We start from the raw sequence: 115343 nt of genomic DNA on the forward strand, positions 1-115343 counted from the left end.
CAAAGACAAGGAGCTTGTGCCGATCCGCGTCGAAGTGGAACACATCACCAACTACCTGTTGATCCAAAAAATGAGATACGACGAGCAGCTGGAATACGAGATCGACGTTTCCCCGGACATCATGCACTATAAAACGCTCAAAATCCTGCTTCAGCCGTTCGTGGAAAACGCTATTTACCATGGCATCCGCAACAAACCCGAACCCGGGAAAATCACGATCCGCGGCCGCGAGCAAAACGAGACGATCCTTTTCGAGGTCGCGGACGACGGGATGGGCATGACGCCGGAGCAGCTTGAAAACATCTGGACGATGCACGACAAAAAACAAGGCGCCAAATTGACGAGCGGCATCGGCATCGGCAACGTCCATGAGCGGATCAAGCTGTTTTTCGGGCAAGAGTACGGCATCCGAATCCAAAGCGAGCCGGAAGAAGGCACGGTCGTCACGATCGCCATTCCGAAAATAAAGGAGTAGCACCCATGAGAATTCAACGTGCCACGCTGCTCTTGACCATCATTTTTATCGCGTCCGTCGTGTATGTCATTTTGTATTTCAAGCTGTTTATCCCGGCGCCGGAGCATGAACAGAGCATTACCGTCATTTTGAAGGAACATAACATCCGCTCGGACTTTTGGCAGACGGTCAGCAGCGGAGCGAAAGCCGCAGCCAAAGAGGCGGGAGCAGAGATCGCCATTGCCGGCCCGCTGCAGGAGACCGACGTGGACGGCCAGGTCGAGCTGCTGGAGGAAATATTGGCGCAAAAACCGCAGGCCGTCGTGATCGCCCCGATCAATGACGACAGGGTGACCGAGCGGCTGCAAAAAATACAGGAAGCCAAAATCCCCCTCGTCATCATCGATACGCCGGTGAAGCTCGGTTCCGCGCCGGCTTTCGTGTCCAACGACCACACCGCCGCGGGCGTTCAGGCGGGAAAAGTGACGCTCGAGCAGACGGGGAACCGCCCCAAATCCGTCATTATCGGCGATTTTGCCGCGTCGGGCGTTTCGGCGGAACGGGAAAAGGGCATTCGCCAGGCGCTCCTTCCCTATGGCCAAAGCGTATACGGCACGTATTACTGCTCGGATTCGGAGGAACGCGCGTATTTGATCGCCAAAACGATGATGCGGGACCACGGCGATTTAAACGCCATCATCGCCTTAAACGAATCGGCGGCGCTGGGAGCCGCCAAAGCGATCAAGGATGCGAGCAAAATCGGGCTTATCAAGCTGATCGGCTTCGACACGTCCGCTTACGAAATCCGCCTGCTCGAAGAAGGCACGTTAAACGCCACCGTCGTCCAGCAGCCGTTCAACATCGGCTACCTCGGCGTGCAAACGGCGCTCGACATGCTGGACGGCAAAAAGGTCAAGCCGGTGACGTATACGAATTCCATCGTCGTCACGAAAGAAAATATGTATTCCCAGGAAAACCAGAAGCTTTTGTTTCCGTTTATCGATAAATGAATCATGCTAGCGATCCTTATGAAAGGTGTGAGCGCCGATGAACTCCCGCCTGCTGCTTAACCTGGCGAAGCTGTCGATTTCGTTCATGCTCCTCCCTCCGCTGTTGTTGTCCTGTTCCGGCACGAATCCGCCGAAGCCGGCGCTGAAGCCGAAAGACAATCCGCCGGCGGTGATCAATTTCATCGCCTCGGAATACAGCTCGCAAACGAGGCCGCTGCTCGAAAACCTGGTGCAGGACTTCATGCTGAAAAATCCGGACATCGTGATCAATCTTCAAGTCGCCAACTGGGACATCTTGGACATCATTTATACGACCATGATCAGCAAAAACCAGCCCCCGGATCTGCTGAACACCAACGTGTACACGCATTTTGCAGGCGACGGCCTGCTGAACGACATGGATGACCTGATGTCGCCGGAGCTGAAAAAGAAATTTTATCCCGACCTGCTGAAGCTGGACAACTGGAACGGAAAGCAATACGCCATCCCTTACGTCTCTTCGACGAGGAAGCTGTATTACAACAAGGCGTTGTTCCGCGAAGCGGGGATCGAAGCGCCGCCGCAAACGTGGTCCGAGCTCAAGGAAGCTGCCCGCAAAATCAAACGCTCCGGCAAAGCCCGCGGGTTCGGGGTGGATCTGACCGACAACGAAATTCAGGCCTACCTCTCCTACTTTTTCCTGGGCGCCGGCGGCGGATGGATCAAAGACGGAAAATGGACCATCAACTCGCCCCAAAACGTGGAAGGCCTTACCTTCTTGAGGGATATGTACGCCGAGGGATTGACCGATGCCGACCCGACGGTGACGACCCGGGACGAGAAGCAGCGCGTCCTCGGCGACGGCAAGCTCGGGATGATGATATCGGGCAACTATTTCAATCTCGTCGTGCCGCGCGAATTCCCGAACCTCGAATACGATAAGGGGCCCATCCCCGTCAAGGACGGGGTGAAGCCGATCAACTTCGGCGTGCACGACATGCTCGTGTCGTTCAAAACCGACCACACGAACAAAGAGGCCATCTCGAAATTTCTCGATTACCTGTATTCCAGCCCCGTGTATGAGGAGATCATCCAGCAGGAGGGTTTCCTTCCCGTCACGCAGCTGACCGGGGAACGCCTGGGGTCGGCCAACCAAGAGATGAAAGCCGATTTGGCCGCGCTGCGGAAAGCCAGTTTTTACCCGATCCAGCAGCCCGAATGGCAGGCAGTGATGGATACGGCCCGGAAAATGGGGGACGCCGTGCTTCACGACCATATGTCGCCGCAGCAGGCGCTCGACGAACTGCAGAAATTCGCCGAGGAGGAGCAGCGGAAGCTGATGAAGCTGCATAAGAAATAACTTTTATCGACGCACTTCCTATGAAGACAGACCGCATTTAATCAGGAAGCAACAGCTCTGTAGTTTATTCCTTCTGATATTATAAATATTAACGATGCAAAGCGAGGAAGCCGGACGATTGTCCGGCTTTTTTGCGCTTTGACGAGAAGAAATGCCGATGAAAAGGAAGAACGATCCGGATCCGCAGCGGCAGCTTCGCTTATTTTCAATCATATAGCGCAATAGCATAGAACCCGATTTCCCGGAAAGAGAAAATAACAAAGAATTCATGGAAGAATTTCGATAGAGTGATGGAGCCTCTCTCTTTATGATTACTGTAGGCGCTGTAATTCGAGGGCAGCAGACAATATGGCGTTTGAACACGATTCCAAGGGAGGGTTAGCTTTTATGGTGTCTAAAACAAGATTGGCTGCGCTTGGCATCGCGGCACTGATGGCCGTCGCCCCGCTTGCAGGCTGCGGCAGTTCCAAGGAAGAAGCGAAACAGCCGGAACCCGCCAAAACGGAAGAACCGGCGGCAACCAATACGGATGGCGGAACCAAAACGGGCAGCGACGACGGAGCCAAAAAACTGACGGGCGAATTCGAAATCCAGTATTTCGTCGGCGGCTACGGCGATAAATGGTGGAAAAAAGTCATCGCCGATTTCCAGGCCGCAAACCCGGATTTGAAAATCAAGGAAAGCGGCGGCCCGAAAATCAACGATCAAATGAAACCGCGCTGGGTTGGAGGCAATCCGCCGGATTTCGTCTACATCGACGGACCGAACCTGAACGACCGCCAAATGGTCGAAGACGGCCAGCTCGAAGATTTGACCGATTGGCTCAAGGATGCCAAAAATATCGACGGCGAAAAAATTTCCGATATTTTGGCCCAGCCTCCGCAGCTGTTCGACGGCAAGGTCTACGACATTCCGCTCGTTCTGAACTCCTGGGGCGTCTTCTGGGATAAAGCCCTTTTCAAGGAAAAAGGCTGGGAAGAGCCGACCGACTGGCAGTCCTTCATGGCCGTCAGCGACAAGATCAAAGCGGCCGGCGTGACGCCGTTTATCCATACGGGCAAATACCCGTACTACATCAACGGCGCGATCCTGTATCCGGCCATCGTTTCTGCGAATAACAACGACATATCGATCCTTCAGGACATGGCGGCATCCAAGGTGGAAGCCTTCCAAAGCCCTGCCGTCCTGGCGGCCCTGAACAAAATCGTGGAGCTGCGCGACAAAGGGTTCATCGACAAAGCTTCCATCCAAATCAACCATACCGATTCCCAAATGCTGTTCCTGCAGCATAAGGACGCGTTCATCCCGAACGGCCTCTGGCTGCCGAACGAAATGGCGAAAGACATTCCGGGCGGATTCGCCTTCGGCTTCATTCCTTCGCTTACGCAGGACAACGGCGGCAAAGTCGTGGCCAACACGTCCACGGCGAACGTAGCGATCGCCAAAAACGCGAAAAACAAGGAAGCGGCGAAAGCGTTCCTGCAGTTTATTTTCTCGAAGGCGCAAGCTTCCCAATGGGCCGAGCTTAGCGGCGCTCCTTCCAACATTAAAGGCGACATCAGCGATTCCAACGCGCCGAGCCACGTGAAGGACGCGGCCAAATATTTGACCGACCCGAACACGGTCGTCGTGCCTGCCATCACCTTCAACGCCGACGTCGATAAGGCCATGCAGGATGCGACCGACGCGCTGACCATCGCCAAAATCACTCCTGAGCAATGGGTTGAACGCGTGGTCGAAGCGGCCAAAAAAGCCAACAAATAAAAAATTGAATCCATTGGGGTTTTGACGATCAGGACGGAGGATGACGGGGATTTACTCTTCGGCCATCCTCCTTATCTTATTTTGAAAGGCAGGTTTAACGGATGAGATTGGGAACTACCAAGTGGCAGCGGAGCCTGTTTATCGCGGCGTTCATTCTCCCCACCTTTTTGTTCTTCTGCCTGTTTACGATTTATCCCGTCGTGCAGGCGATGTATTATTCGTTGTTCGATTGGTCGGGCTCGTCCGACAACAAAACGTTTATCGGGCTCGACAACTTCAAGGAAATGATTCATGACCCGATCATCTGGAACGCCATGGGCAACGACTACTTTCTCGTCGTCGGCAAAATCATCGGCATCATGATTTTGGCCACCTTTTTTGCCGTCGCCTTGACCCGCTTCCGGTTCAGGCTGTCGAACTTTTTCCGGTCCATCTTTTTTATTCCGAACGTCATTTCCGTCGTCGTCATCGGCGTCTTATGGAACTTCATCTACAATCCGCAAATCGGCTTTTTGAACGCGTTTCTGTCGCTGTTCACGAAAGAAAAGGTGGACATTACCTGGCTCGGCTTTACCAGCCATACGATTTGGATGCTCCTGCCTCCGGCGATCTGGGCCGGCATCGGCTTTTACATGATTCTGCTCATTGCGGCGATCCAGGGCATACCGGAATCTTATTACGAAGCGTCCAGCCTTGAAGGCGCGGGCCAGTGGGCCCAGTTCCGCCATATCACGCTGCCGCTCATCTGGGAACAAATGAAGGTATCGATCCTGAACATCATGATGACGACGCTGAACGGCTCGTTCGTCATCGTCATGATCATGACAAACGGCGGTCCGGACAACTCGACCCAGGTCATGGGTTCCTACTTGTACCAAATGGCTTTCAGCCAATACCATTTCGGTTACGGCGCAGCCATCGGCGTACTGATTCTGATCGTTTCGCTCATCACGACCGTCGTCCTGCAGCGCTTGATGCGCCAGGAAACGATCGAAATCAGCTGATCTTATATGCCCGGGAGGAACGAATTATGAAATCAGGCGGTTTACATCCTATCTATAAAATCCTGTTTTATGCCATTCTCGTCATTTGGGGGCTGTCCGTGCTTTATCCGCTGCTGTGGACGCTGCTCGACGCGCTCAAAAACAACGATCAGTTTTTCCGCAAAATGCCCTGGTCCCTGCCGGACGTTCCGCTCCTCTGGAGCAACTTTACCTACGTATGGAGCGAATTCAGCTTCGATAAATATTTCGTGAATTCCGTCGTCGTCACCATCGGCTCGACGCTGCTGGGGTTGTTTCTGGCCGCTTCGACGGCTTACGTGCTTGCAAGATACCCGTTTAAAGGGAGCAACGTGCTTTATCTCATTTATATCGCGTCCATGATGATCCCGTTCAGCCTGGCGCTGATTCCGCTGTTTTTCTTGCTCAATTCGATGCATCTGACCAATTCGTCCTTCGGACTGATCCTGGTGTATGCCTCCACCCTGATCGCCTTCGGCGTTTTCGTGCTCGTCGGCTTTTTCAAAAGTTTGCCCAAAGAACTCGAAGAAGCGGCCGCGATTGACGGCGCCTCGTATTTCGGCATCTTTTTCAGTGTGATGCTTCCGCTCTCCCAGCCCGGATTGATTACGGTCGGCATCGTCAACGTGCTGAACATCTGGAACGAATACATCATCGGCACGATCCTCGTCAACGATCCGGACCATTATACGCTTCCCGTCGGGATCGCGATGATGCAGGCGCAGATGCAGTACCGTACCGAATGGGGGCCGCTGTTCGCGGGACTGCTCATTACGATGGTACCGGTGCTGGTCGTCTACATGTTCTTCCAGCGCCAAATCGCGAGCGGAATTACGGCCGGCGCCATTAAATAAGGCCAAGCTTGGTCAGCCGGATGCAGCTTCGCACACATTAAAAAAGCGGATGAACAAGCCTTAGTTTTGGTTTTTCCATGCTAAGGTTATTGTTTTTTTCCAAGGGCGAAAAAGGGAGCGTTACTTACGTGTCAAAGACAATCCGAAAACTGCTGGTCATGAACATCCTCAGTTCGATCATCTCCATCTATATTTCGATTTTTGTCAATCTCTACATTTGGGAATCCGATCATGGCATTGGCGACGTTTCCCTTTATAACGCATCGATGTACGTCTGTTGGGGGCTGACGTTTGCGCTGGCCTCGAGGATGAACAGCCGCTTCTCCATCAGGCTGCTGCTCGCTTTGTCCGCCTTATGCGGCGGTTTGGCGTTCTTATATTTGATGACCGTCCATTTGGAGTCCCGCATGCTCTGGATCGTGCTGCTTGGCGTCCCGGTCGGCATGATGTTCGGTTTATCCCAATCCTCGCAAAATTTGAGCATCGCGCTGCAGGGCAAGGAAAACGAGCTCGCGCCGTATTTCGCCGCCGTCAATATCACCTCGCAGGTTTTGAACATGGCCGTGCCGATTTTTTCCGCCGCAGTGATCGAATGGTTCGGGAACGACGGCTCCTTTGTCGCCATGCTTCTTTTTATTGCGGCCATGCTCGCCTATTCGGCAAAAATGCCGAAAATATACGTGCAGGTTCGGCCGGCAGCCCACGCGCAGCGGACCAAGGAGCCTTTTTACGCCTTGGGCTTCCGGACCGCCTTCAGCTATCCGGGCGCCAAATGGGTCCTGCTTTCCCTGCTTGCGGCAGGATTGTTTTTACAGTTTCAAAATATGTTCGCATTGCTTTTTACGTTTTCGGTCACGCAAAACAAGATGCTGATCGCCGTGTTGAATCTATTGTACACGTTATCCTCTTTGCTTGGATTATGGCTGTACCGGGGAATCCGCCTCCATGAAATGCGCTGGCTCTGGATCGGCACGCTGCTGCTCGCCGCCGGCTTTTTGATCGCGCTGCTGCATCATCCCGCCATGCTGATCGCCTCCAACCTGCTCACCTCCGTGGGGATGTTTTATTTCTCGATCGTATGGAATGCGCAGCAGTTCAAATACATCAAACATTTGTCCCCCTGGACCAAACGCAGCTTTCTGGTCTGGCGGGAATGCATCCTGGTACTGACCCGCTGCGTCCTGCTGGGATTTACCTTTTCGCTGACCGAAATCAAAGGCGCTGCCTTTGTCGTTATCGCAGGTTTGGCCATCGCCTGCCTGATCGCGATCCCCGTGTTCCAAAAATGCGCCGGCAGGGAAAACGGCAACCTCGGCCCGCCGCATTCCCCGGAGCCCGAACCTGCAGCGATGCCATAGGCGATGCCAGAAAAAAAGACTCCCGCCGGCTCAGGTTTTGAACCGGGAAAGGGAGTCTTTTAACGTTCCTGACAGCACCTGGAGTTTTCTGGACAGCTGGACCAGCCCCGAGCTGATGCCAAGCTGTTCCGTGCTGAGCGAAGCCACCTCTTCGGAGGTTGCCAGGGATTGATCCGACACGCTGCTCACGCCGGCCATCGCATCCGACAGCAGAAACTGGGACTGCTCCAATTCGAGGATGGAGCCGTTCACCAGCGCCAAATGCCGCATCAGCTCGTTCATTTGCGCGCCAACCTGGTTAAACAGCATGTCGGCTTGTTTCACGGAGGCGATTTGCTCTATGAAAATCGGGCCGGACTCCTGCAAAACCTGCGCGGTTTCGCCGATCTCGCGAAGTATGGCTCCGGTGATCGGACGGACGGCGTCCACGGATCGCTTCGCCTCCTCGGAGAGCTCGCGGATTTCGTCCGCTACAACCTTGAAACCTTTGCCGTAGCTCCCGGCCCGGGCCGCTTCGATCGTTGCGTTGAATGACAGGATGTTCGTCTGCTTCATCAGCTGGGTCAACATTTCGAGCACTTGGGAAATGGATTCCGCGCTTTGCTGCAGTTTGGCCACCTTCCCGGTCATGATGCCGATTCGTTCTTCCATATCCCCGGTTTTGGCGATCAGTCCGGCCATATATTCCGTTCCCGTCCGGCTCGTTGCGTTGACGTCCTCCGCCAGCATGCGCATTTCCCTGCTCGTTCGCACCAGCATTTCGGTCTGTTCCTTGGACCGCTGCGCAAGCTGCTTCCCGCGTTCGGCCTCGCTTGCCAGCCCTTCGCCGCCCCGAGCGATTTCGGAGGTGGCGGACGCGATTTCCTTGGCCGTTTCCGCCGTGTTCAGGGACACGTACGAAAGCTCCCCCGCCATCTCCCGCATCTCGTCCGCGGACCGCTCCGCCTGCTCGACCAGACCAGTCAGGTGCCGCATCATTTCGTCGAAGCTTCGGCCGACCTGTCCGATTTCGTCCCTGGAGACGGCATCGGTTCGAACCCGCAGGTTTCCGTCCGCTCCCTGCTTCATCAATTCCCGCAGGCGGCCAAGCGGTTTGCCGATCATCCGGGCGACCAGCCATCCGATGGCGACGGCAAGCGCAAATGCGCAGGCCAGCACCCCTATCGTCGCTTGAAAGATGCGTTTCGTATCCTTCACCATCTCGCCGACCGGAATCATCCCGATCGTGAACCAGCCGTTGATTTCCGACTTGGCCATCACCACCTGCTTCGACCGGTCCGGCGCAAGGAATGCGTATTTCGGCTTGCTCATCCCTTCGGGAGGCAGCGAAATACCGGACGTACGTCCCAGCTGCGAGGCACTTTCGCTGTAGATCACCTGATTTTGGGGACTGATGACCTGGATGCTGCCGCCGTCGCCCATCCCCACATGCTCCACCTGATCCTTGATCGCAGCCAAATCGATATCGATCAGGATGATGCAGTAACCCCGCGAGGCCCCTTCGCCGGAAATGACCCGGCCGAGCGTAATGGTCGGATTCGTATTCCGGTTCCCGTCCAGATTGTGGGGGATCCAGACGGAGCGGCCGCCATTTTCGGCAATTTGCCTGAACCAGTCCTCGTTGCCGTAGTTTTTGCTCGCCAGCAGGCCGGAACGCGTCGGAATGACCGTACCGTCGGTTTCCAGCACCTCGATCGAAGTGATGTACGCATCCGAAAACATATACGACTGCAAAATTTCATCCAGCCGGTCGGCAAGCCGCGTATATTCCGCCGGATCGTTTTTTTGCTGAAGCAAATCCAGGACCGTCTCCTGCATCGCTTTATCCACCAGCATCTGCATTAGAATCTTGTCGAAGGAATGAAACAAAAAGTCGAGCTTTTGGCTCGTTTGCACCGCGGTTTCCAAATACGCCCCCGTCACTTCGCGTTCCAGCGCCCTTTTGGAAATGCGATAAGATACCGCGCCGGTCACCGCCACAAAAACCATGATGGCCGCAATCATCATCAGCGCGATTTTCGTTCCGATCGACCGCAGCGGATTCCAGCGGAACGACTCTTTGAAAGCTCTTTCCGACATCGGCATGCCCCCCTATTTGTACCGTACCGTTTTTTGGAAGCGGCATAACCTTACTATATCGGTCTTCAAGGGGATGCTCTATCGATTATCTTCTACATTTTCTCGAAATTATTCTCTTCTGAAAAACCGCCCGTCCCGGAATCGCCGCAAATGTTTGTGCCAATAATGGGAACATTGCCTTTTTAAGTTGACTATCCGCGTCACGTTCATCTACAATAGATTAGAAAAGCGTTTTAGGCGCATTTTCACAAAAGCGGACCGCCTTTTGAGGTGGTTTTTGCGGTTTTAGGATGACCGGCTTCGCGGAAACGAAAGATTTTTTAACAGGATTTTGCAGCGTTCGTCCAGCCGCTTCCGGTGCCGACCGACCAACGTGACTCTCCGTTTTCGGTCCGGCGGAAGCGACTCTGCGAAGTTCGCAGCATCCTCTTTTAAGATAAATTTACAAGACAGGTGAAGAAAGAATGACAGCATCCAAAGATTACCGTATTCTGCTATATTATAAGTTCGTACAGATTCCAGATCCGGAGCAGTTTACTGCTGAGCATCTTCAATACTGCAAGGATCTGGGCGTGAAAGGACGCATTCTGATTGCCTCGGAAGGCATTAACGGAACGTTGTCCGGAACGGTGGAACAAACCGAGAAGTACATGAACGATTTGAAGGCGAACCCGCTGTTCTCCGACATCGTCTTCAAGATCGACGAAGCCGACGGCCATGCATTCAAAAAGATTTTCGTGCGCCACAGAAAAGAACTGGTTACGTTCCGTTACGAAAAACCGCTTGACCCGAACGTGATCGGCGGCAAAAGACTGTCTCCGAAGGAATGGCATGAGCTGCTGCAAAGAGACGACGTCGTCGTGATCGACGGACGGAACGATTATGAATACGACATCGGCCATTTCCGGGGCGCGATTCGTCCGGACGTTAAGTCCTTCCGCGAGTTTCCGGAATGGATCCGGAACAACCTCAGCGAATATAAGGACAAGAAGGTGCTTACGTACTGCACGGGCGGCATCCGCTGCGAAAAGCTCACCGGATTCCTGATTCACGAAGGCTTCAAGGATGTCAACCAGCTTGAAGGCGGCATCGTGACCTACGGCAAAGATCCGGAAGTCAAAGGACATCTGTGGGACGGAAAATGTTACGTGTTCGACGAGCGCATTTCGGTTCCGATCAACCGCACGGAAGAAGACGTGGTGATCGCAAAATGCCATCACTGCGGCACGACGGAAGACCGTTACATCAACTGCGCGAACCCGGTTTGCAACAAGCAGCATGTATGCTGCCCGGATTGCGAGGAAAAACATCAATCCTTCTGCTCGGATGAATGCCGCGAAGCGGTTCTCGGCGTCAACGCGTAAAGAAAGGTTCAAAAAAACGGCTTGTTCGTTCAATACGACGAACAAGCCGTTTTTGTATGCCTTGCCGGCCGTTTCCGCGAGAAAACTACCTGGGTTCCCGTTGGGTCGGGACGTTTTGGGACAACGTCCGGCTACCGGTCTCCTTCTTCCTCCAGCAAAATCTCCAGCATCTTCTCGCGGTCGTTCATCATTTGGCGGGTAATGATGTAATGTTCCGTATCCTCCAGCTCCACCTCGCGCATTCCCGATTCGTCGAGCAGCCAAATCTCCGCATGGGGATAAGACATCAAAATCGGCGAATGCGTGGCGATGACCAGCTGCGAGTTTTGCTTGACGAGCTGATGGATGCGGGACAACATCGACATCTGTTTCAGCGGCGAAAGCGCCGCCTCCGGTTCGTCCATCAAGTAAAGCCCCCGTCCCCCGAAGCGATGCATGAAGGTTGCGAAAAAGCTTTCGCCGTGGGACTGCTCATGGAGCGACTTGCCGCCGTAGGATTCCTTGATGGGGCGGCCGCCCCCCTCCAAATCCAGCTTGTCGATCGTCGTCGCCACGTTATAGTAACTTTCCGCCCGGAAAAAAAATCCGTCCTTCGGCCGCACCGCGCCGCGAACGAGGCGCAAATACCGGTACAGCTCCGAATGGGAAGCCATCGTCTCAAAGGCGAAGTTTTTCGTCCCGCCCTCCGGATTGAACCCCCACGCGATGGCCAACGCTTCGATCAGCGTCGATTTGCCCGAGCCGTTTTCGCCGACGATAAACGTGACCGGCTTCCGGAACGACAGGCTTGCCAAATCATGCACCGCGGGTAGGTTAAATGGATACGTCCGGAAGGACGGCACCTCGTCCCTTTTCAGCATCATGCTGCGCAAATAAAGCGAACGCGGGTCCAGCATTCGGCCCTCAGTCCTCCTTTCCACCGATCCGTTCCTTGTGAAAAAGGGCATCATCCACCCTTAGATTCCGGTAGGAATGATGCCCTTGCGATAGGCTTGTCCGAAAATTACAGCAGTTCTTTGCGAAGCTGCTCGGCCGATTTTGGCGACAGCAGGCCGAACGGAATATCGAACACCGTTTTGGCGCCTTTGTCTCCTTGCGCGGACAGCTTGGCTGCGGCGCGCGCATAAGCGACCAGCACGCTCGCGGTAAATTCGGGGTTGCTGTCCAGCTTGAGGCCGAACTCGATGATTTGGGTGCTGTTTTCGCCGGTGCGTCCGCTGCGAAGCACGGTACCGCCGTGAGGCATCGCCGAGTGGTTCGCCTTCAGCTCCTCTTCGCTGATAAAGTTCACGGTCGTGTCATAGTCGGCGAAGTAGTTCGGCATTTCTTTGATTTCCTTTTCGATGCGGGCCAAATCCGCGCCTTCCTCCGCAACGACAAAACATTCGCGAAGATGCTTTTGGCGGGTGCTCAGCTCCGGATTTTCCCCGGCGCGCACTTTGGCTACCGCTTCTTCGACCGGAATGGTGTACTGCACGCCGTTTTTAACGCCCTCCACGCGGCGGATCGCATCGGAGTGGCCTTGGCTGACGCCGCGTCCCCAGAACGTATATTCCTTGCCTTCCGGCAGGATGGCTTCCGCCAGCATCCGGTTCAGCGAGAACAGGCCCGGATCCCAGCCCGTGGAAATGACGCTGACATGGCCGGACGCAGCCGCTTCGGCGTCGACGGCCGCAAAATATTCGGGAATGCGCGCATGCGTGTCGAAGCTGTCGACGGTATTGAACCATTTCGCGAATTGGGGTCCCTGTTCAGGCAAGTCGGTCGCAGATCCTCCGCACAGAATCATCACGTCGATTTTGCCGATATATTTTTCCGCTTCCGAAATATGTACAACCGGCACGCTAGCCTCTACGCCGTTGGGCTCGCGGCGGGTGAAAATCGCTTCAAGCCGGATGTCCGGGTTTTGCCGGATCGATTTCTCCACGCCTTTCCCGAGATTTCCGTATCCCACAATACCAACCGTAATTTGTTTCATATAATCCTCCCAAAGCAAGCAATATAGTGTCTTTTCTATTTCTGACCTCTATTATAAACGGAATTGCGAATACATGCCATTCGATGTGAGGAAAAGCACAAATTTTTGGCATAAAAATGCAGGGACGTCTGCCCCTGCACAGCGTAAACGATGCTTCCGCATCCAGGTCCGGATGCAATCATTTCCATGGCTAGAACGCTCCCGTCCCCCCGCCGTCGCCGCCTCCACCACCGCCGCCGTCGTAACCTCCCCCGCTGTCGACGGAACTATAGGGAGGGCGGGGAGGGATGAAGTTCAAATGGCTTTGCGTATACGCAAGCGACGACAGCAATTCGGCATGCAGCAGAACCGGCAACGCCGCGGCGGATAAAACCGTGCCGGCCGCATCTTTTTTCTCCATATTTTTCAAGTATTTCGGCACGACCCCAAGCAGAACCGCATCCTCCGCGTCCCGTTCCGCCGCGGCCGCGTCTCCGGTTGGAGCGTCTCCGCCCTTGGCCAGTCTTTTTTTTGATTTTTTAAGCGCGAAACGGTATTTCATCATCTCCGTCGACAGGATCGTTCTCGGCATCAGCGCCGCGAACAGAAGCGAGCTCAGCACGAAGATCAGGTACGCATCCATCCCCTGCTCGTGCGTCAGTTGGGCTCCGGCGAAGAAGCAGCCGGTCAGATAGGCGACCAGCCACCATTTGTTTTTGTATTTGACGCAGGCGAAGATGCCGGCAATCCCGATCAGCACGGCGACCGTGAGGATGGCCGCGGCGGATGCGGCATCGGCGTAAAATAGGTAAAGAAGCAGCCCGTAATGAACGATCACGGTCAGCGGCGCAAGCAGTTTAAGAAGCCCGTTAAATCTGACCTCGCGGGCGTACGGCTCCGTCTTTGCCAGGATGCTGCACCATTGTTGAAAGTTTTTGGCGTGTTTCGCCGCCAGAAGGCGGTATTTCATAATCTGCTTCTGATCCTGTTTTTCCTTAAAGGTCGGAAAGGCGACCGAATCCAAACGGAATGCCCTTTTTTCGGCGAAAAGCCAGTGAATCAGCTGCCGGTCGGCGGCATTCAGCTGCTCCGCTTTTCCTTGAAGCGTAAATTCCAGCGTCGCGTCGGGAGCGGTCGGCTCCTCCAAAAAACGTTTGGACGCTTGGACCTCTTTGACCGTCACGTGCCCCCTGCTCCGCAAAGACAGCAGCCCCGCGATGAAATCTCGGGATTTCAGCTTTCCTTTGCGAAGAACATAGGTTTTCATCAGGGGGTCCAGTTCTTCCAGCTCCCGCTTCGTTACGCTTCTATGCCCGAACCAGGCCGACAGGGTTCTGACGGACAGCACGTTGTACATCAAGGCGCCCAGCAGGGCGACCGCCGTCAGGACGCGAAGGACGTTGCCGGCTTGCCGCATCTTCGCATCGCGCGCCTTGAGCCGCGCCTCCGCCTTCTGCACTTTTTGAAGCAGCTCGGAAGCAGAAACCTTTTTTTCGCTCGCCGTCATCTGCGACAGCTGTTCCTGCGGAAAAAAGATCGACAAATGCGCATCCCCGCGTTCGGACAGCACCGGGTTTTCATAATGGACCGCCGATTCGCCCCCGGTCGTGACCGTCCCGCCCGAGCGGTCAAGCAAATAGGCATGGACATCGGCCTTGCCGTCACCGGAAGGCAAAAACACATCGAGCGTGACGTGATGCAGCTCCTGCTTGTTGTTTTTGAAAAAGCGCCAATCCAGCTGCCCCACGTCGCTGTATCTAACGGCGGCCTTGTCGATCCGGTAGCGGTAATAAACCCGCTTCGTTTCGTTTTTGGCGGCATCATAGACGTAGTAAGTTTCATTTTCGCCGTTCCATTCGGTCTTCAGGCGTTCCAAATGTTCATATGAAAACTCCCCGAGCTTTTTGCCCTCCGGCGGAACATAAGCCTCGAAAAATTCGATCCCGTCGTGCTCTCCCGGCGAAACGGCCCGGGTCACACCTTCGTAATCGCCTTTAAACGTGTACGTGAACAGCTCTTCCACATATAAGTCCCCGTCAGGCGTAATATATGCTTTCGAATCGACGCGATCCATGGAATAGGCATCCTTATCGCATCCCGTGATGACGATGGCCAAAAGGAGAGTCCCCAGCGCCAGCATCCATTTTTTCATCCGCTCACTCCCATCGTTTCTTTTCCCCAATGCCCGTTTTTTCTATTTTCCAGGCGTTTGCTTTATATATTAACAAATGCTCCGGGCGGTTCTTCAAGAGGAAAAGGTACCAATCTTGCTTGGGACGGCGAAGGCTTCGGATTGAAAAAGAGCGCGCGAAAAAACGGCCGCCGCCTGGGCGCAAGCCGGTTCAAGCGGAACGGGGGACGGCCTCCCCCTATGCCTATGCCCAAGCTTCGAGCGGCTCCACCGGAGCAAAACCGCCCGCCGGATCGAACCGGACACGGTGAGTAAAATGCCCCAGCACCCGCGGATAAGACCCCGGGGCTACGTCCAGCCGGGACAACGTGTCCCGGTCGAGGCGGATGGACAACACGGTCACATACTCCTCCTGTCCCGAGTCCCGGTTCATTTTCGTGTCGCGGGCATGGACAAGCACCGTTTCGAGGGGCAATATCATAAGCAGCTCCCGGGCGATCCGCAGGACGCAGCCGCATACGTATTCGTATTCCAAGGCGTTTCGAGCCTCCGCATCGAGCGGGGCAGCCGCCAGTTCCCCTTCTTCCGTAAGCCGTTTGGATTCATGCGGAATGATCTGCCCCGAATGGACGTCCAATTCGACTTCGACCGTCTTCGGGTCCAGAACCACGAATTCCAATCCGCTTCCAAGGGCCGGCAGGTCATTCAGCGGGGCGAATTCCTCCAGCACCCGCAGATACGCGGTGCGATGGCCTTCCATAATGTCGCGGGCAAAATCGGTCGCGTGTTTCCATGCGGCATATTCCCGCCGGTCCTGCTCCTTGGCCTGCGCCAGCTGCTCCTCCAGTTCCTGCCGGACGGCGGCATCCTGTTTCAGAAGCTTCTGCAGACGCGTCGGCTTAAACTCGGCATAACGCGTTTCCGCCGCCTGTTCGCGCGGACCTTTTTCCCCTCGGCGGAACGGAGGCGCCAATGAAGCGATCCGGCTCCAGTCGACCGCTTCGCCGCAAACGTGGTGAACGGATTGGATCAGCTCCAGCCGATCGGCGTACCGCTCCGCTTCCCAAGCGGCTTTGCCGGCTTCGCCCCGTTCCGTCCCTTTTTGACGCCAAACATGCCGGTCCAAAAGCTCCTCGCGCCTGCGGCACGGTCCGCTTGAATTCTGGCGATGAAAAAACGGCTCCATGAACGTTGGCTCAGGATGTTGTTCTGTCATCAGGTCTGGTTTGTACCCCATATCGTCGTTCTCCTCATATAAAATCTATGATGAATCACTGATTAATAGGTCAAATATACTAGTCCCTATGCTGGTACATTTCGCCATATCCTCCGAAATTCCTTCATAAATCCTTTAAAAGTACATCCTTTTTTAGGGCTTTGCACCAACGAACCCATAAAAAAACACTTGGCTCGCGCCAAGCGTTGCGTCGTAGTGAGGGAGCGTTTTTCGCTACAGCGCCAGCAGCTCGCGGATTTCCTGCTCCGTCAGCGCCGTCCGGCTCTGTTCCCCCGGTTCCATCACTTCTTTGATCAAGTCTTTTTTGCGCTGCTGCAGCTCCACCATTTTCTCCTCGACGGTACCTTTCGTGACGAGCCGGATGACCTGCACCACGTTTTTTTGGCCCATCCGGTGGGCACGGCCCGCCGCCTGCTCCTCGACCGCAGGATTCCACCACAGATCGTACAAAATGACGGTGTCCGCTCCGGTCAGGTTCAGTCCGGTGCCCCCGGCTTTCAGCGAGATCAGGAACACGTCGTGCTCGCCGGCGTTAAAGCGGCTGCAGATGTCCACCCGCTCTTTGGCCGGCGTTTGGCCGTCCAGGTAAAATGCGGGAATGCCAAGCTTTCCGAGTTCGCTGCGGATGATGCGCAGCATGCTCGTAAACTGGGAGAAAATGAGGATGCGCCTGCCGCTTTCCAGGCAGTCCTGCGCCACCTCGAGCAGCTGCTGCAATTTCCCGGATTCCCCCTCGTAGCCGTCGACGAACAGCGCCGGGTGGCAGCACAGCTGGCGGAGCCGGGTGATGCCGGCCAATATTTTCATCCGGCTGCGCTGAAAGCCTTCGAATTCAAGGTCGCGGATCGTTTCTTCCTTAAACTCCTCCAGGTAGGCGGCATACAGCTTTTTCTGATCCCTGGACAGCTCCGAATGCCGCACCGTTTCGATGCGTTCGGGCAGCTCTTCGAGCACCTCCGCGCGCAGGCGCCGCAAAATGAAGGGCCGCACCATCCGGGCAATCCGGTCCCGGGACAACCCGCGGAAATTTTTCAAGCCCGAAAAAAGCCCCGGAAAAACGGCGTCGAAAATCGACCACAGCTCGTCCACCGAATTTTCGATCGGCGTGCCCGTCAGCGCAAATCTGCATCCGGCCGTTATTTCGCGGACCGCCTGGGCGGTTTGGGTCGAGGCGTTTTTGATCGCTTGCGCTTCGTCCAGAATGAGGGTGCTGAACGCCATTTCCCTGTAGATCCGGATATCCTTGCGCAGCGACGGATACGAGGTGATGATGACGTCGGCATCGGATTCCCCGGCGGCTTCTTCGCCGCCCTCCTGTACGTCCGTTTCGCTATCCGCCATGCGCAGCAGCATTTCGCTTCGTCCCTTCCTTGCGCCCAGGGCCACCTCTACCTTAAGCGACGGGGCAAAGCGGCGGAATTCCTGCTCCCAGTTGTATACGAGCGACGCCGGCGCAACGATCAGCGCGGGTTTGCGAGCCGCCTGCCCGCGAGCCTCCGACAAAAGGTAGGCGATGCTCTGCAGCGTTTTCCCCAGCCCCATGTCGTCGGCCAAAATGCCCCCGAAACGGTAGGAGCCGAGCGTTTTCAGCCATTGAAAGCCTTCTTTTTGGTAATCGCGCATGACGGAGGCGAGTTCGGCCGGAACCTCAAACTCCCCGTGCTGCGGATGGAGCATATGGTCAAGCAGGACGCGCAGCGATTTTCCGAGCTTGAGGCTGCCGTGTTCCCGGTCCCGCAGTTGAAGGCTCCTGAACAGGGGAAGCTCCATGCGGCTACCGGCGATGTCCCCTTTCCTCATGCCCAGCTCGTCGTACAGCTCGCCGAACAATTGGAAAGCCTCTCCCTCAAGCGACAAATACGAACCTTCGGCAAGCCGGTAAAATTTCTTTTTTTCCACGATGCTGAGCAATATGTTGCGGATTTCCTTTTCGTTGATGCCGTCCAGCTCGAAGCTGATCTCCAGCCAATTGGTCGTCTCGTTGGTATCCGCCTTGATTTTGGGCGCCTTGCGGCCGGTATGGATCATCTGCTTGACGCCGTCCGTCGCATAGACCTCGACCCACGAATCCAGCTTCGGAAGCAGATGAAACAACACGTCGTATACGCTGTCCTCCTCCGCCAAATCCAGCTGCCACGCTTTGTCCAGGCGGATAAAGTCGCTTTCATTCAGCGCGTCCAGCAGCTTTTTCTCCTTTTCCGAATCCCTGACGAGGATCAGGTCGGCATGTTTCCGCGTTTCCCAATCGTCGGCGAGCGCGTCGATCACGATCCCGCCGTACACGAATTCCGCTCTGGCCTGCAGCGCGGCCTCGTCCCGGTCGAGATAGAGTTTCGCGGACAACGCGGGCTGGACGATGCGGTCACGGATCGCCGGATCCACGGACACCCGGCCGATGCTGCGCAATCCCGGGACGACCTTCTCCATCAACGCATCCATTTGATGCGGGGATACGTGGATTTTCGCATGATCGTGGCGGTATAGGAGCGACTTCATCTCGGACAGCAGATAAAGCTCCCGTTCCGGCAGCAGGTACACCTTCCCCTCCAACACGGCGCAGCGGTAGGCGTTCATTACCGTCACCCTTTTGAGGCCCCGGATTTCAAGGCCGTAGGCCTCGCCCGTGCCGCCGCCGATTTCGAACGAGACGGGAAGACTCCCCTCCGCCGCCTCCATCCGCGCAGGCTCGCCGAAGTCCCGTTCAAGGAACGCGCCGGCGGCGATCAGCCGCGGCAGCAGCGTCTCCCATGCCAGAGGCGGAACCGTCAGCAGCCGCTGGTTTCCCGATGAGGCGAATCCGGCATAATACCGGCCCGTCTCGTCGTATGCGAATTCGCTGGCGGCAATGCGCAGCAGCTGCTCGATGACCGCCCAGTCTTCGTCCCGAAACGTATGCTCCGCGGGATCGTACGTAAACAGCCTCGTAAACGGCAGCGGCCGTCCTTCTTCGATATGCAGCAGCAGCTGCCGGATGTTCTGGACGACGTACGTCCGCTTCAGTCCCACCTTCATTTCGATTTTGAATTTGGGCTCGGGCAGGTATTCGTCGGTGATTTTGCATATGAATTCGACGCTGAGGGTTTCCTTCAAGGCGTTCGCAAGCCTTTGTCCCGCTTTGATGCGCCTCTGGCCCGCGGCTTTGTCGAACAAATCGATCAAACCGCCGGTCAAGCGGATGTCGCGGGAAGTCACGCCGGGCGTCGGGAGCGGCACCACTTCGCCTTTTCCCCGGTTCTCCCGCGCTCCGTTTTTCTCCTCGTCCAGCATCAGAATCAGCACGGCCGCAATGTGCTTGCAGTACGGATAATAACCGCCGTAAGCGCCGCATTCGCATTCCGCATGGAAGTCCGCCCCGTCAATGTCGATATGGACGTGATATACTTCATGGTCCTGCACGACGGCCCGGCTGCAGCGGTCCTCGTCGTCGCGCTCCGCGACCATGACCTGTCCCTGCTCCACCATCGCCTCGCCGCGTTTATAGCCCGTGACGCCGCACAGTGTCCTGATTCGTTCAGCGTTAAATGCCAGCATGAATGTATCCTTTCCGAAGCGTATTTGGTCTCTGTCTTACCAATATACCATAATTCCCGCGAAACCAAGAACTCTTGTTCTCCTTACCGGCGGTTCGCCGTCTCTTTGATCAAGCGGAACACCTCGGAAAGCGCATCGGAACTCGGGTTGCTCCGCATGTTCTCAACGATTTCTTTCCGGCTTTTGAATACGTCCATCACTCCCGAGAACAAGGTGTCCCCGTTCAGTTCTTCCTCCTCAAGAACTTTGCAGTACCCCGCCTTTTCGAACGAGCTGGCGTTCAGGATTTGATCCCCCCGGCTCTGCTGCCTGGACAACGGAATAAGAAGCATCGGCTTGCGCAGCGATAAAAACTCGAAGATCGAATTCGATCCCGCGCGGGAAACCACCAGATCCGCCATAGCCATGACGTCCGGCAGCTCTTCGTTGATATATTCGTATTGAATATAACCGGGTCTGTCCATGCTCGGGTCGACCTGGCCTTTGCCGCATATGTGGACGACTTGGAAATATCTCAGCAGGGTAGGCAGCGCCGATCTGACCGCTTCGTTGATTTTGCGGGCTCCCAGGCTTCCGCCCATGACCAGCAGCACGAATTGGTTCGCTTGGAAACCGCAAAAATCCCTGCCCCGGTCCGCATCGCCTTGGTGAAGCTCCTGGCGCACCACCGCGCCCACGTAACGGCTCTTAGCCGTATTCATCTGTTCGGCCGTTTCCGGGAACGTCGTGCAGACGACGGACGCCATCGGAATCGAGATGCGGTTCGCAAGGCCCGGCGTAATATCCGATTCATGGATCACGACGGGCACATTGTTCAACCACGCCCCGATCACCACGGGGACGGACACGAACCCGCCTTTCGAAAAGACGACCTGCGGCTTGCGCTTTTGGATCAACCGGTAAGCCTCATACACGCCTTTGGCTACCTTAAACGGATCCTTTACGTTTTGGATGTCGAAATACCGTCTTAATTTGCCTGTCGAGATTGGAAAATATTTCACGTCCGGAAGGGCGCTTACCAGGTCTTTTTCGATGCCCGCCACGGAACCCGCGTAATCTACGGTCCAGCCTTCTTCCAAAAAAAGCGGCATCAGCGCCAAATTTACGGTGACATGACCTGCGGAGCCCCCGCCGGTAAACATAATTTTGTTCATCATTTCCCCCTGAATCTGCTTGCAGTGTTTTATTCCATTATACAGCCCAAAGGAAGGCTTGTGACGATGCCGTCGGCATCAATCGGGAATATGGCGTCTTTAGCCTATTGTCATTTACGTCCAAAACCGCTAAAATAAGCTTATCTATATTTTGGAGGAGGTGAGGTAGCAGTGGTGCGCAATTTTTCGAACGACCGGATCAATCAATTACCTATGACGTTGTCCGGAATTTTTCATGCAGCGGCATTTCACGGGATCAGTCTGTCCATTTTTAAATATCCGGTTGCTTCAAAAAATTGCGAAATGCCGCTCCTACCTTAACTTCAACGGATGATGTTGCGTTGAACGCTTAAGCCGCAGGGACATTTCCCTGCGGCTTTTTTTCTGTAGGTCCCGGCATCTATGGAGGAAAAAAACAAATGATGATTCAATGCAAAAACGTGCAAAAATACCATGGCGCTGAGCTGGTGCTCTCCGATATCAGCTTCGAAATATCCCGCGGGGAAAAGGTCGCGCTCATCGGCCGCAACGGCAGCGGCAAAACCACCCTGCTCCGCCTTCTGAACGGGAACGAAACCCCGGATCAGGGGCAAATCGCCATCTCGAAAGGAACGAAAGTCGGCCTGCTCGCCCAAATTCCGGAAGCGGCCGCGGAAGAAACCGTTCACGACGTGCTCCTGCGGCCGTTTGCCCATGTCCTGGAATGGCAGGGCCGGATGCGGGCGCTCGAGGCGCTGATGTCCGATCCGGCGCAAAGCGGCGATCCCAAGGCGCTGGCCGGCTGGCTTGACGAATACGGCAAGCTGCAGGAGCGGTTCGAACGCGCAAACGGCTACGAAATCGAAGCCTCCATCGCCAAAATCACGGCCGGCCTGGGGATTCCAGCAGACCAGCTGCCCCAAACCTTCTCCTCCCTTTCCGGCGGGGAGAAAACGAAAATCGGCCTCGCTTCGCTGCTGCTCGAACGGCCGGATCTGCTGCTGCTGGACGAACCGACGAACCATCTGGACATGGCGGCGCTGGAATGGCTGGAACAGTTTTTGGCGGAATACGCCGGCACGGTGCTCGTCATTTCCCATGACCGTTATTTCCTCGATCGCGTGATCACCAAGGTCGTCGAAATCGAGGACGGCGAAGCCTTCATTTACCATACGAATTATTCGGGCTACCAAAAGGAAAAGGAAGAACGTCTGCTGCTGCAATTCGCGCAATACCAGGAACAGCAGAAAAAGATCAAAAAAATGCAGGAAAGCATCAAGCAGCTGATCGAATGGGGCAACCAGTCCAATCCGCCGAATCCCGGTTTTCACCGCCGCGCCGCTTCCATGCAAAAAGCGCTGGATCGCATGGTCAAGCTGAAACGGCCCGTGCTGGAGCGCAAAAAAATGGGGCTGGAGCTCCGCCAGGAGGACCGCTCGGGCAAGCAGGTCGTATATTTTGACCGGGTCGGCAAGGCGTTCGGGGAACGTTTCCTGTTCCGGCATGCGAACGGACTGCTCCGCTACGGCGAAACGGTCATGCTGCTCGGGGCGAACGGCTGCGGCAAAAGCACCCTGCTCCACATGCTTATGGGACGCGAAGAGGTGACGGAAGGTTCGATCGCTTTAGGTTCGCGCGTCGTCATCGGCTATCTCGCCCAACAGGAGCATCCGGACGACAACCGGCAGACGGTGCTCCAATTTTTCCGCGAACAAGCGGGCGTCGAAGAAGGCGAAGCCCGAGGCAAGCTGGCGCGTTTCCTGTTCTACGGGCCGGACGTGTTCAAAAGCGTGTCGAACCTCTCCGGGGGCGAGTGGACGCGCCTGCGTTTTGCCGTTTTGATGGAGCTGAAGCCCAATCTGCTGATTCTTGACGAACCGACCAACCATCTGGATATCGATTCCAGGGAAGTGCTCGAGGAAGCGCTGGAGGAATTTCCCGGAACCATCCTTGCCGTATCCCATGACCGCTATTTTATCGACCGGCTTGCCGACACGATTTGGAGCCTGGAGGAAAGCGGGCTGCGCGTCATCCATGGGGGGCTGGAGGAATACCGGCAGCAGGCGGTTTCGGAAAAGCCGGGGACCGCGTGCGAAACCGAAGCCGCTCCTGCCCCGGCTCCCGGGAAGCAGCGCGTATCCCCTCCGCATGCGCCGCGGCGAAACCGGGAAGAGGAAATCCAAGCCGCCGAGCAGGAGCTGCAGCGCCTCGATTCGCAAATGATGGACGACGGGGTCGCCTGCGACGCGATCCGGCTGGCGGAGCTTCACGAACAACGCGAACGGCTGGAGGAACATCTTCACCGGCTGTACGAGGAATGGCTGCTTCATTCCGAATAAAACGAAGCCCGCGAACGGCCAGTTTTTAGCAGGCAGCATTATATAAAAAAACCAGCCCGTCTCATTCCAGAGACGGGCTGGTTTCATATGGGGATCAGCCTGCGGCCCATTCCATGAACGGCCTTGAAGCGGCCTTATTCCTTGGCCGCTTCTCCCGCAGCATCCGCGGCTGCTTCGCCTTCGGCTTCCGCTTCGTTTTCGGCTTGCAGCACGGCACGCGGAGCGGTGACGGAAGCGATCAGTTCCTCCGGGGACGCCACCAGCGTCACGCCCTCAGGAAGCTTGATGTCGCCTGCGACCAGCTTGTCGCCCATGTTAAGATGCGAAATGTCCACCTGAATCGAGGCCGGCAAATTCGCCGGAAGCGCCTCGACCTCAAGCTCCGTTTCCTGATGCTGGAGCACGCCGCCGGCTTTCGTCCCTTCGGCGGTTCCGAGGAACTCGATCGGCACGCGGACCTTCAGCCGCTTATTCGCGGATATTTGCAAGAAATCGACGTGGCTCACAGCCCCGCTTTTTTTCTGGAAATCCTTAATGATGACGTTAAAATCGGAGGAACCTTCGACCTTCAGCGTAAACATTTCGGTGCGTCCGGTCCGGGCCACCTTCATCAGTTCCTTGACATCGACGCTGAGCGGAATGCTTTCCGTTTGGGATCCGTACACGACGGCCGGAATGCGCCCGCTTTCCCTCAACTTGCGCAAGCTCGAATGCTTGGTATCTTTTCGCGGCTCAGCCGTAAGTGTCTGTGACATCTAGCATTACCTCCTTGGATATCGCCAAATCTGCCGCCTTTTCTATCGAAACGGCATACTTATGTATTACCCATAATGGAGCCAAATCAAACATTGCCCCTATGAATTTGCGGCCCGAACAAAAAAATAGACGGAGGCTGCTGCCCCCGCCTGGCGTCGATTTACGATACGCTGCTTTTCTTTTTGTTATAAATGTCGAAGGCGACGGCCGCAAGAAGCACAAGCCCTTTGATGCCCTGCTGCCAGTCGATGCCGAGGCCGATGAGCGACATGCCGTTGTTCAGGATGCCCATGACCAGGCCGCCGATAATCGCCCCGAACACCGTTCCGATGCCGCCTGTCGCCGAAGCGCCGCCGATGAAGCTTGCGGCGATCGCATCAAGCTCGAAGTTGGTGCCGGCCCGCGGCGTGGCCGCGTTCAGGCGCGCCGCGAAGATGAGGCCGGAGATGGCGGCCATGACGCCCATGTTGACAAACACCCAGAACGTCACCTTTTTCGTTTTGACGCCGGACAATCCCGCCGCCTTTTCATTGCCGCCGATCGCGTAAATATGGCGACCCATTACCGTTTTGTTCATGATGAAGGAATAGATGAGGATGAGCGCAAGCAGCAGAATCAGAATGTTCGGCAATCCCGCGTAGCTGGCCAGCATAAACGCAAACGCCATGATGACGGCCGCGATGATGACGAGCTTGAGGATGAACAAGCCGCCGGGCAAAACGTCGAAGTTGTATTTTTTCTTGGACTGCCGGTCGCGAAGTTCATTGATGACAAAAATGACGGTGCAAATGACGCCGGCCGCAATCGCCACCACGTTGCCGCTGCCCAAATCCGGGATGAAACCGGAGCTGATCTTTTGAAAGCCTGCCGGGAACGGCGAGATGGATTGGCCTTTCAGCACGATCATGGTCAATCCCCGGAACAGCAGCATGCCCGCAAGCGTGACGATAAATGCCGGGATTTTGACGTAAGCGACCCAAAAGCCCTGCCATGCGCCGATCAGCGCGCCGACGATCAGGGAAGCGATGACCGCGACGACCGGATGCAGATGCATATCCACCATCATGATGCCGGCGACGGCACCGACGAAAGCCGCCACCGATCCGACCGAAAGGTCGATATGTCCCGTAATGATCACCAGCACCATGCCGATGGCGAGGACGAGAATGTAGCTGTTTTGCAAAATCAGGTTCGTAATGTTGATCGGCTCAAGCAGCAGGCCGCCCGTGATCAACTGGAAAAAGATTATGATGACGACAAGCGCGATAATCATTCCGTACTGGCGGATGTTATTTTTGAACAATTTAACTAACGTTTCCATGCTTTGGACCTCCTGTCTTGGTCATGTATCTCATCAACGTTTCCTGCGAAGCCTCTTCCCGGCTGACTTCCCCGGTAATCCGCCCGGCGTTCATCACGTAGATCCGGTCGCAGATGCCCAGAATTTCCGGCAGCTCGGAGGAGATGACCAGGACGCCTTTTCCTTCGTCGGCCAGCTGGTTGATGATCGTATAAATTTCGTATTTGGCCCCGACGTCGATGCCGCGCGTAGGCTCATCCAGGATCAGAACATCCGGCTCGGAAAATATCCATTTGCTGAGAACCACCTTCTGCTGGTTGCCGCCGCTGAGGTTGCCAGTTTTCTGCAAAATGTTCGGCGCTTTGATCTTCAGCTTTTTCCGCATGTCCTCCGCGACGAGAATTTCCTGCTTGTCGTTGATGACGCCTTTTTTCGCCAGCTTTGAAAGCCCGGTAAGCGAAATGTTGCGCTTGATATCGTCGATCAGGATCAGCCCGTAATGTTTTCGGTCTTCCGTCACGTAGGCAAAGCCGTTGTTGATGGCCTGGGTCACGGTGTTGTTTTCGATGGGCTTGCCGTCTTTGTACAGGGTGCCGCTGACGTTTCGGCCGTAGGATTTGCCGAAGACGCTCATCGCCAGTTCCGTCCGCCCCGCTCCCATCAGTCCTGCAATCCCGACGATTTCGCCGCGGCGAATGTGCAAGTTGACGTTATCGAGCACTTTGCGGTCGGCCCGAACCTCGTCGTACACCGTCCAATCCTTGATTTCCAAAATGACGTCGCCGATGTTTGGCGTCCGCTCCGGATACCGGTTCGTCAAATCCCGCCCGACCATGCCGCGAATGATGCGGTCCTCGTTCACATCCCCGCTTTTCATGTCGAGCGTTTCGATCGTTTGTCCGTCGCGCAGAATCGTGATCGAATCCGACACCTTCGACACCTCGTTAAGCTTATGTGAAATGAGAATGCAGGAAATGCCCTGCTTCTTGAACTCCAGCATCAGCTGAAGCAGGTTTTCGCTGTCGTCTTCGTTCAGCGCGGCCGTCGGTTCGTCCAAAATGAGCAGCTTGACTTTTTTCGAGAGCGCTTTGGCGATTTCCACCAGCTGCTGCTTGCCGACCCCGAGGTTCCCTACGGGCGTGTTCGGATGTTCGTTCAGTCCTACCTTCTCCAGCAGCTCGCGGGAACCCGCGATCGTCTCGTTCCAGTTCATCAAGCCTTTTCGGGACCGTTCGTTGCCCAGAAAAATGTTTTCCGCGATGGACAGGTACGGAATGAGGGCCAGCTCCTGATGGATGATGACGATGCCGAGCTCTTCGCTTTGCTTGATGTTTTTGAATTCGCACACGGTGCCCTTGAACAAAATATCCCCTTCGTATGTGCCGTGCGGGTACACGCCGCTTAACACTTTCATCAGCGTCGATTTGCCCGCTCCGTTTTCCCCGCACAGCGAATGGATTTCGCCTTCCCGGATTTTCAGGTTGACGTTGTCGAGCGCTTTGACGCCCGGAAACGCTTTCGTAATGTTCCGCATTTCAAGAATGTATTCCGACATAGGTTTCACCTTCCGATCGTTCGAGTATATGGACGGCTTATTTCAGGCCGATTTCCTCCTTGGTGTAATAGCCGGTTTCTACCAGCTCCTTCTCGACGTTGGACGCGTCGACCGACACCGGAGGAAGCAAGTAAGCCGGTACGACCTTTACCCCGTTGTCGTAGGATTTTGTATCGTTGACTTCGGCCTCTTGGCCTTTCAGGACGCTTTCCGCCATTTTGACCGCCTGCTCCGCAAGTTTCCGCGTATCCTTGAACACCGTTTGGGTTTGCTCCCCGGCCACGATGGATTTGATGGAAGCGAGCTCCCCGTCCTGCCCGGTGATGACCGGCATCGGTTTTTTCGCGGTTCCGTATCCGACGCCTTTGAGGGAGGATATGACGCCGATGCTGATGCCGTCGTACGGAGACAGTACCGCGTCCAAATGGGCGCCCGAGTAGTTGGCGCTGAGCAGGTTATCCATCCGCGACTGGGCCAGCGATCCGTCCCAACGCAGGGTGGCGATCTGCGCCATCGTCGTTTGCTTGCTGCGGACGACCAGCTGTCCGGAATCGATGTACGGCTTCAGGACGGACATGGCTCCGTCGTAAAAGAAATAGGCGTTGTTATCGTCAGGCGATCCCCCGAACAGCTCGATGTTGAACGGCCCCTTGCCTTCCTTCAGTCCGAGCTTTTTTTCGATATAGGACGCTTGGAGCACGCCGACCTGGAAGTTATCGAAGGTGGCATAATAGGACAGGTATTCGGTGTTGCGGATGAGACGGTCGTACGCGATCACTTTGATGCCCTGGTCATGCGCTTTTTTGATGACGTCGGTCAGCGTGTTTCCGTCGATCGAAGCGACGACGATGACATCGACCCCTTTGGTGATCATGTTCTCGATTTGCGAGATTTGGTTTTCGACGACGTCTTCCGCAAACTGCAAATCCGTCTTGTATCCTTTCTCCTGGAACAGCCGCTCCATGTTTTGGCCGTCGGCTACCCAGCGCTCCGACGATTTGGTCGGCATGGCGAGCCCGACATAACCTTTGCTTTTGTCTCCGGCCCCCCTCTCGGCCAAATTGCAGGCCGTCAGGACCATGAGCATCGACGCAATCAGAAGTCCTGCGATTGCTTTCTTCATCGGTTCAATCTCCTTTCCGGGATGCTGCGCCCGGGAGCGTTTGCACCATCCTGGGCGTAATGCCTCTCTGTACAAAAAGGATACACGCGAAGCCCCCTCGGGGTCTTTTCACCGATTCGACCAATTTTTATAAATTTCATACCTTTGTGCAAAAAGGAGGGCTGTTTGGATTGAACTTGCCTTGTTATTAAAAAAAGGGCACCCCCTTTTACCGTTGATGAACGGTTCAATGGGGATGCCCTTCGGCATATCAATGAATGAGCTATGATTGCTTGGACATACGGAACTGCGACGCCTAAACGTTTACATGTCCTGGAAGGCTTCGCCTTTACGATATCGGTTGGGCGAAACGCCCATCACTTTCTTGAAGGCGGTGCTGAAATAATGCTGGCTTTCGTACCCGACTTGCTCCGCGATTTCGTACATGGTCATCGGGGTCGAGTTGAGAAGCTGTACGGCCTTCCGGATCCGGGTTTGCGTCAGGAAGCCGACAAAAGAGGTTCCGAGCTCCTTTTTCAGCATTCGGCTTAAATACACCGGCGAAACCTGCAGGCTGGACGCAAACGATTCCAGCGTCAACTCCGGTCGGCCGTACTGTTCTTGGATAAGCTGCCTTGCCCTCCGCACGAGCGGCGACAGCTGAGCCTCCTTGAACACGGCATCCCGGCAGGCGTCGTAGGCTTCCGCCGCGGCTGAGGGTCCTTCCTTTACCCGCTCGAAATGAACGTGGACCGCAATTTTCAAAAAGTTTTGCACCGCCTGTTCGATTTCCGCCGCGGTTTCCACCGGCGCTTCATCCCACAGGCAAATTCCGATCAGTCCCGTATGCTCGCGGAAAAGCAAATGGCTTGTATGCTGAACCAATTCGGATACGATGTTCTCGATCGCGAACAAAAACAGCTGCCTTTCGCCTTCCTTCATCAGCGGCTGGTTCGCGGACGTTTCAGGCCAGCGGACGACGCCGATCTGCGCCGGCGGCCTGGAGGGAAGGCCCAAAAACTCAAGCTGCTCCATCGCCTCCGATTCATCGACGAATCCTTGAATCCACTCCCGGCAAAAGCGCTCGCGCAAGAGCGGAATGTTTTTTTCGATTTGCTCGGAGGCTTTTTTCAAATAACGATCGCGCACATGCAGCTCGTCGAGCTCGTCCTTGACGCTTTGCAGCACTTCCCTTAAGTGGTCCGCGTTAACCGGCTTCAGGATGTAATCCTTTACGCCGAGCCGGATCGCTTCCTGCGCATAAGCGAATTCGTCATGGCCCGTTATGATGACGAAACGGCAAGCCGGCTGCAGCTCCTTCAGTTTTTTCATCATGGCAATGCCGTCCATGATCGGCATGTTCATGTCTACCAACACCAGATCGATATGGATCCGCTGCGCGATTTCGAGCGCCTCTTCTCCGTCTTCGGCCTCCGCGGCAACCTCCATGCCGAGCCCCAGCCAATCGACGGCGTCGATAATCCCTTCGCGGATAATCGGTTCATCATCGGCAATGAGCACTTGGTACAGCTTTTTCATCAACGTTTTCCCCCATCGTTATCGGTTGGAGACGGCACCCCGTAAAGCAGCGGATGACGGATCGTTACGGTCGTGCCGAAGCCCTCGGCGCTTTCGAGCGAAATCCCGTACTGCTCCCCGAAAGTGAGGAGGATTCGCGCCTGAACGTTCAGCATCCCGTAACTCCGCCCGGCCGGTCCTTCTTCTCCGCCGCTTGCTTCCATCGCCGCCAGCGGATCGCGCAGCTGCATGCGCAGCGCCTTAAGCTTTTCGGGCGGCATGCCCGCACCGTCGTCCGATACCGTCAAGATCAGCATATCCTGTTCTACGGATGCCGCAATCCGGATATGGCCCGGGCCTCTGCGAGCCTTGATCCCGTGATAGATCGCATTTTCGACGATCGGTTGGAGAAGAATCTTCAGCACGAACAACCCTTCCGCTTCTTCGGAAAGCAGCAGCTCGCAATGAAGCCTGTCGCGGTATCTCGTTTTTTGGATTTGCAGATAACTGGAAATATGCGTCCATTCATCCCGGATCGGGATGATGTCGCTGCCTTTGCTAAGGCCGATCCGGAACAGCCTGGACAGCGACTCCACCATGTCGGACACGTCGTCGGCCCCTTTTTTCTTCGCCATCCAATGGATCGTGTCCAGCGTATTGTACAAAAAATGCGGTTTGATGTGCGCCTGAAGGCTTCGCAGCTCGGCCTCGCGCTTCTGCCGCTCGCGCAGTTCGTTCAGCCTGATGAGCTTGCGTATTTCCAGCAGCATGCGGTTGAAGCTGCGGCCGAGCATCCCGACCTCGTCCCGCCGATGCCTCAAGTAGCGGACCGTCAAATCCCCGGATTCGGCCTTTTGCATGAAGGACATGAGCTGACGGATCGGCCTCGCGATGGACTGGGACAGCGTATAGGACGCGGTCAGGCCGAACAGGCAAACGACGAACAAAAAGCAGATGAGGTAAAACCGGATTTCGCGGACCTCGTATACCGCTTCATTCGTTTCGAATACGCCGATGGTCCGCCACCCGGTAAACGATGACGTGCCGTAGATGAACTGCAGCCGCCGCCCCCCGGTTTCCTTGACGAAAGCGCCGCTGTCCTCCCCGGGAATCCAGGCCGGAGGCACTTCGGGAACCAAAGGATCCTCCGGCGTATAAATCGGCTCGCCGCTTTTATCCGTTACCATGAGATACCCGTTTTTCCCGAGCGTCACGTCCCGCACCGCTCTCGAAACCGCCCGCAGCTTCAGATCGATCAGCACGGCCCCCGTTACCTTCCGCGTATCGGGATCGACAAACGAGCGGACGACCGAAACCAGCTCGTCATTCGCATAATGGACATGGGTCGTTACATTCCGCTGCTGCGGATGGCCGAGCACCGTAAACAAACCTTCGTGTTTGGCGGCTTCCATGTACCAGGCATCCCGGGTTAGATTGTCCGGCGACCGCGCATACATTTCGTTGCTGACGTAGTCCCCGCTGCCGTTCACGACCAGGATGGCCGCGATTTCCGGATAAAGCGTCGTAAAACCCTGCAAATACTGCTTGATGGCGTACAGTTCGCCGTTTTTGTCGTCAAGCGCCGGCTGCTGCCGCCCGCCTTCGGCCAACCCGGCATTTCCCGCGGAAATGCTTCCGTCTAGGAAACGTTTGACCTTCGGATCGAATCCGATCAGATAGGTGATGTTTTGCAGGTTTTCCATGTCGTTGTCGAGCGTCTGGTTGACCTTGCCGATCAACTGGATCGTGCCTTCCGTCACCTGCTTGTCCACGATGCGGTTTACCGTGAAATTCACCAGTATCCCGAGCGCGATCGACGGAAGGATGCCAACCATCAGAAACAACACGCTAAGCTTATACCGAAGCGGCAAATCGCTGAACCGGCTCCACTGCATCCACTTGTCGCGCCATGTTATCCGTTTATTTCGCATAATAATCATTCACATTCTCCCGGGTTACGACCGTAACCCCTGTATCTACCCGCGGCGGCAAGGGCGAAACGTCGTTGCCGAGCGTCGGGGCGGGCACCGTAAGGCCGTGATGAAGGTGAAACAGATACTGCAGGGACCAGTAACCCATGTTCCAAGTGCCCTGGGCGATCGTCGCCGAAATCGTCCCGTCCGAAATCCGGTCCAAGGTGGCCTTATTCGTATCGAACCCGATGATTTTGACCTTGCCGGTTTTGTTCGCCGCGATGACCGCATCCGCCGCCCCGGCCCCGCCGCTCGCTTCCGTGGCGAAAATGCCTTTTAATTCCGGATGTTTCTTTATCATTTCCGCTGCCGCGTTTTTGGCGATCATCGTGTCCCCTTTTCCTTCCTTGACGTCCACGACCGACATCGCCGGATATTTGGCGGCAATGGCATCGCGGAATCCCGCCATCCGGTCGTCATGGTTCTGCTGGCCGGGCTGTGTAATGATTCCTACCTGGCCTTCGCGTCCAAGGATCCGCGCCATTTCATCGGCGGCCGTCTCACCCGCTTCGTAATTGTTCGTGGCCAGAAAAGAGTAGGCTTTGCTGCTTGGGGCGTCGGCATCGAACAACACGACGGGAATCCCCGCGTCCACCGCCTTGTTGATCGTCGAGGTCAGCGCCCTGGAATCGATGGCCGACAAGGCGATGCCCGCCGGTTTTTTGGCGATGACCTGCTCCAGCACGGTGATCTGTTCCTTCGCGTCATACTGGGTGGATCCGCGGTAATCGACGGAAACGCCCAACGCGTCTCCCCCGTCCTCGAACCCTTTAAGGATGTTTTTCCAATATTCCATCCCGGATTGAAAGGTGACCATAACGTAGTTTTCACCGATGCTGCCGTGCAGGCCGCCGTCCTGCCAACCGGTGCTGCGGCGTTGGTCTTCAATCCGGTACATCACCACGTATCCGACAAAAGCAACGATCAGCAAAAGATAAACCATCATCAATTTCTTCATGTTAGAAGTCCCCCGTTTGCTTCCCTTTCATCTGTGGAATCGGTTACATTATAACATGTGTACTATACTGCAAGGCGCAGGGATGTTCAACAGTTGTTGAAAACCGTTCCCCTTTAAAGCGGTATTCGGGGCGGAAAATCCATATTTGGCGAAACGCGCAAAAACCCTGCCGCAACATGCGCAAGCAGGGTTTCGATAAACAGGAGAGTGGTTATTTTAATCAATCATCGTAAAATCGTCGAAATGAAAGCCGGGTGATACGACGCAGGAAACGAGAACCGGTTCGCTGCCAAGCGGACGCGCTTCCTGCCATACGTTCGCCGGTACCAAAGCTTGGGGAACTTGTCCTTTTTCCATGTCCATGCCAAGCACGATTTCCTTCCGCTCTCCGGGATTTTCCCCATCGCCGCCGAGCACGAGCTGCAGGGGGCTGCCGGCATGCCACAGCCACAATTCATCCGAGTATACGCGATGCCATTTCGAAAATTCGTTCGGGTGCAGCAGGAAATAGATGGATGTCGCCGCAGGGCGCGAACCCGAATATTTGGCGTCAAGCACTTCTTTCGGAATTTCGAATGAGGACTTCCAAAGCTCCTTGTACCAACCGCCCTCGGGATGGGGCTGCAGGTCCAAGGTTTTTACCAAAGGGGATAACATTGCTTCAGTCATGTTCTGCCTTCTTTCCGTGTCAGAATTGCACATCATGGGGTAAATAATGAACCCCGTCTGTGAGGGAATCTGCCCTTTACTTTAACAAATGGGGCGGCGGATTGTAAACGGCGGATTCCTTTGGACTTTCGATAATGAAACAAATCATAGTATTAAATGAAATCGTATGAGCGAAAATATATGTGCATTTATCCACTTGGAGTACTATTTTAATGATTTTGTAAAACGGGCGAGGCAGATTTGTACGAAGGACATTAAAAATGACACATAGCTTTTCATCTACGATTTTGGGGTTACATTCAGAGTCAGCAGGCCAGAGGGCGCCCCCTCGAATGACCGGTTTGAAATGATTCATCTGTAATTCAGTTCACATTATAGATACAAAAGCAAATCAGGGAGAACTGCCCTCGTTTTTCTCATATTACGATTTTTATAAAACAGAATCATCGACCAAGGCGTCCTGACAATTCACGGTAACTTCCTGTGTTTTGACGTGAGAAGACGCATACAGCTTTTCCTGCTTTTAATTCGAAAAGAAGTTTCTGAATTCGCTGAGCTTAACTTCAATATTCATATCTTTGGCGCCTTGCAAGTAACTAAAATAATTGAAATTTAAGGTATCTCCACTCCGTGATTTAAAATGAAGGTTATCACCATAATGAATATCACCAATATCAGTATTGCCCTCGATAGAGGCTTGTTCTTCTTTACTCAGTAACTTGTTGTAGAGACGAACACTCTTATTTGTTTTCATGTTAATGGCCCATAATTGCTTCTTTGTTTCTGAACGAACTAACATGAATTCCTCTCCGATGAAGCCATCGATTGAGAAAAAGTCATCTTCTATAATCTTTGTTAAATCATAATTTTTAACAATATCACCATTATCGTTTATGAGATTCACGAGATGCCCATTGTTAAAAACCCAATTTGCTCCATTTTTTGATGTTTCTAGATTTTCCTCACTTCCATTTATCATAGAATAGATTACTTCATCATTTTTAATAAAAATTTTAATGGTTGAAACATTTTTCAATGGTTCACCTGAAAAGGTTTTGATTGTAATTACAAAAGATTTTTTTTCCTTAATACTATTGATTGACATAGACGAATATTTAGCATTATTCGATGGTAAGTCAACTTTCCCAATCAATTTCGGTGTTTTACTTTTCAGTGAGTAGAAATTACCATTATTTTTAAGCCAAAATGATCCATCGGCATTTTCTCCAAAAATCGGAATATTTGTATTTGATATATTCACCAATTTCCCATTGACTTTAATTTGAGAGTCCGTTAGCTGAGAAAGATATCTTGCAGTAATATATGTTGTGCCATTTTTATTTAATATTTCTTTTTTTAATGCACTATAAAGTTTCCCATCCATTTTTATTTGTTTAGTAACGTTATTTACAACAATAGATTTATCTGGGGATATGATATATAAACTCCGATCCGCTTGAGACCATTCAACATGATAGCCTAGTTGTTCAAAACCAGTTTTTAATGGTATATAGTTCACATTTCCAATTAAAACTGTGTTGTTAACCGTGCTTGAATTATTAATAGATACAGTATAAACAGGGTCAGCGTCTGCCTTGTTTAAATAACCGATATTAAATAGCAATAGCAAAATGCCCAAGGCCAAGTATAATTGTTTACAAAATTTTGGGATAGTCTTCATCTGGAACTCCTTTACAAGTAAATTAATTTATTTATAAGAATCCTGCTGTTATACAGCAGGATTCTTTACTTTTTAATATTTTGATGAGTTGACATCAATTGTCGCCGAATTTCCAGAGATCGTTACTTTAGCCCGATCTTCAACTGTTGTAGTCGATGGATTTACCGCTACATCATCTACCTTAATGCTAGAGAATTTTGCATAAATAGCTCCTGAAGCAGGTGTCACAAGGCTACCATTTACTTTATAATCACACAAGGTGGCAAGTAGTTTAAAACTATTTATGCTGGTAACATTTCTTTTAGCAATCTCTAGAATGCTAATCATCTGGGTAGGAGTAGGTTTAGAACAATTCATATCAGCACAGATAGCAGTTCCTGACTGCTTTAATCTTACAGCATTTGTTACATTAGCATCAGAATAATTACGATAAACCCATTGTGTTACGTTTGTTCCAGGGACAAACCCATTTTGATATTGTACTTGATTGTAAAGTTGATTAAAATCCATTTTGCTATCAGCTGGATAATTAATAGGATCATTATGCCCGTTAAAGTAGAACAGGTATGCAGGTTTCCATTTAGCGCGCCCATAGGCAGTAGAATATTGTAACCCAAGATCTGCTTCTACAGCAGATGTTGAGGACGTGCTCTTACCACCTGTAAAACCTGCATAAATATAGGCGGTAATATTAGCAGGGACATTCATTTGGCTTTCAGTCGCAGTTGTTATTAAAGTTGATAATACTCCTCCAGTACTGCTTACAACAGTCGCTTTCCCGCCAATTCCATCAGGCAAATTTCCAACAGCTGTTGGAGCAAATTCATGCTGTTCATTACCAAGAATTGAATCTTTGTTTGGATTGATATCTTGGTCTGGACTGATATCTTCAATTGGAACTTCCGTTACAAATAAATAGGGCTTGCTGAACAAGATTCGTTCCATCTACACCCAACGCAAGTCTCTAAACCCAAGCAGTCTGAAAAAATGCAAAAAGAGAACACGCAGTCGCCGCTCCAGATTCATGACCAGAAACTGAAGGGCGATGACGGTCAAACTGGTTTCGGCGCCACGCGCCCGAATGCGACCTAGGCCCAATTTGCGCTTGCCTTCTCCAAATTTTCCTTCGATCGCATTACGCTGTACAGCGTCCTGGCGCTCTTGCCGACGATCGGCGACTTCACTTTGCTCTTTCGAGGGTCTGCCGAGCTTCGGGCCACTAAGGCGAATCCCTAGCGTTTTGCAATAGTTCAGGTTGTCTCGATTGCGGTAGATTTTATCGGCTAGAATGACGGCGGGATAATACCCGAATCGCTGTTTGTACGCTTCCACCGATGCTTGCAGCGTGGTTGCCTCGTTGAAGCTGTCCCATTGTGCCGTTTCGATCCAAGCGTAACCGTCCACCAGACTGGCGGCGATTTTGGCGCCGAACTCCACGTTCGCTCCAGCTTTGCCTCGAACCATCGGACGTACATGCGGCTGTTCGATACTCACGATGCGATCGGCGACGACATGCGTATTCTTCTCTAGCATTTCGCGCTGCTGACGGTAGAGCTCCGAGATGATCAGAAGCTGGCGATAGTGTCTTTTGCTCAGTTCCGTGAGAGGCGTATACTTTACGAGGGCTTCAATAATCCGCAGATTCCGTCCCACGTAGCCAAGTTGCTTTTTGATCGCTTTGCGGATCACCTTGCCCGATGCCTTGCGTTGCTTGGAAACACTCAGGTACGATTTTCTGGCTTTCTCGCGGTACGTGCGCGGCTTCTCCATCGCTCCGACATGGGGACGGTGCAGCACGTCGATGATGTCTTCCAGGATTTCACGGGCGTGATTCAGCAGCCCCAAGTCAGTCGGATACTTGATGTCCGCAGGCGCGCATGTCGCATCCAGCATGAGGGTGCCCTTGTTCATGACTTCCGCTGTCGGTGCGGCTGTAGATGGCAGGACGTGTAGCTTTTTCGCCATGTTGCGGGGTTTCTTCGCCACAACAGGGGGCTCCTCGGGAATAGAGAAAGCGTCCCCTACCTCCATGGTGAGCTGCGAGCCGCCCGCGTCGTTGTCGTCGTCATCGCGATCTCGCTTGGACGATTTCGGTTTCGCCTCGACCTCTCGCTCTGCTTGCAGCGCGGCTTGGGCGATCCAGTCGTTGACTTCAGCTAGGATTTCCAAGCCGAGCCGTTCCCGAAAATGCGTGAGCAGGGAGTGATGAAACGGCACTTTATCGACATACGCGGTGTAGCCCAAGAAGAACTGCAAATATGGATTTTCCTGGATTTGTAAGGTGGTCTCGCGGTCACTTAAACCAAGGCGCTCTTTGATGATGAGCGAGCCGAGGGCGATACGTGCCGAGTACGCCTTTTGGCCGATGGCTGGGGACTTGAACGAGCTCACATATTTCTCTTCTACTTTGTCCCAAGGGATGATCGCCGCAAGCTGCACCCACCGATTGGTTGGATTTAATTTTCCGCCAAAGGGCAAATAGAAGTTTTCCAACAAGTCTGCCATATCTCGATTCAGCACGAACACTTTCGCTCACTCCATCTGCAAGGTTTTTTACCGATTTTCCGTGTTTTCTTTGCAGATGAATTCGACAATAGTGCCTCTAAACCCTTGTGAGATAAGGATTTTTTGATTATTCAGCAAGCCCTAAATAATCTTCATCTTTGTTACTTTCATAAAAATAGGAGATGTTATCATCATCAACGAAATTATAATTGATAATTTCATCAGATGTATTAGCGAGAGTTCTGGATTTCATTTGTTCATGCTTTTCTGTTTGAATGACATCTCTCGCTCTGGAGATGAAAGCATCAACTTTTGCTTGATCAATCTCAATATTTGGTGATGTTTCAATTGTTAGAGGCTTTTCAGCAGTTTCGTTTTCTTCCGCAAATACACTAGGAGAAACTGAACTAATTCCCAATGCCGCGTAAACAGAAAGACACATTAAGAATATTTTTCGAAATTTCATCTTTATTATTCCCCTCTTAAAATTAAATTGTGATTTATACTGCAGTTCTTATCATATGCTAAGACTATGTTTGGAAGAATTCAGTTGGTTAAAGGTGGTTTCCAAGAACGAGATTTAGATTTAAGAAGAAATTTGTATCTCCTACCTGTTGATTAATGATTCAATTGCGGAATTTTAATTCTGATTGTCTGCACCTCCAAATTATTCTGAAAATTTTCCTTAGTTTCTTGTTGTTTAAAGCCCCCTTTCTTCAAGTAACTTTATGTATTAAATTCTTGCTGTTACTTTAAATAACAATTCGGCAAGAAAAAGGTTACGTCGGAAAAATGAATTTTTTTGATTTCATTGTCAGGAAATAAACTGTTTCTTTTCTGCACTGTTCAGAAAATATATGATTCAAAGAGAAGCACTATCGGTTCATCCTAACTTACACTCAAGTAAAATAATTAGGGTAGGTCATCCGGGATGTACAATAGCAATAATTCTGAATTTCGAAAGCCCATAAGATTAGAGCGAAATACGGGCAATAGGGTCAAGAGATGTAAAAATCGATTGTTTGTGAAAGAATACACACCAGCGATAATGATGTATCTACTTATTTTCGGTTTCAACTGTTGCCGGTACTGTACGTCATCATGGCTTCAACAGCTTCTGGCAAAAAAGCTGACAAGGAAAGCCCATCCAGCTTTGGAATTTCAAAAAAATTAAGTCCGTTATACATCGGCTTCCATCAACGATTCCATATCACCCCTTAGGGACCGGAAGCAAGTTACTTAAGCTCAGGGAATTAGGTTTATTTAAAGTGCCTGGTATAGCTCCCGTGCGGCACGGCAGGCATCGGAGGTGTGGGTGATTGCCGAGATGACCGCAACGCCGTCCGCTCCGGCATGGATTACCTCGTGCACGCGTTCGGCGGTAATGCCGCCGATGCCGACGATCGGTATGGCCGCATGCATCCTTCGGATATTCCGCAGCGCTGCCGTCCCTTGAACCGGGCGGGCATCCTCCTTGGAAACCGTCGGAAAAACCGGGCCGACCCCGAAATAATCGGCATGCCGCTCCGCACCAATACTCGCTTCTTCAGGAGTATGGACGGACAAGCCCAAAATACGGTTCCCGATTCGCTTCCTGACCTGCTCCGCCGGCTCATCCTCTTGTCCGATATGCACGCCGTCCGCATCCAAAGCGATCGCCAGGTCGACGTCATCATTGACGATCAGCGGAACGCCGTGCTTCCGGCAGACGGCCAGAATGCGCCCGGCCAGTTCCAGCTTTGCGGCTCCTTCAAGCGCATTCCGGCCTTTTTCGCGAAATTGCACCATCGTGACACCCCCGCGGATCGCTTCTTCCACGACCTCCGCCGCATCTTTCCTGCAGTTGGCGCTGCCGATCACGAGATAAAGCTTCAGCCATGCTTTCAAATCGGCTGCTTCGATCAGTTTCAACGGACGCTCTCCTTTCTGCGGCGGTACGCCCAATGATTGGTCGGGCCGTGGCCTCCGCCGATGCCGGGCGCATCCTCGATCGCCGTCTGGATATATTCGCGGGCGGTCAAAACAGCCTCGTGCGGAGACGCCCCTTTCGCCAACCCGGCCGCGATGGCGGCGGAAAACGTGCAGCCCGTTCCGTGCGTATGGTTTGTCGTTATTCTGGGCTTGGCGATTTCCGTAAACGACTCCCCGTCATACAGCAGATCGACCGCTTCGTTTGAAACCGGATCGTGTCCGCCTTTAATGACGACCATCCGGGGGCCGAACCCGGCGATTTTCAGCGCCGCCCGGCGGCGTTGTTCCATCGAGCCGATCCGCATGCCGGCCATCGCCTCCGCTTCCGGAATGTTCGGCGTGACAACGAGCGCCAGCGGGAGCAGCCTGCGCATCAGGGCATCGACGGCATCATCCTGCAGCAGCTCCGCCCCGCCTTTCGCGATCATGACCGGATCGACGACCACCCGTTGCCAACCGAAGGCTTCGATTTTGTCCGCAACCGCCTCGATGATGTCGGCGCTAAACAACATGCCCGTCTTGACCGCATCCGCGCCCAGATCCGTCCCGACCGCTTCGATTTGCTCGGCGACGGCCGCGGCCGGCAGCGGGTAGACGCCTGAAACGCCAAACGTGTTTTGCACCGTCACCGCCGTGATAGCCGACATCCCGAAGGCGCCCAGCTCCTGAAACGTTTTGATATCCGCTTGTATTCCGGCGCCGCCGCCGCTGTCGGAGCCGGCAATCGTCAATGCTTTGGGGACGCTCACTGCACGAACCCCCTTCCGGCCGAAACCCGGTGCCCGCTGAGCACCTCTTCCGGAAGCGGATATTGGTCCATCTCTGACAGGGCGTCGAGAAAGGCGGTTTGAAAGCTCCCCGGACCGCGGTTACCGGCAGCCACGTATGCCCTCGTAGCCGCTTCCCCGTAAAAAGCAAGCGCGGCCGCGCCCGCCGTCAGCAAATCCGGTTCCACGGCGGCAAAAGCCCCGATGACCGACGTCAGCAGGCAGCCCGTTCCCGTCACCCGGGTCAGCATGGGATGTCCTCCTCGGACCACGTATCCTTTCAGGCCGTCCGTTATAACGTCCTCACGGCCTGTGATCGTAACGACGCTTCCGATCCGGCAAGCGGCCCGGACCGCCAGGTCGACCGAAGGTTCGGCTTCGGCCTCTCCGGCATCCACGCCTTTGATGACGGCCGTTTCGCCGATCAGGTTCGCCACTTCCGCCGCATTGCCGCGGACCAAAGCGACCCGGACTTCCTTCAAAATATTCAGTGCCGCGGTCGTCCGAAACGGCGTGGCGCCCGCGCCGACGGGATCGAGGATCACCGGCACGCCGTGCAAATTCGCCGATTTGCCTGCCAGGATCGCCGCTTCGACCAGCTCCGCGCTGAGCGTGCCCAAATTCAGCACCAGGGCGTCCGCTATTTTCGCCATATCAGCCACCTCTTCACGGGCATAGGCCATGACGGGGGAAGCGCCGATGGCCAGCAAACCGTTGGCCGTAAAATTCGTGACCACCATGTTGGTTATATTGTGCACCAGCGGCCTGCGCCGCTTGACCAGCCGGGGCAAATGCTGCAGATCCGCGATCATCGTCCCGCCCCTTCCGTTTGAGCCGCCGAAACCGGCCATTCTTCCAGCGTGTATGCCATATCCCAAAACATGTACTCCAGACGGCAGCTGGCCACAAAATGTTCCGTCAGCCGCTTTTTCCGGTCCGGAGATAAACTTTCTGCCCGCTCATCAAGCAGCAATCGCATTTTTTCCGTAATGCCGCCTTCAAAGCTGCCGTAAAAATGCATCCAGTCGTAAAACGGATGGGAGCGGTCCGGCTTCACTTCCGCCAGCAATTTGGCGCCGATCTCCGTATACGTCCAAGGGCAAGGCAACATCGCCGCCAAAATGTCCTCAAGCGTTCCCGCGTGGGCCACGCTCAGCATGTGGCGGACATAGTGGTTCGCCGACGGGGCAAGCGGATAACCTTGCAGCTGCTCGTACGAAACGCCGGCTACGCTGCAAAAATTGTTATGCGGATGCGTTTCGCTGTGCAGAATGAACGAAATTTGTTCGTTAAAAAGGGCCATCGTGTCGCGGCTGTCGCACTTCGAAATCGCGATTCCATATAACCGGATATAAGCGTTCAAATATTCGAAATCCTGCTTCACGTAATGAATCAGCTGTTCCTTCCGCAAAGTTCCGTCCGCAATGCCGCGTACGAACGGATGATCAAAAATCGCCCGGTAAATCGGGTCTGCTTCTCTTCTGAGCTCTTCGCTAAAACGGGTCATGCCAGCACCTCCGCATCGATTTGGATGAAATCCAAACAGGAAGAAGCCGGAAGCGGCCGATAAAACTTAAAAAGCCGCCCCGAAATGGAGCGGCTTCCAACGCTTTCGAACGCTGACCTAACGAAAGGCCGGCGTAAAACATGCGAAGTCCGTCTCCACTTCCCTACGCCGGTATGATCCGGATCAGGTTCAAAGGGTCCAAGCATCCTTGTCTCAGCCGCTCGCTTGCGGCTCCCCCAGTGGATTTCGTATGAAGATTTTCACCCTATACTTTATCTTCCATTTTGCGGCTTGTCAAACCGAAAATCATCGCCGCGGAAGTTCCCCACCGCCTTTCGGGCTTACCCTAAATAGCGGTGATACAAGCTTTTTGCTTCCGTGATGTCTTTTGTCCCATGCACGAGCACCCGCCCGTCCTGAAAAACCGTCAACCGGCATCCCTCGGCCGCAAAAGACACGAGATACGGGTTCTCCCTTACCTCGCCGCCCTGCCGGGACAACCTTCGCGCCAGCCCCTTTAAATCGCGCTGAACCGGTGCGGGCGGACGAATTTGCACCGTATCCCGGCCGCACAGCACGGCTGCCCGGGGCTGATTGGCCGGCTGTAGAAACGGATAGGTGCGGTGTAGTCCGCACGACGGACAATTCGGCTTCTTCATGCGCTCGACCCGGATTGCGGCATAGGCGCCCGTCCATAAATCGAATGAAATGAGTTTGCCGTGCAAAGCCTCCCCATCGTCCACCAGCAGCTTCAGCGCCTCGGAGGTTTGGTAGGCCGCAACCATCTGCGCCGCCGGTCCGATGATGCCGGCCGTATCGCAAGTTGCGCCGCCGGGCGGCATCGTTTCAAGCAAACAATGCAGGCATGGCGTGCGGCCGGGCACGACCGTGAAGGTCAGTCCGTAGCTGCCGACGCAAGCCCCGTAAATCCATGGAATGCCCTTCTTTTGCGACATATCGTTAATCAGCAGGCGCGTCTCGAAATTGTCCGTCCCGTCAAGGATCACGTTCACGCCCTGCGCCAGCTCGTCGATTTCCGGAATGGCGACGTCGGCTACGACGGCCCGGATGTCGATGTCCGGGTTGATGCGTTCCAGGCGGGCTTTGGCCGCCGCCGCTTTCGGCAGGCGCAGCAGGGCGTCCTCCTCGCTGTACAGCTGCTGCCGCTGCAGATTGCTCGGTTCCACATAGTCGCGATCCACGATGGTGACGGTGCCTACGCCCGCACGCACGAGCGTTTCGGCGCTTCCCGACCCCAGCGCTCCCGCGCCGACGATCAGGACATGCCTCTCCCCCAGCTTCCGCTGTCCGTCCAGTCCGATTTTGGGAAACAGTTCTTGCCGCGAATACCGCCCGTTCCGGGTCCCGTTCCCGCTCATGTTAGGCTCATTCCTTCGAGCGGGCTGCTGGCGGCCCCGCAGCGCCTTTTCGGAATACGGCCGGCTTCGTAGCCGAGGCGCCCGGCTTCGATGGCGAGCTTCATGGCAAGGGCCATTTTTACCGGGTCTTTGGCTCCCGAAACGGCCGAATTGAGCAGCACGCCGTCGGCGCCCAGCTCCATCGCAATGGCCGCATCCGACGGCGTGCCGATGCCGGCGTCGACGATGACGGGCACGGTCGATTGCTCGATGATGAGGCTCAAATTCAAGGGGTTCACGATCCCTTGGCCGGAACCGATCGGCGAGGCGCCCGGCATAACCGCGTGCACGCCGAGCTCTTGCAGCCGCTTCGCAAGCAGCACGTCGTCCGACGTGTAAGGCAATACGATGAAGCCTTCCTCCAGCAGCAATTCCGAAGCTCGCAGCGTTTCGACCGGATCGGGCAGCAGCGTCTTCATGTCGCCGATCACCTCGACCTTGATCATGTCGCATAATCCGGACGCTTTGGCGAGCTTTGCGATGCGCACCGCTTCCTCCGCCGTCCGCGCGCCTGCCGTATTGGGCAGCAGCGTAAACCGCCCGACGTCGATCATCTCCAGAAAATTCGGCTGGCTTGGCTCGTATATGTTCATCCGCCGAACGGCAAACGTCAATATTTGCGCGCCGGACACGTTTACCGCTTCCCTCTGCACTTCAAAATTCGGGAACTTCCCCGTCCCAAGCAGCAATCTTGATTGAAATTGATGCGGTCCGATGTGTAACATCGCCTTATCCTCCTCCCACAAAATGCACCAGTTCGATCCGGTCTCCGTTTCGGACGTCCGCGTCCTTATGCTCGTTTTTCTCGAGTATGTTCCCGTTGATTTCCACGACGACGACCTGCCGGTCCAGGCCGAAATGCGCTAGCAGCCGCGCCACCTTCGTTACCGACTCCGGCACCTGTACGGCGTTCCCGTTAATGATCAAATCCAACATGGGCGATCCTCCCCTCCGATGGCCTGACGGCGTGATGCCGGTCCGGCGCAAAAGATTCCCAGCCTGTGAATGAAGGCCGCCTTCCGCTCATCTGCTCAGCGATGAGCGCCCCGGTAATGGGGCTCAGCAACACGCCGTTGCGGTAATGCCCCGCGGCGACAAACAAACCTTCGTAGCCTGCGGCGGCACCCAGATAAGGAAGGCCGTCACGGGTTTGCGGCCGCAGCCCTGCCCACGCCTTCTCCCATCGGGCAGACGTTATCCGCGGCACGAGGGCGGCTGCTTTGGCCATCAGCCCCATCAAACCTTCGACGGACACCGTCAGCTCATCGTTGCGCTCGACCATGGAAGCTCCGACGAGGAGTCTCCCTCCCCGCTTCGGCACCAAATAACAGCCGTCGGTGAATACGGTATGGCTTACCAAAGGGACCTCCGTTACGACCGAAAAGCATTCGCCTTTCACCGGGTACACGTCGGTTTCGATTCCCGCTTGCGCCAGCAGCCGCTGGCCGTGGACACCTGCAGCGATGACCGCCTGTCCGCAGCTTATCGTCCCTTCATCCGTAACGATGCCGGTAACCCGCCCCCGTTCCAGCCGCAGCGAACGAACGCCGCAATTTTCCTTGGCTTCGGCGCCGAGCATGACGGCTGCCCGGACATAGGCGGCCGTCAATTCGGGCGCCGACACCTGCCCGTCCCCGGGAATCCGCATCGCGCCTTCGATGCGGCCCGTCAGGTTAGGCTCCAACTCGTTAGCTTCGGCAGGCGTAAGCCACGCGGCCGTTTCCCCGGCTTGGCGTTGAAAGGCGATCATCCGCCGGCAATCGGCGGCCTGGTCCGGCGTCAACGCCACCTTCAAAAGCCCTTTCTGCACCAGCCCGATGTCGATGCCGGTAAGCTCCCTCAGCTCCTCCGCCAGCTGGGGAAACATCGCCCGGCTCTGCCGCGCGAGGTCGAACAGCACGTCCGCCCGGTGGGTCTCCGACTGGGCGCCGAGCATGCCGGCCGCCGCGCCCGACGCGCCGGAGCCGATTTTCTCCCGCTCCAGAATCAATACGCGCCTGCCCTTCTTTGCCAGATGGTACGCGATGGAACCGCCGATGACGCCGCCTCCGACCACGACGACGTCAGCAACGTCAGCTTGATGGACCATGGTTTTCCCTCCCGTTATGTAAACATTGATAGTAAGCGGCAGCAGCGCTGACCGGGTCTGCCGCTTCCAAAATCCCGCTCATGACGGCCACGCCCGCCGCGCCGGCTTCAAGCGTATCCGCCACGTTCGCCGGCATCACACCGCCGATGGCGATAACGGGAATGCGGACGCGGCTCGCGAGCAGCCTCAGTTCCCCGGGTCCGCGGGCCGGAGAACCGGGCTTGGATGCCGTCGCATAGACATGCCCGAAAATGACATAGTCGGCCCCTTCCTCCTCGGCCGCCACGGCCTCGTGCAGCGAATGGACCGACCGGCCGATCCGCAGCTGCGGAAACCACTTCTTCACATCGGATGCATCCAGGCTGTGATGCCCGAGCTGCGCGCCCCGCACCCCGGCGGCCGCCGCGACGTCGGCCCGATCGTTCACCACGATGCGGTTTGCGGGAACCCCCGCAGCCAGCAGCATTCCGATTCCCTCCAGCAGCTCGCGCGCCGGTTTGGCCCGTTCCCTTAGATGAAACGCATCCACGTATGGATGGATGAGGCCGGCAATTCTCGCCAGCTCATCCAGCGGCTGCCTTCCCGTCGAAACGACATGCAGTTCCCTCCCTGTCAAAGGACCTCAACTCCCGCAAAAAAAAATTAAAGGCCGCTTTCCCGAAAGAAAGTGGCCTTTTCCGCACGTCGACAGCCTTGCGCCCCCAAAAAAACGCATAAGGCGCAAGCATAAAACGTTGTTCTTACCACTTCCCTCCGCTGGCATCGCTCCAGATCAGGTTCAAAGGGTCCGGAAATCGCACTTCCGTCTCAGCCGTCAGGCACCCCTAGTGATTTGCTATGAAATTGAAATTTACTATAACATGAAATCCGGTATGTGGCAATCTCTTCCATCCTGTTTTTTCAGCCCGCGCATCCGAAGCATCCGAAGCATCCGGCGAAAAGCGCCCCCGGACCGAAAAACGGCAAAACGCGGCGGCGGCAGTCAACGCGTAAGCAGAAATCGATGGGCTTGGCTGATGCCGCCCGCATCCTCGAACAACACCATCATGGACAGATCCGGAACAACCGCCTGTTCGTCCCGGATCCAATCAAGCGCCTCGTTCCCGGCACGCTCTTCGTTTACCGCGACCTTCCAGCCGGTTTTGGAAAAAGGAATGTCCAGCTTAATCTCATGGTTGTTCGCGTTATAGACGACGATGATGTTTTTCCAAGCGTCGCCGCCCGCAAAGTCCTTCAGCATAAAAGCGACGACATGCTCCCCGCAGCGGAGCGTTTCCAAATGGGTGTCAATCTGGTTCCGGGAGTTCAAGCGAAAGGCGGGGTGGCTTCTCCGAAGCTCGATCAGGCCCCGGTAATAGTCAAAAACCGGCCTAAACCTCCGCTTGTTTTCCCATCTTATGGCATTGACGGCATCGCCGCTGCGGTAGCTGTTATGATCCCCGTATTTCGTGCGGAGCAGCTCGTCGCCGGCATGAATGAGCGGAATCCCTTGGGAGGTCAGCACGATGCCGTTGGCCAGGAGGGCGCGTTTTACCGTCTCGCTTTTCATGATGTTCTCGCCGTCTATGCTCCGGTACGGCTCGGAATTTTCCACGGCCTCATGCAGGCTCCCTCCGTGAACGAGTTCCCCGTTTCGGATGTCCGGAAACTTGGCCTCGTCCCGCAGCCCCTGCGTCGTCAGCACTTTATCCCATAAATTCAAATTGTCGTGAACGGTCACGTAATTGACCGATTCGAGCGGAACATCCGCGAAATCGCCAATCGATCCCCTGACCCCTTCAAGGACCGCCGCTTCCGTGCCCGTTCCGCCCGTGGCAAAACCTTTCCCTTCGCCGTCGCTGTCCCCTTTGATCGCGCCGCGGAAATGGTCGTTGAATACGGCAAAGCCGAGATTCCTTTGGCTGCCTTTCAACGTTTGCCGCCCAAGCGGAGACTCCCCGCCCGTCCAGGGCTCCCCGTAGACGATGATGGCCGGGTCCGCCTCGCGGCGCAGCTCTTCGACCATCAGCCTGACGGTATCGGTATCGATCAGTCCCATCAAGTCCAAACGGAATCCGTCGATGTGATATTCGTCCGCCCAATAACGAACCGAATCGAGGATGAATTTCCGGACCATCGGGCGCTCCGTCGCCAGCTCGTTGCCGACGCCGGACCCGTTTGCCAGCCTGCCTTCGGCGTCCCTGCGGTAGAAGTACCCGGGCACGACCGCCTCGAACGGTCCGTCCTCGACGCTGTAGGTATGATTGTACACGACGTCCATCACGACGCGGATCCCTTTGCCGTGCAGCGCCATGACCATTTCCTTGAATTCGCGGATCCGGAGACCCGGCACGGTCGGATCGGTCGCGTAGGAGCCTTCCGGCAAGTTAAAATGCTGCGGATCATACCCCCAATTGTACTTCGGCCCGGAAGCGCCGGGATCGTCCGCCTGCAGCTCGTTCACCGTTTGGAAATCGAATACCGGCAGCAGGTGGACATGCGTGACTCCAAGCTCCTCCAAATGGTCGATGCCGATCGCATTGCCGTCCTTATCGCGCAATCCCGTTTCCGTAAACGCTTTAAATTTTCCTTTATGTTGAAAACCGGCGCCAGGGTCGGCCGAAAAATCGCGCACATGCAGTTCGTACAAAACGGCGTCTTCGCACCCTGCCAGGGGCGGCCTGCGGTCCGCTTCCCAGCCGGGCGGGTTCCAGGCTTCCATGTCCACGATCGCCGACCTGGCGCCGTTGGCGCTGACGGCTTTCGAATACGGATCGGCGGCATAGCGGACGGTTCCATCCGGGTGCTCGATCTTGTACATATAATACCGGCCGGCAAGATCGCCGGAAAATCGCAAAAACCATACGCCGTCCTTCCACTTTTTCATCCCGATTTCCAGTCCGCCCGCATGATCGATGACCTGGCCGTCCGCGTTATAACAACCCGCATCCTCATAAAGCGCGAGCGTCACTTTTGCGGCCCCGGGCGCCCACAGCTTAAAAACGCTTTCCGCTTTGCTATACGTGCAGCCCAAATCCCGTCCGCCGTAATACTCCGTGATTTCCCTCATGATTACACCACCGTAAGCTATGACATTCGATGCACGCAAGGATGCTGCATAATCCCCAAAAACGACTTTCAGTCCGAAATAGACAGCGACAAAGTTTGGTTCGGTTACATACTGTTTCCGGGAGCGGCCGGAATCGGATTTTGCATCATCCCGACGTCAAAAAGCCTAACCTATCCTATGTGCTTTTGTTGCCAAATGTACAGGTTTGTATGCATCGAAAAGAGCCCAATTTGAAGCGTGCCGCCGTCAAAATAGGCGGATCGCGGTTGCGGGCTTGCCGAAGGCGGCAACGGCGCAGCTGCGCCGCCATTAAGGCGGGGCGTCGCGGCTTAAGGCCCTTTAAGGCGGACTTCGGCCCTCCCGCTTATTCAGGCGCTTCAGCGTTGATTCAGGCGCAAAAAGGCGCCGGATCATGCCGGATCCGACGCCTTTTCCATCCATTTTTTCGGATTGCTACTCTTCGAGAAACTCTGCGTATTGCTGCGGACTGAGCAAAGCCGAGAGCTGCTCCTCCAGATCGCCTTCGACTTCGATTTCGGCCATCCACCCGCCGTCGTACGGTTCGTTGTTGACGAGCTCCGGCTCGTCGCCGAGCCGCGGATTGATTTTGGCGATTTGGCCGCTGACGGGGCTGAACAGGTCCGACACGGTTTTGACGGATTCGATCGTGCCGATGCTTTCTTCAGCCTGTACGCTTGCGCCTTCTTCGGGAAGCTCCACGAATACGATGTCGCCAAGCTGATGCTGGGCGAAATCGCTGATGCCGATGCGCACGACGTTTCCGCTTACCTTTTCGACCCATTCGTGATCCTTGCTGTACCAACGGTTTTCTTTCACATTGCTCATCGTTTTTCGACTCTCCTTCGATTCTTGTCGTCATCCTTCGAAATAGGGTTGCTAATGAGCCATTATGGGGTGTCTGACGGCGGCTGCTTGGTTTCTTTGGCTTCCTTGGCTTTGCGGCGGCGCTGCTCGACCAGCTCTCGGGTCAGCCTGCGGCCGGTAGGCGTGGCGGCAAGGCCGCCTTTGCCCGTTTCCCGGTGTTTGCTCGGCATGGCGCTGCCGACCTCCAGCATGACGCCGATAACCTCGTCGGCGGGAATGACGCTGCCGACGCCGGCAAGGGCCATATCGGCGGCTGCCAGCGCGGTGACGGCGCCGAGGCCGTTGCGGACGATGCACGGAATTTCCACCAATCCGGCGACGGGATCGCAAATGAGGCCGAGGCAGTTTTTCATGGCCAAGCCGACCGCATGGACGGCCTGACGCGGCGAGCCGCCCCTTAGTTCGACCATGGCCCCGGCCGCCATGCCGATCGCCGATCCGACCTCGGCCTGGCAGCCGCCTTCCGCGCCGGAAATCGACGCGTTGTTGGCAATGACGTACCCGATCGCCCCGGCCGTAAATAAGCCGCGCACCAGCTTGTCGTCCTCCCAGCCGAAGCGTTCCTGCGAGCTGACGAACACGCCGGGAATGATGCCGCAGGAGCCCGCCGTCGGCGTGGCGATGATTCTCCCCATCGAGGCGTTCACTTCGGAGACGGCGAGGGCGTAAGCCATCGCCATGGCGGAGGGCTCGCCGAGCGACGTATCGCCCTGCCGCATGTAATCCGCAACCTTCTTGGCGTCGCCCCCCGTCAGGCCGCTGCGGGATTTCGTGTTGCCGGTCAGCCCTTTGCGGACGGCTTCCTTCATCACCTGGTAGTATTCGGCCATCTGCCGGAATACGTCTTCGGCGGGAACGCCCGTTTCCTTGGCCTGATCCTCCAGCATCACCTCGGCGATCGTTTTGTTTTCTTTCAGGCATATGTCTGCCAGCTGTTCCAGCGTCTCGAATCTCATCGCATTTAGCTCCTTTGGGTCAAATCGATCATCGTCACTTCCAAAATATGCGGAAGGCGGGCCATCTCCTCCAGTACGGAGGGGGCGGGCGCCGAATCCAGCTCGAACACCGTCATGGCCGCTTCGCTGCGCCCCTTGCGGTCCACGTCCATGTAACCGATGTTGACGCCTTCCCGGCTGAGCAGGCCCGTCAGGTCGGCAATCACGCCGCGGCTGTCGGTATGCGTCACCGCGATCGTCGGGTATTCGCCGGTCATCTGCACGTCGAATCCGTTCAAGGCATAAACGGCAATCGTTCCTCCCCCGATGGAAGCCGCGACCATCTCCGCCTTCCGTTCCCCGGCCCAAAGCTTGAGTTTGACGGAATTCGGGTGCGGACCGTTGCCTTTCCCCTGAACCCATTCGATGCTCATCCCGGCTTTTTCGGCTTCGATGTCCGCCTCCGGGATCCGTTCATCGTCCGTGTCGAAGTTCAGCAGCCCCGCGGTCAATGCAAGGTCCGTTCCATGTCCCCAATACGTCTCCGCAAAAGAACCGTACAAAGTGGCTTCGACCTTCTCCGGCTGACATCCGAGCAGTTGGCGCGCCACCCTGCCGATGCGCACGGCGCCCGCGGTATGCGAACTGGAAGGACCCACCATGGACGGGCCGATGATGGAAAATACATGTTTGAATCTCACTAACTCCACGCTCCTGTTTTAGGTCATTCAAGTCAGGAAGTTTCACGGTGTTCAACATCGCACGAACAAGGGCAACAAAAAAGAGGACAGCAAAAAAGGTATGCAGCACCTTTTCTCTGTCCCTTGTACCTGAGAGTTTGGACGGAAACCTGCCGTTTCCGCGTTCCCCTTGGGTGGCTGACGCTCTCTCCAGAGCCGCGTCCGGCGACGGTTCCTTGTACCTGAGAGATTAGCCGCCGGTTTGTGCCCTCCCGCAGCTTGCTCCTTCGGTGCCGCCTTATGAAAAAGGCAGTCTCTCCCGTTCGCCATCATCCGCTTGTATATAAATGTCCATTCATGATTGAAACCATTTACAATCCTAATCACCTTAAGAATAAAGCAGAGCAAACGGCGCTGTCAATATAACAGGAACCTGATTTTCCCGAACAGCGAACACCCTCTTGTTTCCCGCGGTTTTCCCGTCGTTCTTCCGCCTTCCGGCCGCCTAAATCCGCATGCCGCTGCGCATGTATTCCATGGCGCCTAGGGCGACGATGCGTTTATTGTCTTTGGCCGGGGCGATCAGGCAAGCGCCGAACATGTCCGGAAGGGTATGTTTTTGCGCCGTTTCAAGCGCATGCTCCATATACCCGGGATAGGTGGCGGTGCTGCCGCCGACCACGATCACATCCGGATTAAACAGATGGATCACGTTCGTCAACGCCATTCCGAAATATTCGCCCGCACGGGCAATCAGCTGCATGGCGGCCGGTTCGTTTCGGTTGATCCGCTCCAGGAATTCATCAATGCCGCAGCCGGCCTGCTGCAAAATGCCGATGCCCCCCGCGACGCTGTCCAGCCTTTGGGGACCTTCTGCCGTCTGGATGATGCAGTATCCCAGTTCCCCGGCAAAACCGTGTGCCCCTGTAAACATCCGCCCCTTCGAATAGACGCCGAGCGCCGTGCCGGAACCGGCCATAATGACAGCGATCGTGTCTTTGTCCTTGTAGTGGACCGTTTCGGCGACCGCAGCCGATTTGACGTCATTGATAAACCGGACGGGAAACCTTCCCGCGCCGAAATAATCAGCGATAATCCCGCTTAAGGAGCGGACGTCCGACAACTGAACGCGGTGATCCCCCTCCACGAGGCCCGGCACCGCCATGCCGACCCCTTCCGGCTCGAACGGAAGGCGCTCGATAAACGCGTCGAGCTCCTGCTTCAGCCGCTCCCGCGGGCAATCCAGCCCGGTCGGCACTTTATTTTCGAACGTTTTTCCTTCATGCTCCGCGTACATGTACATTTTCGTGCAGCCGATATCCACGCCGACGATTTTTTCCACGTGTTCATCCTCCCCGGATTACAGCTCGTAATGGGTCATGCCAATATCATTGTATCGCGGCGAACGCGGAAACAGTATGTTAAAATTCAACGTTTTCCGATGCTTTTGCCGCCGGGCGTCCGCCCTGCCAAGCTTCGGCCTTTCCTCCGGATAATGTTGTTGACATTCCGCAAGGCTTTGAGTATTAATGGTAGTAGACAATTCAATAGCGGATGAAGGTAATGGGAGAGATTACTGTTTACCGGTGACGCCGAAGGAGTAAGCCCGCGTGAAAACGGGTGAATCTCTCAGGCAAAAGGACCATTATCGGACGCATCTCTGGAGAGAATTCTTGAGCGAAAAGAATCACCCAAGGGGAAATTTGTTGACCGGTACGACAGCGGCGCGCAGCCTTGCACCCGTGATGAGCCGTCAAGCAAAGTAACTCTCAGGTACCAAGGACAGAGCAAGAGGATCCGTATGCCGATGATCGGCATGCTTGTTCTTTTGCCTGTCCTTTTTGTGCTTTCGAAAAATGGAAAGAGAAGGTGATGGAAACGTGTCCGAGCTTAAACGAACCCCGCTTTACCCGCTGTATGCCGACATTCCGGGCGTGCGCTGCATCGATTTTGGCGGCTGGGAGCTTCCCGTCCAGTTCAGCGGCATCCATAAGGAGCATGAAGCCGTCCGCGAAGCCGCAGGTTTATTCGACGTGTCCCACATGGGCGAATTTTTCGTCAGCGGCCCGCAGGCCGAAAGCTTCCTTCAGCGCATGACCGTCAATGATGTAACCGTTCTCGTCCCCGGGCAGGCGCAATACAGCGCCATGTGTTATCCGGACGGAGGCGTCGTCGACGATCTGCTGGTTTACAAGCTGGCCGAGGCATCCTATATGCTTGTCGTCAACGCTTCGAATATCCGCAAAGACTGGGAATGGCTGAGCCGGCATCTTGCGGACGGGGTCCGAATGACCGACAAATCCGATGATACGGCTCTGCTCGCGCTGCAGGGGCCCAAAGCGGAAGACATTCTCGCCCCCCTTGTCGATTGCGATTTGACGCAGCTCGGCGCGTTTCACTTTCTGCAAAACGTATCGCTGTTTGGCGCGTCCGTCCTCATCTCCCGCACCGGCTATACCGGCGAAGACGGATTCGAAATTTACCTGCCTGCCCAAGATGCGCCGGCCGTCTGGACCGGATTGCTTGAGCGCGGCGTTGCCTTCGGCCTGATTCCGGCCGGCCTCGGCGCCCGCGACACGCTCCGCTTCGAAGCCAAGCTGCCGCTTTACGGGCAGGAGCTGTCCCAGGACATCTCGCCGCTGGAAGGCGGCATCGGCTTTTTCGTGAAGCTGGGCAAAGGCGATTTCATCGGCAAAGACGCTCTGCAGCGGCAGAAGGAAAGCGGCGTGCCGCGCAAATTGGTCGGCGTGGAAATGATCGACCGCGGCATCCCCCGCTCGCATTACGCGGTTTATGCCGGCGGCGAGCGCATCGGAGAAATTACGACCGGCACCCAATCCCCCACGCTGAAACGGAATTTGGGGCTGGCGCTCCTCGATAGCCGTTTTGCCGCCGTCGGCACGCAGGTCGAGGTCGATGTGCGGGGCAAACGCCTGCAAGCCGAAGTTGTTCCCGTTCCATTCTATAAACGAGCCCGAAAAGGAGCTGACTCCAAGTGAAGCACCGTTATCTGCCGATGACCGAGCAGGATCAGCAGGAAATGCTGAAAACCGTCGGAGCGAATTCGATTGAAGATCTTTTTAAGGACATTCCCGAAGAAATCCGTTTCAAAGGCGAGCTTCCGGTCTCCAAGCGGCTGGACGAGTACGCCCTCACGACCTATCTGTCCGCGCTTGCCGCCAAAAACGCGAACACCGACCAATACCCCAGCTTCCTTGGCGCCGGACTTTATGATCATCATATTCCTTCCGTCATCAACCATGTCGTATCCAGATCCGAATTTTATACGGCTTACACGCCGTACCAGCCTGAAATCAGCCAAGGCGAGCTGCAGGCGATCTTCGAGTTCCAGTCCTATATTTGCGAGCTGACGGGCATGGCGGTCGCCAACGCCAGCATGTACGACGGCGCGACGGCCCTCGCGGAAGCCGGCTCCCTGGCGAGCGCCGCCACCAAGCGGACCAAACTTGTCGTCTCCGCGGCGGTTCACCCGGAATCGAGGCAAGTGCTTCATACGTATGCCCGGGGATTGGGTCTGGACATCGTCGAGGTCGGCACGCACAACGGCGTGACGGACATGGCCGAGCTGGCCCAAGCCGTTTCGGACGATACCGCGGCCGTACTCGTGCAAAACCCGAACTTTTTCGGATCGGTCGAAGATCTCGCGGCCATCGGCGGCTTGATCCATAACCACAAAGGGCTTATGGTGGTCAGCGCCAACCCGCTGTCGCTCGGGCTGCTGGAAGCGCCGGGCAGACTCGGCGCCGACATCGTCGTCGGAGACGCCCAGCCGCTTGGCATCGCGGCTTCGTTCGGAGGTCCGACCTGCGGATTTTTCGCCGTGTCCCAAGAGCATATGCGCCGAATCCCGGGCCGCATCGTCGGCCAGACGGTCGACCGGAACGGGAAACGCGGCTTCGTCCTGACGCTTCAGGCCCGCGAACAGCATATCCGCCGGGAAAAGGCGACCTCCAACATCTGCTCGAACCAGGCGCTGCTTGCGCTTTGCGCATCCGTATACTTGTCCGTCATGGGCAAGCAGGGATTGATCGAGGTCGGCCGGCTGAACCTGCAAAAAAGCCATTATGCCGCGGGACAACTTGCGAAAGTGCCCGGCGTGACGCTGCCGCACGCCTCTCCTTTTTTCAACGAATTCGTGATCAAGCTGCCTGCCGGCACATCCGTCGCGGACGTCAACGCGAAACTGCTGAAGCAAGGCTTCCTGGGCGGGTACGATCTCGGCCGCGCTTATCCGGAGCTTGAAGGACATATGCTGGTTGCCGTCACCGAACGCCGTACGAAAGAACAGATCGACCAATTCGTTTCATTGCTGGAGGGCTGTTTATGATACAGGAAAAAGCGTTGATATTTGAGCTGAGCCACCCCGGCCGCATCGCCTACTCCCTTCCGGAGCTCGACGTGCCCGAGGTGGAGGCCGAATCCCTCATACCTGCCGCCATGCTGCGCAGCGAACCCGCGGCGCTGCCGGAGGTGTACGAGGTCGACGTCATCCGCCACTACACGGAGCTGTCCCGCCGCAATTTCGGCGTGGATAACGGGTTTTATCCGCTCGGCTCCTGCACGATGAAATACAATCCGAAGGTTAACGAAGACGTGGCGCGTTACCCGGGCTTCGCCAAAATCCATCCTTACCAGCCCGAAGAAAGCATCCAAGGCGCGCTCGAGCTGATGTATCAGCTGCAGCAGGACTTGGCGGGGCTTACCGGCATGGATGCCGTCACGCTGCAGCCTGCCGCAGGCGCGCACGGCGAATGGACCGGGCTCATGATGATCCGCGCGTATCATGAAAGCCGCGGCGAATTCCGCGACAAGGTGATCGTGCCGGATTCGTCCCACGGCACCAACCCGGCCAGCGCATCCGTGGCCGGACTCAAAACGATTACGATTCCGTCCACGGACAAGGGACTCGTCGACCTGGAGGCGCTGCGCGCGGCGGTCGGCAGCGACACGGCGGCGCTGATGCTGACCAACCCGAACACGCTCGGCCTGTTCGAGGAGCAGATCCAGGAAATCGCGGCGGTCGTTCACGAAGCCGGCGGGCTTCTGTATTACGACGGCGCCAATTCCAACGCGATCATGGGCATTACGCGCCCCGGCGACATGGGCTTTGACGTGGTGCACCTGAATTTGCATAAAACGATGAGCACGCCGCATGGCGGCGGCGGTCCCGGCGCCGGTCCGGTCGGCGTCAAAAACCTGCTCGTGCCGTTCCTGCCCCTGCCGCTCGTCTCGAAAAAGGAAGACGGGACGTATACGCTGGAAGGCGGCAGCGAATCGTCGATCGGCCGCGTGAAAGCTTATTACGGCAACTTCGGCATTCTCGTCCGCGCCTATGCGTACATGCGCAGCTACGGTCCCGAAGGTCTGCGCCGCGTATCCGAATGCGCCGTGCTGAACGCCAATTACATGATGAAACGCCTCGAACCCTATTACGACATTCCGTATCCGGGCGTCTGCAAGCATGAATTCGTCATGTCCGGCACGCCGCTCAAGCAATACGGCGTCCGCACCCTGGACGTGGCGAAGCGGCTGCTCGATTTCGGGTATCATCCGCCGACCATCTACTTCCCGCTGAACGTGGACGAATGCATGATGATCGAACCGACGGAAACCGAAAGCAAAGACACGCTCGACGCCTTTATCGACACGATGATCCAAATCGCCAAGGAAGCCGAAGAGCAGCCGGAACTGCTGCTTAACGCCCCTTACGGCACGCCGGTCACCCGTTTGGACGAAACGACGGCCGCGCGCAAGCCCGTGCTGAACTGCGCCTGCAGTTAAACACGCCTTAGAAGCGGGGAAAACAAATCAAAAAGGCGGCCCAAGCCTATTCGCTTGGACCGCCTTTTTCATGGATATATGACTGGCATTGCGCCAGATCCGAAACTTGCCTTCGGCAATGGGTCGTTAGAGGCCTGCCGCTCCTCCTACACCCTCGTTTGCTCAGTCAACCGGCAAGAGGCAACAGCAGCGGGAATTTACTCCTCCTTGGCCGCGCCCGCCTCCAGGTTCACCAGCTCGCGTTCCTGCTGCGCATGCTGGGCCGCCACCGGAGCGGGTTTCGATTTGCCCGTCAGGTTTTTGATCAGTCCCTCCACGTCGATGCCGGACACGTTTTTCAGCATTTCCGGCGCGGTGGACATCAGCTCCGTCACGTAGTTGCTTACGCGGGCCGCGCCTTCGCCTTTGCCCGTATCCACCACGGTAAGCTTGTCGATCGAAGAGATCGGCTGCGCAATTTTGCCGGCCAGCTCAGGCAGCATTTTGACGATGATGTCGAGCACCGCCGCTTCGCCGAACTTCTGGAACGCTTCCGCCAGCTTTTCCTTCGCTTCGGCTTCGGCCAAACCGCGCAGGCGGATGACTTCCGCTTCGGCGGTACCTTTGGCCCGCTCCGCATCGGCGATCGCCTGGCCTTCCAGCCGTTTTTGCTCCGCGGAAGCTTTGGCCTGCGTTTCAATGGAATACTGCAAAGCGTCCGCTTCGCGCATTTTGCGAGCTTTGTCCGCTTCGGCCGCCTGCTCGACGGCGTAACGGTCGGCATCCGCCTTTTTCTTCACTTCGGCGTCGTATTGCTTTTGCCGAACCATGATTTCTTTTTCCTGCAGGTCGATTTCGCGTTCCTTGCGGACCAGCTCGACTTTCATCTGTTCTTCGACCATCGTCTGCTTGGCGCGAGCTTCCTGAATGTGGTACGCCTGATCGGCTTCCGCCTTGGCGGTGTCCTGCTCCTTCTTAAAGGAGGCAACCTTCAGCTCTTTTTCCTTGGTCGCTTCGGCGATGTTGGTGTCGCGCAGCAGCTCGGCCTTCTGGCCCTGCTCTTCCGCGTTCGCCTTCTGAATCCGCGCATCCCGCATCGCTTCGGCTTCCGCGATTTCGGCGTCCCGCTTTACCGCCGCAATCCGCGGCTTGCCCAGCGCGTCGAGGTAACCCTGCTTGTCGCGGACGTCCTTGATCGTGAAGGAAACGATCTGCAGCCCCATCTTCTTCAAATCGCGGGCCGCCACGCCTTGGACCTCCTGCGCGAATTTGTCGCGGTTCCGGTATACTTCCTCCACGGTCATGGAGCCCAAAATCGCCCGCAGATGACCTTCCAGCACCTCTTGGGCTTCGCCCTTCAGCGCGTCGATCGGCTTGCCGATAAATTGCTCGGCCGCGGTCGCGACGTCTTCGATCGAACTGCCGACCTTGATGATCGCGACGCCGTCGGCGATGACCGGCACCCCTTGCTCGGTGTAAACCTCGGGCGTTGATACGTCCAGCTTGTGGGAAAGCAGCGAAATAAATTCCGACTGCTGGAATACCGGCAAAATAAACGCGCCGCCCCCGCGGACGATTTTGATCTTGCGTCCCGATTCGTCTTCAGCGATGTTTTTGCTTCCCAAAAAGGAACCCGTCACGATCATGGCTTCGTCCGGCCCAACCGTCTTGTAGCGGGCCCAGAAAGCCAGCCCCAGCACGATAATAACCCCGACGACAATGATGGGAATGAGCAGGTAATCCGGCAAATCCATTAAACAACATCTCCTTTTCTCTCGTCTAATTTGGCGACGCGCAGTACCCCGTCAAGCACGTCAACGACGACCACCCTGGTGCCTGCGGCCAACAGGCAGCGATCGAAACTCGAAGCGATGTGGAGCGTGTTCCCGGCGCCAAGCTTGATCATGACCTCGCCGAAGCCCGATTCGGGAATCGGTATGGTGACCTCGCCGATGCGGCCCGACAACTCGCGGATGGAATAAGCGGTGGAGTTTTCGCTGTTGTCCATCGGCCTGACGTAAAACCAATAGACCAGCGCCGAAATGATCACCGCTGCGGCAATCGACAACAACACGACCGCCAAACCTCCCCATCCCGTGTAGCGCTCAAGCAAAACGCCGGCACCTCCAAACACGGTCACAGCGCTTGCGATGACCATCGGTTTCAGGAAATCGACCGACAAAAAGTCGAGCAGCCCGTCAAGGGCATGGCTGACCAGATCCCCCAAAACGACGCTGACCACCGCAAACAGGATTCCGCCAGCCAGACAGCTCCAGAAAAGCGTTTCCATGGTCGCATCCTCCCATGCCGGGATTTTGCAAAATTTCGTCAATCCGTCCGCTTCCGGATCGCAATACGTGGAAGAATACCCCTTCAATCCATATATTGCCGCTTGGAAAATTCGCTTTCACATTGGATTTTTGCAAAATCCCCCAGATATGTTCAAACTGCCTATATAAGGATATACGTAATAAGGCTCGAATTGTTTCAAATATTTCCTCTCTGATAAAATCTTGGCGAAACGGTTGTCGGCGGGAACCCCTTTGGAATCCCTTTTGTTTCGATGGTCTACGTTACCCTCCTACCCCAGCTGCACATAAAAACTCGTCTGTCCGTTAGGGACGCTTTTGACGAATATTTTCCCTTTATGGCCCTCCACGATCGATTTGGCGATCGCCAGGCCAAGGCCGTACCCGCCGTGCTTCCGCGAGCGGGAGGCATCGGCGCGGTAAAAGCGGTCGAAAATATGGTTTATATGTTCCGGGGCGATGCCTTCGCCCGTGTTGGTCACCTTCAGCAGCGGGCGGTGATGCTGCTTTTTCAGTTCCAGATGGATGGCTCCCCTCGGATTGGCGTATTTGACGGCGTTGTCGAGCAAAATCATCACGACCTGCTTCACCTGCTCGCTGCTCCCCGTCATGCTCAAACGGGGTTCGATTTCATACGTGAACGCGAGCTCTTTTTCGTATATGACCGCTTCCATGGTCAAAATGACGCTTTCGACCGCTTCGCTAAGATCAAACGGAACGAAGATCAGTTGTCCGCGGGCGTCGTCCATTCGGGCGAGGTACAGCAGATCGTTGGCGAGCGCCTTCATGCGCTCGGTTTCCGATTTGATATGGTGCAGCCATTTGGATTGGGACTGGATGGAGTCTTCGCTGTTCGCCAGCAGCACCTCGGCGTTGGTGTTGATGACGGCCAGCGGCGTTTTAAGCTCATGGGAGGCGTCGGCAATAAACTGCCGCTGCTTCTCAAACGCTTTGCGGACGGGTTCGATCGAACGATTGGCAAAATAGCGGCTCGTCAAATAGATCACGGCCAGCATCACCAAGGCCACCGCCAAAAAGGTATAGATCAGATTGGTGGTGATTTTGAGCTGCGCCGTCACGTCCAAATACACGACGGAATATCCGCTTGGCGTCGGCTGTACGCTATACGCCCAGCGCGTCCCGTCCAAATTGAAGCGGCCGCTCCTAACCGGATTTTGAACGGCTTGGTTTTTGGCCGCGTCATAGAAGTCTTGGCTCATTTCGAAGCGGGAATTGGTCTTGACCAGATTCCATTCCCGATCCGTTTCCAGCTCGAAGGAAACCGAAAGTTCGGGAGGCGGCACTTGGCCTTTCTCCATGGGGCGGGAGGAGCCTTCTGCAGATGGCCCTGCAACGGCGGCGCCGCTCCCTTGCGGCGGCGAGGATGGATCCGGGCTGCCATCGCCTTTCGCCTCGGCTTCCAAGCTCCCTTCCTGTCCCGGCGGCAGCGCCGAAGCTTTTGCCGGATCTTTTTTGCCCGGTCCTCCCCCCTTATGATAAAACTCCGATACGCGCTGCAGCTCCATGCCGATATCGCGGCGGACGTTTTGGTACGTGATCATGTAAATTGCCGTAAAAGCGACCAGCATGATGAATGTAATGATAGCCATGTTCATCAGCAGAAACCGGTTGCGCAGCTTTTTGAACATCACGAAACCGCCTCCAGTACGTAACCGACGCCCCGGATCGTGGTGATCCGCACCGACGCGCCCAGAAAAGCCAGCTTTTTCCGCAAAAACGAAATGTACACTTCGACGTTGTTATGTTCGGCATCGGAATCAAAGCCCCATAATTTCTCGATGATTTGCTCTTTGGAGGTGACCGCCTGTTTTCTCAGCATCAGCAGCTCCATCAGCTCGCTTTCCTTCAAACATCAGCTTCAGTTCCTTGCCCCTGCAGCTCAGCTTCAGCATGGACGTATTCAGCTCGATGTCCCCGAATTTCAGGCCGTCCTCAGGCACGACCTCTCCTTTTCGCCGCAAAACCGCGCGGATTCGGGCCAAAAGCTCGCCCGTGGAAAACGGCTTGGCGACGTAATCGTCGGCTCCGCAGTCGAGCCCCGCGATCGTGTCGGAAATTTCCCCTTTGGCCGTGAGCATGATGACCGGCGTGGCGATGCCTTCGGCCCGGATCGTCCGCAGCAGCGCGATTCCGTCCATCTCCGGCAGCATGATATCCAGCAGCAGCAAATCGTAAATCCCGCTGAGGGCGTTATCCAATCCCGCCTGGCCGTCGTGAACGGCGTCCACGGAATAATGGTTTTTTTTCAAAATTTGCGTCAGCGCCTCCGCCAAATGCACTTCGTCTTCAACGATTAATATGCGCATAGTCGTAATCTCCTTCATTCTCTCTGATGAATCGTCGATCCCTACGATAAGGAACGAACCTTTAATCAACCTTAATCAGCGCCGCATGCTCCGGCCCATGGCGAACGTCATATTTTAGCTGTGTAAACGGAATGTTATCGCCGTGTTTAAGTTTCGTTAAAGGTTGTGCCGTTAAGCTACAGACATGGAGGGGCGATGCCCCGCGAGGCGTTACTGACGAAAGGAGCGAAATGACGATGGCGATTGAAGTTTTTAACCGGTACGAAAACAAGTACCTGATGGACACCAAAGCTTTTTACGACATTTACAACGACCTGATGGCTTATATGGAACCGGATGAAAACAACAAGGACAACAAGTTTTACACCATCAGCAACCTATACTACGACACCGAACATCACACGCTCATCCGTACCAGTCTGGCCAAGCCCAAATTCAGGGAAAAGCTGCGGATCCGGTCGTACGGCGTGCCGGGCAGCGATGCCAAGGTTTATTTGGAGCTGAAGAAAAAAGTGTTCGGCCTGGTGAACAAAAGAAGGACCGCCCTTAAGCTAAGCGAAGCCTACGAGTTCGTCCGGACGGGCACCCCTCCCGCCTTCCGGAAAGGCATGAACAAGCAGGTCATCGGCGAAATCGAATATTTTTTGAGCAGGTACGAACTGCAACCGATGGTTTATCTGGCGTACGACCGCATCGCCTTGTTCTGCAAGGGCAACCGGGATCTGCGGATCACCTTCGATACCCACATCCGCTCGCGCCGCCATGACCTTCAATTGGAAGCCGGCGATTACGGCGAGCCGCTGCTGGAACGGGGCCAATGGCTGATGGAAGTCAAAGCCGAAAAAACGGTACCGGTGTGGCTGTCCAAAATGCTGTCCGAGCACCGATTGTACCGCACCAGCTTTTCCAAGTACGGGAATGAGTACAAAAAAACGATTCGAAACGCAAGTGCACCAGTCATAGAAAGGGAGAGAGTTGTTTTATGATCGATTCCATTTTGAACGCGTCCACAGCGGACACCGCTTTATCGTTACCCCGCGCGCTTTTGACCTTGGCCGTCGCCATTGTCCTGGGCGCCATCATCAGCTTTACGTACATGAAAACCCAGCCTGCTTTTTCGCAGAGCTTCACGCTGACGATGGTCATCCTGCCGGCGATCGTGGCGATCATCATCATGCTGATCGGCAGCAACATCGCCCGGGCGTTCAGCCTGGCGGGGGCCTTCTCCATCATTCGGTTCCGAAGCGCGCCGGGGGATGCCAAGGACATATCCTACGTGTTGTTTTCGATGGCGGCCGGGCTGTCCGCCGGGGTCGGGGCATTCGGTTACGCCGTCTTGTTTACCGTCATTTTGTGCGTGCTGATGTATGCGCTGGGCAAAGCCAAGTTCGGCACGAGGAAAGACCAATTGAAAACGCTCAAAATCACCATTCCGGAAAATCTCGGTTACGAAGAAGCGTTTGAAGAGGTATTCCGCAGGCACCACGTCGAGTATGAGCTGAGAAAAGTCAAAACGGCCGAGCTCGGAAGTTTGTATGAGGTGGTGTATTCGATAAAAATGGGGCCTCAGACGAACCAGAAGGAATTTTTGGACGCCATCCGGACCCGAAACGGCAACTTGGACATTACGCTGACGATGAACCCTGCGATGCAGGAATATTAAACGAAAAGAGGTCGAACCATGAAACCATCCTATAAAACGAAATTTGCGGCAATTCTGATCCTGTCCGCCATGCTGGCCTCCGGCTGCACGACCAGTGCCGCGGGCACGAAGGCGGCGACGGACGGCACATCAACGGACACGGCAGCGGCGGAAGCAGCCGTGGATGCAAGCAAGGCCAATGCCCAGCTGGCGGGCCTGAAAACAAAAGACCTTGTCCAATATGACGGCGACGATACGACCGTGGACTGGGAGGAGAGCAAGGCCACGAAGGTGACGCTGAACGGCGCCAGCGCGGCCGTTGACGGAGCGGGCGCAAAGGCGAGCGGCGGCAAGATCACGATCTCCTCGGCCGGAACTTACGTGGTTAGCGGCAAGTTGACCGGAGGAAGCATCGCGGTTGACGCTGGCGAAGACGATGTCGTGCGCCTGGTGCTGAACGGAGCGCGTATCGCCAGCCCGGACGGCCCGGCGATCCAGGTCAAAAAAGCCGGGAAAACGGTGGTGACGCTGGCCAAAGGAACGGAAAACACCTTGTCCGACGGAACCAAGTATGCGGATACGTCGGAAGATGCCCCGACGGCGGCGCTGTTCAGCCAGGACGATCTGACGATCAACGGCACGGGGCAGCTGACCGTGCAGGGAAATTATAAAGACGGCATCACGAGCAAGGATGATCTCAAAATCGTCGGCGGCACGCTGAGCGTCAACGCCGCCGACGACGGAATCATCGGCCGCGACCTGGCTGCGGTCAAGGGCGGAAGCATTTACGTCAATGCCGGCGGCGACGGCTTCAAGACGACCTATGACGGCGACAAGGACAAGGGTTACCTGCTCATCGAGGACGGAACCTTCCGCGTCGAAGCCGGCAGCGACGGATTTCAGGCGGCCGCTTCGATCCTGATCGACGGCGGCACCTACGACGTGGTAACCGGAGGAGGCAGCGCGAACGCCGAGCCGCACGAGGAAGAAATGCCGATGGGACGCCCGGACTTCGGTGGACGGACGGAGCCCGGGGCGCAAGGCGAAAAGGCTGAGGCTCAAGGCAAGGACAGCGGAGATGCGGCAGCAGGCGCTGCGAACAGCGAAAAACCGTCTGCCTCAAGCAGCGGTTCCGCGTCCCAAGCGAATGAACATGCCGCCAACAAGGACGGCAGCGTCTCAGCCGGAACGGAAGCAGCCCAGACGGCGGATGAGGAGAGCGAGTCCGCCAGCATGAAAGGGCTCAAGGCCGAGGCTGGCATTGCGGTGTCGGGCGGAACGTTCAACATCGATTCGGCCGACGATACGGTGCACAGCAACGGCAGCATCTTGATTTCGGGCGGCGATTTGGATCTTGCCGCCGGCGATGACGGCATCCATGCCGACGTATCGATCGTCGTTTCCGGCGGAAAAGTGAACATCAAGGAAAGCTACGAAGGCATCGAAGCCGCGGACATCACCCTCTCCGGCGGCGAAGTGCGCGTCGTGGCCAGCGATGACGGCGTCAACGCTTCCGACGGAAGCGGCAGCTCGGAAGGACCTGGCGGCATGTTTGGCGGCCAGCGGCCGGAAGTCATGCCGGGCCAGCCGCCGGCCGGAGATTCGGCGCAGAGCGGCGATCAGGCTCCGGCCGGCATTTCCTCGCAGAGCGGAAGCCCAAACGCGGATGGAGCCGCAGGCACGCCGCCGCAGCCGCCGGCAGGCCAAGGCATGCCCGGCGGACCTGGCGGCAGCGCCGGCACCGCAAAACTGACGATCAGCGGCGCTTACCTGACCGTGGACGCGGGCGGCGACGGCCTGGACGCCAACGGCTCCATCGCGATGACCGGCGGCACGGTGCTGGTGAACGGCCCGGCATCTAACGGCAACGGCGCCCTCGACTATGACGGCACGTTCGAGCAATCCGGCGGCCTGCTGGTTGCCGCGGGAAGCGCCGGGATGGCCCAGGCTCCGTCGGAATCCTCGTCGCAGCGTTCGGTGCTCATGACGTTCCCGGGCACGGTGAAGGCCGGCACGCTGGTGACTTTGGCCGACGGCAAAGGAACGCCGGTGCTGAGCTTTGCTCCGGCGAAAGACATTCAGTCCATCGTGATTTCCACGCCGGACCTGAAGTCCGGCAACACGTACGCCTTCTATACGGGCGGCCAATCCAGCGGTACGGCGAAGGACGGCCTTTACGCCCAGGGCAAGCTGACCGGCGGAACGAAAATCGTCAGCTTCAAACTTGGCGAAGCGGTCACGTACGTCAACGAATCGGGCGTGACCGCCGGAGGCGGCGGTTTCGGCGGCGGCCGCGGGCAAGGCCGCCCGGGCGGATTCCGGGGCCAAGGAAATTCGGCTGGTAACGGAGCGACGGCGCCAAGCGACTCCGGCAGCACCCCAGACGGGAAGCCGGATTCTTCCGCGATTTGACGGTTACACCCCGACAGCATTTCTACAAGCCCCTTGCCGGTGTCCATCAGCCGTCAAGGGGCTTGTAATGGCCTGTATGTCCGCATCAGGTGCCGAAGAAAAATAGGATCGACGTAAAAAATGACCCGCAAGAAATCGCATGGCATGCGTTCTTCTTGCGGGTCATTCGCGTTACTTGAAATGGATTTAAAAATGAAGTCGTCCCTTTAGCGACTACAGCGACAGCTTGTAAATTTCAACGACATCTTCTTTATTGAGCGTTCTGAACTTGCCGAATGGCCCGAAACGAACCGTCTTCTCGGCCATGACCTCGATTTGGCTGTCGTCGATGCCGTAGTCCGCGAGCCGGCTCGGCGCACCGATGGAGCTCCAGAAATCGCGCAGCGCCTGAATGCCTTCCAGCCCGACCTCTTCATCGCTTTTGTCCGCCGGATCGATATGGAAGACGTTGACGGCAAGCTGTTTGAACCGGCTTGGATTGGCATGAAGATTGTATTTCATCCAGTTCGGGAACAAAATCGCCAGCCCGCCGCCGTGCGGGATGTCGTAAACGGCCGAGACGGCGTGTTCGATGTTGTGGGTCGCCCAGTCGCCGGCATACCCCATGTTCAAAATGCCGTTCAGCGCCATCGTGCCGCAGTACATGATCGTAGCGCGGTCCTCGTAATTTTGCAGGTCGTTGATCAGGCGCGGAGCCGTGTCGATGACCGTGCGCAAAATCGTTTCGCAGAAGCCGTCCTGTACCGGCGTGTTCGTTTCCGTATGGAAATAATGCTCCAGCACGTGCGACATCATATCGACCATGCCGTAGACCGTTTGGTCTTTTGGCAGCGTAAAGGTGTTCACCGGATCCAGAATCGAAAACGCCGGATACGCGTGCGGGCTGCCCCAGCCCATTTTCTCCTGGGTTTTCTCGTTCGTAATGACGGAGCCGCCGTTCATTTCCGATCCGGTAGCCGCAATCGTCAAAACGGTGCCGAGCGGAAGCGCATCCTGCGGAACCGCCTTGCGCTCGACGAAATCCCACATGTCCCCGTCGTATTTGGCGCCGACCGCAATCGCCTTCGCGCAGTCGATGACGCTGCCGCCGCCGACGGCCAAAATCAGGTCGATGCCATGCTCGCGGCACAAATCCACGCCTTTATGAACCGTCGCCAAACGCGGGTTCGGCTCCACGCCGCTCAGCTCGGTCACCTCGGCGCCGATTTCCTTCAGCAGCGCATGCACGTCGTCGTACAAGCCGCTGCGTTTGATGCTGCCTCCGCCGTATACGAGCAGGACGTTTTTGCCGTATTTCGGAACTTCTCTTTTTAATGTATCAAGCTTTCCTTTGCCGAAGATCAGCTTGGTCGGATTATGGAATTCAAATGCATTCACAGCAAATTCGCCTCCCGGGTCAAAATGATTGTGCTTGTTTATTATACCTCTCTCTTCCGAAAAAAAACAAACCGCCCAGCCCCGAATACGAGGATTTAGGCGGTTTGACCCGTTTTTTTGATGAATCGCTTTAGAAATTTCGGCATAGATTCAGCATGCCCCAAACGGCCCGGAATTATTGAACCGCCGTGCAACCCAGATGGGACACGAACCGGAAAAACGCTTCCTTCCCGGCTTCGGTTCTTTTGTACACTCCGGCATGGCCCAATATTTCGACGAAAATGTCCCCGACCTCGGACTGCACCAGTTTCCAGGCTTCTTCCTTGCTGCGGCCGATGCCGTATTTCGCCGCCAATTGCTCGATCCATGGCTTATGCAAACGTAAAGGATGGTCTTCCTGCTCCTTCACGGCCTTGAAAAGCGCTTCGTCCCCGGCAAGGATGTCGGCCGTCAAATCGAGTTCTTCCTTCAGTCGTCCCGGCAAAATCGCAAGCCCCATCACTTCGATCAAGCCGATGTTTTCTTTTTTGATGTGGTGCATTTCCTCGTGCGGGTGGAATATCCCGGCCGGGAATTGCGCGCTGGTCCGGTTGTTGCGCAGCACGAGGTCCATCTCGTATTCCCCGCCCGGCGTCCGGCGCACGATCGGCGTTACCGTGTTATGCGGCACCTGCTTCCCGCCTTCTTCGCTGAAAGCCAAAATATCCGCTGCCGGATCGCTGTACCGTTTCCACGATTCATACACCATGTCGGCCAGCTCCAGCAGCACGCCGCTGTCTTTTCCGGTCAGGCGCAGGACGGACATCGGCCATTTGACGATGCTGACCGTGATGCCGTCATAATCGGGATGCGCAAAAACCGCTTCCTTCGGCGCGTTTTGGATCGGGAAGGTATGGCGTCCCCCTTGGAAATGGTCATGCGTCAGGATCGAACCGCCGACGATCGGCAGATCGGCATTGGAGCCGATAAAATAATGCGGATATTCGTCCACGAAAGCCAGCAACCGGCGGAACGTGTCCTTCGTCAGCTTCATCGGCACATGGTCGCGATGGAACACGATGCAATGCTCGTTATAGTATACGTACGGCGAATATTGGAAAAACCAAGGCTCGCCGTTCAGTTCAAGCGGAATGACGCGCAGGTTTTGGCGGGCCGGGTGATTGACCCTGCCGGCATAACCGACGTTTTCGCGGCACAGCTGGCATTTCGGATACACCGGAGGCGGCAGCAGCTTCGCCATGGCGATTTCCTTCGGGCTTTTTTCCGGTTTGGACAAGTTGATCGTGATCTCGATGTCGCCGTACTCGGATTCATGCCGCCAATAGACGTTTTTGTTCACGCGGTCCATGCGGATATAGTTGGCATCCACCGACAGTTCGTAGAACCGGCTAGTCGCCGCTTCGATCCCTTCCGTTTCCTTCAGCTTAAAAAATTCCCGGGTTACTTCGGAAGGCCGCGGCATGAGGCAGCCCATCATTTTGGCATCAAGCAAATCCCGGTACGTGTCCGTGTCCTCCGGAATAAGCCCGATGCGGACGCCGTAGCCGATCAGGACGTCCAGCGCCGGCTGCGGGCCTTGAATCGGCTCCGGCTTGTCGTCCCCGAGGTACGGCTCGCTGAAGCCGAACAGCTCCAGCAGCAGATTGCGGCCGTAATCTTCGTCGAGCGGCTCAAGGAGCCGGCGTTCGAGCGCAAAGCGGACAAGCTGTTCGATCGCTACGAGCGCCTGTTGTTGTTCCGTTGTTCCGTTTGCTTCGTTCATGTTCACCGCCGTGCCTCCTTATTCCTCGCCATAGCCGTTCGGACGGCTTTGGTGCCAGTTCCAGGCGCTTTGAATGATCTCCTCCAGCTTTTCCCGTTTCGGGTTCCAGCCCAGCACTTCCCTCGCCTTTTGCGAGGATGCGACCAGAACGGCCGGGTCCCCGGCGCGGCGCGGCTGCATGACGACCGGAATGTCGAGGCCCGTCACCGTTTTCGCCGTTTCGATCACTTCCTTCACCGAAAAACCTGTGCCGATGCCCAGGTTGAACACGTTGCTGCTTTCCCCTTTGCGAAGGTAATCGACCGCGAGCAGATGGGCGTCGGCCAAATCGCTCACATGAATGTAGTCGCGGATGCAGGTGCCGTCCTCCGTCGGGTAATCGTCCCCGAACACGGCGATGCTTTCGCGCTGCTTCAGCGCCGTTTGCAGCACGAGCGGAACCAGATGGCTTTCCGGACGGTGGTCTTCGCCGATTTTGCCGCTGTCATGCGCGCCTGCCGCGTTAAAATAACGCAAAGCGACGTATTTGATGCCAAGCACCTGGTCGAACCACGACATCATCCGTTCCATCATCAGCTTCGTTTCGCCGTACACGTTGGTCGGCTGCGTCCGGTCGCTTTCCTGAATCGGCACCCGTTCCGGCTCGCCGTATGTCGCTGCGGTCGAAGAAAACACGATGCGGCGGACGTTTGCGGCATCCATCGCCTCCAGCAAGCACAACGTCCCGTATACGTTGTTATCGTAATATTTCACCGGTTTCTGCATGCTTTCCCCGACAAGCGAATTGGCCGCAAAATGGATGACCGCGTCGATGTCGTTTTCGGCGAAACATTTCGCAAGGAGCTCCTTGTCGCGCAAGTCGCCTTCATACAGTTTGCCGCCGAGCAGCGCTCCGCGGTGCCCCGTTTGCAAGTTGTCGAGCACGACCACTTCCTCGCCGCGTTCCAAAAGCGCCGCTACCGTATGGGAGCCGATATACCCCGCTCCGCCCGTTACAAGAATCGCCATCTTATTTGTCCTCCTTCAGTTCTTTTACGCCGTCGCCCGTACCGCAAACGTAAAACTCCGCCTTCAGGCCCGTACGTTGTTCATAGGCTTGGCCCACCTGCCGCACGAACGTTTCCACGTCGTCCTCATGGACCAGGGATACCGTGCATCCGCCGAATCCGGCGCCGGTCATCCGCGCCCCGAGCGTTCCGGGAATGCGCCGCGCCTCTTCCACCATGACGTCCAGCTCTTCGCAGCTGACCTCGTATAAATCCCGGAGCGAATCATGCGACGCGTTCATCAGTTCGCCGAACCGCTGCAAATCGTTGTTTTTGAGCGCCTCCACCGAATCCAGCACCCGCTGGTTTTCCTCCACGACATGCTGCGCCCGACGTCTCACCGTCTCATCGGCGATGCCGTTTTTCAGCGTTTCGAACCGCTCCGGCGTAAGCCCCGCCAAATACTCCAGCCCGCCTGCTTGCTGCTTCAAAATGCCGAGTGCCGTCTCGCACTGCTGCCTGCGCTCGTTATATGCGGAATCCACCAGGCCTCTTCGTTTGTTGGTATTGCCGATGACGATTTTATATGCCCCGGTCCGGAACGGCACATGTTTGTATTCCAGCGTGTCGCACATCAGCAAAATGGCGTGGTCGCGTTTTCCGTTCGCCACGGCAAACTGGTCCATAATGCCGCAGTTGACGCCGACGTATCGGTTTTCCGCCCGCTGCGACAGCAGCGAGATGTTTACCGTGTCCGGATTGCAGCCCTCCAGCGTTTGCAGCGCAAACGCGGTTACCACTTCGATCGATGCCGACGAAGAAAGGCCGGCGCCGTTCGGAATTTCGCCGTGATACAGCAGGTCGTACCCCGTCGTAACCGGGCAGCCCTCCTGTTTATTTTCAACCATGACGCCAATCGCGTAGTCGACCCATTCCCCCGTTTTTTCCCGGCCGATTTCGCTCAGGCTCAGTTCTTTTTCGTACGGAAAATTGGTCGTGGCCAGACGGATGTGATCGTCTTCCCGCCGGCGCGCAAGCAAAGTGGTCCCGAATTCCAGCGCCGCAGGCATCACGTATCCTCCGTTATAATCGATATGCTCCCCGATCAGGTTCACCCGGCCCGGTGCCAAAAATACGCGGATGTCCTGCGCGGATTCCCCGTATTTTTCGATAAACTGCTTTTTAAGCGATTCGATGTTCATTTGTGATGCACCCATCCTTTCCTTATGGTGACGTTCTGGTTTAAGTATAAAAAACAAAGGCATCCCTGTTAATGCAATTATGTTTGCTTGCTATGGATTTATGTGACTTCGAAATCTATAATAACATGTGAGGCCCAAGATTCTCGCAAAAAGTTGAACCGTCTAAAAGGAGGTCCGGCCATGGCCGTTCAGGAAAGCTACAGCGTCGCATCCAATCCGGTTTATCATGAACAAAGCCCGCTGCGCGTGCTGTTTGCCGGCGAAAGCCAAACCAAACCGCAGCATGTGGTCGGGCCAAAAATATATGATTATTATTTGTTGCATTACGTCGAAAGCGGCCGCGGACAGTTCCGGTCGGAGCAGCATACGTACGAGCTGGGGGCCGGCAGCTTCTTCCTGATCCACCCGGGGCGCCTTGTCAGCTATGCGTCCGACGCAAAGGATCCGTGGCGCTACCGCTGGACGGCGTTTTCCGGAAGCGCGGCGAAGGCGCTTGTCGAGTCGGCCGGGTTTGCCGGAGGGCAGTCGGTGCTCGCAACGGGCGGCGAAAGCTTTATCCCCGAGGCGATCCGCCGGATTACGCAAGCGTTTTACGGCAAGAAGGAAAGCGCGGATATGGCGGCGCTCGGGCATCTGTATCTTATTTTTGCCGAAGCGAAGGACCGGCTTACGGACGAAACGGGCCTGACCGGCACCGAATCCCAGGTGCGGCGCACCGTCAAGCAAATGATCCATTATTTATCGGCCCAATACGCGCATCCCGTGTCCATCGAACAGATGAGCGAAAGCTTGGGATATAATCGCGCCTACCTGTCCCGGATTTTCAAAAAGGAAACCGGCATGTCCCCCGTCACCTATTTGCTTAAGCTGAGAATCGATAAATCGCGCCAACTCCTGCGGGAACGCCCCGAGCTCTCGATCGAGCAGATCGCCGCTTCCGTCGGATTGACGGACGCCCTTTATTTTTCCAGGCAATTCAAACGGCTTTGCGGCTATTCCCCGAGCCACTACCGCGACCGGATCGCCGCTTCGCCGGGCGCCGGCCCGGAAAGCCGCCGTTAAAACCGGAATCCATCATGCAAAAACCCGCTGTTCCTCTAAAGGAAGCAGCGGGTTGCTTACATTCATGACTCGTTTTCCGTTTTCAGTATCGCCTCGATCCGGTCCAGCTCCTCTTGGCTGAAGTCCAGGTTTTTCAGCGCCGCCACGTTGTCTTCGATTTGGCTGACGCGGCTTGCGCCGATCAGCGCCGACGTCACCTTCCCGCCGCGAAGCACCCAGGCGAGCGCCAGCTGTGCCAGGCTTTGCCCGCGGGCAGCCGCAAGCTGGTTCAGGGCGCGGATTTTGCGCAACGCTTCCGGCGTGATGTCCTGCGCGTTCAGGAACACGGACGAGCTGGCCGCCCGGGAGTCCTCCGGAACGCCGTTCAAATATTTGTTCGTGAGCAAACCCTGCTGAAGCGGGGTAAAAGCGATGCTGCCGACGCCGTTGTCCGCCAAAACGTCCTGCAGGCCGTTTTCGATCCAGCGGTTCAGCATGGAATAGCTGGGCTGATGGATCAGCAGCGGGGTGCCCAAAGACTTCAGGATCGAAATGGCCTCCGCAGTTTGTTCAGCGGAATAATTGGAAATGCCGACGTACAAAGCCTTGCCGGAACGCACGGCATGGTCCAGCGCCATCATCGTTTCCTCCAGCGGCGTATCCGGGTCGAAGCGGTGGGAGTAGAAGATGTCCACGTAATCCATGCCAAGCCGCTTCAAGCTCTGGTCCAGGCTCGACAGCATGTATTTGCGCGAGCCCCATTCCCCGTAAGGACCGGGCCACATATGGTATCCGGCCTTCGTGGACACGATCAGCTCGTCCCGATGCCCGTGCAAATCCTGCTTTAATATTTTGCCGAACGTTTCTTCCGCGGAGCCTGGAGGCGGCCCGTAATTGTTCGCCAGGTCGAAATGGGTGATGCCAAGGTCAAACGCGCGCGTAACCATACTCCGGGCATTTTCGAACGTGTTCACCCCGCCGAAATTATGCCAGAGGCCAAGGGAGATGGCAGGAAGCTTGAGGCCCGAACGGCCGCAACGGTTATAGATCATCTCGTCATAACGTGCTTCGTTTGGTGTGTAAGCCATAGCAATCCGCCTTTCTGTTATTAAGGTACATTACCGCTTGCTTTCAAAAGCATAGCTCTTTTGCATCGCGTCCGGCAAAACGCTTAAATGCCCAACAACCGGCCGACCTGATCCATGACTTCCCCGATTTTATCGTTGATGATCAAATCCGCCCTTTTGTCGTACGGGGTCGGGTCCATGTTCAGCAAGACCGAGCGGGTCCCTTTAAAATAAGAAACGAGTTCGGCGGCCGGATGCACCGTCAGCGACGTCCCGCCGATCAGCAGCAAATCCGCATTCGCGATCGCGTCCATGGCGCTGATCAGCACTTGCTGGTCCAGCGCCTCCTCGTACAAAACGACGTCCGGCTTCACGATCCCTTGGCAGTACGGGCAGCGGGGAACCAGATGCTTGCTCGCCATCACCTGCTCCAGCCCGAAAAAACGGCGGCAGCCCATGCAGTAATTGCGGTGAACGGAGCCGTGCAGCTCCAGAACTTCCTCGCTCCCGGCCTGCTGATGCAAGCCGTCGATGTTTTGCGTCACGATGGCCTTCAGCTTGCCCTGCGCCTCCAGCTTGGCCAACAATCTATGGCAGCCGTTCGGTTTGGCGTCGGGATGAAGCATTTTGCTGCGGTAAAAGTCGAAAAAGATTTCCGGCATTTTCATGAAAAAAGAACGGCTGAGCATCTGCTCCGGCGGGTACGGGGAATGCTGCTCCGTTTGGTACAATCCCGCGGCGGAGCGGAAATCGGGGATGCCGCTCTCTGTCGAGGTACCCGCTCCGCCGAAAAAAACGATGTTGTCGCTTTGCTCAATCCAAGAGGCCAATGTTTCGATCTTTTGCACCCTTTGTGCACCTCCACACTTGATCGGATCCGTCATTATGGGGTCCTTAGACAACGGTAACCCTTTTGCCCGAGAATGACGCAAAAAAGCGGACGAAAGACATGATCAGCCTGCCTCCTCCAGGGAAGGCAGGCTGCCAGAAGCCGCATGGAAAGCGGCGTATCGCCGCTGCTTGCGGCCTTCGCGGGCACTGCGGGCCGCGTTAACGTTTCGCTTCGCGGTAAGCTTGCATATACTGCTCGGCTTTGCTGCGCACCAGGTCCATGTTGCCCGTCTTGACGGCTTCGTTCGTCAAATCCGAACCGATCCCCACGGCCACCGCACCGCCTTGAATCCAATCCTTCAGGTTGGAAAGCGATACGCCGCCCGTCGGCATAAAGTTCGCCTGCGGCATCGGTCCTTTCATCGTCTTGATGATCCCCGGCTCGTACAGGTTCCCCGGGAACAGCTTCACGATGTCCACGCCCAGCTCGAGCGCGTGCTGAACCTCGGCGATGGTCATGACGCCGGGCATGATCGGCACGCGGTACAAATTGCATATTTTAACGGTTTCCGGGTTGAGCGACGGTCCGACCACGAATTCGGCCCCGGACATGATCGCGGCTCTCGCCGTTTGCGGCTCGAGCACCGTGCCAGCGCCGATGACGGCGAATTTGTCCGGATCTTCCGTCTTCCAGCTGTACATGCGGCTCAGCTTTTCGATCGCCTGCAGCGCGCCCGGCACCGTCAAGGTCACCTCGATCACTTTGATGCCCCCGGCAATCGCCGCCTCGGCCATCGCAAACACTTGGTCGGCGGAATCGCCGCGCAACACGGCCACGACGCCGTTATCGATGATTTTTTGTAATATTTGGAGTTTTTTCACAATCATACGCTCCTTTTCACTCATTATATGGAAATCCTGTCACGATGTCTATGGAATGATTACCTTTCGATGTGCATCCTGCGCTCCAGTTTCGCCTCAACCTGCTCCCACGTTGGCAGCGCTTCCCAATCTCCGACGGCCTGGATGACCAGAGAGCCCGTCAAATTTCCAAGACGCACCGCTTCTACCGTTGAATGCCCTTTCAAAAGTCCGGCGATGAAACCCGCGCAAAAGCCGTCTCCGGCCCCGACCGTGTCCAGCACCTGGTCCGCTTTGAAATACGGAACTTCCGTCAGGGTACCATCCTCAAGCACGTAGGTCAAATCCGGACCGCCCTTGATTACGGAAACCGCGTTCAGCCGGGAAAGCCGCTCGAATACCGCTTTATCGTCCTCCGTGTCGTACAACAGCTTCAGCTCGTCCAGCCCGGGCAGAAAATAATCCGCCTTCTCCGCCAGCCTCAGCAGCACGCCGCGCGCTTCCTCCAGCGTCCACAGCTTCAGCCGCAAATTCGGGTCGAAGCTTACTTTGACCCCGGCGTCCCGCGCAAGATCCATTGCTCTGTCGACGCAAGCCAAAGCCGAAGGGCTGATCGCGGCCGTGATGCCCGTCACGTGAAGGATTTTGGCGCTCTGGATGTACGCCGCGTCCAGCTGCTCCGGCCGGAGCATGCTTGCCGCGGAATTTTTGCGGTAATAATATACCGACGACTTGCCCGCCGTGTTTTCGCGAATCATCAGTCCCGTCGGCGCCTCGCCGTTAAAAACGGCCCGCGACACGTCGACGCCCTCGCCGCGAATCGCTTTATGTATCATCGTCCCGATCGGATCGCGGCCCAGCGCCCCGAACCAGCCTGCCCGCCGGCCCAGCCGCGCGACCCCGATCGCCACGTTGCTTTCCGCCCCGCCGAACGATTTGTGAAGCGTCGACGCGTACTCCAATCCCCGGGTATCCTGTGCCGTAAAGAGTCCCATGCTTTCGCCGAAAGTAACCAGTTCAGGCCCCGCAAATGCTGTATCCTGCTGCATAATAGTCCCCTTCCTTATTGAAGTCGGGATTTTGCAAAATTCGTTTCCGTCCGCTCCAGGGTGCCGGTTAAGCAATATAGAGACGAACCGAACCGCCCGCCCTATCGATTGCTGAATTAAAAGCCGCTTTTGGGATTTTTGCAAAATCCTCAAGTCTGTACCTATTGTCGGCGCAGGAGGATGGGTTGTCAATACGTAAACCCTTCATCGGGTTGGCATATTTTAAGGAAATGGCAGCGTTTTATATGTGAAATAAATCACGACAATAATCCGAAAAGCGTAGTAATTTTAAGGTGTCAACGATCTGGAGGGAGTCATCATCATGGACAACGCGCTGCCCCGGGAAGGGGAAACCTATTTTCTGAATTTGCGGTTCATTCTGATCCTGACCGTCTGCATCGCCAATGCCGCCGAGCCGCTGATCCGCCAAATGGACGGCCTGCATACGCTGTATTCATGGATTTATACCTATCATATGCCCCTGTTCGTGTTCGTCACCGGGTATTTTGCCAAAGGCGGGCTCGGCGGGCCGGAAGGCCGGAAGGCGCTGCTGCAGATCGGCCTGCAGTACATCATTTTCCAAAGCCTGTATTCGCTTATGGACGTGGCTTTGTTCAAGGTCCCGGACATTCGCCATTCGTTTTTCGTTCCCTACCTGATGCTCTGGTTTTTGGCCAGCCACATGGCGTGGCGGCTGCTCATGCTTTCGATGCGCAGGTTTGCTCCCGCAGCCCAATGCTCCATCTCCTTGATCCTGGGCGTCCTGGTCGGTTATTTGCCGCTGGACGGGACCTGGTTAAGCATAAGCCGGACGTTCGTGTACCTGCCGTTTTTCGTGATCGGCTATCATTTTTCGTTCGCCGCATTCAAGCGCCGGGTTACGCCCCTCAAAAAAATCGGCGCCGCGGCGCTATCCGCGGCCCTGCTTGCCGTCATCGCTTTCCACGGAATCCGCTTGCCCGAGGGCTGGCTGTTCGGCAGCCAGACTTACCTGCAGCTGGGGCATCAAGAATGGTATGCCGGCGCGTACCGGCTTGCCCTGTACGGCCTGCAATCGGCGTCGGGGGCGGCATTTCTCGGCTGGATCCCGTTCCGCCATGGCCGGCTCACCGATCTGGGCAGGCGTACGCTGTACGTGTTTCTCCTCCATGGCATCATCGTCCGACTGGCCGCAGCTTTGGGGCTTTACGGCTATATCCGCCATCCGGCCGGGGCCGCCGTCCTCCTTGCGGGGGCCGTGCTGATGGCTTGCGTTCTCGCCCAACCTTTCGTTAAAAAGGCCGCCTATCGGGTCATCGAACCCCAAGTGGGATGGATCTTGCGCCTGGAACGGATCGCCTTGGGCAAAACTTGATGCGGGCGAGCCCCAAATCAGCGAATATGTCCCGGTTTCGCCGGGATATCGGCAAAAAAAGGCATCTCCCTTCCGGCTTGCCGGGCGGGGATGCCTTTTTCGCCCTTTTTCGCCGCTGCGCCGCGGTTGGCTTCGGATTGACTGCTAGAAAAAGCTTTCATTTTGTGATAGACTCATATAAATCGTTTATTCGGGCACTTTTCTCAGTAACCGCGCTAAAGCGAGAAGCAATCATATTTTTTCTAAAGTAGGGGGAAGAGACACCATGGCACCTAAAAAAATGCGTTCAGACATGATCAAAAAAGGCTTTGACCGCGCTCCGCACCGCAGCTTGCTGCGTGCAGCTGGCGTCAAAGAGGAGGATTTCGGCAAACCGTTCATCGCCGTCTGCAACTCCTATATCGACATCGTTCCGGGACACGTGCATCTCCAGGAATTCGGCAAGCTGGTGAAGGAAGCGATCCGCGAAGCCGGCGGCGTTCCGTTCGAATTCAACACCATCGGCGTCGACGACGGAATCGCGATGGGACATATCGGCATGCGTTATTCGCTCCCAAGCCGCGAAATTATCGCGGACTCCCTGGAAACCGTCGTATCCGCCCACTGGTTCGACGGCATGGTCTGCATCCCGAACTGCGACAAAATCACGCCGGGCATGCTGATGGGCGCGCTGCGCGTCAACATCCCGACCATCTTCGTCAGCGGCGGTCCGATGAAAGCCGGCGTGGACAGCAAAGGCCGCAGACTTTCGCTGACTTCCGTGTTTGAAGGCGTCGGCGCCCACCAGGTCGGCAAAATTTCCGACGACGACCTGCTCGAGCTCGAACAATACGGCTGTCCGACCTGCGGCTCCTGCTCCGGCATGTTCACGGCCAACTCCATGAACTGCCTGGCGGAAGCGCTCGGCCTGGCCATGCCTGGCAACGGCACGATCCTCGCCGTCGCCGAAGAACGCAGGGAATTCGTGAAACAATCGGCACGCCAGCTGATGGAACTCGTCAAAATGGACCTGAAGCCGCGCGACATCGTGACGCTGGAAGCGATCGACAACGCCTTTGCCCTCGACATGGCGATGGGCGGTTCCACCAACACCGTGCTGCATACGTTGGCGCTGGCCCAGGAAGCAGGCATCGACTATCCGCTGGAACGCATCAACGAAGTGGCGAACCGCGTGCCCCACATTTCCAAGCTGGCACCGGCTTCCGATTACTTCATCGAAGACGTGCATACGGCCGGCGGCGTGAGCGCGGTATTGCATGAGCTTCTGAAAAAACCGGGCGCCCTCCACGGCGATTGCATCACCGTAACGGGCAAAACGCTGGCCGAAAACGTGGCCGGCTGCGAAATTCTCGACAAAAATGTCATCCATCCGATCGACCAGCCCTACTCCGAGCGCGGCGGTTTGGCCGTATTGTACGGCAACCTGGCACCGGAAGGTTCGATTATCAAGGTCGGCGCGGTGGATCCGTCGGTCGGCGGATACCATAAAGGTCCTGCGATCTGCTTCGATTCCCAGGACGAGGCGCTGGAAGGCATCGCAAACGGCAAAGTCAAGGAAGGCATGGTCGTCGTCATCCGCTATGAAGGCCCGAAAGGCGGACCAGGCATGCCGGAAATGCTCGCGCCTACTTCGCAAATCGTCGGCATGGGCCTTGGCGCCAAAGTCGGCTTGATCACCGACGGACGTTTCTCCGGCGCTTCCCGCGGCATCAGCATCGGGCATATTTCTCCGGAAGCTGCCGAAGGCGGCCCGATCGCTTTCGTTGAAGACGGCGACATCATCGAGCTCGATCTCAACAACCGCAAAATCGAGCTTCATATCAGCGACGAGGAAATGGCGGCCCGCCGCTCGAAATGGAAAGGCTTCGAGCCGAAAGTCAAAACAGGTTATCTGGCCCGCTACTCCAAACTGGTAACCAACGCCAGCCAAGGCGGCGTCATGAAAATCTAATCATTCATACATGTTCAAGGGGCAGCGCTTCGGTACTTGATACCGGAGACGCTGCCCCTTTTTGCCGGGCCACAACAAAAACCCCCGCCGAGCCCTTTGGCTCATTGGCGGGGGTTTGACGTTTCGTGCACTAAATGGCCGGCGTCGAGCTTTCAAGCCCTTGCGCCGCTGCCAAACTTAGATCGCTCGGTTCGTTTGGCTCCGGCTGCTCGCCGCGTCTGCGTTTGGATTCATGATGGCGGCGGTGCGAACCGCTTTCGGCATAACGCTCCAAAAATTCGCCGATCGGCATCAGCAGCATTTTCGGTACCAGCTGCCGCGACTGCTCCTTCAGGCGGGATTGTCCGGACGGGTGGATGACGCTAAGTAAAAATTTCAAATAAAGCCGTGAAGAGGTTGAAAAGAGCCCGTCCTTCAAATCCACGATCCGGAACCCGAACTGCTCCGGCCCGCGATTGACCATGGTCACGCCGTATAGCGCCTTGGCATCCACCGCCTCCGGATCCTCCAGAATGCACTGGGCAAGCGCCGGCAGCTCCTTTTCCATCGTGCGGATCAGATGTATGGCCAGATGGACCGCCGAGCGCGACCTTACGCCGAAGCGGAACAGTTTTTCGTTGTCGAAATGAAGTTCGACGACCCGATCGCCTTTTTCGAGGACCGTTCCTTCGTCAAGCTCGATCTTCTGTCCGCTGTATTTGCGTATTCTGTAATGCAGCATCGGATCATACGGATTGACGGTTTTCAGCCGGAACATTTTGTGGAATACCGTTTCCCACACGAGCCACAACTTGACGATGGCCAGTTTGGAAAGGGACACGTTTTTTTCCGGAGCGTTTTCCTTCGCTTTAATCATGTCGTCTACCCTGATGCTTTTCAGCCCTTGGCGTTTGGCTTCTTCAAGCACGCGCTCCAGCGCGATCAACATCTGCCGCGGCGCGTCGGGATTGGCCCCTGCGGTCGTGCCGCAATCGTGAAGCAGCAGGACTTCTCCCGGATGAAGCTTCTGAAGCATCCGTTCCGTCAGCTTGTCGGCACCGATCCTTTCCCTCCAGTCGCCGAACATCGCGGACCAGAGCACGATTTTAAAATTGCCGCTGCGTTTTTTGTTCAAATCGAAGAGGTTGACGATCCCCCAAGGGGGACGGTAATACGAGGAGCGCTCGCCGGTGATCGAATGGATGATCTTATCGGTCTTCATAATTTGTTTCGTGACGGTCGCAGGCCGCATGAACCAATTGGACTTGTGAACGTAGTTATGAATCCCGATCAGATGGCCTTCGTCGTACATGCGTTTCACCAGCTCCGGATTTTGTTCGGCATGAGACCCGACAACGAAAAAGGTTGCCTTGGCATCGTATTTTTTGAGCAAATCCAGCAGCTGGGGCGTGTATTGCGGATCGGGGCCGTCGTCGAAGGTCAGCGCGTATGCATGCTCGGTGGAACCTCTCCGAAAAACGCGGAACCCGAATATGCGGGTAATGAGTCCAGGGATGAACGCATAAAAAGATGAAATATAGAACAACCAAAGCAGCAAAGTCTGCATGTCATAATCCCCACTTTTCTCTGATTGACTTTGACTTGCCGAAAGGCAGGTATCTCTATAAAATGAATGTGAGCACCAGCTATCGCTGCCTAAAAAGAAATACGGACGATATTCGAGCGGAAGTGCTGCAAAATATAAAGGCGCTATCTTTTATTTTATCACAGCCGCTCAAGAAATAGGCATTTTTTTAACCATCGAATTGATATTTTTATTTTATTTTAGTTGTCCCATCAAATACATATGCTTAGGAGTGATTTTTGTTCATGCTTCCGCTGTATAAAAAATATTGGAGGACCTTTCTCGACATCGGGATGATCGTGCTGACCGTTTTGCTCGTCATGTATGTCTTCAGCAAACTGTATCAGATCGCGGCGCCCGTTTTTTTATCCTTTCTCGTGTTTTTCATGATCGAACCTCTGGCCAAATTCCTGAACCGGAGAGGTCTTCCCAAAACGATTGCAGCGGCTGTTTCCGTTCTGTTGTTCGTGCTTGTCATCCTGGGGATTTTGTTCGGCATCGGACTGATCGTCGTTTCCCAAATCGCCCAAGTCCAAGATAATTTGCCCCAATACACGAAAATGATCCAAACGGCATTTGGAAAAACGACCGCATTCCTCCAGCATAAAATCGAGGCGCTTCCTCCGGACATCACCGACAAGATGAACGAAAACTTTAAAAAATTCACGGAGTATGCGACCGGATGGGCAACCAGCTTCTTAAAGTATATGGTATCGCTCTTCAGCTCGTTCTCCACGTTTATGGCCAATTTCGGCATCGCGATCATTCTCGCCTTTTTCCTCAGCACGGAGATCGGCGGCTGGCGCAAAATCGTGAAGGACAAGTCTCCGAAAACGTTAAAAAACGCTTATACGTTTTTGACCACTTACGTGCTGAAAGCCATCGGTTCCTATATTAAAGCACAGATGCTCATGGTGCTGATCACGTTCGTTTTGATTTACGTGGGCCTGCTGATTTTGGGCACCGGGAACGAACTTTCGCTTGCGCTCGTCTGCGCCATATTCGACATTTTGCCGCTCGTGGGCGTTCCGGTCATTTTGATTCCGTGGATCGTGTACCTGTTTATCGTCGGCAACATCAGTTTGGCGATCGGTTTGTGCATCCTGCTGGTGGTCGTCCTGCTGACGCGCCAGCTGCTCGAGCCGAGAATTACCGGCAACTCCATCGGCATTTCGTCCGCGTTCCTCATGCTGTCGTTCATGATTATTTCGCTTTCGATCTTCGGCGTCGCCGGCCTCATCCTTTCGCCGGTTCTGCTGATTTTGCTCAAGGAACTCCTGCAGCAGGGGTATTTGCAGCGCTGGATCCGCTTGCCGCAGGAAGAATTCGACGTCTCCCCGTTCGAAATGAGCGCGCCTGCCCCGCAGGAAACTAAGCGCTCCGGGAAGCGAGCAGATTCATAATATCCCCGAACAGGGAGGTGGCTTGATTGCTGCCTCCCTCTTTCATGTTTTGAAACAGCACGGCCAGCGCATATCGGGGATGCTCGACCGGTCCATAACCGATAAACCACTGATTGTTGCGCGGTTGTCCCTGGACTTTGACTTGAGCCGTCCCGGACTTGCCTGCGAGCTTCCATTTGGCATGCATCAGCGATTTCCCCGTTCCGTCCGTCACGACCGTTCTCATCCACGCGGTCAGCAGGCGGGCCGTTTCCGGCCGGATGCTGCCGGCATTCGATGGGGCGAAATGGGGCTTGAACTCCTTCATGAGCTGGCCGTTGGCGTAGGAGACATGATGGAGGAGCCGGGGCGCCCGGACTTGCCCGTCATGCAGCAGGGTGACCACGAGGTTGGCCGCCTGCAGCGGCGTTACGCGCACATCCCTTTGCCCGATCCCGGATTGCGCTCGGACCCCGCCGTCCGAAGCCGCCTGTTCGCTTGAAAATACCATCCCCTTCTCCTCATGATCCAACGGCCTCATGACAGGCATGCCTAGCATGTCTTTGGCTTCCCATCCGACCGTCCGCCCCAGTCCGAGTTTCCTTGCCGTCGACTCCAGCTCTTCCCCGGCCATCCGTTCCCCGAGCTCCGCAAAAACGACGTTGGAGGATTGGGCGAATGCCTGCTCCAGCGTCAGCGCCCCATGGCCTGTCGCTTTCCAACAAGACAACCCGTATCTGGCATATTTGCCCGAACAGTAAAAGGATTCGTCTACGCTCGTAACTCCGGCTTCCAATGCGGCCGCAGCCGTGACCGTCTTAAAAATCGAGCCCGGCGCGGTCGCCTGAACCGCCCTGTTATTCCATGCCCCCTGCTTCGGATCAACGTTCAGCGGATTGTAAAAAGGACGGGATAACATCGCAATGACGTCGGCATTGCTTGCATCGAGCAAAACGACGGCCCCTTCCTTCATCCCGGCTTTTTCCGTCAGCTTTTCGATGTCCCTCTGCAGCTCAAGGTCGATCGTGGACGTAAGCCGCAGCGGATAATACGGATTGTTGGGCGATTTTAATTGGATGCCCGTGCCCGGAATGGCCCGGTTCAAGCCATCGACCGTATAATAGACGGTCGTCGGTCCGACGCCGCGCAATATCGGCTCCATCGTTTTTTCGAGTCCCGCAGCCCCCTCCCGGAAAGCATAACCGGTATGGGGCATTTGCATTTGCCCCGGCACATCCGTCAGGTATCCGAGCCACTGCATGCCGTTCGGCCGGTTTTCATACCGCTCCGTGTAGGGCAGAACCTCGAGACCGCTGAATTCCAGCGCCGATATCCGCTTGGCTTGTTGTTCCGTCAGGGCCAGCGGCGCGCTGCCGGAATCCCCTTTCCACAGCAACGGCACGCTTAGCCGTCCCCACAATGTTGCAAGCCGCTCCGAATCGACGCCGAGCGCCCGGGCCACGGGATTCAACCGGCCGTCTTTGTTTTCGAGCGACTTGCGGTCCACCGGGAACAACACTGCCGCCGAAACGGTTTTTCCGGTGAGCGGTTTTCCGTTGCGGTCATAGACGTTCCCCCTTCCGGAATCGAGCACGACGCCCCGTTCCCTTTGCAGCACGGACATTTCCTGCAGCGTGTACTTGCTGTGCGGCAGACTCGAAGCGCGGAACACGAGCTGGACATACGCCAGGCGCAAAATAAGCACGACCAAAATCCCCGTCAGGATGACCAATCCGTAAAAAATACGCTGTTTTTGTTTCAATAACATAGAGCACCGGTCCTTTTTCGACGTTTTTTTCCATTATGTCCTTATTCCATCGGTTCCAATCGGCCTTGGCGGGAGGCTATTCTGCATGCAAAAAAAGCCGTCCCCCAAAGCCGGATAAATCCGGCGGGACGGCTTGCGCATAGACTCGTTACAGCGTAAAACGGGACAGCGTTTCTTTCAGCTCGAGCGAAACGTTTTCCAGCTTCGCCGAAAGCTGAACCAGGTGGTCCCCGATGTTTTGCTGCTCATTGCTGAGCGAAGCGACTTCTTCCGAAGTGGCGGAGGATTCTTCGGCCACCGCGCTTACGTTGCTCATCGCCTCGGACAAAATGACCTGCGACTGATTCAACGTTTCGATCGATTGCGTCACGGAATCGAGGCGTTTCGTGAAATCGCCCATCTGCTCCTGTACGGAGACGAAAATATCGTTTGTTTCTTTCACCGAATCCATCTGCTGCTGGAATAACGGACGGGCTTCCTGCAGGGCCAGGACCGTTTCGTTCATTTCGTCCATGATTTTGCCGGTGATCTGGCCGACCATGTTAATGGACTGCCTCGATTGGTCCGCAAGCTGGCGGATTTCATCGGCCACGACCATGAAACCTTTGCCTGCGGCTCCTGCCCGGGCGGCTTCGATTGTAGCGTTAAGGGACAAAATGTTCGTCTGTTTCGTAATGTTTTGCAGCACGTCAAGCACCTTGTTGATCGATTGGGTCGATTGCTTCAGATTATCGACTTTCGCCATCAACGAACGGGTCATATCCTCCGTCTGATGCGTTTTTTCCATCAATTCGCCGAGATGGCTGGTTCCCCGCTGGCTGGACTGCTCGACATGATGGGCGGCGCTGCTCATTTCTTCATTGGCGGAGACGACGATTTGCATTTGCCGCGAAATATTTTCGGTCAGCTCGTTGCCGCGTTCGGCTTCGGTGGCCAAACTGCTGGCGCCGTTGGCGATTTCCTCTGTGGCGATGGCGATTTCCTTGGCCGAGATCGCGGTTTTGCGGGAGGCATCCGTCAGTTCGCCCGCCGTCTCCAGAACGGCTCTGGCCGTCGTGTTCGTCTGTTCCACGAGCTTCGTGATTTGGTCCATCATCAGGTTGAAGCTGGCTCCAAGCTCGCCGATCTCGTCCGAGGATTTATGGCTGGTGCGCACCTTGAGGTTGCCTTTGGATCCCTCGATCATGAGGTCTTTCAATCCGCTGAGAGGTTTGGCGATCATCAGAACCATCCACCAGCCGATGAGAATCGCGATGATCACGACCCCGACCACGAATCCGAGCGTCATCAGCAAAATGCCCCGCGCATCTTTGACCAGCAGCTCGGTTGGAACGGTTCCTACCAGCCTCCAGCCGTTGACTTCCAGCGTGTTGTATACGGCCAGCATCTTATGGCCCTTGTCGTCTTCGGTATCGAGGCTTTTCGCCGCATCCTTTTGTTCCTTCATGAACGTAAACACGGAATCGAGGCCTGCTTCTCCGTCCTGGTTGGAAGCAACCACTTTGTTGTCGCCCGAAATCAGCTGCAGCTTGCTGCCTTCGCCCATGTTGATCGCTTTGAATTGCTCTTCGATCGTCGACGTTTTCAGCTCGACGACAACGACGTACGGCTTTCCGCCGCGGCTCAGGCTTTGCAGCGGGCGAACCAATTTGAAGTTCATGCCGCCGTCTTTTCCTTTTTCGGACGTCACCCACATCGATTTATTTTCGTTCAGGACTTTTTTATACCAGGCCGCTTCGCGGATTTGAGCCGAGTCCGTGCCCGGGCTTCCGCTGACGATCGGATTGTGGCCTTCTTCCGGCGGGATCAGGTAAAGCGCTTTGATGGTATTGTTGCTGTTGACCTGATTGCTCAGTTTTTTGCCGATTTTTTCGTTCAGCACGAACAGGTCGTAAGCGCTCGCTTGGCCGGCAGACAAATCGGTCAACAGATTTTGCGTTTCCGGATCGAAAAAGATCTGCAGCGCGATGTCCTCGTATTGCTTCAGGATGATATCCAGCTTCTCGGACGTTTGGATGATCGTTTGTTTGTTCGAATTCGCGGCATTCGCCTGAATGGTGCTCCGGGCCTTGTTATACGACATAAGGCCTAAAATCAGGACAAAGGCGACGATGGCCGTGAAAAAGATCAAAAATAGCTTGACCCCGACGGATTTGGCCGGATTCATTCTGCCCAGCTGCGCTCCCGCGCTGCGGATGCCGAATTTAGGCTTGTCCGTTTGCGGCTGCCCCGCAACGCCCGATTCCTCCTGCTTCTCTTTCTTGCGCGGGAAAACCCGGCGTTTGTTTTTGCTTTCTTCGTTTTTCTTTTGCTTACCCTCTTCCATTTCCTCACCTACCATTATGTTTTCATACCTTACGGCTTATGTAAAAGAAACTTCTACTTTATTCTTCGACATTTTCCACCATTATCCTTTGGCTTTTTTTCAAAATTCTTTATAACTATTTTCCTAAAGTTCATAATTTTTTCGTTCCTGCGCTACTAAAAAGGACGATTGGCAACCGTCCAGGAGCCCATTTGGCCCATTGTTCTTCATAAGATGCCGAAACCAGCCCGAATATGAAACGCGTTTATTATTTGCATTGCAATGAAACTTGCGGACGCTTCGGTCCGTCTATGACGATAACGGAGGTGCAACATGAAACATACGGTCAAAATCAGTTCCATCGTGCTGGCCCTGGCGGTCGCCGTTTCCCTATGCGGTTGCGGAGGCAAGCAGGAAGCCCAAACGATTGCGCCGGGAACATCCGGCGAACAGAAGGATCAAAATACCCCGCCGGAAATCGGAATAATTCCTGGAACCGATCTGAAAGAAGGAGCGGGACATAATGCCGGCCAACGCCAAAATGAAGACGATACGGGGACGGCTGGAGAAAGCATAAAACCACCATCCACCGATCCGAATTCGGAGCCGGTGGCATCCCAGCCGCAAAAATCCCCTCAAGCGAAGCGCGACCCGTCATCGGGCGATTCCAAATCTGCGGCTTCCGAGGGCGGCGCGGCCGCAAGACCCGGCGAAACCATGCTCGAGGTCACCGTCGAGGGCTCGAAAGAACAACGGCCGGCCAAGCTGGCCCAGGCCGAAGGTTACTCGCTTTATGTGCCGGAGCATCTTTCCTTTGATCCTGCGAAACATCTGATCTACATGAACATCGATCCCCGCTATTCGGTCCGGATCGAAAAATTGCCTTCCGATTACAACCAAGACGAGCTGCTTCTCGAAGGAAAGGAAGCATTGAAAAAACACGGCGACGTCCGGCAGCTTCATTCCGACGATTTGACCGGCCCGATGAAAGACGCCGAACTGTTCCTGCTCGCTTCCGGTACGTCGGGAACATATGAGTACATCGTAAAGGAACTTGACGGCAGCGGTTTTGTGTTCCACGTCGCCATGCCGCAGGGAGAGGCCTCCGAAGGGCCCGATGGCCTTTGCCGCTTTGAACAGCATTCAAAACGAGCAGCCGAATGCGATGCCATGAAAAAACCGCCCAACGGGCGGTTTTTGCTTAAAGCTTGCCGATATTTTCGTTGCCACGGTCGATCGCATTCCCTCGTCCGGCTCAGCCTTTATTGGCGCCGCTTTTGCTTTTTTGGATGTTTTTCAGGTGCTCCTGATACGTCTTCGCCAACAAGTGCTCATGGGAGCCGTCTTTTTTGGTGACGTAATACAGGTAATCCGATGCCTCGGGATTCAGCGCCGCTTCGATCGAGGCCAGGCTGGGGCTGCAAATCGGCCCCGGCGGAAGCCCTTCATGCAAATAGGTATTGTACGGACTTTCGACTTTCAAATCCTTATACAGAAGCCGCTCTTTCGGCTCCGGCAGCGCGTATTGCACCGTTGCGTCGATTTCCAGCTTCATGTTTTTGTCGAGGCGGTTATATATGACCCCCGCCACAAGCGGCCGCTCCTTATCCACCACAACCTCGCGCTCCACGAGCGACGCGATCGTCAGCATTTCATGCAGCGTAAGGCCGCGGTCGCGCAGCTTTTCTTGCAGGTTCGGGATGCCGTCCAGCTTGCTTTGCGTTTGCTCCATCATCCGCCGGAACATTTCGGGTTCGGTCGTTCCCTTTTTAAAATCGTACGTATCCGGGAACAAATACCCTTCCGCCGCATGCTTCAGCTTGCCGTTATCCGGGACGTCCTTAAACGCGGCAATCGCTTCGTTCCCGGGGTGATCCGCCAGCTGCAGGAAAGAGTCGGCCGGAGCCCCCGTCGCTTCGCTGACCTTTGCGGCGATTTGCTCGACGGTGTAACCTTCCGGAATCGTAATCCGCACCATCTCTTCTTTCACCACGTCGCCCTTGTTCAGCTTGGCGATCAGCTCGTCCAACGTCGCGCCCGGCTTGGCTTCGTAAATGCCTGCTTGAAAACGCGAGCCTTCCCGTTTCCACTTCAGGTACCCTTTAAAAACCGCAGCATTTTTGATCAGTCCGTTTTGTTGAAGCACATCGGCTATTTTGGAGGTGCCCATGCCCGGTTCGATCGTGAATTTCACGGGCTCGTCCGACGCTTGAACCGGCTGGAGTCCGTTCCACACGTAATAGGCTCCCCCGCCCGCTCCTAGCAGAAGAATAATCAGAATTACAATTACGACTTTGACAGCTTTCAAAAAAATCCAACCCTTCACAACCAAAAAGGACGGTCTGCACCGCCCTCTTTGTGTATTCATTTTGAAATTTTGTCTTCTCAGGGAAGCTGTAAATGCTCCGAATCAATTTTCGTCGTCTTCCGGGAACGTCATCTCGTCGTACAGCTCGGTAATGTTTTCCCATTCGTCGTCGTCATCGATGGTGGCCAGCTCCAAATCCCCGTCCGGCGACTTCACGACTTTCAAAATGTTGTATTCGCCGCTTCGGTCGTCGGGGCTTTGCAGCACCGCATAGGTTTGGCCGCCCACTTCAAATTCCGCTGCCAGGTCGTAAACTTCGGTGGAACCGTCTTCGTCCTGCAGCTCTACAGTCGGACCGAACGTTTCCTTCAGCACGGAAGTCCACACGGCCTGGTCTGCAGAAAAATCACTCATGCTCATTACCTCCATCAAGTTCGGCAACCAAGGTGTTGAAGGTTTCCTCGACGATCTCCCACTCCGCATCATCTTCGATCATGTAGAGCTTGAGGTCATCCCCGTCCTCTTCGTAACGGAACGCATACACCTCGTCCGAATCCTCGTCTCCCGCTTCCAGAGGTACGACCATCATATACTTGTTGTCCGAGCCATCGACTTCAAATTTCATGATGACTTCGAATTCTTCTTCATTGCCTTCGTCATCGGGAATATAAATAATATCCGGTTCTTCCTCAAAAAGATTACGCTCATTGGCCATCTGTGATCACCCTCACCCTTTAGTCTTTGAGTCTAAATAATTTTGCAAAATCAAGCTTGCAGCCATTTTATCCACAACTTGCTTTCGCTTCTTCCGGCTGACGTCAGCCTCGATCAGCGTCCGCTCGGCAGACACGGTTGTCAGCCGCTCATCCCACAGGTGGACGGGTAATTTCAGCATTTCTTTTAGCTTGTCAGCGAAATCGATACAGATTTCACCGCGGGGACCGATGCTGCCGTTCATGTTTTTGGGCAGTCCGACGACGATCTCCTCCACCTCGTAGTCGCGGACCAATTCCGCGATCCGCGATACTTCGGAACCGTCGCGCCGCCGTTCCACCACTTCCAGTCCCTGCGCGGTCCATCCGAATAAATCACTGACGGCAACACCAATTTTGCGGTCGCCGTAGTCCAACCCCATGATTCTCATTAAAGCTCTCCTATCGGTGATTGGCTAAGTAGAACCGGACCAGCTCTTCAATCAACTCATCACGCTCTTTTTTTCTGACCAAACTTCTTGCGTTGTTATGGCGGGGGATATATGCCGGATCTCCGGACAGGAGGTAACCGACGATCTGGTTGATCGGATTGTATTCCTTTTCAACCAATGCGTCATACACCATCAAAAGGATGTCTTTGGAAGACGCTTCCTTTTCGTCGCCTTTAACGCTAAACTTCATCGTTTTATCCATGGAGTCCATATTGTGACACCTCGCTTCTTCAACGGCGTGCCGAAGCACACTGTTGACGAATTGATTCTTTAGGCTTCATATCTTCTTCTAATATAACATAATCATCCCGCAGTAAGGAAACTCCAAGGACAAATTAAACAAATTTTTCTTTTCAGAACCTTCACGCATCTTATGCGTTGGCGACCAATTCCTCCGCCAGCTTCAAAGCATCATCGAGCTTGCTTGCGTCTTTGGCGCCCGCTTGGGCCATGTCCGGACGGCCGCCGCCTCCGCCGCCGCAAACGGCCGCGATTTCTTTCACGAGCTTGCCTGCGTGCAGGCCTGCTTTGGTCAGCTCTTGCGGAACCGAGACGACGAAGTTCACTTTGTCTTCGATGGCTGCGCCCAGAACGAGCACGGCCGACGGCAATTTGTTTTTCAGTTCATCGGCAAGGGTGCGGAGCCCGTCCATGCTGCCGACCGTAACGCGAACCGCGAGCAGTTCTTTTCCGCCGACCGTTTTTACCTGGTCGGTCAGTTGTCCCGCTTCGATCATGCTCAGCTTGCTTTGCAGCGATTCGTTTACGCGGCTCAGCTCTTTCAGCTGGGCATGAACGGATTCGATGCGCTTCGGCACGTCGTTCAGATTGGACTTCAGCATTTCGGCGGATTGCTTCAGCAAATCCAGCTGGCTTTCGACGAATTGGTACGCCGCGCGGCCCGTTACCGCTTCGATCCGGCGCACGCCGGAACCGATGCCGCTTTCGCTCACCAGCTTGAAGATGCCGATCTCCGACGTATTGCCTACATGGCAGCCGCCGCAAAGCTCCAGGCTGTAATCGCCGACCTGGACGACGCGCACAATGTCGCCGTATTTTTCGCCGAACAGGGCCATGGCGCCCATCGCTTTGGCTTCGTCGATCGGCTTGTATTCGATGTTTACGTTCACGGCGTTCCAAATCTGCTCGTTGACGCGGCGTTCGATGTCCGCAAGCTCCTCGGCCGAGATGCTGCCGAAATGGGAGAAGTCGAAGCGCAAACGCTGCGGCTCCACCAAAGAGCCGGCCTGGTTGACATGCTCTCCAAGCACTTCCTTCAGCGCCTTATGCAGAAGGTGGGTTGCCGTATGGTTTTTGACGATATCGCGGCGTTTGGCCTGATCCACTTCGGCTTTTACCGTTTCGCCCACTTTGAGCTCCCCGGCTTCTACAGTTACGATATGCACGTGCTGCCCGTGAGGCGCCTTGTACAAGCCCTCCACTTTTGCGGTCACGCTGCCGCCGCGCAGAAGCCCTTGGTCGCTGACCTGGCCGCCGCTTTCGGCATAAAACGGGGTTTTTTCGAGAATGACCTGGCAGGTCGCGCCTTCGCCGGCACTCTCCACCATGGCTTCATCCACGATGATCGCCAAAATTTTGGACTCCGCTACGGTGTCATTATATCCAACAAATTCGCTTTTAACCGTATAATCGGAGAGCGCGCCTCCCTGCACCTTCATGCCGCCGCTTTCCTGGCGGGCCGCACGCGCGCGGTCGCGCTGCTCCTGCATGGAAGCGTCGAACCCTTCGCGGTCGACCGTAAGGCCATGCTCCAGGGCGAAATCTTCGGTCAGGTCAAACGGGAATCCGTAAGTATCGTACAATTTGAACGCATCCTGGCCGCCGATGACTTTCGTGCCGTTTTCCAGCGCCTTTTTGCTGATGTCTTCGAGAATCGCCAAACCTTCGGACAACGTTTCATGGAAACGCTCCTCTTCCGTGCGGATGACTTTTTCGATGAACTCGCGTTTTTCGACGACTTCCGGATAAAAAACGCCCATGATATCGCCGACGGTTTCGGTCAGCGTGTAAAGGAACGGACGGTCGAGTCCGAGCACCTTGCCGTAACGCACGGCGCGGCGGAGCAGACGGCGGATGACGTAACCGCGGCCTTCGTTGGACGGCAGCACGCCGTCGCCCACGGCGAACGTCACGGTACGGATATGGTCGGCGATGACCTTCAGCGCAACGTCTTTTTCCACGCTGTCATTGTAGTTCACGCCGGCAAGCTTGGCCGTTTGTTGAATGATCGGCTGGAACAGGTCCGTGTCGAAGTTCGAATCCACGTTTTGCAAAATCGAAGCAAACCGTTCCAGGCCGGCGCCGGTATCGATGTTTTTATTCGGAAGCGGCGTATAGGAGCCGTCTTTGTTATGGTTGAACTGCGAAAATACGAGGTTCCATACTTCGAGGAAACGCTCGTTTTCCCCGCCGGGATACATTTCGGGATCGGACAGGTCGCCGTAAGCCTCGCCGCGGTCGTAGAAAATTTCGGTACAAGGTCCGCAAGGGCCTTCGCCGATATCCCAGAAGTTATCCTCCAGCTTGACGATGCGCTCGGCAGGCAGTCCGATTTTTTCGTTCCACAGCTTAAATGCTTCTTCGTCTTCCGGATATACCGTGACGGAGAGGCGCTCCGGATCGAAGCCGATCCATTCCTTGCCGGTCAGGAACTCCCATGCCCACGTGATGGCTTCTTCCTTGAAGTAGTCGCCGATCGAGAAGTTGCCCAGCATTTCGAAAAACGTATGGTGGCGGCGGGTTTTGCCGACGTTTTCGATGTCGTTGGTGCGGATGCATTTCTGGGAGTTGGTCAGGCGCGGATTTTCCGGGCTGATCCGTCCGTCGAAATAAGGTTTGAGCGGCGCCATGCCCGCATTGATCCATAGCAGGGACGGGTCGTTATGCGGCACGAGCGGGGCGCTCGGTTCGATTTTATGCCCTTTGCTTGCAAAAAACTCAAGCCATTTGGAACGGATTTCGCTTGCTTTCATGGTTATACAGCCTCCAGCTTCAATTTATGGGAAAACAACATAAAAACGCCCCTGAAAAATTTCAGGGACGATCATATCGCGGTACCACCCTGGTTATCGCCCGAACCGTCCTGTTGCATTCCGCAGAATGCCCGTCCGTCGGAGCGATCTCCTCGTATAGCCTGTAACGGGGCCAGCCGGCGGGGTTTGCCCGCACTCCGAAATCAGCTTTCCGGCAGCGCCCGCATGCGGATTCTTCCAGCCATCCGCGCTGCTTCAGCGCGAAGGAATCCGTTCTCTGTCCAAGGAGCCTCTCAGCCGTACTTCATTTCATCGCCGTTTTGTCCATTTTGAACATATTCTACACAAGTATATCGGCGCAGCGGGGGAATGTCAATCCAGGGCGGTTCAGGTCGTTTTGCGCTTGATGTAATAGGCGAAAAAATGCTGCAGCAGCACCTTCAGCACCGCAAACACGGGAACGGCGAGAATGAGGCCGACGATGCCCGCCATTTCCCCTCCGACAAGCAGCGCAAAAATGATGACGATCGGATGGAGATGCAGCTTTTTGCCGACCACCTGCGGAGAAATGACGTTGCTCTCCAAAATTTGGCATATCCAATTGACGACGATGACCAGCAAAACCATTTTCCATGAAATCGTCGAAGCCATGACGACCGCGGGAGCCGCCCCCAGAAAGGGGCCGAGATACGGCACGATGTTAAAAACGGCGACGATGCTGGCCATCAAAAGCGCGTACGGCATCCCGACGATCATATACCCGATATACGCCAGCACGCCGATGATGAAACAGACGATAAACTGCCCCCGCACGTAATTGCCGAGCGCCAGGTCGATCTCTTTCAGCACGCTTACGGTCGCTTTGCGCCGGGAACGGGGAAGATACGAAACGATCGCCCGCTCAAAAACGTCGAAGTCCTTCAAAATATAAAAAATGAGGAACGGAACGATAAAAATGTTCAGCACCAGATTAATCGTCGTACCGATGTTGTCGATAAAATCGGAGATCCCCGCCGCCAGCCGGTCTTCCCATTGCAAAAACCAGCGGTCCACCCCTGCCATCACCCCGTCCGGGAGCAGTTTCTGGTCCAGCCGGTTCATGAGGCTTTGCGCATGCATCGTCATTTCCGGCAGGTGTTCGTTCAGCTCCTCCATTTGCTCGATCAGCACCGGAATCATATTGATGAGGATGACCGCCACGCAGGTGATGAACACGGCGTAAATCAACAGCACGGCAATGCCCCTCGGCACTTTGCGGTCGGCCAGCAGGCAAACGATCGGATTCAGCACGTACGAGATGATCATCGCCACGATAAACGGAGCCAAAATCACTTTGAAAAAATGGTATATATTCATGAACATCGGGCGAAGCAGCCAAATGAAATAAAGGGCGATCAGGCCGAGAATAAACCAGATGAGCAAACGGAACCACTTGTTTCCGGTCATGTTCTCCAAGGAAGCTTTCCTCCTTTCGGACTTGCTGTACACGTTATTATATGTGCGAAAGGAAAAAATTAACCTTGAAAGACCAGCCCGCCCCGGCCAAGCGATAAAGCAAAAGAAACCCATCACTAACGCGCGTCTTTCGAGCGAACGCTAGTGATAGGTTTCTTTTTTTGCCGAAAAAGCATGTTCATAAGTTCACTTTCAATTGGACGCGTGCAGATGCGGGAATTCCTGAGGAATTTCCTCGAAAAACAGATCGTCCAGCGAACTAAGCGTGCCGTCCTCTTCGACTTGATAGACGGACATTTTATCTCCGTTGACCGTCAGTTCGATAAAACAGCCCCAGCAATAAAATTGGTGCGAACCGATTTTACCGATATCTTTGGAATTACAGTTGGGACATCTCATATTCATAGATCACCTATCCGTTAACAGAATGAATGGTTTTTCCGAGGCGCTCTTCGCTCATCGGCGGCACCATGATTGCGTTTTTGCCGATGGACATGCCCTCCGCAAGCGGCAGCCATTTCCGGCCTTCCAGCAAATCCGAGACGAAACCGTCGCTGATTTCTATACCTAGTATTGTATTTCCCATTTCCTGGTCAAAATAAACGTCCGTCGCTTTTCCGAGCAGAACGCCTTCCTCGGTCAGCACGTCCATGTCCTTCAGTTTATTTTTGCCCGTCAGGAACGTGTATTGTATATCGTCGGCCTTTGTCTTTCGAACAGCCTGTTGATTCCGAATCATCACAGCGTCTTCGCCGTAAGCCACGATATCCTCCCAGGATACGGACTTGGCCGAACTGGAAAACAGGCTTCTGCCTTCAAGCTCCAAAGCTTGGAGCTTCCAGTCCCCGCTGACCCAAACATCGCTGATTTTGCCGATCTGCCTGCCTTCGTCCACATCGAACACGGCAAGGCCGATCAATTCTTGAAACTTCATGCCAGGACCCACCTATCGTCATGAGATTGAAACGAAGGCATCCCGCGAGAGGCGGGACGGATGCCCCTGCGGGCACCGATCCTTGTTCCGGACGGTATGGAAGCACGCCTCCCTCCTTGTCCATACATAGAGAATCCTAACTTCTAATACGTAAACGACGAAGAATGGTTGCAATTTTTTGGGCGGTGTATTCCATATCTTCCGTAGTATTACCCAAACCGAAGCTAAAACGAATCGCGGAGCGCAAAACATTTTGTGGAAGTTTCATAGCTTGAAGCACATGGGACAGCTCAAGGGAACCGGAGGTGCATGCCGAGCCGCTGGCTGCCGCAACGCCTTCCATGTCCAGGTTCATCAGGAGCGTCTCCGTGTCTGTTTCCGGGAAGCTGATATTCAGTATGTGAGGTAAAAATTCAGAGGGATGTCCGTTGACGACAAACGCGTCTTGTCCAATTTCCTGTTCCAGCAAACGGATAAACGTATCCCGGAGCATGAGGTCATGCTCTCTGCGCGGCTCTAGTTGTTCCGCCGCAATTTCGACGGCTTTGGCGAATCCGGCGATGCCCGCCATGTTTTCCGTGCCTGCGCGGCGTTTTTTCTCCTGAAGCCCCCCGTGCAGTCTCGGCGCAAGGTGGACGCCGCGGCGCACGTACAAAGCGCCGATCCCTTGGGGGCCGTTGATTTTATGGGCCGAAAAGCTCATCAGGTCCACGGGCAGCTCGCGCAAGGATATCGGAATCGCCCCCAGCGCCTGAACGGCGTCCACATGGAACAGGATGCCGCGGCTTCGGGCGAGCTCGCCGATTTCCCGGATCGGCTGCACCGTGCCGACTTCATTGTTCGCATACATGATGCTGATCAGCGCCGTATTTTCCGTCAGCGCCTGTTCAACGTCTTCTGCACGCACCCTTCCCGTCCCGTCAACCGGAAGATACGTGACGCGGTAGCCCTGCCTTTCCAGCTCCTCGCAGGCGTGCAGCACGGCATGGTGTTCGATGGACGAAGTAATGACATGCTTATCCCGGCCTTCCATCGCCTCCAACGCGCCGAACAACGCAAGGTTGTCGCTTTCCGTTCCGCCGCCGGTGAACACGAGCTCATCGGGGTGGCAGCCCAAATATTTGGCGATTTTGTCCCTGGCCCCGCCCACCGTCCGTTTGGCGGAACGGCCGAAGGCATGAACGCTGGATGCGTTGCCGAATTGCCCCGTCATCACGTTCATCATTTCCTGCGCGACTTCCGGATGGACGGGCGTGGATGCCGCATGATCCAAGTAAATGGATTTCATTTTCGCATCTCCTTTTAAATGTAAAACATGTAGTTATCGGCGGCGTCCTGCTCCTGATAGGTGATCAGGTCGAGCAGCGTGGTCGAATCCAGCACGTTCGCGATGCCGTCGCGGATGCGAAGCCACAGGTTGCGCTTGGCAGGATCGTCTTCTTCCGTAAAATCGACCGGGGAAATCGGGCCTTCCAGCACGCGGATGACGTCTCCCGCCGTAATTTCCGAAGCTTCGCGGGACAACACGTAACCGCCGTACGCGCCGCGAATGCTTTTCACGAGCCCGGCGTTGCGCAGCGGCGCGATCAACTGCTCCAGATAATGCTCGGAAAGCTGGTTTTTTTCGGCGATGCTTTTCAGCGAGATCGGGCCTTCGCCGTATTTGGCCGCAAGCTCCATCATGATCGTCAGGCCGTAACGCCCTTTTGTCGATATCTTCAAAGGTGGCACCTCTTTCAAAAGTTCATGTTTTCTTTTAAATATGTCGGGATCCGTTGCAGACACCTTAGATCCTGAGGATAATATCTGCGTATTCCGATCATAACCCTTTGCTTATGTTAACATATCCGGCGTTTTTTTGGTATGTTAACGTCAACCGATGTACTTCCACGGAAGACAGGCACGCCTTTCCCCCATTGATTTGATCGCGTAAAAATCGGTTTCCCCCGGCAAAAACTTCTAAAACTCCATCATATATAATCTCGGGCAAAACTGCAAATTGTACTCCTCATGCGGACAAACGCCATCCGGGTATGACCTCCGGCCCGTTGTGTGTTAAAATACGGGTATGGGCACAATTTCAAAATAGAAATGGTGAGTTAATTTTGGCAAACAACAATCAAAACACGCGCGTGGTCGTCGGCATGTCCGGCGGCGTCGATTCCTCGGTGACCGCGCTCCTGCTGAAGGAGCAAGGCTACGATGTCATCGGTATTTTCATGAAAAACTGGGACGATACCGACGAATTCGGAGTCTGCACCGCGGAACAGGACGCAGAGGATGTCCGGCGCGTTTGCGAGCAGATAGATATTCCTTATTACACGGTCAATTTCGAAAAAGAGTATTTCGATAAAGTATTTACCTATTTCCTCGACGAATATAAGTCGGGGCGCACGCCGAATCCGGACGTCATGTGCAACCGCGAAATCAAATTCGGCGAATTCCTGAACAAGGCGCTGGGACTGGGCGCCGATTATGTCGCCACGGGCCATTATGCCCGCGTCGTCGAGGAGGATGGCGTCTTCAAGCTGCTCCGCGGCGTCGACGGCAACAAGGATCAAACCTACTTCCTGAACGCGCTGAATCAGGAGCAGCTGTCGAAAGCGATGTTCCCGATCGGCCATCTGCCGAAACCCGAAGTACGCAAGATTGCCGAAGCGGCGGGATTGTACACCGCCAAAAAGAAAGACAGCACCGGCGTCTGCTTCATCGGCGAACGTAACTTCAAAGAGTTCCTTAGCCAGTATTTGCCGGCGCAATCCGGCGATATGGTGGATATCGCGACGGGCGAAATCAAAGGCCGCCACGACGGCTTGATGTATTACACGCTCGGACAGCGCCAAGGGCTCGGCATCGGCGGATCCGGAAACGGCGAACCGTGGTTCGTGGCCGACAAGGATCTGGAGCAAAATATTTTGTACGTCGTTCAAGGCGACAAGCATCCGAGCCTGTATTCGACGGGGCTGATTGCCACAGGCGTGAACTGGATCGCAGGCGAAGGGAACGTGCCCACAGAGCCTTTCAGCTGCACCGCCAAGTTCCGCTACCGCCAGCCCGACCAGGACGTTACGCTCGAATGGCTTGAAGACGGCACCGTACACGTGCGGTTCGCCGAGAAGCAAAAAGCGATTACTCCGGGACAAGCCGTCGTGTTCTATCAAGGCGACGTTTGCCTTGGCGGCGGCACCATCGACAAAGTGGAAAAGGTTCCGTTCAAGCTGCCGGCACTCCAAAAAAAATAAAGCACAGACGTTAAAGCCACCCGCCCCCATGTTTCCGGCGGCGGTGGCTTTTTTTCATGGAACGCCCTGCATGCCGAACCTGTTCGGCGGACGTTTCATGACGCCTGTGCAAAACATTCTCTACGACTCCCGCGGAATCCTTCTCGTTGATGAAGATTTCCCCGTAATTCGATCATCATTCCCCGGAAAGGAACTGGTTTCTTCTGCGCTGCTGGTTGATTTGGATTTTCGCCTCGTTGCCCTGCTCGGTCGCCTGGTAGAAGACGCGGCGCGCAATCTCCTTCGGCAAATAATCCTGCTTCACGTAATGCCCCGGATAATCATGGGGATACTTGTAGCCTTCATGGCCCAGCTTCACGGCCCCTTTATAATGCGTATCCCGCAAATGCAGCGGCACCTCCGCCGATTTCAGCTCTTCGATCGCCGACGTCGCCCGCGAAATCGCCGTATAAACCGCATTCGATTTCGGGCTCTCCACGGCAAACAAGATGGCCTGGGCGATGTTCAGCTTCGCTTCCGGCCAACCGTTGTTCCGGTAGGCCTCCAATGCGCTGACGGCCTGAACCATGGCCTGCGGATTCGCGAGGCCGATGTCCTCGCTGCTGGCGGCGATCAGGCGGCGGATGAACACCATCGGGTCCATCCCCAGCTTCTCCACCGCGTACAAAAACCAGAACAAAGCGGCATCGCTGGAGCCGCGGATGCTTTTATGAAAGGCGGAAAGCACGTCGTATTGCGTCGATTCGTCCGCCCGTACGGTCGGACGGCGGATCGACTCCTCGGCGACGCCAAGCGTAATGTGAACGGTGCCGTCGTCCTCCGGCGGCGTCGTCATCGCCGCCAGCTCGAGCGCCGTCAGCGCCCGGCGGATATCCCCATTCGCCATCGTGGCGATATGGTCCAGCGCTTCCTCGTCCGCCTTCAGCTTCATATATCCGAGCCCTTTGTCGGGATCGGCCAGCGCCCGCTTCATGGCGGCAAGCGAATGGTCCTTCGTCAACGGCTGCAGCTGGAACAGGGTGGAGCGGCTCATCAAAGCCCCGTTGACGTAATGGAACGGGTTTTCCGTCGTCGCCCCGATAAAAATGATCGTCCCTTTTTCGACCGCCGGCAGCAGCGCGTCCTGCCGCGAGCTGTTGAAGCGGTGCACCTCGTCGAGGAACAGGATCGTTTTCGTGCCGTACATCGCCTTGTTGCTTTGGGCGCGGTCGATGACTTCCCGCACGTCTTTGACGGAGGCGTCCACGGCGTTCAGCCGGACGAAGTCCGCCTGCGTTTTTTGCGATATGATATGCGCCAGCGTCGTTTTCCCGCATCCCGGCGGGCCGTACAGGAGGATCGAGCTGACTTGGTCCGCTTCGATCGCCCTGCGCAGCAGCTTTCCGGGGCCTACGATATGTTCCTGCCCGATATATTCATCCAACGAGGTGGGACGCATCCGGTCGGCCAGCAGCCTTCCGCCCCGGTCCGACTCCTGCTGGAAAGAAAATAAATCCATCTGTGTTCACGTCCTTGAAAATGAAATGGCTTGTCTCTTGTCCTTTTCAAGCTCTCCCTCTATCATAACATACCGGGCAGGCACAGATCATGCGTTCCGGTCGCCGCGGTACACTTCGAATGCCGAAATGTTCGGCCACCATCTCGATTGCGTGATCGTCAGGCGGACGTAACGGCTTGTAACGGCCGGGAAACGGCAGATCCGTTTATAACCGATCACCGTGCCGTCGTACGCCTTTTTCCACTCGCCGCCTGCCATATACTCCAGCACAAACCGCTCGACCCGCTGGCTGTACCGGTATTCCTGCAAAACGACGTGGTCGAAGGTTTGCTCCGCCCCGAGATCGACCGTCAAACCGGCCGCTTCCGTTCCCTCTTGCGGAGCCCAGAACGTATCCCGGTCGCCGTCCGCCGCGTATAAGGCTTCATGCCCTGCCATCGCTTCGCTCGCCTCCGCCGGGGCGCCGGCGGCCAGGTTCGTGCGGAACGTTCCCCGGATCCATTCCCCAAGCTCTTGCAGGCGCCGCACGTCGTTTTCATGGAACAGGCCGCGGGTGTCCGGCGGAATGTTGAGCAGAAACGTCGCATTGCCCCCGACCGATCCGTAATACACCTTGATCAGTTCCTCGAGCGGCTTAACCTGATCGTCCTGGGACGCATGGTAGAACCATCCCGGACGGATCGAAGTGTTCACTTCCGCCGGATACCAGATCAGCTCTTTTTCCTTCAAAACGACGTCACGGCTTCCCAGGTCCTCGTCCTCCGAACTGTATCTCTTGGCGAATTCTCCGTCGTCTTCCTGCTGGGAATTTTCCTGGATTTTTTCGTTATCCCGCAGCGATGCGGGAACGACGCTCCATTCCGATTCCCGGCAGTGTCCCGCTTCGTTGCCGCACCAGCGGATGTCGGGGCCGCAGACGGAAATGGCCGCCCCCGGCTGCAGCTCCCGAATGAGCGCGTAATAGGCGTCCCAGTCGTACACCTGGCGTTTGCCGTTCGGGCCTTCGCCGCAGGCGCCGTCGAACCAAACGCAGAAGATGTCGCCGTATCCGGTCAACAGCTCCCGCAGCTGGTTTTTGAAATATTCGTTGTATGCCGGCGAATCGCCGTAGGTCGGCTCATGCCGGTCCCACGGGGACAAATAGATGCCGAAACGGATGCCTCCCCGGCGGCAGGCGTCCGCCACTTCCTTGACGACGTCGCCGCCGCCGTTTTTCCACGGACTGCTTTTGACGGAATGCTCCGTATATTGGCTCGGCCACAAACAAAAACCGTCATGATGTTTGCAGGTCAAAATCAAACCCTTCATGCCGGCCGATTTGCACGCTTCCACCCATTGGTCCGCATCCAGCGCGGTCGGGTTGAAGATCGACGGATCTTCCTTCCCGCTTCCCCATTCCTGGTCCGTAAACGCATTCACCGAAAAATGAACAAAAGCATAAAATTCCATCTCCTGAACGGACAACTGTCTTTCCGTCGGCTTCACCTGCGCGGCGTATTGAATCCTATCGTTCATCGCTAGCCCTCCAAATTTTCCTTATGCCGGGATCGTTCCCATCTTTCATTGCGCAAAATCCACTTTATAACATTCTTCTTCAAACGCAGGATACCTGCAAGAAAATTGCAAGTATCCTGCTATAAAATTTCACGTTATTTGTTCAGCGCTGTCCCAATCTTTGCCGATGTCTTGTTGCCGGCCGCAAAATAGCGCTTACATTTTATGCTTTATCTTATATCTCGGGATTTCTCCTCGTCCATGAGTTCTTTCCATGCGCAAAAAAGAAACGCCCGCAGAGCCGGCGGTCGCTGCCGGCGCTCTGCGGGTCGTTCCAGTCCGCACCCATGCTTTATTCCTCATTCGCCTCGTTTGGCCCTGCCTGTGGCGCCGCCTGCATAAATCAGCTCTCCACCAGCTCGCCGTTTTTCATGATCAACCGGTCGTCCAAGTAAACGTCCGGTCGGCCGACGACGCAATCGATATGGACGCCGGCCGCAACGACGCCGCCAAACGTATTGTTGCTGCCGAAAGCGACGTGGATCGTGCCGTATACCTTCTCGTCCTCCAGGACGACGCCCGTGATTCTCGCCTTGTTGTTGGTGCCGATGCCGAACTCCCCGAGCAGCCTGCCGTCGCCATCCCCGAGCATTTGCAGCAGCTTTTCGCCCTCCGCGCCGCCGTCGGCCGCTACAAGGCGGCCCTTCTCCACGGTCAAAACGACCGGACCCGCAACCTTGCCGATGCCGGCGATCGAGCCGTCGACGACGATTTTCCCTGCGGCGGAGCCCTCTACGGGCGCGATATACGCTTCCCCCGAAGGCAGGTTTCCCGATTGACCCGGCTCCACGTACATGCCCGTGCTCGGCACCCCGTCGCGGCCGTCGATGGAAAACTCCAGCGCGTGTCCGTCCTTTTCGATGCGTACCTTGCGGGTTTGCGTGAGCATATCGGTCACTTTTTCCGTCAGTGCTTTCACTTCCGTATAGTCTGCCGCGATGGCTCCTTCCAGGAACATGTCCTCGGTAATGCCCGGCATCGTCGCAAGGCGGGCGCCGGCCGCTGCCGCTTGCTTCCGCGCTTGCGTATGCGTCAGCGAATGCTTCGTGATGCAAACGACGACCTGCGACGCCGCCATGGCGGTCGCGATCGGCGCCGGCGGTTCTTCACCCGATTTGCTTCGTTCCTTCATCACCGTCAGCATGCTTTCGGCTCCGATGCGTTTTCCTGCTTCGTATAGCGATTCCGCGAGTTCCTTTCTCGAATCGTCGGAGACGATCAGAAACGTCTCTCCCGCTTTTAATCCAAGGCAATCTTTCAGCATGTTGATGCTGGTTTCAACGATTTTTTCCTGCATTTGTCTGACTTCCTTTCAACCATTTTTTCGCCGTGTCCCGGTTTGTCGCCCATAAAGGGTCCCCGTCGGTCCTATCATTTCCGAATCAAATCATTTCCGAAACGATTTTCGCCATGATCGCATTGGACAGAATGACGGGCAATCCGGAAGCTTCGGCCATCAGTCTCCGCGCCTCCTCCGTATACCCCATGCAGTCCAGCAAAAGGATATCCGCCTTGCCCTTGAGTCCGGCCGCCGCGGCTTGAAAATCTCCCGGATCGAAAATATATGGCGAGGCGACCCCGTATACCGGGTATAGTCCATAAGGTTCGTATTTCGAGTTCATGGTTTCCTTCTGCTCTTCCAGAGGAACGATCACGCCCAGCCTCCGGTTCCCGACCATCGCCTTGACGGCCGGCGGAATTATATGATCCGGCTCGATCAAATAAGCCGTTCGGGTCGCAAGCCCCGGGAAAACGCCCGTGCAAAGCAGCAAAATATTGGCGACCCCTTGATTCTCCATGTCATAAATCTTCTGCTGCAATATGGGCTGGATTTTGCTGCGCCCCATGATGACCGACTCCCCGGTCGTCAGCCGGGATGTGAGCGTGTAATCCCGGTCTTCCGGACATAAATTGGCGGCAATATATTCTTTCGACAAGCCGTCCAAAACGCCTGCCTGAATCATCTCCACCCGTTCCGGCAAATGCTCCCGCAAAATCGGGGCCACGTCTTTGCGCGGAGCCTGCCCGATCGTAATGACCCCAAGTTTCGTCATGCGATGATCATCCTCCCCATGTTCGCCAAAAGCGCGTGTTGCGCCAAACGTAAATATCCCAAACGTTTTTTCCTGCGAAAAAAGGGAAAGAACTAAAAGCCCCTTCCCTGTCTCTTCTTATTTTCCTTCCGCGCTGCCTGCCGTTTGAAGCACCTTCATCGAGCCGTAAAGCTTCACGATCCGGTCGTATTCGGCCGCATCGTAAAACGCGCAGGTTCCATTCGTGAATTCCTTGGCAACCTCAACCGAAAAACGAACCGCGGCAGCGATGTCGATTTCGTGGCTGGCGCCCGTGCCGCAGCCCGGAACGACGCTTTGCGCCGTGACCGCGACGCCGACGACCGGAGCGCTCGTCGCAACGGCCGGCTGCAAAATCGAATTGATGTGGTACAGATCGTTCCCGTACGGCGTAATGTCCTGCATCGTAATCGGGAACGTCACCGGCAGCAGTCCTGTCGTCATTTCCATGATCCGCAGCAAATCTTCGCTGACCCGCAGGATGTAGCCCTCTTTTACGGTCGGGGAAATCGCGAACCCTTTATGATTGATGACGCGGTTGCCTTTGGTCGTGTCGATCGAAAGCACCGCTTCCATCTCCGGCAATACTTCATGCGCGTTCATCGCGCCGATGTCGACCGGCGAATCCATGAAATCGACCGGTTCATGCGGACGGGTCGGCGCATCCGGGCAAATATGGGTCGTCACGATAATGTCGCCTTTCAAACGGTCGCCTTTCACCTGCATGTCCGCGAGTTTCAGCGCCGCGGCAACGGCGGCCACCGCGCCGTCGGCATCGGATACGAGCCCGATGCGGCTTGGACGGGCACCGATTCCGCCCAGGCGGCCTACGATGCCGAAGGTCGGGGCGCTTCCGCCTTTCGTTTTGCCCTCGGTGCCGGGAATGACGATTTTAATGAAATCCGTGCTCCCTTTTTCTCCCGTTACTTTTTGCACCTCGATCGAAACTTCGGGATAGCCGGCGAACAGCTCCTTTACTTTCTCTCCGGTTACATGGGCGTCGTCCATCGCTTCAAGCGCGGCCATCGTTTGTTTTAATGTCATCGAATCCGACCTCCAGTTAGATGTAAATAGTATTTAGCAAGTTTTAGCGAATCAGAACAGGTAATCCAAAATCGGTTTTTTAATGATATCCTCGACAGGCTGCATCAGCGATTTGTTGCTCATCGTGCTGCTGAGCAGCAGTTTGGCTTTCGGCACCGCGATGACGGCGAGCTGCTGCCCTTTTTCCAGGGCGGCCGTGACGACCGGTCTGGCCGTTTTGGCGTCCAGCGTCATGATCAGGTCCGGGAACGTCGCGTAACGCTCCCCGTCTTTTTCCAGCGTCATATATTCGTTCCAGAAGGTCATTTCGAAGCCGTCGATGGTCACTTTGCCCACGTCGAATCCGCCTGTCGTTTCCATTTCGAATGCAGTCACCTCGCCGGCGGCGACGACCTTTCCGCCAAGCTTGTCCACGACGGCGGCAATGGCCGCCTCGCCTTTCGCCCCAAGCAGCGCTTCGCCGACCTCGATCGCCTGCGTGATGGCGCCCGGGGCGCCGTTTTGCCTCGCGTAAGCGGCCGTTACCGGATTTCTGGCCACCGCGACGAGCCCGCCCGCTTCAACCGAAGCTTTGCGGACCATCGAAGCGGCCTTGCCCAGCGATCCGGAAACGCTGAACTCCAGGTAATTGTCGCCCTTGCCGCCGATGGCCGTCTGATGCGACACGTAATCCTCGACTTCCGTCAAATTCAGCGCGCCCATCGTGCCGGTTGGATGCGCTCTGCCGTTGCAGGCGAAGTCGACGAGCGGAATGCCCGTCATGACCGATTGCAGCCAGCCGTTCACCGTCGTTCCGGCCCCGTTTTCGTTCGTATGGATCGCCGAAATCGGTTTGCCCAGCCCGCGTGCGAGCATTTCCAGCGATCTGGCGTAATGGATCGGTTTCAAATATTTATCTTTCGCTCCGGGCGCGCCGACGAGCGAAACGGTCACGAACGTATCGTCGTCCGCAAATTCGTCGATCGTGCGCAGCTCGGGTTCGCCAAGCTCCAAGGCCAAACGGCCGATCTGCAGCCCCTCTTCGATCCAGCCGCCTCCGCCGCCGCCCAGGACGGCGCCGCCGAACACGGCGCTTTCCACCATCTTTTCGTCCAGTTTGATTCTAGCCATGGAATGCACCTACTTTCTCATTTTGAACATGGAGTTAAAGAAGCTGTAAATCGCGTCTCCCGCGATAAACCCTGCCGCCAAAATGCTCATCGGCGTTTCGGCTTCCTTGCCCTTAACTTTCAGCACGACGATCCGGATCAAAAGACCCGCCAGAACCGCCCAGCAAGCGTTTGGCGTAGAGATCAGCAAACCGGTCGCGAACATGACGCCGATCTGGCGTTTCGCGCCGCCAAGCCATTGCAAAATGGCGCCCGGGATGGCCCACAGCAGCAGCTTCATCGCAACGTCCGGGGAAGCCCCCGCTTGGATCGTCGACACGTATACCGTATCGATCGGCGGAACGAGATTTTGGCCGAAATACGAACGGTAGGTCAAAGCGACAACGATGACCGCTACGCCGAACGCGATCATGCCTGTCATGTACTGCTGTTTTCTGCCGCGAAGCTCAAACTCTTTGTCCTCCCCGTTCCCGCGGAGGATATAACCCGTTTTGAGGTCGTAGCCCATGTCCGCAAAAGCCGGGCCCGTAGCGGCGCTAAATCCTGCGAGCAGCGCCAGCGCCACGGTAGGAAAACCGATCAGCATGCCGAACAGCAGCGTGATGAAAGCGACGGCAAAGGCTGGAAACCAGCCGGAATGCATGGCTGCGATGCCGACGATAATTTCGTGCACGAACGCGGCAAAGGCCGCAAAGACAAGGAATCCGATCAGCATGCCGATCGACATTTTTGTAATGAGACCGCCAATGAGGGCGATGATAAGGGCGATGACGAGGTACGCGGCAAAACCAAGCCCGAGGGCGCGTCTGGCTTCGCCTTCCGAACGCGTGTATTTCTCGGCGTCGGCGGCCTGGTCTTCCTTTTTCGGACGTTTCAAAATGAGGATGGCCGCCTGCACCAGCGCGACGATCCCTGCGCCGATCATGACGCCGTGCGCGATATACAGCTTGTCGACGTCGATGCTGAACAGCGGGTTCGAATATTGGCGGATCAAAAGGCCGATCCCGAACATGCCGAGCGCCCAAATGTTGCCGATAAACGCCACGCCGAACGCGGACATCGAAACGTGGAAATAAGATCCGATCAGGCCGATGACGGTCCCGACCCCGAGCAGTCCCGCGCGTTTGCCGCCTTTATCGCCGGCAATGATCGATTCGGCGGTCGCCACGCCCGGCGCCCAGGTTCCGGAAGCGGGGAACAGCTTCGAGTCGAACAGCTTGTACAGCAGCGCCGCATCGACGAACATCGCCAGCGCCGCGCCGATCAGCATCGGGATGATCAGTTTCATCTCGCCCATCACGAACGGGATCCCGATCGGTATGAACAGGCTGTTGGCCGCGCCGAACGTCGCGGAGGAAATGGACGTCTGCACCATGTTTTGGCGATGGATCGATTTATACTTTTTGAATACCGCTACCGGAATTCTTGCGATCAGCATCGCAACCAGCGCGCCGATGATGGCCGTGTTCGGCGTCACGCCGAGCGTGGTCACGATCTGAATGCCGACGATCGCGCCAAGGACGCCGGTAATTACATTGAGGAACAAGCCAAAAGGTTCGAATATGCTGGGATGTTTCTCTTTTTTCTCCGTCTGTCCGATTTCATTCTTGATTTCGCTCATCCATATGCCTCCAATTTGTCTAGGTTGATCACTCGTTTGCAAGCCATCGTCATCAGGTTCGTAACGCTACGGGCGCAAAGAACCAGGCGCCGATGGCCGAATCGAGGGGATTTCAAAGAAAAGTAACGAGTGCCCTCCTCCCCCTTTAAAAGCGGGAAACATAGATATTGCCGACTTTCAACATTGAAGGCCGATAAAATTCATATCGTTTGTCATCCCCGGAATGCGGGGCCCCCTTTTCAAAAAGCGCCGGCTTGTCTATAATAATTCGCGGCCATCAAACCTTCCGATTCGACCGTGTCGATCACCGGCACCTTCAATTCTTTGCGGAGCGTTTCGGCAAACCCGATCGTGGCGAGGCCCGTGCAAGCGAATACAATCGCCCTAGCGCCTTGGGATACGAGGGATTTCGCCGCTTCCAACGCCATGCTGCGGCCCTGTTCCGTCATCAGATCCGTCGTGTTCGTCACGCCTTCGGGACGCCGGTAACCTACGACGAGATCGCCTAAAATGTCGCGCATCACCGGAGGCACGCCTTCGGTGATTCCCATCACCCCTACGGGCAAGCCGAGCGAACGGGCGACATGCGCCGCGGCGCTTCCTCCGCCGATGACCGGAACCGTGACGCGGCTTCGAAGCTCGTTAACGGCAGGGTCCGCGGCGCAGCTGATAATGATGGCCCGGCAGCCTTCCTGCTCCATCCGGACGCCAAGCTCCACGATTTTCGGTATCGCAATCCTCTCGGTTTCGTCGTCATAGATACCTAGCGGCTGGTCGGGAATGCTTCTGCTTAAAACAGGGATATGAAACTGCTCTTGAATCCGTTTTCCATGCGCTTGAACCACTTCATTATCATTTGCGGTAAATACGCGAATTAATCCGATCAAGCCGATCACCCTCTCGTCCCTTTTGATTGATGTCAGGATCGATTTCATCCTTCAGGATTTTGCGCAAATCCCCTTAAAAATTTTTATTAAGTAAGATTTTAATTGTTTTACCCGCGGCGCAACAATGTACCCGGCCAACAAAACTAAAAACGCCCCTTTGTGCTCAGAGCACAAAGAAGGCGTTTTATTCACGGGATTACGCAACGATTTTCGTCATGGAAAGATGACGGCGCCCATCATAGTCAATCCTTGGCATTACAGGAACTCGCTGAGAGCTGACATCGGGTGGCATCTCTGTTATGCATGGTTAACCAAATAATACGCTGAGCACAAATAAAGCTCAAACCGGCTTTGGGCGCTGTTCAAGTCGAGACCCGTCATCGTTTTGATCCGGTCGATCCGGTAATTGACCGAATTGCGGTGAATATACATCCGGTTCGACGTCTCATTCAAACTGCCGCCCGTCGCCAAGTAATGATACAGCGTGCTGACGTAATTGGTCCCGTTCTCCCGGTCGTGCTCCGCCAGCTTGCCGATTCTTTCGTCGACGAACCTGCTCAGCCAAGTTTCATCGGTGGAATCCAGCAGCATTTGCAGCATCTCAACTTCCGAATATAAAAACAGCTGCCGTCTCCGGTTCAAGCGGAAGCCGATCGATACCGCCGTTCTTGCCTCATGGTAGCTGCGATTCGTTTCAAACAGCCGAACCTGGCGGCCGATGCCGATTCGGACCGAATCCCACTGCTGCAGCCAGGATTGCATTTTCTCGTTCCACGGAGTCTGCCTGCCTTTGCCGTTGTCTTGGCGGCTCTCCGCGCCGGAGGACGGTACGGAAGGCAAAAACAATACGATTTTCCCCCCGTGAATCTGGAGCTGGGGGCGGACTTTCCGGACCGCGGATTCTTCGGCCAACAACGATTGAATCGTTTCAGCGATGGGAGAATCCTCGTTATAAAACGGCTCGTCCGCTTCGATAACGGCAACCTCCCATAACCAACTGGGGGACAATCCAAGCTGCAGCCCTTTCGAAGCGGTGATCCTTTCGTCGGCCGGCGGATTCAATAACAACTCCTCAAAAAACGTCCCCCGCAGCCTGCTTTCGGTGTCGAAGGCGATCTTTTCCCGCATCAGCTCCAGCGAAAACACCAGGCGCGCCTGTTCGATCAGCATCAGGTCCAGCTCGTCCAGCTTCCGTTTTTCCACCACGAATTTTCCGAGCATTTTATTATCGACGTTCACTTCCCACTGCCGATGGCTGTCGGAAGGGACATACGGGCTGCCTTCCGGGGAGGAGGCAAGCACGCCGCCGGTTTTATCGACGATCCATATCCGCGATTCGATCAGCTGGGAGACGCTGTCGGCAACGACCTGAATGCCTTTGTTGTTAAGCACGAGTCCCGTCAGCGCCTTGTTGACCTCCTCCGCACGTTTGAGCAGCACGGCCTGCCTGTTCAAAATTTGCTCCATGACGTTATACGTAATATCGATGTAAGCCATTCGCACCGGGAGCTGAATGATCGGGACATGGTATAAATTGCTTTTATCGATCATTTCCTGCGGGATTCGGGGAATGAATCGTTCGGGTTTGATGGCAATGCCCGCCCCGTTGACTTTGGCGAGCTGCTCGATCATATCGGTGAGGAGCGATAGGTTGTCGCGCGCCGGATACCCGGCGGTGAGCACCATTTCGCCTTCCCGGAGCCAGCTCCCGATATCGGGAACCTCCCAAATATCGATATACTGCACGATCCGGTCCAGTCCCTTTTCCCCGCTGATCAGCTTTGCGTTTTGCATGACGGGAAGTTCAAGCATTTCCCTTACGGTCAAGCCTTTTAAACTCATTTCCTCACCTCTCACGGTTATGACGGGATGAAGCTGACACGCCGCTCCATGACCGCGTGATTGTCGTTCCTGCCTTCATTGTACCTTACCTTCCCGCCTTCTTGCCATGAAACGAATCCCGTATCCAGAAGAAGGAAAGAAGCTTTTGCGCCCCAAGGCAGGAGCTTTCGGATACGAACGCAAACGAAAAAGGGAATCCCTAAGTTTCTCGGAAAACCGATCGGGATGCCCTTTCGCAAACGAGGATGTTTCAAATCCTCACTCCATATGATTTTGATGAGCCCGGCGGCAATCAACGGCGTACCGGCACTTTTTCCGCGCCATGCTCCGCACGCTTTTTGAAGATGACCTTCCGGATGCTTTCGACGGACAGATGGAAAGTTTTCGTCAAATATTCGAGCGAGTGGCCGCTGCAATGGAGATTGTAAATCTCCTCGTTTCTGCGCTCGATCATCTGTCTGGTGCCGCTGTTGACTCCCCAGCCGACACGTTCGCTGCTTCTTTTGGGAATGTAGATCAGCTCGCCCTCAATGTGCTTCTGCAGCTCTTTCAGCAAACTAGGGGGAAGCACATCCCTCCCGTTTCGGTAATTCACGATAAACGTCCTCCTTCATCAGATGTTGGTTCCGATTTGCGAATTTTGCGTTGAACATTTTATCGCTCCCTCCTTTCTGTTATGTAGGATATATTTAAAAAAGGTAATTAGGGAGGCCTGCTTCCGGCCCCCCTGAACTTTGCGATTTCCGCTTAGGCGGAAACCACCTCGTTATTTGTGATCAAAATTGCATCAGCTCCTTTCTTTAGGAAGTTGTCGGCCGTCCGACACCTTTATTAACTCATATTTGGAGCTGCTCTTCAAGCGAAAGAATAAGTATATACGTTTTTTACCAGGATTTTTTTACCTGCGGGATGCCGGGCGCAATGGCTCTTGGCCCTACCAGCCCGTCACCGCGATCTCTTCATCCATGTTTTGCAAATAATCCGGCAGCGGGCCGCCGTGCATCAGCCACAGCTCGTGCAGCGCGCGCGTGCACCCGACGTACAGCAGCTTCGCATCCCAAGCCGAAGCGCCGTAATGCTCCCCGTCCGCATCCGCCACGATGACCGCGTCAAATTCGAGGCCTTTCGAGAGGTATACGGGGAGGACGGATAAGCCGCCCTCGTACGCCTTGTCGCCGCCGTCGATCAAGTGAAGATCGGGCAAGTCCGGCTGCAACCGTTCGTGCAGCGCCCTTGCGTCCTTCAGCGTCCGCGTCAACACGGCCACCGTGCGGTATTCGCCCGACGAAAGCTTAAGCAGCCCTTCGCGCAGGCCCTTTAATCGCTCGTCTTCGCCGCTTCCATAAGCGATCATGCGCACCGGGTTCCCGCTCCGAAAAACAGGCACCGCAAGCAGTTCGCTGCTTACCCCTTGCTCGAGGATGCGGTTGGCGAATTCGATGATTTCCATCGTCGAGCGGTAGCTCCGCGTGAGCGCAAAATACGCCGTGTCTTCCGGATTGAACCAGGCCCTCATTTCCTCCCAGCCATGGACTCCCCGGTAGGCATGGATGCCCTGGGACAAATCCCCGAGAATGGTAAAGGAGTGGCCTTTCACGAACAAATCGAGGACCGCGACCTGAAATGGCGAAAAATCCTGCGCCTCGTCGATGACGATATGGTCGAACCGCTGTTCTCCCGTGATATCGTTGAGCAAATAATGGATGTACAACAGGGCAGGCAGGTCTTCCTCGCGCAGAATGTCCTTTTTCAAATCCTTTTGCGTCGATTTCAACACGGCGCCCGGAATGCCCGCCAGCAGTTCTTCCGGCCAGCCGGCCTGCAGCTTCAGCGCTTTGAACATTTGCTTGTACAGCACGAGCGGCTCGAACTTCGGCCACTTGGCGGCATATGATTTTTCGCGCTGGGACGCTTTTTTCTTCCGCTCCTTCATCGCGGCGGCCGAAGGCGACTTTTTCAGCTCCATCTCGACCCACCGGTGGATTCTCGCCATCACCCGTTCTTTCCGCTTCGCGAGCGGATACGGCTTATATTCGTCGTTGAACCAGTGGAGAATCGTATCGCGCGCGAGCACGGCGCCCTCCCAAGGCATAAAGTCCGCTTGGGGCACAGAAGCGTCTTCCATCGCCTCGATGCAGGCGCGGATCATGTCCATGAACCGGATCGAGCCCTTGAAGCGTCCGGGAACCTCGTCCGTCACCTCCGGCATTCCCCCGTCCGATTCGAACCAGTAGGAAAGCGTCTCGGACGGATCGGCAAGCGGGAGCTCGATGCCGAGCTGCTTCATGGCCCAATCCGCGAACGTGCTCTGCTGGATGTCCCCGACGCCGAGTTCGGGCAGCACGTCGGAAATGTAATCGAGGAACATATGGTTCGGGGCAAAAATGATCATCTTCTCTGCCGTGACCTGCTCCTTGTATTGATACAGCAAATAGGCGAGGCGGTGCAGCGCCACGGTCGTTTTTCCGCTTCCCGCCACCCCTTGGATGATCAGCGCCGTATTTTTTGCCGCGCGGATGATTTTGTCCTGCTCCGCCTGGATGGTGGAAACGATATCGCGCAGCTTGTTGTCCTTGTTTTCGCCCAGCCGGTATACCAGAAATTCGTCGGATACGGCCGGCTGGTCGCCGTTCCGGTCATACGTGTCGGACACCCGCTCCAAAATCTGCTTCCGGATGACGAGGTTCCGCTTTAAATACACCAGCCCTTCGATCGTCCCTTCGGGCGCTTCGTACGAAGCCGGTTCATCCCCGCCCGTGAAGGAATAAAAAACGCTGGCGATCGGGGCCCGCCAATCGATGACCATCGGCTGCTCGCCGACCTCCTCGTGATCGACGCCGATTTTGCCGATGTAAAGCGGTGTGGGCGCGGCATCCTTTTTTTCCTGAAAATCAAGCCGTCCAAAATAAGGGGCCGCCAGGCTCTTGGCCAAGGACTGCCTTTTTTCCTCGCGCCCGGCCTCGAGCACCTGCTCGGTAAAATCATGCCCGGTATACACCGGGATCGCGCGCAGCCGCTCCAGCTGCTTGTCGATTTCCGCTATCGTTGCATTCAGCCTTCGCTCTTCCTCTTGATAGGCACTTTGAAAAGTTTGCTCCAATTTCAGTTACCTCCTAAAAGTTTTTCCGCCAGCCAAAATGGCCGCGGGAGCCGTTCGTGCGCCGTTCGCCTGCAACCCTGCGATATGTGCGGGGCGAACGCCGCGAACCACCCTGCCCTGGTAAGCTGATGCTTAGTCGTGAGCCATAAGCCCGCTTAGAAAGGATATTCAGTATATCACAATGAAGGCGCATTCTCCAGCGCGGCCCGTTGTGAAAACGGCGCTTTCAAAAGGCTCGGGTCTTTACAATCTTTTTCGAAGCTGTATAATGGGAACCAGCAAAAAACTGCATACGGATAGATAGCACTAGGGGTGCCTTTCTGGCTGAGAGACAAGTAGCGAATGCATGCGCGAACGTTAACCCTTTACACCCGATCTAGGTCATACTAGCGTGGGGAAGTGCGGTGAAACGACTGCTTCGAGGCCTTTCGATCCGAACGACGGAACCGGCCTTCGAGCCGTCCGCGAGCTGCACTCTTTCGGGTGCGGTTTTTTTGCGTGCCGGCCGGCTTGAAGTTGAAAATCGATCAGCGTTCGTTGAAGGAGGAAACGAAGGTTATGACTGAAAATTTGCATAGCGGCATAGATGCGTGCGGGGGATCCGCCGGCGCTTGCGGGACCAGCCGCATCGCGGGCTGCCGCTTTTCGATTTATCCGATGAGCGGCCGTTTTGCCGAAATCATCGAAGAGGCTTTGAAACGGACGAATACGTCCAAAGTATGGATGTTTACGGACGATGTCAGCACCTGCGTCCGCGGGCGGATGTCCCAGGTGTTCGACGTCGCCCAGTCGATGTTCGCCCATGCGGCGGAAAGCGGGGAGCATGTCGTGTTCAGCGGCACATTTTCGATCGGCTGCCCGGGCGACTCCAGCGGCGACGCGTACATGTCGGAGGATGACGTCCGTTTGAACGATGCCCCCTCGGGGGTCGACACGTCGGCGCAGTTCGCCCTTTATCCGATGAACGCGCCGGGATATATGGGCATGATCGCGGAGGCGGTCCGGACGGCTCAAACGCTGGGCACCTTCTCCGGAAGCGTTCATTATGCAAGCCGCCTCGACGGGACTGCCGGCGACGTGTTCCGGACGCTGGAGCAGGCGTTTGCCAACGCTGCGGAGGAAACGTCCCATTTGGTGATGACCGCAACCCTGTCGTGCAACAGCCCTTCCCCGAAGCCTGCGCGAAACCAAGCCGGGGAGGCGCAGATCCGATGAAAAACTGGAAATTGCGCGACATTATCGTGCTGAGTTCGCTGTCGGTCGTTTTTGCCGTCGTATACGTTCTTTTCCTTCAGGTCGGCAACGTCCTGGTCGGCTTGATGGGGCCGATGGGATACGAGGTCATTTTCGGGATCTGGTTTATCGTATCCATCATCTCGGCATATATATTGCAGCGTCCGGGAGCCGCGCTTTTGTCGGAAACGGTGGCCGGAACCGTCGAGCTTCTGATCGGCAATACGGCAGGGCCGGTGCTTATTTTGTCGGCCTTTATCCAGGGGCTCGGGGCTGAAGCCGTCTTTGCGGCGCTGCGTTACCGGAACTATTCCGCCCCGGCCTTGATGGCCGCAGGCGCCGGTTCGGCCGTCTTCAGCTTTGCCTGGGGTTTCATCCACTCGGGCTTTGCCGCGTTGTCCCCGGGCCTGCTGCTGGCCATGTTCATCGCCCGCATCGTCAGCTCCGTGCTGCTCGCCGGCCTGCTCGGCAAATGGATCGCCGACGCGCTGGCCAAAACCGGCGTGCTCCGCAGCTTCCCGATCGCCAAAACTTCGCGCGGTCAGCTGAGTTCCAAGGCGGAGGTTTCCTAATGGCCGCTGTAGACCGCCGACCGGTGCTGGAAGCCGACCGGATTTCCCTGAAGCTCGACGACCATCTTGGGGATGACGTGCTGTCTTCGGTTTCGATGTCGTTATACAAGGGGGAAATCACGCTGCTTTTGGGTCCCGGCGGCTGCGGAAAAAGCTCGCTCGCCCTCTGTCTGAACGGGATATACCCGCATGCGGTGGAAAGCGTCGTTACCGGCAGCGTGAAGCTGTTCGGAGAAACGCCGGACCTTCGCCATCCCGGAAAAACGGCCCAAACCGTCGGCATCGTCTTTCAAGACCCGGACAGCCAGTTTTGCATGTTGACGGTCGAGCAGGAGCTGGCCTTTTGCCTGGAAAACATCGGCTGCCCCCGGGAGGAGATCGGCGGGCGGATCGAAGATGCGCTGAAGCTCGTTCAGCTGAGCGATTGCCGGGAGAAAGAAATCCATACGCTCTCCGGAGGGCAAAAACAGCGCGTCGCCATCGCCGCGGCGCTCGTCCTTAGGCCCAAGGTGCTCATCCTGGACGAACCGACGTCGAATCTCGATCCGGCTTCGGCGCAGCTGCTCGCGGACCGGCTCCATGCCCTCCGCCGGCTGCTGCCGATGACGATCCTGCTGATCGAGCACAACCTCGATCCATGGATCGAATACGTCGACCGACTTGTCGTTATGGACAAGCAAGGAACATTTCGATATGAGGGGAAGCCGGATGCGTTTTTTATGAATCAAGCACACGAAGCGGCGCAAGCCGGCATTTGGCTCCCTCGGGCCGCCACGCTTCACCGCGCGTTGATCCGGGATGCCGGCGTGACCGG

95 protein-coding genes, 1 pseudogene and 6 riboswitches (2 of these 102 cut by a window edge) are annotated in these 115343 nt (G+C 55.7%); of the genes and pseudogenes, 25 read left to right on the forward strand and 71 right to left on the reverse strand.

Annotation, left to right across the window (positions count from 1 at the left end; all coding sequences use genetic code 11):
* From NYE48_RS19730 to NYE48_RS19760, 7 genes are all read left to right on the forward strand, one after another.
* Positions 1 to 475, forward strand: the end of a protein-coding gene (locus NYE48_RS19730) for a cache domain-containing sensor histidine kinase (protein ID WP_341000693.1). It extends 1328 nt beyond the left edge of the window; the window shows 475 of its 1803 coding nt (coding positions 1329–1803); its start codon lies beyond the left edge, outside the window; the stop codon is at positions 473 to 475.
* 5 nt (positions 476 to 480) lie between these two features.
* On the forward strand, positions 481 to 1464 hold the full coding sequence (locus tag NYE48_RS19735; RefSeq protein WP_340999762.1) for a substrate-binding domain-containing protein: 984 nt from the start codon (positions 481 to 483) through the stop codon (positions 1462 to 1464).
* 37 nt (positions 1465 to 1501) lie between these two features.
* A complete protein-coding gene (locus NYE48_RS19740; RefSeq protein ID WP_340999763.1) occupies positions 1502 to 2803 on the forward strand; it encodes an extracellular solute-binding protein in 1302 nt (433 codons plus the stop codon).
* Between the two features lie 387 nt (positions 2804 to 3190).
* Positions 3191 to 4567 (forward strand): ABC transporter substrate-binding protein, encoded by a 1377-nt coding sequence (locus tag NYE48_RS19745; RefSeq protein WP_036712437.1) that lies wholly within the window; start codon positions 3191 to 3193, stop codon positions 4565 to 4567.
* Positions 4568 to 4668: 101 nt separating this feature from the next.
* Complete coding sequence (locus NYE48_RS19750; protein ID WP_036712436.1) at positions 4669 to 5571, forward strand: carbohydrate ABC transporter permease; 903 nt, start codon at positions 4669 to 4671, stop codon at positions 5569 to 5571.
* Between the two features lie 26 nt (positions 5572 to 5597).
* Positions 5598 to 6443 (forward strand): carbohydrate ABC transporter permease, encoded by an 846-nt coding sequence (locus NYE48_RS19755; RefSeq protein ID WP_340999764.1) that lies wholly within the window; start codon positions 5598 to 5600, stop codon positions 6441 to 6443.
* 128 nt (positions 6444 to 6571) lie between these two features.
* Positions 6572 to 7801, forward strand: a complete 1230-nt coding sequence (locus tag NYE48_RS19760; RefSeq protein WP_340999765.1) for an MFS transporter — start codon at positions 6572 to 6574, stop codon at positions 7799 to 7801.
* A 30-nt stretch (positions 7802 to 7831) separates the two neighbouring features.
* On the opposite strand, the gene NYE48_RS19765 is transcribed toward NYE48_RS19760, so the two are convergent.
* Positions 7832 to 9880 carry a methyl-accepting chemotaxis protein gene (locus tag NYE48_RS19765; protein WP_340999766.1) on the reverse strand — a complete coding sequence of 683 codons (2049 nt, stop codon included), beginning with the start codon at positions 9878 to 9880 and terminating at the stop codon, positions 7832 to 7834.
* 464 nt (positions 9881 to 10344) lie between these two features.
* Between NYE48_RS19765 and trhO the strand changes: the two genes are divergently transcribed.
* Positions 10345 to 11244, forward strand: coding sequence for an oxygen-dependent tRNA uridine(34) hydroxylase TrhO (gene trhO, locus NYE48_RS19770; RefSeq protein ID WP_036712432.1), 900 nt, complete (start codon positions 10345 to 10347; stop codon positions 11242 to 11244).
* Positions 11245 to 11375: 131 nt separating this feature from the next.
* Here the strand turns inward: trhO and NYE48_RS19775 are convergent, their stop codons facing one another.
* From NYE48_RS19775 to NYE48_RS19800, 6 genes are all read right to left on the reverse strand, one after another.
* Entirely contained in the window at positions 11376 to 12140 is a 765-nt protein-coding gene (locus tag NYE48_RS19775) for an AAA family ATPase (RefSeq protein ID WP_212947336.1), read from the reverse strand.
* Positions 12141 to 12247: 107 nt separating this feature from the next.
* On the reverse strand, positions 12248 to 13222 hold the full coding sequence (locus NYE48_RS19780; protein ID WP_036712429.1) for a diaminopimelate dehydrogenase: 975 nt from the start codon (positions 13220 to 13222) through the stop codon (positions 12248 to 12250).
* 190 nt (positions 13223 to 13412) lie between these two features.
* Positions 13413 to 15353, reverse strand: a complete 1941-nt coding sequence (locus NYE48_RS19785; RefSeq protein WP_340999767.1) for a DUF2207 domain-containing protein — start codon at positions 15351 to 15353, stop codon at positions 13413 to 13415.
* Between the two features lie 223 nt (positions 15354 to 15576).
* Entirely contained in the window at positions 15577 to 16569 is a 993-nt protein-coding gene (locus NYE48_RS19790) for a hypothetical protein (RefSeq protein WP_340999768.1), read from the reverse strand.
* Between the two features lie 213 nt (positions 16570 to 16782).
* Positions 16783 to 20100, reverse strand: a complete 3318-nt coding sequence (locus NYE48_RS19795) for a DEAD/DEAH box helicase (protein WP_340999769.1) — start codon at positions 20098 to 20100, stop codon at positions 16783 to 16785.
* Between the two features lie 83 nt (positions 20101 to 20183).
* Positions 20184 to 21257 (reverse strand): undecaprenyldiphospho-muramoylpentapeptide beta-N-acetylglucosaminyltransferase, encoded by a 1074-nt coding sequence (locus NYE48_RS19800; RefSeq protein WP_036712408.1) that lies wholly within the window; start codon positions 21255 to 21257, stop codon positions 20184 to 20186.
* A gap of 171 nt (positions 21258 to 21428) precedes the next feature.
* Here NYE48_RS19800 and NYE48_RS19805 point away from each other — a divergent pair, with 171 nt between their 5' ends.
* Both NYE48_RS19805 and abc-f read left to right on the forward strand, forming a co-directional pair.
* Positions 21429 to 21575 (forward strand): RAxF-45 family protein, encoded by a 147-nt coding sequence (locus tag NYE48_RS19805; protein ID WP_281422480.1) that lies wholly within the window; start codon positions 21429 to 21431, stop codon positions 21573 to 21575.
* 98 nt (positions 21576 to 21673) lie between these two features.
* A complete protein-coding gene (gene abc-f, locus NYE48_RS19810) occupies positions 21674 to 23572 on the forward strand; it encodes a ribosomal protection-like ABC-F family protein (protein WP_340999770.1) in 1899 nt (632 codons plus the stop codon).
* 134 nt (positions 23573 to 23706) lie between these two features.
* On the opposite strand, the gene NYE48_RS19815 is transcribed toward abc-f, so the two are convergent.
* The 26 genes from NYE48_RS19815 to NYE48_RS19940 all read right to left on the reverse strand — a co-directional run bounded on the left by NYE48_RS19815 (position 23707) and on the right by NYE48_RS19940 (position 52232).
* Entirely contained in the window at positions 23707 to 24327 is a 621-nt protein-coding gene (locus NYE48_RS19815) for a 50S ribosomal protein L25 (protein ID WP_036712407.1), read from the reverse strand.
* Between the two features lie 161 nt (positions 24328 to 24488).
* Positions 24489 to 25649, reverse strand: a complete 1161-nt coding sequence (gene mmsB / locus NYE48_RS19820) for a multiple monosaccharide ABC transporter permease (protein ID WP_212947348.1) — start codon at positions 25647 to 25649, stop codon at positions 24489 to 24491.
* Entirely contained in the window at positions 25633 to 27183 is a 1551-nt protein-coding gene (gene mmsA, locus NYE48_RS19825) for a multiple monosaccharide ABC transporter ATP-binding protein (protein ID WP_340999771.1), read from the reverse strand. The genes mmsB and mmsA overlap by 17 nt, the downstream gene beginning before the upstream one ends.
* Positions 27184 to 27220: 37 nt before the next feature.
* Complete coding sequence (gene chvE, locus NYE48_RS19830; RefSeq protein ID WP_340999772.1) at positions 27221 to 28306, reverse strand: multiple monosaccharide ABC transporter substrate-binding protein; 1086 nt, start codon at positions 28304 to 28306, stop codon at positions 27221 to 27223.
* A 303-nt stretch (positions 28307 to 28609) separates the two neighbouring features.
* Entirely contained in the window at positions 28610 to 29824 is a 1215-nt protein-coding gene (locus tag NYE48_RS19835; protein WP_340999773.1) for a response regulator transcription factor, read from the reverse strand.
* On the reverse strand, positions 29824 to 31743 hold the full coding sequence (locus NYE48_RS19840; RefSeq protein WP_445324026.1) for a cache domain-containing sensor histidine kinase: 1920 nt from the start codon (positions 31741 to 31743) through the stop codon (positions 29824 to 29826). The genes NYE48_RS19835 and NYE48_RS19840 overlap by 1 nt, the downstream gene beginning before the upstream one ends.
* Entirely contained in the window at positions 31724 to 32734 is a 1011-nt protein-coding gene (locus NYE48_RS19845) for a substrate-binding domain-containing protein (RefSeq protein ID WP_036712400.1), read from the reverse strand. The genes NYE48_RS19840 and NYE48_RS19845 overlap by 20 nt, the downstream gene beginning before the upstream one ends.
* A gap of 216 nt (positions 32735 to 32950) precedes the next feature.
* Entirely contained in the window at positions 32951 to 33403 is a 453-nt protein-coding gene (locus tag NYE48_RS19850) for a cupin domain-containing protein (protein ID WP_036712398.1), read from the reverse strand.
* Positions 33404 to 33926: 523 nt separating this feature from the next.
* Positions 33927 to 35084, reverse strand: a complete 1158-nt coding sequence (locus NYE48_RS19855; RefSeq protein ID WP_036712397.1) for a stalk domain-containing protein — start codon at positions 35082 to 35084, stop codon at positions 33927 to 33929.
* A 72-nt stretch (positions 35085 to 35156) separates the two neighbouring features.
* Positions 35157 to 36029 (reverse strand): YrpD family protein, encoded by an 873-nt coding sequence (locus NYE48_RS19860; protein ID WP_340999774.1) that lies wholly within the window; start codon positions 36027 to 36029, stop codon positions 35157 to 35159.
* Positions 36030 to 37589, reverse strand: coding sequence for an IS5 family transposase (locus NYE48_RS19865; protein WP_068700626.1), 1560 nt, complete (start codon positions 37587 to 37589; stop codon positions 36030 to 36032).
* Between the two features lie 127 nt (positions 37590 to 37716).
* Positions 37717 to 38055: a hypothetical protein gene (locus NYE48_RS19870; protein ID WP_340999775.1), complete on the reverse strand. Its 339-nt coding sequence runs from the start codon at positions 38053 to 38055 to the stop codon at positions 37717 to 37719.
* Positions 38056 to 38852: 797 nt separating this feature from the next.
* Complete coding sequence (gene thiE, locus NYE48_RS19875; RefSeq protein WP_036714683.1) at positions 38853 to 39500, reverse strand: thiamine phosphate synthase; 648 nt, start codon at positions 39498 to 39500, stop codon at positions 38853 to 38855.
* Entirely contained in the window at positions 39497 to 40309 is an 813-nt protein-coding gene (thiD, locus tag NYE48_RS19880; RefSeq protein ID WP_212947362.1) for a bifunctional hydroxymethylpyrimidine kinase/phosphomethylpyrimidine kinase, read from the reverse strand. The genes thiE and thiD overlap by 4 nt, the downstream gene beginning before the upstream one ends.
* Positions 40306 to 41139 carry a hydroxyethylthiazole kinase gene (gene thiM, locus NYE48_RS19885; RefSeq protein ID WP_212947364.1) on the reverse strand — a complete coding sequence of 278 codons (834 nt, stop codon included), beginning with the start codon at positions 41137 to 41139 and terminating at the stop codon, positions 40306 to 40308. Before thiM ends, thiD begins: the two co-directional genes overlap by 4 nt.
* Positions 41136 to 41834 (reverse strand): thiaminase II, encoded by a 699-nt coding sequence (gene tenA / locus NYE48_RS19890; protein WP_036714682.1) that lies wholly within the window; start codon positions 41832 to 41834, stop codon positions 41136 to 41138. The genes thiM and tenA overlap by 4 nt, the downstream gene beginning before the upstream one ends.
* 143 nt (positions 41835 to 41977) lie before the next feature.
* Positions 41978 to 42082: riboswitch (TPP riboswitch) on the reverse strand.
* Positions 42083 to 42175: 93 nt separating this feature from the next.
* Positions 42176 to 43213 (reverse strand): thiazole biosynthesis adenylyltransferase ThiF, encoded by a 1038-nt coding sequence (locus NYE48_RS19895; RefSeq protein ID WP_340999776.1) that lies wholly within the window; start codon positions 43211 to 43213, stop codon positions 42176 to 42178.
* Entirely contained in the window at positions 43210 to 43977 is a 768-nt protein-coding gene (locus tag NYE48_RS19900; RefSeq protein WP_036714679.1) for a thiazole synthase, read from the reverse strand. The genes NYE48_RS19895 and NYE48_RS19900 overlap by 4 nt, the downstream gene beginning before the upstream one ends.
* 4 nt (positions 43978 to 43981) lie before the next feature.
* Positions 43982 to 44188 (reverse strand): sulfur carrier protein ThiS, encoded by a 207-nt coding sequence (gene thiS, locus NYE48_RS19905; RefSeq protein WP_445324027.1) that lies wholly within the window; start codon positions 44186 to 44188, stop codon positions 43982 to 43984.
* The gene (thiO, locus tag NYE48_RS19910) at positions 44169 to 45341 is read right to left on the reverse strand and encodes a glycine oxidase ThiO (RefSeq protein WP_340999777.1); all 1173 of its coding nucleotides are present in this window, start codon (positions 45339 to 45341) and stop codon (positions 44169 to 44171) included. The genes thiS and thiO overlap by 20 nt, the downstream gene beginning before the upstream one ends.
* Positions 45325 to 45957: a thiazole tautomerase TenI gene (gene tenI, locus NYE48_RS19915; RefSeq protein WP_340999778.1), complete on the reverse strand. Its 633-nt coding sequence runs from the start codon at positions 45955 to 45957 to the stop codon at positions 45325 to 45327. Before tenI ends, thiO begins: the two co-directional genes overlap by 17 nt.
* Positions 45958 to 46072: 115 nt before the next feature.
* A riboswitch (TPP riboswitch) is annotated at positions 46073 to 46177 on the reverse strand.
* 146 nt (positions 46178 to 46323) lie between these two features.
* Positions 46324 to 48390: a type I pullulanase gene (pulA, locus tag NYE48_RS19920; protein WP_340999779.1), complete on the reverse strand. Its 2067-nt coding sequence runs from the start codon at positions 48388 to 48390 to the stop codon at positions 46324 to 46326.
* Between the two features lie 453 nt (positions 48391 to 48843).
* Positions 48844 to 49236 carry a glycine cleavage system protein GcvH gene (gene gcvH / locus NYE48_RS19925; RefSeq protein ID WP_212947376.1) on the reverse strand — a complete coding sequence of 131 codons (393 nt, stop codon included), beginning with the start codon at positions 49234 to 49236 and terminating at the stop codon, positions 48844 to 48846.
* A gap of 62 nt (positions 49237 to 49298) precedes the next feature.
* Complete coding sequence (gene sdaAA, locus NYE48_RS19930) at positions 49299 to 50231, reverse strand: L-serine ammonia-lyase, iron-sulfur-dependent, subunit alpha (RefSeq protein WP_212947378.1); 933 nt, start codon at positions 50229 to 50231, stop codon at positions 49299 to 49301.
* Between the two features lie 5 nt (positions 50232 to 50236).
* Positions 50237 to 50911 carry an L-serine ammonia-lyase, iron-sulfur-dependent subunit beta gene (gene sdaAB, locus NYE48_RS19935; RefSeq protein ID WP_212947379.1) on the reverse strand — a complete coding sequence of 225 codons (675 nt, stop codon included), beginning with the start codon at positions 50909 to 50911 and terminating at the stop codon, positions 50237 to 50239.
* 199 nt (positions 50912 to 51110) lie between these two features.
* Positions 51111 to 51222: riboswitch (glycine riboswitch) on the reverse strand.
* Positions 51223 to 51395: 173 nt separating this feature from the next.
* On the reverse strand, positions 51396 to 52232 hold the full coding sequence (locus tag NYE48_RS19940) for an ROK family protein (protein ID WP_340999780.1): 837 nt from the start codon (positions 52230 to 52232) through the stop codon (positions 51396 to 51398).
* 212 nt (positions 52233 to 52444) lie between these two features.
* Positions 52445 to 52545: riboswitch (glycine riboswitch) on the forward strand.
* A 3-nt stretch (positions 52546 to 52548) separates the two neighbouring features.
* A riboswitch (glycine riboswitch) is annotated at positions 52549 to 52678 on the forward strand.
* A gap of 92 nt (positions 52679 to 52770) precedes the next feature.
* Here NYE48_RS19940 and gcvT point away from each other — a divergent pair.
* From gcvT to gcvPB, 3 genes are read left to right on the forward strand one after another with little or no spacing between them, the layout of a single operon-like run.
* Complete coding sequence (gcvT, locus tag NYE48_RS19945) at positions 52771 to 53889, forward strand: glycine cleavage system aminomethyltransferase GcvT (protein WP_340999781.1); 1119 nt, start codon at positions 52771 to 52773, stop codon at positions 53887 to 53889.
* On the forward strand, positions 53886 to 55238 hold the full coding sequence (gene gcvPA, locus NYE48_RS19950) for an aminomethyl-transferring glycine dehydrogenase subunit GcvPA (RefSeq protein WP_340999782.1): 1353 nt from the start codon (positions 53886 to 53888) through the stop codon (positions 55236 to 55238). The genes gcvT and gcvPA overlap by 4 nt, the downstream gene beginning before the upstream one ends.
* Positions 55235 to 56692, forward strand: a complete 1458-nt coding sequence (gene gcvPB, locus NYE48_RS19955) for an aminomethyl-transferring glycine dehydrogenase subunit GcvPB (RefSeq protein ID WP_340999783.1) — start codon at positions 55235 to 55237, stop codon at positions 56690 to 56692. The genes gcvPA and gcvPB overlap by 4 nt, the downstream gene beginning before the upstream one ends.
* Positions 56693 to 56889: 197 nt before the next feature.
* Here the strand turns inward: gcvPB and NYE48_RS19960 are convergent, their stop codons facing one another.
* From NYE48_RS19960 to NYE48_RS19975, 4 genes and pseudogenes are all read right to left on the reverse strand, one after another.
* On the reverse strand, positions 56890 to 58425 hold the full coding sequence (locus NYE48_RS19960; protein WP_197070054.1) for a flotillin family protein: 1536 nt from the start codon (positions 58423 to 58425) through the stop codon (positions 56890 to 56892).
* Positions 58425 to 58961 (reverse strand): NfeD family protein, encoded by a 537-nt coding sequence (locus NYE48_RS19965; RefSeq protein ID WP_212947389.1) that lies wholly within the window; start codon positions 58959 to 58961, stop codon positions 58425 to 58427. The genes NYE48_RS19960 and NYE48_RS19965 overlap by 1 nt, the downstream gene beginning before the upstream one ends.
* Before the next feature lie 291 nt (positions 58962 to 59252).
* Complete coding sequence (locus tag NYE48_RS19970; RefSeq protein WP_341000696.1) at positions 59253 to 60629, reverse strand: sensor histidine kinase; 1377 nt, start codon at positions 60627 to 60629, stop codon at positions 59253 to 59255.
* A pseudogene (locus NYE48_RS19975) lies at positions 60629 to 61307 on the reverse strand (response regulator transcription factor). Before NYE48_RS19975 ends, NYE48_RS19970 begins: the two are co-directional and overlap by 1 nt.
* 236 nt (positions 61308 to 61543) lie before the next feature.
* Between NYE48_RS19975 and NYE48_RS19980 the strand changes: the two are divergent.
* The 3 genes from NYE48_RS19980 to NYE48_RS19990 are packed head-to-tail and all read left to right on the forward strand — an operon-like array spanning position 61544 to position 65361.
* On the forward strand, positions 61544 to 62293 hold the full coding sequence (locus NYE48_RS19980; protein ID WP_340999784.1) for a polyphosphate polymerase domain-containing protein: 750 nt from the start codon (positions 61544 to 61546) through the stop codon (positions 62291 to 62293).
* Positions 62290 to 62970, forward strand: coding sequence for a DUF4956 domain-containing protein (locus NYE48_RS19985; protein WP_340999785.1), 681 nt, complete (start codon positions 62290 to 62292; stop codon positions 62968 to 62970). Before NYE48_RS19980 ends, NYE48_RS19985 begins: the two co-directional genes overlap by 4 nt.
* Positions 62971 to 62988: 18 nt before the next feature.
* Entirely contained in the window at positions 62989 to 65361 is a 2373-nt protein-coding gene (locus NYE48_RS19990; RefSeq protein ID WP_340999786.1) for a carbohydrate-binding domain-containing protein, read from the forward strand.
* Between the two features lie 213 nt (positions 65362 to 65574).
* On the opposite strand, the gene NYE48_RS19995 is transcribed toward NYE48_RS19990, so the two are convergent.
* The 4 genes from NYE48_RS19995 to NYE48_RS20010 form a co-directional block, all read right to left on the reverse strand.
* On the reverse strand, positions 65575 to 66738 hold the full coding sequence (locus NYE48_RS19995) for an iron-containing alcohol dehydrogenase (RefSeq protein ID WP_340999787.1): 1164 nt from the start codon (positions 66736 to 66738) through the stop codon (positions 65575 to 65577).
* Between the two features lie 175 nt (positions 66739 to 66913).
* A complete protein-coding gene (locus tag NYE48_RS20000; protein ID WP_341000697.1) occupies positions 66914 to 68500 on the reverse strand; it encodes a UDP-glucose--hexose-1-phosphate uridylyltransferase in 1587 nt (528 codons plus the stop codon).
* An 18-nt stretch (positions 68501 to 68518) separates the two neighbouring features.
* Positions 68519 to 69508: a UDP-glucose 4-epimerase GalE gene (gene galE, locus NYE48_RS20005; protein WP_212947399.1), complete on the reverse strand. Its 990-nt coding sequence runs from the start codon at positions 69506 to 69508 to the stop codon at positions 68519 to 68521.
* Between the two features lies 1 nt (position 69509).
* The gene (locus tag NYE48_RS20010) at positions 69510 to 70688 is read right to left on the reverse strand and encodes a galactokinase (protein WP_340999788.1); all 1179 of its coding nucleotides are present in this window, start codon (positions 70686 to 70688) and stop codon (positions 69510 to 69512) included.
* Positions 70689 to 70868: 180 nt separating this feature from the next.
* Between NYE48_RS20010 and NYE48_RS20015 the strand changes: the two genes are divergently transcribed.
* Positions 70869 to 71750: an AraC family transcriptional regulator gene (locus NYE48_RS20015; RefSeq protein WP_340999789.1), complete on the forward strand. Its 882-nt coding sequence runs from the start codon at positions 70869 to 70871 to the stop codon at positions 71748 to 71750.
* Positions 71751 to 71812: 62 nt separating this feature from the next.
* Here the strand turns inward: NYE48_RS20015 and mgrA are convergent, their stop codons facing one another.
* The 4 genes from mgrA to NYE48_RS20035 form a co-directional block, all read right to left on the reverse strand.
* Positions 71813 to 72817 (reverse strand): L-glyceraldehyde 3-phosphate reductase, encoded by a 1005-nt coding sequence (mgrA, locus tag NYE48_RS20020; RefSeq protein WP_212947404.1) that lies wholly within the window; start codon positions 72815 to 72817, stop codon positions 71813 to 71815.
* An 83-nt stretch (positions 72818 to 72900) separates the two neighbouring features.
* The gene (locus NYE48_RS20025; protein ID WP_036711296.1) at positions 72901 to 73644 is read right to left on the reverse strand and encodes an NAD-dependent protein deacylase; all 744 of its coding nucleotides are present in this window, start codon (positions 73642 to 73644) and stop codon (positions 72901 to 72903) included.
* A gap of 202 nt (positions 73645 to 73846) precedes the next feature.
* Positions 73847 to 74509 carry a bifunctional 2-keto-4-hydroxyglutarate aldolase/2-keto-3-deoxy-6-phosphogluconate aldolase gene (locus tag NYE48_RS20030; RefSeq protein WP_036711292.1) on the reverse strand — a complete coding sequence of 221 codons (663 nt, stop codon included), beginning with the start codon at positions 74507 to 74509 and terminating at the stop codon, positions 73847 to 73849.
* 59 nt (positions 74510 to 74568) lie between these two features.
* Positions 74569 to 75537 (reverse strand): sugar kinase, encoded by a 969-nt coding sequence (locus NYE48_RS20035; RefSeq protein WP_340999790.1) that lies wholly within the window; start codon positions 75535 to 75537, stop codon positions 74569 to 74571.
* Between the two features lie 322 nt (positions 75538 to 75859).
* Here NYE48_RS20035 and NYE48_RS20040 point away from each other — a divergent pair, with 322 nt between their 5' ends.
* The gene (locus tag NYE48_RS20040) at positions 75860 to 76891 is read left to right on the forward strand and encodes an acyltransferase family protein (protein WP_340999791.1); all 1032 of its coding nucleotides are present in this window, start codon (positions 75860 to 75862) and stop codon (positions 76889 to 76891) included.
* A gap of 17 nt (positions 76892 to 76908) precedes the next feature.
* Here the strand turns inward: NYE48_RS20040 and NYE48_RS20045 are convergent, their stop codons facing one another.
* A complete protein-coding gene (locus NYE48_RS20045; protein ID WP_340999792.1) occupies positions 76909 to 77052 on the reverse strand; it encodes a hypothetical protein in 144 nt (47 codons plus the stop codon).
* Between the two features lie 104 nt (positions 77053 to 77156).
* Between NYE48_RS20045 and ilvD the strand changes: the two genes are divergently transcribed.
* Positions 77157 to 78842, forward strand: a complete 1686-nt coding sequence (ilvD, locus tag NYE48_RS20050) for a dihydroxy-acid dehydratase (RefSeq protein WP_339323936.1) — start codon at positions 77157 to 77159, stop codon at positions 78840 to 78842.
* 130 nt (positions 78843 to 78972) lie between these two features.
* Here the strand turns inward: ilvD and NYE48_RS20055 are convergent, their stop codons facing one another.
* Positions 78973 to 80388 (reverse strand): polysaccharide deacetylase family protein, encoded by a 1416-nt coding sequence (locus NYE48_RS20055; protein WP_340999793.1) that lies wholly within the window; start codon positions 80386 to 80388, stop codon positions 78973 to 78975.
* Between the two features lie 263 nt (positions 80389 to 80651).
* Between NYE48_RS20055 and NYE48_RS20060 the strand changes: the two genes are divergently transcribed.
* A complete protein-coding gene (locus NYE48_RS20060; protein ID WP_036711285.1) occupies positions 80652 to 81809 on the forward strand; it encodes an AI-2E family transporter in 1158 nt (385 codons plus the stop codon).
* Here the strand turns inward: NYE48_RS20060 and NYE48_RS20065 are convergent.
* Both NYE48_RS20065 and NYE48_RS20070 read right to left on the reverse strand, forming a co-directional pair.
* Positions 81778 to 83556 (reverse strand): peptidoglycan D,D-transpeptidase FtsI family protein, encoded by a 1779-nt coding sequence (locus tag NYE48_RS20065; protein WP_036711283.1) that lies wholly within the window; start codon positions 83554 to 83556, stop codon positions 81778 to 81780. The genes NYE48_RS20060 and NYE48_RS20065 overlap by 32 nt on opposite strands.
* A gap of 148 nt (positions 83557 to 83704) precedes the next feature.
* On the reverse strand, positions 83705 to 85882 hold the full coding sequence (locus NYE48_RS20070) for a methyl-accepting chemotaxis protein (RefSeq protein WP_340999794.1): 2178 nt from the start codon (positions 85880 to 85882) through the stop codon (positions 83705 to 83707).
* Between the two features lie 312 nt (positions 85883 to 86194).
* Between NYE48_RS20070 and NYE48_RS20075 the strand changes: the two genes are divergently transcribed.
* Positions 86195 to 87217, forward strand: a complete 1023-nt coding sequence (locus NYE48_RS20075; RefSeq protein ID WP_340999795.1) for a hypothetical protein — start codon at positions 86195 to 86197, stop codon at positions 87215 to 87217.
* Here NYE48_RS20075 and mltG read toward each other — a convergent pair.
* The 11 genes from mltG to cymR form a co-directional block, all read right to left on the reverse strand.
* A complete protein-coding gene (gene mltG / locus NYE48_RS20080; protein WP_340999796.1) occupies positions 87117 to 88169 on the reverse strand; it encodes an endolytic transglycosylase MltG in 1053 nt (350 codons plus the stop codon). The two genes, NYE48_RS20075 and mltG, sit on opposite strands and share 101 nt — an antisense overlap.
* A gap of 102 nt (positions 88170 to 88271) precedes the next feature.
* Positions 88272 to 88583, reverse strand: a complete 312-nt coding sequence (locus NYE48_RS20085; protein ID WP_339323929.1) for a DUF1292 domain-containing protein — start codon at positions 88581 to 88583, stop codon at positions 88272 to 88274.
* Positions 88576 to 88884, reverse strand: a complete 309-nt coding sequence (locus tag NYE48_RS20090) for a DUF1292 domain-containing protein (RefSeq protein ID WP_036711276.1) — start codon at positions 88882 to 88884, stop codon at positions 88576 to 88578. Before NYE48_RS20090 ends, NYE48_RS20085 begins: the two co-directional genes overlap by 8 nt.
* 12 nt (positions 88885 to 88896) lie before the next feature.
* Positions 88897 to 89313 carry a Holliday junction resolvase RuvX gene (gene ruvX, locus NYE48_RS20095; RefSeq protein ID WP_212951753.1) on the reverse strand — a complete coding sequence of 139 codons (417 nt, stop codon included), beginning with the start codon at positions 89311 to 89313 and terminating at the stop codon, positions 88897 to 88899.
* 10 nt (positions 89314 to 89323) lie between these two features.
* The gene (locus NYE48_RS20100) at positions 89324 to 89584 is read right to left on the reverse strand and encodes an IreB family regulatory phosphoprotein (RefSeq protein ID WP_036711271.1); all 261 of its coding nucleotides are present in this window, start codon (positions 89582 to 89584) and stop codon (positions 89324 to 89326) included.
* A gap of 160 nt (positions 89585 to 89744) precedes the next feature.
* Positions 89745 to 92366 (reverse strand): alanine--tRNA ligase, encoded by a 2622-nt coding sequence (gene alaS / locus NYE48_RS20105; protein ID WP_212951754.1) that lies wholly within the window; start codon positions 92364 to 92366, stop codon positions 89745 to 89747.
* 387 nt (positions 92367 to 92753) lie between these two features.
* Positions 92754 to 93812, reverse strand: a complete 1059-nt coding sequence (locus NYE48_RS20110) for an AI-2E family transporter (protein ID WP_373316246.1) — start codon at positions 93810 to 93812, stop codon at positions 92754 to 92756.
* Positions 93813 to 94013: 201 nt separating this feature from the next.
* Entirely contained in the window at positions 94014 to 94220 is a 207-nt protein-coding gene (locus tag NYE48_RS20115) for a hypothetical protein (RefSeq protein ID WP_036711266.1), read from the reverse strand.
* A 13-nt stretch (positions 94221 to 94233) separates the two neighbouring features.
* Positions 94234 to 94755 (reverse strand): PRC-barrel domain-containing protein, encoded by a 522-nt coding sequence (locus NYE48_RS20120; RefSeq protein ID WP_036711262.1) that lies wholly within the window; start codon positions 94753 to 94755, stop codon positions 94234 to 94236.
* Between the two features lie 136 nt (positions 94756 to 94891).
* A complete protein-coding gene (locus NYE48_RS20125; RefSeq protein WP_036711260.1) occupies positions 94892 to 96043 on the reverse strand; it encodes a cysteine desulfurase family protein in 1152 nt (383 codons plus the stop codon).
* Positions 96044 to 96057: 14 nt separating this feature from the next.
* Entirely contained in the window at positions 96058 to 96477 is a 420-nt protein-coding gene (cymR, locus tag NYE48_RS20130; RefSeq protein ID WP_036711257.1) for a cysteine metabolism transcriptional regulator CymR, read from the reverse strand.
* Positions 96478 to 96860: 383 nt separating this feature from the next.
* Here cymR and mnmA point away from each other — a divergent pair, with 383 nt between their 5' ends.
* Entirely contained in the window at positions 96861 to 97997 is a 1137-nt protein-coding gene (gene mnmA / locus NYE48_RS20135; protein WP_036711253.1) for a tRNA 2-thiouridine(34) synthase MnmA, read from the forward strand.
* 175 nt (positions 97998 to 98172) lie between these two features.
* Here mnmA and NYE48_RS20140 read toward each other — a convergent pair whose 3' ends face one another.
* From NYE48_RS20140 to NYE48_RS20190, 11 genes are all read right to left on the reverse strand, one after another.
* Positions 98173 to 99495 (reverse strand): replication-associated recombination protein A, encoded by a 1323-nt coding sequence (locus NYE48_RS20140; RefSeq protein WP_036711250.1) that lies wholly within the window; start codon positions 99493 to 99495, stop codon positions 98173 to 98175.
* An 87-nt stretch (positions 99496 to 99582) separates the two neighbouring features.
* Positions 99583 to 101010, reverse strand: a complete 1428-nt coding sequence (locus tag NYE48_RS20145; protein WP_340999797.1) for an alpha-L-fucosidase — start codon at positions 101008 to 101010, stop codon at positions 99583 to 99585.
* Positions 101011 to 101392: 382 nt separating this feature from the next.
* Positions 101393 to 102346, reverse strand: a complete 954-nt coding sequence (locus tag NYE48_RS20150; protein WP_212951767.1) for an aminopeptidase — start codon at positions 102344 to 102346, stop codon at positions 101393 to 101395.
* 85 nt (positions 102347 to 102431) lie between these two features.
* The gene (locus NYE48_RS20155) at positions 102432 to 103103 is read right to left on the reverse strand and encodes an AroM family protein (protein ID WP_036711246.1); all 672 of its coding nucleotides are present in this window, start codon (positions 103101 to 103103) and stop codon (positions 102432 to 102434) included.
* A gap of 117 nt (positions 103104 to 103220) precedes the next feature.
* Positions 103221 to 104165, reverse strand: a complete 945-nt coding sequence (locus NYE48_RS20160; protein WP_212951769.1) for a DUF1177 domain-containing protein — start codon at positions 104163 to 104165, stop codon at positions 103221 to 103223.
* Between the two features lie 51 nt (positions 104166 to 104216).
* Positions 104217 to 105275 carry a DUF917 domain-containing protein gene (locus tag NYE48_RS20165; protein WP_212951770.1) on the reverse strand — a complete coding sequence of 353 codons (1059 nt, stop codon included), beginning with the start codon at positions 105273 to 105275 and terminating at the stop codon, positions 104217 to 104219.
* Between the two features lie 9 nt (positions 105276 to 105284).
* Positions 105285 to 106895: an OPT/YSL family transporter gene (locus NYE48_RS20170; RefSeq protein ID WP_036711241.1), complete on the reverse strand. Its 1611-nt coding sequence runs from the start codon at positions 106893 to 106895 to the stop codon at positions 105285 to 105287.
* 239 nt (positions 106896 to 107134) lie between these two features.
* Positions 107135 to 107782, reverse strand: a complete 648-nt coding sequence (locus NYE48_RS20175) for an aspartate/glutamate racemase family protein (RefSeq protein ID WP_212951772.1) — start codon at positions 107780 to 107782, stop codon at positions 107135 to 107137.
* Between the two features lie 297 nt (positions 107783 to 108079).
* Positions 108080 to 109624, reverse strand: coding sequence for a PucR family transcriptional regulator (locus NYE48_RS20180; RefSeq protein WP_036711237.1), 1545 nt, complete (start codon positions 109622 to 109624; stop codon positions 108080 to 108082).
* A 292-nt stretch (positions 109625 to 109916) separates the two neighbouring features.
* Positions 109917 to 110219, reverse strand: coding sequence for a CD3324 family protein (locus NYE48_RS20185; protein ID WP_036711229.1), 303 nt, complete (start codon positions 110217 to 110219; stop codon positions 109917 to 109919).
* A 339-nt stretch (positions 110220 to 110558) separates the two neighbouring features.
* Positions 110559 to 112724, reverse strand: coding sequence for a HelD family protein (locus NYE48_RS20190; protein WP_212951774.1), 2166 nt, complete (start codon positions 112722 to 112724; stop codon positions 110559 to 110561).
* Positions 112725 to 113022: 298 nt separating this feature from the next.
* Positions 113023 to 113139, forward strand: a riboswitch (TPP riboswitch).
* A gap of 143 nt (positions 113140 to 113282) precedes the next feature.
* On the opposite strand from NYE48_RS20190, the gene NYE48_RS20195 reads away from it, so the two are divergent.
* The 3 genes in view from NYE48_RS20195 to NYE48_RS20205 are tightly spaced (each overlapping or abutting the next) and all read left to right on the forward strand, a layout consistent with a single transcriptional unit that may run on beyond the window.
* Positions 113283 to 113939 carry a YkoF family thiamine/hydroxymethylpyrimidine-binding protein gene (locus NYE48_RS20195; RefSeq protein ID WP_212951776.1) on the forward strand — a complete coding sequence of 219 codons (657 nt, stop codon included), beginning with the start codon at positions 113283 to 113285 and terminating at the stop codon, positions 113937 to 113939.
* Entirely contained in the window at positions 113936 to 114529 is a 594-nt protein-coding gene (locus tag NYE48_RS20200) for an ECF transporter S component (protein ID WP_212951778.1), read from the forward strand. The genes NYE48_RS20195 and NYE48_RS20200 overlap by 4 nt, the downstream gene beginning before the upstream one ends.
* Positions 114529 to 115343, forward strand: the 5' portion of a protein-coding gene (locus tag NYE48_RS20205) for an ABC transporter ATP-binding protein (RefSeq protein ID WP_340999798.1). The gene runs 964 nt beyond the window's last position; only the first 815 of its 1779 coding nucleotides appear in the window; the start codon lies at positions 114529 to 114531; its stop codon lies off the right edge, out of view. The genes NYE48_RS20200 and NYE48_RS20205 overlap by 1 nt, the downstream gene beginning before the upstream one ends.

It is taken from the genome of Paenibacillus sp. FSL M7-1455 (assembly GCF_038004655.1).
GTDB lineage: Bacteria > Bacillota > Bacilli > Paenibacillales > Paenibacillaceae > Paenibacillus_AQ > Paenibacillus_AQ cookii.

Bases quoted from the DNA above. Each gene is read 5' to 3' on its own strand.
- thiS (WP_445324027.1), bottom strand. From the start codon at position 44,188: ATGTTGGATTTGATCATTAACGGGAACGCCGTACAGGTGCCGGAGTCG.
- NYE48_RS20115 (WP_036711266.1), bottom strand. From the start codon at position 94,220: ATGAGATGTCCCAACTGTAATTCCAAAGATATCGGTAAAATCGGTTCG.
- NYE48_RS20195 (WP_212951776.1), top strand. From the start codon at position 113,283: ATGACTGAAAATTTGCATAGCGGCATAGATGCGTGCGGGGGATCCGCC.
- NYE48_RS19835 (WP_340999773.1), bottom strand. From the start codon at position 29,824: ATGAAAAAGCTGTACCAAGTGCTCATTGCCGATGATGAACCGATTATC.
- abc-f (WP_340999770.1), top strand. From the start codon at position 21,674: ATGATGATTCAATGCAAAAACGTGCAAAAATACCATGGCGCTGAGCTG.
- NYE48_RS19775 (WP_212947336.1), bottom strand. From the start codon at position 12,140: ATGCTGGACCCGCGTTCGCTTTATTTGCGCAGCATGATGCTGAAAAGG.
- NYE48_RS19740 (WP_340999763.1), top strand. From the start codon at position 1,502: ATGAACTCCCGCCTGCTGCTTAACCTGGCGAAGCTGTCGATTTCGTTC.
- galE (WP_212947399.1), bottom strand. From the start codon at position 69,508: ATGGCGATTCTTGTAACGGGCGGAGCGGGGTATATCGGCTCCCATACG.
- NYE48_RS20150 (WP_212951767.1), bottom strand. From the start codon at position 102,346: ATGCAGGAAAAAATCGTTGAAACCAGCATCAACATGCTGAAAGATTGC.
- NYE48_RS19755 (WP_340999764.1), top strand. From the start codon at position 5,598: ATGAAATCAGGCGGTTTACATCCTATCTATAAAATCCTGTTTTATGCC.
- NYE48_RS19865 (WP_068700626.1), bottom strand. From the start codon at position 37,589: ATGGCAGACTTGTTGGAAAACTTCTATTTGCCCTTTGGCGGAAAATTA.
- NYE48_RS19860 (WP_340999774.1), bottom strand. From the start codon at position 36,029: ATGGAACGAATCTTGTTCAGCAAGCCCTATTTATTTGTAACGGAAGTT.
- NYE48_RS20035 (WP_340999790.1), bottom strand. From the start codon at position 75,537: ATGCAGCAGGATACAGCATTTGCGGGGCCTGAACTGGTTACTTTCGGC.
- NYE48_RS20165 (WP_212951770.1), bottom strand. From the start codon at position 105,275: ATGGCTAGAATCAAACTGGACGAAAAGATGGTGGAAAGCGCCGTGTTC.
- NYE48_RS19735 (WP_340999762.1), top strand. From the start codon at position 481: ATGAGAATTCAACGTGCCACGCTGCTCTTGACCATCATTTTTATCGCG.
- gcvH (WP_212947376.1), bottom strand. From the start codon at position 49,236: ATGAGCAATGTGAAAGAAAACCGTTGGTACAGCAAGGATCACGAATGG.
- NYE48_RS20085 (WP_339323929.1), bottom strand. From the start codon at position 88,583: ATGAGTGATTTTTCTGCAGACCAGGCCGTGTGGACTTCCGTGCTGAAG.
- NYE48_RS20125 (WP_036711260.1), bottom strand. From the start codon at position 96,043: ATGAAATCCATTTACTTGGATCATGCGGCATCCACGCCCGTCCATCCG.
- NYE48_RS20070 (WP_340999794.1), bottom strand. From the start codon at position 85,882: ATGGAAGAGGGTAAGCAAAAGAAAAACGAAGAAAGCAAAAACAAACGC.
- NYE48_RS19980 (WP_340999784.1), top strand. From the start codon at position 61,544: ATGGCGATTGAAGTTTTTAACCGGTACGAAAACAAGTACCTGATGGAC.
- NYE48_RS19815 (WP_036712407.1), bottom strand. From the start codon at position 24,327: ATGTCACAGACACTTACGGCTGAGCCGCGAAAAGATACCAAGCATTCG.
- thiM (WP_212947364.1), bottom strand. From the start codon at position 41,139: ATGATCGCGGATCTGCAGCATTTGCCCCGGCTGGTCAAGCGGCGCAGG.
- thiO (WP_340999777.1), bottom strand. From the start codon at position 45,341: ATGGTCCATCAAGCTGACGTTGCTGACGTCGTCGTGGTCGGAGGCGGC.
- NYE48_RS20065 (WP_036711283.1), bottom strand. From the start codon at position 83,556: ATGTTATTGAAACAAAAACAGCGTATTTTTTACGGATTGGTCATCCTG.
- NYE48_RS20075 (WP_340999795.1), top strand. From the start codon at position 86,195: ATGAAACATACGGTCAAAATCAGTTCCATCGTGCTGGCCCTGGCGGTC.
- NYE48_RS19870 (WP_340999775.1), bottom strand. From the start codon at position 38,055: ATGAAATTTCGAAAAATATTCTTAATGTGTCTTTCTGTTTACGCGGCA.
- NYE48_RS19985 (WP_340999785.1), top strand. From the start codon at position 62,290: ATGATCGATTCCATTTTGAACGCGTCCACAGCGGACACCGCTTTATCG.
- mmsB (WP_212947348.1), bottom strand. From the start codon at position 25,649: ATGGAAACGTTAGTTAAATTGTTCAAAAATAACATCCGCCAGTACGGA.
- NYE48_RS19895 (WP_340999776.1), bottom strand. From the start codon at position 43,213: ATGAGCGGGAACGGGACCCGGAACGGGCGGTATTCGCGGCAAGAACTG.
- NYE48_RS20040 (WP_340999791.1), top strand. From the start codon at position 75,860: ATGGACAACGCGCTGCCCCGGGAAGGGGAAACCTATTTTCTGAATTTG.
- gcvPB (WP_340999783.1), top strand. From the start codon at position 55,235: ATGATACAGGAAAAAGCGTTGATATTTGAGCTGAGCCACCCCGGCCGC.
- NYE48_RS19965 (WP_212947389.1), bottom strand. From the start codon at position 58,961: ATGGAAACGCTTTTCTGGAGCTGTCTGGCTGGCGGAATCCTGTTTGCG.
- NYE48_RS19845 (WP_036712400.1), bottom strand. From the start codon at position 32,734: ATGAAGAAATTGATGATGGTTTATCTTTTGCTGATCGTTGCTTTTGTC.
- NYE48_RS20180 (WP_036711237.1), bottom strand. From the start codon at position 109,624: ATGAGTTTAAAAGGCTTGACCGTAAGGGAAATGCTTGAACTTCCCGTC.
- NYE48_RS19745 (WP_036712437.1), top strand. From the start codon at position 3,191: ATGGTGTCTAAAACAAGATTGGCTGCGCTTGGCATCGCGGCACTGATG.
- NYE48_RS20200 (WP_212951778.1), top strand. From the start codon at position 113,936: ATGAAAAACTGGAAATTGCGCGACATTATCGTGCTGAGTTCGCTGTCG.
- tenA (WP_036714682.1), bottom strand. From the start codon at position 41,834: ATGACCCGTTTTAGCGAAGAGCTCAGAAGAGAAGCAGACCCGATTTAC.
- pulA (WP_340999779.1), bottom strand. From the start codon at position 48,390: ATGAGGGAAATCACGGAGTATTACGGCGGACGGGATTTGGGCTGCACG.
- NYE48_RS20155 (WP_036711246.1), bottom strand. From the start codon at position 103,103: ATGACGAAACTTGGGGTCATTACGATCGGGCAGGCTCCGCGCAAAGAC.
- NYE48_RS20045 (WP_340999792.1), bottom strand. From the start codon at position 77,052: ATGAAAGCTTTTTCTAGCAGTCAATCCGAAGCCAACCGCGGCGCAGCG.
- mgrA (WP_212947404.1), bottom strand. From the start codon at position 72,817: ATGGCTTACACACCAAACGAAGCACGTTATGACGAGATGATCTATAAC.
- sdaAA (WP_212947378.1), bottom strand. From the start codon at position 50,231: ATGAGATTCGAGACGCTGGAACAGCTGGCAGACATATGCCTGAAAGAA.
- mmsA (WP_340999771.1), bottom strand. From the start codon at position 27,183: ATGTCGGAATACATTCTTGAAATGCGGAACATTACGAAAGCGTTTCCG.
- NYE48_RS20170 (WP_036711241.1), bottom strand. From the start codon at position 106,895: ATGAGCGAAATCAAGAATGAAATCGGACAGACGGAGAAAAAAGAGAAA.
- alaS (WP_212951754.1), bottom strand. From the start codon at position 92,366: ATGAAAGCAAGCGAAATCCGTTCCAAATGGCTTGAGTTTTTTGCAAGC.
- NYE48_RS20120 (WP_036711262.1), bottom strand. From the start codon at position 94,755: ATGAAGTTTCAAGAATTGATCGGCCTTGCCGTGTTCGATGTGGACGAA.
- NYE48_RS20060 (WP_036711285.1), top strand. From the start codon at position 80,652: ATGCTTCCGCTGTATAAAAAATATTGGAGGACCTTTCTCGACATCGGG.
- NYE48_RS19795 (WP_340999769.1), bottom strand. From the start codon at position 20,100: ATGCTGGCATTTAACGCTGAACGAATCAGGACACTGTGCGGCGTCACG.
- NYE48_RS19990 (WP_340999786.1), top strand. From the start codon at position 62,989: ATGAAACCATCCTATAAAACGAAATTTGCGGCAATTCTGATCCTGTCC.
- NYE48_RS19850 (WP_036712398.1), bottom strand. From the start codon at position 33,403: ATGACTGAAGCAATGTTATCCCCTTTGGTAAAAACCTTGGACCTGCAG.
- NYE48_RS20090 (WP_036711276.1), bottom strand. From the start codon at position 88,884: ATGGCCAATGAGCGTAATCTTTTTGAGGAAGAACCGGATATTATTTAT.
- NYE48_RS20145 (WP_340999797.1), bottom strand. From the start codon at position 101,010: ATGAACGATAGGATTCAATACGCCGCGCAGGTGAAGCCGACGGAAAGA.
- NYE48_RS19840 (WP_445324026.1), bottom strand. From the start codon at position 31,743: ATGATTATTATGCGAAATAAACGGATAACATGGCGCGACAAGTGGATG.
- NYE48_RS20110 (WP_373316246.1), bottom strand. From the start codon at position 93,812: ATGACCGGAAACAAGTGGTTCCGTTTGCTCATCTGGTTTATTCTCGGC.
- NYE48_RS20140 (WP_036711250.1), bottom strand. From the start codon at position 99,495: ATGGATTTATTTTCTTTCCAGCAGGAGTCGGACCGGGGCGGAAGGCTG.
- NYE48_RS20015 (WP_340999789.1), top strand. From the start codon at position 70,869: ATGGCCGTTCAGGAAAGCTACAGCGTCGCATCCAATCCGGTTTATCAT.
- NYE48_RS19785 (WP_340999767.1), bottom strand. From the start codon at position 15,353: ATGAAAAAATGGATGCTGGCGCTGGGGACTCTCCTTTTGGCCATCGTC.
- NYE48_RS19750 (WP_036712436.1), top strand. From the start codon at position 4,669: ATGAGATTGGGAACTACCAAGTGGCAGCGGAGCCTGTTTATCGCGGCG.
- NYE48_RS19960 (WP_197070054.1), bottom strand. From the start codon at position 58,425: ATGGATTTGCCGGATTACCTGCTCATTCCCATCATTGTCGTCGGGGTT.
- ruvX (WP_212951753.1), bottom strand. From the start codon at position 89,313: ATGAGAATCATGGGGTTGGACTACGGCGACCGCAAAATTGGTGTTGCC.
- NYE48_RS19780 (WP_036712429.1), bottom strand. From the start codon at position 13,222: ATGAAACAAATTACGGTTGGTATTGTGGGATACGGAAATCTCGGGAAA.
- NYE48_RS19765 (WP_340999766.1), bottom strand. From the start codon at position 9,880: ATGTCGGAAAGAGCTTTCAAAGAGTCGTTCCGCTGGAATCCGCTGCGG.
- ilvD (WP_339323936.1), top strand. From the start codon at position 77,157: ATGGCACCTAAAAAAATGCGTTCAGACATGATCAAAAAAGGCTTTGAC.
- NYE48_RS20010 (WP_340999788.1), bottom strand. From the start codon at position 70,688: ATGAACATCGAATCGCTTAAAAAGCAGTTTATCGAAAAATACGGGGAA.
- NYE48_RS19855 (WP_036712397.1), bottom strand. From the start codon at position 35,084: ATGAAGACTATCCCAAAATTTTGTAAACAATTATACTTGGCCTTGGGC.
- NYE48_RS19900 (WP_036714679.1), bottom strand. From the start codon at position 43,977: ATGTTACACATCGGACCGCATCAATTTCAATCAAGATTGCTGCTTGGG.
- NYE48_RS20000 (WP_341000697.1), bottom strand. From the start codon at position 68,500: ATGAACGAAGCAAACGGAACAACGGAACAACAACAGGCGCTCGTAGCG.
- chvE (WP_340999772.1), bottom strand. From the start codon at position 28,306: ATGAAGAAAGCAATCGCAGGACTTCTGATTGCGTCGATGCTCATGGTC.
- NYE48_RS19970 (WP_341000696.1), bottom strand. From the start codon at position 60,629: ATGTTCAAAAAGCTGCGCAACCGGTTTCTGCTGATGAACATGGCTATC.
- NYE48_RS19790 (WP_340999768.1), bottom strand. From the start codon at position 16,569: ATGGGGTACAAACCAGACCTGATGACAGAACAACATCCTGAGCCAACG.
- NYE48_RS19800 (WP_036712408.1), bottom strand. From the start codon at position 21,257: ATGATGAACAAAATTATGTTTACCGGCGGGGGCTCCGCAGGTCATGTC.
- trhO (WP_036712432.1), top strand. From the start codon at position 10,345: ATGACAGCATCCAAAGATTACCGTATTCTGCTATATTATAAGTTCGTA.
- NYE48_RS20055 (WP_340999793.1), bottom strand. From the start codon at position 80,388: ATGCAGACTTTGCTGCTTTGGTTGTTCTATATTTCATCTTTTTATGCG.
- NYE48_RS20100 (WP_036711271.1), bottom strand. From the start codon at position 89,584: ATGGACTCCATGGATAAAACGATGAAGTTTAGCGTTAAAGGCGACGAA.
- NYE48_RS20160 (WP_212951769.1), bottom strand. From the start codon at position 104,165: ATGACATTAAAACAAACGATGGCCGCGCTTGAAGCGATGGACGACGCC.